At 36.8% G+C, this 114,725-nt stretch carries 137 protein-coding genes, 1 tRNA gene and 1 other annotated feature (1 of these 139 running past the window's edge); of the genes, 36 read left to right on the forward strand and 102 right to left on the reverse strand.

Annotated elements, in window-relative coordinates; genetic code table 11:
* Nucleotides 1-79: 79 nt before the first annotated feature.
* From EKM68_RS04740 to EKM68_RS04750, 3 genes are all read right to left on the reverse strand, one after another.
* The gene (locus tag EKM68_RS04740; protein ID WP_125588524.1) at nt 80-1,000 is read right to left on the reverse strand and encodes an alpha/beta hydrolase; all 921 of its coding nucleotides are present in this window, start codon (nt 998-1,000) and stop codon (nt 80-82) included.
* Nucleotides 1,001-1,088: 88 nt separating this feature from the next.
* Nucleotides 1,089-1,838 carry a nicotinamide riboside transporter PnuC gene (pnuC, locus tag EKM68_RS04745; RefSeq protein WP_125588525.1) on the reverse strand — a complete coding sequence of 250 codons (750 nt, stop codon included), beginning with the start codon at nt 1,836-1,838 and terminating at the stop codon, nt 1,089-1,091.
* A 284-nt stretch (nt 1,839-2,122) separates the two neighbouring features.
* Entirely contained in the window at nt 2,123-2,686 is a 564-nt protein-coding gene (locus EKM68_RS04750) for a peroxiredoxin (protein ID WP_125588526.1), read from the reverse strand.
* A 118-nt stretch (nt 2,687-2,804) separates the two neighbouring features.
* Here EKM68_RS04750 and EKM68_RS04755 point away from each other — a divergent pair, with 118 nt between their 5' ends.
* The 6 genes from EKM68_RS04755 to EKM68_RS13900 all read left to right on the forward strand — a co-directional run bounded on the left by EKM68_RS04755 (nt 2,805) and on the right by EKM68_RS13900 (nt 6,479).
* Nucleotides 2,805-3,461 carry an HD domain-containing protein gene (locus tag EKM68_RS04755; RefSeq protein ID WP_125588527.1) on the forward strand — a complete coding sequence of 219 codons (657 nt, stop codon included), beginning with the start codon at nt 2,805-2,807 and terminating at the stop codon, nt 3,459-3,461.
* A 15-nt stretch (nt 3,462-3,476) separates the two neighbouring features.
* A complete protein-coding gene (locus EKM68_RS04760; RefSeq protein ID WP_125588528.1) occupies nt 3,477-4,001 on the forward strand; it encodes a phosphatidylglycerophosphatase A family protein in 525 nt (174 codons plus the stop codon).
* Nucleotides 4,002-4,269: 268 nt separating this feature from the next.
* Nucleotides 4,270-4,578 (forward strand): hypothetical protein, encoded by a 309-nt coding sequence (locus EKM68_RS04765; protein WP_125588529.1) that lies wholly within the window; start codon nt 4,270-4,272, stop codon nt 4,576-4,578.
* Between the two features lie 314 nt (nt 4,579-4,892).
* Complete coding sequence (locus EKM68_RS04770; RefSeq protein ID WP_125588530.1) at nt 4,893-5,597, forward strand: SLAP domain-containing protein; 705 nt, start codon at nt 4,893-4,895, stop codon at nt 5,595-5,597.
* 200 nt (nt 5,598-5,797) lie between these two features.
* Nucleotides 5,798-6,358, forward strand: coding sequence for an SLAP domain-containing protein (locus tag EKM68_RS04775; protein WP_125588531.1), 561 nt, complete (start codon nt 5,798-5,800; stop codon nt 6,356-6,358).
* Nucleotides 6,300-6,479 carry a sunset domain-containing protein gene (locus tag EKM68_RS13900; RefSeq protein WP_125588532.1) on the forward strand — a complete coding sequence of 60 codons (180 nt, stop codon included), beginning with the start codon at nt 6,300-6,302 and terminating at the stop codon, nt 6,477-6,479. Before EKM68_RS04775 ends, EKM68_RS13900 begins: the two co-directional genes overlap by 59 nt.
* Before the next feature lie 194 nt (nt 6,480-6,673).
* Here EKM68_RS13900 and EKM68_RS04785 read toward each other — a convergent pair whose 3' ends face one another.
* The 7 genes from EKM68_RS04785 to EKM68_RS04815 all read right to left on the reverse strand — a co-directional run bounded on the left by EKM68_RS04785 (nt 6,674) and on the right by EKM68_RS04815 (nt 13,874).
* Nucleotides 6,674-7,447, reverse strand: a complete 774-nt coding sequence (locus EKM68_RS04785) for an alpha/beta fold hydrolase (protein ID WP_125588533.1) — start codon at nt 7,445-7,447, stop codon at nt 6,674-6,676.
* Complete coding sequence (gene citG / locus EKM68_RS04790; protein WP_125588534.1) at nt 7,431-8,864, reverse strand: triphosphoribosyl-dephospho-CoA synthase CitG; 1,434 nt, start codon at nt 8,862-8,864, stop codon at nt 7,431-7,433. The genes EKM68_RS04785 and citG overlap by 17 nt, the downstream gene beginning before the upstream one ends.
* Before the next feature lie 74 nt (nt 8,865-8,938).
* On the reverse strand, nt 8,939-10,477 hold the full coding sequence (gene citF / locus EKM68_RS04795; protein WP_125588535.1) for a citrate lyase subunit alpha: 1,539 nt from the start codon (nt 10,475-10,477) through the stop codon (nt 8,939-8,941).
* Nucleotides 10,467-11,372: a citrate (pro-3S)-lyase subunit beta gene (gene citE / locus EKM68_RS04800; RefSeq protein WP_125588536.1), complete on the reverse strand. Its 906-nt coding sequence runs from the start codon at nt 11,370-11,372 to the stop codon at nt 10,467-10,469. Before citE ends, citF begins: the two co-directional genes overlap by 11 nt.
* A gap of 2 nt (nt 11,373-11,374) precedes the next feature.
* Nucleotides 11,375-11,665: a citrate lyase acyl carrier protein gene (gene citD, locus EKM68_RS04805; RefSeq protein WP_125588537.1), complete on the reverse strand. Its 291-nt coding sequence runs from the start codon at nt 11,663-11,665 to the stop codon at nt 11,375-11,377.
* Between the two features lies 1 nt (nt 11,666).
* On the reverse strand, nt 11,667-12,695 hold the full coding sequence (citC, locus tag EKM68_RS04810; RefSeq protein ID WP_125588538.1) for a [citrate (pro-3S)-lyase] ligase: 1,029 nt from the start codon (nt 12,693-12,695) through the stop codon (nt 11,667-11,669).
* A gap of 24 nt (nt 12,696-12,719) precedes the next feature.
* The gene (locus EKM68_RS04815) at nt 12,720-13,874 is read right to left on the reverse strand and encodes an NAD(P)-dependent malic enzyme (protein WP_125588539.1); all 1,155 of its coding nucleotides are present in this window, start codon (nt 13,872-13,874) and stop codon (nt 12,720-12,722) included.
* Nucleotides 13,875-14,036: 162 nt separating this feature from the next.
* Between EKM68_RS04815 and EKM68_RS04820 the strand changes: the two genes are divergently transcribed.
* A complete protein-coding gene (locus EKM68_RS04820) occupies nt 14,037-14,978 on the forward strand; it encodes a sugar-binding transcriptional regulator (RefSeq protein WP_125588540.1) in 942 nt (313 codons plus the stop codon).
* Between the two features lie 53 nt (nt 14,979-15,031).
* Here the strand turns inward: EKM68_RS04820 and EKM68_RS04825 are convergent, their stop codons facing one another.
* The 4 genes from EKM68_RS04825 to ttdA all read right to left on the reverse strand — a co-directional run bounded on the left by EKM68_RS04825 (nt 15,032) and on the right by ttdA (nt 19,186).
* Entirely contained in the window at nt 15,032-16,456 is a 1,425-nt protein-coding gene (locus EKM68_RS04825) for a DASS family sodium-coupled anion symporter (protein ID WP_125588541.1), read from the reverse strand.
* Between the two features lie 40 nt (nt 16,457-16,496).
* The gene (locus tag EKM68_RS04830) at nt 16,497-17,435 is read right to left on the reverse strand and encodes an L-lactate dehydrogenase (RefSeq protein WP_125588542.1); all 939 of its coding nucleotides are present in this window, start codon (nt 17,433-17,435) and stop codon (nt 16,497-16,499) included.
* A gap of 213 nt (nt 17,436-17,648) precedes the next feature.
* The gene (gene ttdB / locus EKM68_RS04835; protein WP_263853635.1) at nt 17,649-18,260 is read right to left on the reverse strand and encodes a L(+)-tartrate dehydratase subunit beta; all 612 of its coding nucleotides are present in this window, start codon (nt 18,258-18,260) and stop codon (nt 17,649-17,651) included.
* Nucleotides 18,257-19,186 (reverse strand): L(+)-tartrate dehydratase subunit alpha, encoded by a 930-nt coding sequence (gene ttdA / locus EKM68_RS04840; protein ID WP_125588544.1) that lies wholly within the window; start codon nt 19,184-19,186, stop codon nt 18,257-18,259. The genes ttdB and ttdA overlap by 4 nt, the downstream gene beginning before the upstream one ends.
* Nucleotides 19,187-19,483: 297 nt before the next feature.
* On the opposite strand from ttdA, the gene EKM68_RS04845 reads away from it, so the two are divergent.
* A complete protein-coding gene (locus EKM68_RS04845) occupies nt 19,484-20,470 on the forward strand; it encodes a helix-turn-helix domain-containing protein (protein ID WP_125588545.1) in 987 nt (328 codons plus the stop codon).
* A gap of 178 nt (nt 20,471-20,648) precedes the next feature.
* Here EKM68_RS04845 and EKM68_RS04850 read toward each other — a convergent pair whose 3' ends face one another.
* The 3 genes from EKM68_RS04850 to EKM68_RS04860 all read right to left on the reverse strand — a co-directional run bounded on the left by EKM68_RS04850 (nt 20,649) and on the right by EKM68_RS04860 (nt 25,448).
* Nucleotides 20,649-21,581 carry an AEC family transporter gene (locus EKM68_RS04850; RefSeq protein ID WP_125588546.1) on the reverse strand — a complete coding sequence of 311 codons (933 nt, stop codon included), beginning with the start codon at nt 21,579-21,581 and terminating at the stop codon, nt 20,649-20,651.
* Between the two features lie 105 nt (nt 21,582-21,686).
* Entirely contained in the window at nt 21,687-24,353 is a 2,667-nt protein-coding gene (gene acnA / locus EKM68_RS04855) for an aconitate hydratase AcnA (RefSeq protein WP_125588547.1), read from the reverse strand.
* Nucleotides 24,354-24,752: 399 nt separating this feature from the next.
* Entirely contained in the window at nt 24,753-25,448 is a 696-nt protein-coding gene (locus tag EKM68_RS04860; RefSeq protein ID WP_125588548.1) for a GntR family transcriptional regulator, read from the reverse strand.
* Nucleotides 25,449-25,945: 497 nt separating this feature from the next.
* On the opposite strand from EKM68_RS04860, the gene EKM68_RS04865 reads away from it, so the two are divergent.
* Nucleotides 25,946-26,545, forward strand: a complete 600-nt coding sequence (locus EKM68_RS04865) for a hypothetical protein (RefSeq protein ID WP_125588549.1) — start codon at nt 25,946-25,948, stop codon at nt 26,543-26,545.
* 68 nt (nt 26,546-26,613) lie between these two features.
* Here the strand turns inward: EKM68_RS04865 and map are convergent, their stop codons facing one another.
* From map to EKM68_RS13535, 56 genes are all read right to left on the reverse strand, one after another.
* Entirely contained in the window at nt 26,614-27,402 is a 789-nt protein-coding gene (map, locus tag EKM68_RS04870) for a type I methionyl aminopeptidase (protein ID WP_125588550.1), read from the reverse strand.
* Between the two features lie 20 nt (nt 27,403-27,422).
* Nucleotides 27,423-28,052 carry a GNAT family N-acetyltransferase gene (locus EKM68_RS04875; protein WP_125588551.1) on the reverse strand — a complete coding sequence of 210 codons (630 nt, stop codon included), beginning with the start codon at nt 28,050-28,052 and terminating at the stop codon, nt 27,423-27,425.
* 414 nt (nt 28,053-28,466) lie between these two features.
* Nucleotides 28,467-29,492, reverse strand: a complete 1,026-nt coding sequence (locus EKM68_RS04880; RefSeq protein WP_125588552.1) for a GH25 family lysozyme — start codon at nt 29,490-29,492, stop codon at nt 28,467-28,469.
* A gap of 1 nt (nt 29,493) precedes the next feature.
* Nucleotides 29,494-29,787, reverse strand: coding sequence for a phage holin (locus tag EKM68_RS04885; protein WP_125588553.1), 294 nt, complete (start codon nt 29,785-29,787; stop codon nt 29,494-29,496).
* A 3-nt stretch (nt 29,788-29,790) separates the two neighbouring features.
* On the reverse strand, nt 29,791-30,048 hold the full coding sequence (locus EKM68_RS04890; RefSeq protein ID WP_125588554.1) for a hypothetical protein: 258 nt from the start codon (nt 30,046-30,048) through the stop codon (nt 29,791-29,793).
* A 41-nt stretch (nt 30,049-30,089) separates the two neighbouring features.
* Nucleotides 30,090-31,682, reverse strand: coding sequence for a collagen-like triple helix repeat-containing protein (locus EKM68_RS13750; RefSeq protein ID WP_263853636.1), 1,593 nt, complete (start codon nt 31,680-31,682; stop codon nt 30,090-30,092).
* The gene (locus EKM68_RS04900) at nt 31,660-31,836 is read right to left on the reverse strand and encodes an XkdX family protein (RefSeq protein ID WP_125588555.1); all 177 of its coding nucleotides are present in this window, start codon (nt 31,834-31,836) and stop codon (nt 31,660-31,662) included. Before EKM68_RS04900 ends, EKM68_RS13750 begins: the two co-directional genes overlap by 23 nt.
* A gap of 65 nt (nt 31,837-31,901) precedes the next feature.
* Nucleotides 31,902-32,183: a flagellar hook assembly protein FlgD gene (locus EKM68_RS04905; protein WP_125588556.1), complete on the reverse strand. Its 282-nt coding sequence runs from the start codon at nt 32,181-32,183 to the stop codon at nt 31,902-31,904.
* 25 nt (nt 32,184-32,208) lie between these two features.
* Nucleotides 32,209-32,688, reverse strand: a complete 480-nt coding sequence (locus EKM68_RS04910; protein WP_125588557.1) for a hypothetical protein — start codon at nt 32,686-32,688, stop codon at nt 32,209-32,211.
* Nucleotides 32,689-32,698: 10 nt separating this feature from the next.
* Nucleotides 32,699-33,922 carry a hypothetical protein gene (locus EKM68_RS04915; protein WP_125588558.1) on the reverse strand — a complete coding sequence of 408 codons (1,224 nt, stop codon included), beginning with the start codon at nt 33,920-33,922 and terminating at the stop codon, nt 32,699-32,701.
* Nucleotides 33,923-34,204, reverse strand: a complete 282-nt coding sequence (locus tag EKM68_RS04920; RefSeq protein ID WP_125588559.1) for a hypothetical protein — start codon at nt 34,202-34,204, stop codon at nt 33,923-33,925.
* A complete protein-coding gene (locus tag EKM68_RS04925) occupies nt 34,204-35,241 on the reverse strand; it encodes a BppU family phage baseplate upper protein (protein WP_125588560.1) in 1,038 nt (345 codons plus the stop codon). The genes EKM68_RS04920 and EKM68_RS04925 overlap by 1 nt, the downstream gene beginning before the upstream one ends.
* A 4-nt stretch (nt 35,242-35,245) precedes the next feature.
* Entirely contained in the window at nt 35,246-35,953 is a 708-nt protein-coding gene (locus tag EKM68_RS04930) for a hypothetical protein (protein ID WP_125588561.1), read from the reverse strand.
* Nucleotides 35,953-38,253, reverse strand: a complete 2,301-nt coding sequence (locus tag EKM68_RS04935; protein ID WP_125588562.1) for a prophage endopeptidase tail family protein — start codon at nt 38,251-38,253, stop codon at nt 35,953-35,955. The genes EKM68_RS04930 and EKM68_RS04935 overlap by 1 nt, the downstream gene beginning before the upstream one ends.
* Nucleotides 38,254-38,255: 2 nt before the next feature.
* On the reverse strand, nt 38,256-39,182 hold the full coding sequence (locus tag EKM68_RS04940) for a phage tail domain-containing protein (RefSeq protein WP_125588563.1): 927 nt from the start codon (nt 39,180-39,182) through the stop codon (nt 38,256-38,258).
* On the reverse strand, nt 39,182-43,591 hold the full coding sequence (locus EKM68_RS04945) for a tape measure protein (protein WP_125588564.1): 4,410 nt from the start codon (nt 43,589-43,591) through the stop codon (nt 39,182-39,184). Before EKM68_RS04945 ends, EKM68_RS04940 begins: the two co-directional genes overlap by 1 nt.
* Nucleotides 43,592-43,924: a hypothetical protein gene (locus EKM68_RS04950; protein WP_025025103.1), complete on the reverse strand. Its 333-nt coding sequence runs from the start codon at nt 43,922-43,924 to the stop codon at nt 43,592-43,594.
* An 11-nt stretch (nt 43,925-43,935) separates the two neighbouring features.
* Nucleotides 43,936-44,403, reverse strand: coding sequence for a hypothetical protein (locus tag EKM68_RS04955; protein WP_025025102.1), 468 nt, complete (start codon nt 44,401-44,403; stop codon nt 43,936-43,938).
* Between the two features lie 70 nt (nt 44,404-44,473).
* Nucleotides 44,474-45,283, reverse strand: a complete 810-nt coding sequence (locus EKM68_RS04960; protein WP_125588565.1) for a hypothetical protein — start codon at nt 45,281-45,283, stop codon at nt 44,474-44,476.
* A gap of 61 nt (nt 45,284-45,344) precedes the next feature.
* Nucleotides 45,345-45,749 carry a hypothetical protein gene (locus EKM68_RS04965; RefSeq protein WP_164509360.1) on the reverse strand — a complete coding sequence of 135 codons (405 nt, stop codon included), beginning with the start codon at nt 45,747-45,749 and terminating at the stop codon, nt 45,345-45,347.
* Nucleotides 45,750-45,758: 9 nt separating this feature from the next.
* Nucleotides 45,759-46,238 (reverse strand): hypothetical protein, encoded by a 480-nt coding sequence (locus EKM68_RS04970; RefSeq protein WP_125588567.1) that lies wholly within the window; start codon nt 46,236-46,238, stop codon nt 45,759-45,761.
* Entirely contained in the window at nt 46,235-46,561 is a 327-nt protein-coding gene (locus EKM68_RS04975) for a hypothetical protein (protein WP_125588568.1), read from the reverse strand. The genes EKM68_RS04970 and EKM68_RS04975 overlap by 4 nt, the downstream gene beginning before the upstream one ends.
* Nucleotides 46,554-46,922: a phage head-tail connector protein gene (locus EKM68_RS04980; protein ID WP_125588569.1), complete on the reverse strand. Its 369-nt coding sequence runs from the start codon at nt 46,920-46,922 to the stop codon at nt 46,554-46,556. Before EKM68_RS04980 ends, EKM68_RS04975 begins: the two co-directional genes overlap by 8 nt.
* Nucleotides 46,923-46,934: 12 nt before the next feature.
* Nucleotides 46,935-48,014: a capsid protein gene (locus EKM68_RS04985; RefSeq protein ID WP_125588570.1), complete on the reverse strand. Its 1,080-nt coding sequence runs from the start codon at nt 48,012-48,014 to the stop codon at nt 46,935-46,937.
* Nucleotides 48,015-48,030: 16 nt separating this feature from the next.
* Complete coding sequence (locus tag EKM68_RS04990) at nt 48,031-48,660, reverse strand: DUF4355 domain-containing protein (protein ID WP_125588571.1); 630 nt, start codon at nt 48,658-48,660, stop codon at nt 48,031-48,033.
* A gap of 126 nt (nt 48,661-48,786) precedes the next feature.
* Nucleotides 48,787-49,758 carry a minor capsid protein gene (locus tag EKM68_RS04995; protein ID WP_125588572.1) on the reverse strand — a complete coding sequence of 324 codons (972 nt, stop codon included), beginning with the start codon at nt 49,756-49,758 and terminating at the stop codon, nt 48,787-48,789.
* Nucleotides 49,730-51,430, reverse strand: a complete 1,701-nt coding sequence (locus EKM68_RS05000) for a phage portal protein (protein WP_125588573.1) — start codon at nt 51,428-51,430, stop codon at nt 49,730-49,732. The genes EKM68_RS04995 and EKM68_RS05000 overlap by 29 nt, the downstream gene beginning before the upstream one ends.
* 19 nt (nt 51,431-51,449) lie before the next feature.
* On the reverse strand, nt 51,450-52,766 hold the full coding sequence (locus EKM68_RS05005) for a PBSX family phage terminase large subunit (RefSeq protein WP_125588574.1): 1,317 nt from the start codon (nt 52,764-52,766) through the stop codon (nt 51,450-51,452).
* Nucleotides 52,750-53,283, reverse strand: coding sequence for a terminase small subunit (locus EKM68_RS05010; protein ID WP_125588575.1), 534 nt, complete (start codon nt 53,281-53,283; stop codon nt 52,750-52,752). Before EKM68_RS05010 ends, EKM68_RS05005 begins: the two co-directional genes overlap by 17 nt.
* 34 nt (nt 53,284-53,317) lie before the next feature.
* On the reverse strand, nt 53,318-53,452 hold the full coding sequence (locus EKM68_RS13755; RefSeq protein ID WP_263853637.1) for a hypothetical protein: 135 nt from the start codon (nt 53,450-53,452) through the stop codon (nt 53,318-53,320).
* Nucleotides 53,442-53,660 carry a Thoeris anti-defense Tad2 family protein gene (locus EKM68_RS05015; RefSeq protein WP_010019138.1) on the reverse strand — a complete coding sequence of 73 codons (219 nt, stop codon included), beginning with the start codon at nt 53,658-53,660 and terminating at the stop codon, nt 53,442-53,444. Before EKM68_RS05015 ends, EKM68_RS13755 begins: the two co-directional genes overlap by 11 nt.
* Before the next feature lie 517 nt (nt 53,661-54,177).
* Nucleotides 54,178-54,624 (reverse strand): ArpU family phage packaging/lysis transcriptional regulator, encoded by a 447-nt coding sequence (locus EKM68_RS05020; protein WP_125588576.1) that lies wholly within the window; start codon nt 54,622-54,624, stop codon nt 54,178-54,180.
* A gap of 96 nt (nt 54,625-54,720) precedes the next feature.
* Nucleotides 54,721-54,921, reverse strand: coding sequence for a hypothetical protein (locus EKM68_RS05025; RefSeq protein ID WP_125588577.1), 201 nt, complete (start codon nt 54,919-54,921; stop codon nt 54,721-54,723).
* Nucleotides 54,908-55,177, reverse strand: coding sequence for a hypothetical protein (locus tag EKM68_RS05030; protein WP_125588578.1), 270 nt, complete (start codon nt 55,175-55,177; stop codon nt 54,908-54,910). Before EKM68_RS05030 ends, EKM68_RS05025 begins: the two co-directional genes overlap by 14 nt.
* Nucleotides 55,174-55,395, reverse strand: coding sequence for a DUF1642 domain-containing protein (locus EKM68_RS05035; RefSeq protein WP_125588579.1), 222 nt, complete (start codon nt 55,393-55,395; stop codon nt 55,174-55,176). The genes EKM68_RS05030 and EKM68_RS05035 overlap by 4 nt, the downstream gene beginning before the upstream one ends.
* Nucleotides 55,379-55,582: a hypothetical protein gene (locus EKM68_RS05040; protein WP_125588580.1), complete on the reverse strand. Its 204-nt coding sequence runs from the start codon at nt 55,580-55,582 to the stop codon at nt 55,379-55,381. Before EKM68_RS05040 ends, EKM68_RS05035 begins: the two co-directional genes overlap by 17 nt.
* 12 nt (nt 55,583-55,594) lie before the next feature.
* A complete protein-coding gene (locus EKM68_RS05045) occupies nt 55,595-55,795 on the reverse strand; it encodes a hypothetical protein (RefSeq protein ID WP_125588581.1) in 201 nt (66 codons plus the stop codon).
* Nucleotides 55,796-55,889: 94 nt separating this feature from the next.
* Nucleotides 55,890-56,261, reverse strand: a complete 372-nt coding sequence (locus EKM68_RS05050) for a hypothetical protein (RefSeq protein ID WP_125588582.1) — start codon at nt 56,259-56,261, stop codon at nt 55,890-55,892.
* Nucleotides 56,251-57,039, reverse strand: a complete 789-nt coding sequence (locus EKM68_RS05055; protein WP_125588583.1) for a DNA cytosine methyltransferase — start codon at nt 57,037-57,039, stop codon at nt 56,251-56,253. The genes EKM68_RS05050 and EKM68_RS05055 overlap by 11 nt, the downstream gene beginning before the upstream one ends.
* 10 nt (nt 57,040-57,049) lie before the next feature.
* Nucleotides 57,050-57,496, reverse strand: coding sequence for a single-stranded DNA-binding protein (gene ssb / locus EKM68_RS05060; RefSeq protein ID WP_125588584.1), 447 nt, complete (start codon nt 57,494-57,496; stop codon nt 57,050-57,052).
* The gene (locus tag EKM68_RS05065; protein WP_125588585.1) at nt 57,497-58,261 is read right to left on the reverse strand and encodes a phage antirepressor KilAC domain-containing protein; all 765 of its coding nucleotides are present in this window, start codon (nt 58,259-58,261) and stop codon (nt 57,497-57,499) included. It lies immediately after the preceding gene.
* A 176-nt stretch (nt 58,262-58,437) separates the two neighbouring features.
* Nucleotides 58,438-58,659: a helix-turn-helix domain-containing protein gene (locus EKM68_RS05070; protein ID WP_125588586.1), complete on the reverse strand. Its 222-nt coding sequence runs from the start codon at nt 58,657-58,659 to the stop codon at nt 58,438-58,440.
* On the reverse strand, nt 58,646-59,119 hold the full coding sequence (locus EKM68_RS05075) for a hypothetical protein (protein WP_125588587.1): 474 nt from the start codon (nt 59,117-59,119) through the stop codon (nt 58,646-58,648). The genes EKM68_RS05070 and EKM68_RS05075 overlap by 14 nt, the downstream gene beginning before the upstream one ends.
* Nucleotides 59,119-59,532 (reverse strand): RusA family crossover junction endodeoxyribonuclease, encoded by a 414-nt coding sequence (locus EKM68_RS05080; RefSeq protein WP_125588588.1) that lies wholly within the window; start codon nt 59,530-59,532, stop codon nt 59,119-59,121. The genes EKM68_RS05075 and EKM68_RS05080 overlap by 1 nt, the downstream gene beginning before the upstream one ends.
* Nucleotides 59,533-59,787 (reverse strand): helix-turn-helix domain-containing protein, encoded by a 255-nt coding sequence (locus tag EKM68_RS05085; RefSeq protein WP_125588589.1) that lies wholly within the window; start codon nt 59,785-59,787, stop codon nt 59,533-59,535.
* Nucleotide 59,788: 1 nt separating this feature from the next.
* The gene (locus EKM68_RS05090) at nt 59,789-60,073 is read right to left on the reverse strand and encodes a hypothetical protein (RefSeq protein ID WP_125588590.1); all 285 of its coding nucleotides are present in this window, start codon (nt 60,071-60,073) and stop codon (nt 59,789-59,791) included.
* Nucleotides 60,070-60,369 carry a hypothetical protein gene (locus tag EKM68_RS05095; RefSeq protein ID WP_125588591.1) on the reverse strand — a complete coding sequence of 100 codons (300 nt, stop codon included), beginning with the start codon at nt 60,367-60,369 and terminating at the stop codon, nt 60,070-60,072. Before EKM68_RS05095 ends, EKM68_RS05090 begins: the two co-directional genes overlap by 4 nt.
* A 3-nt stretch (nt 60,370-60,372) precedes the next feature.
* Complete coding sequence (locus tag EKM68_RS05100) at nt 60,373-61,131, reverse strand: ATP-binding protein (protein ID WP_225422970.1); 759 nt, start codon at nt 61,129-61,131, stop codon at nt 60,373-60,375.
* A gap of 29 nt (nt 61,132-61,160) precedes the next feature.
* Nucleotides 61,161-61,958 carry a conserved phage C-terminal domain-containing protein gene (locus tag EKM68_RS13675; RefSeq protein ID WP_225422967.1) on the reverse strand — a complete coding sequence of 266 codons (798 nt, stop codon included), beginning with the start codon at nt 61,956-61,958 and terminating at the stop codon, nt 61,161-61,163.
* Nucleotides 61,959-61,984: 26 nt separating this feature from the next.
* Nucleotides 61,985-62,734 (reverse strand): ERF family protein, encoded by a 750-nt coding sequence (locus tag EKM68_RS05115; RefSeq protein ID WP_125588593.1) that lies wholly within the window; start codon nt 62,732-62,734, stop codon nt 61,985-61,987.
* 2 nt (nt 62,735-62,736) lie between these two features.
* Nucleotides 62,737-63,279 carry a host-nuclease inhibitor Gam family protein gene (locus tag EKM68_RS05120; protein WP_125588594.1) on the reverse strand — a complete coding sequence of 181 codons (543 nt, stop codon included), beginning with the start codon at nt 63,277-63,279 and terminating at the stop codon, nt 62,737-62,739.
* 29 nt (nt 63,280-63,308) lie between these two features.
* Entirely contained in the window at nt 63,309-63,680 is a 372-nt protein-coding gene (locus tag EKM68_RS05125) for a hypothetical protein (RefSeq protein WP_125588595.1), read from the reverse strand.
* Nucleotides 63,681-63,967: 287 nt separating this feature from the next.
* Complete coding sequence (locus tag EKM68_RS05130; protein WP_125588596.1) at nt 63,968-64,243, reverse strand: SPFH domain-containing protein; 276 nt, start codon at nt 64,241-64,243, stop codon at nt 63,968-63,970.
* A 2-nt stretch (nt 64,244-64,245) separates the two neighbouring features.
* Nucleotides 64,246-64,572: a DUF771 domain-containing protein gene (locus EKM68_RS05135; protein ID WP_125588597.1), complete on the reverse strand. Its 327-nt coding sequence runs from the start codon at nt 64,570-64,572 to the stop codon at nt 64,246-64,248.
* Nucleotides 64,573-64,577: 5 nt separating this feature from the next.
* Nucleotides 64,578-65,060: a hypothetical protein gene (locus tag EKM68_RS05140; protein WP_125588598.1), complete on the reverse strand. Its 483-nt coding sequence runs from the start codon at nt 65,058-65,060 to the stop codon at nt 64,578-64,580.
* A 69-nt stretch (nt 65,061-65,129) separates the two neighbouring features.
* Nucleotides 65,130-65,369: a helix-turn-helix domain-containing protein gene (locus EKM68_RS13535; protein WP_164509361.1), complete on the reverse strand. Its 240-nt coding sequence runs from the start codon at nt 65,367-65,369 to the stop codon at nt 65,130-65,132.
* Between the two features lie 138 nt (nt 65,370-65,507).
* On the opposite strand from EKM68_RS13535, the gene EKM68_RS05150 reads away from it, so the two are divergent.
* From EKM68_RS05150 to EKM68_RS05175, 6 genes are all read left to right on the forward strand, one after another.
* Nucleotides 65,508-65,849, forward strand: coding sequence for a helix-turn-helix domain-containing protein (locus tag EKM68_RS05150; RefSeq protein WP_125588600.1), 342 nt, complete (start codon nt 65,508-65,510; stop codon nt 65,847-65,849).
* A complete protein-coding gene (locus EKM68_RS05155) occupies nt 65,839-66,246 on the forward strand; it encodes an ImmA/IrrE family metallo-endopeptidase (protein WP_125588601.1) in 408 nt (135 codons plus the stop codon). Before EKM68_RS05150 ends, EKM68_RS05155 begins: the two co-directional genes overlap by 11 nt.
* A 77-nt stretch (nt 66,247-66,323) precedes the next feature.
* Complete coding sequence (locus EKM68_RS05160) at nt 66,324-66,944, forward strand: DUF4064 domain-containing protein (protein ID WP_125588602.1); 621 nt, start codon at nt 66,324-66,326, stop codon at nt 66,942-66,944.
* Nucleotides 66,945-67,047: 103 nt separating this feature from the next.
* Nucleotides 67,048-67,539: a hypothetical protein gene (locus tag EKM68_RS05165; RefSeq protein WP_125588603.1), complete on the forward strand. Its 492-nt coding sequence runs from the start codon at nt 67,048-67,050 to the stop codon at nt 67,537-67,539.
* Nucleotides 67,539-67,877 (forward strand): hypothetical protein, encoded by a 339-nt coding sequence (locus EKM68_RS05170; protein ID WP_125588604.1) that lies wholly within the window; start codon nt 67,539-67,541, stop codon nt 67,875-67,877. Before EKM68_RS05165 ends, EKM68_RS05170 begins: the two co-directional genes overlap by 1 nt.
* A 158-nt stretch (nt 67,878-68,035) precedes the next feature.
* A complete protein-coding gene (locus EKM68_RS05175) occupies nt 68,036-69,175 on the forward strand; it encodes a tyrosine-type recombinase/integrase (protein ID WP_125588605.1) in 1,140 nt (379 codons plus the stop codon).
* A gap of 251 nt (nt 69,176-69,426) precedes the next feature.
* On the opposite strand, the gene EKM68_RS05180 is transcribed toward EKM68_RS05175, so the two are convergent.
* The 4 genes from EKM68_RS05180 to EKM68_RS05195 all read right to left on the reverse strand — a co-directional run bounded on the left by EKM68_RS05180 (nt 69,427) and on the right by EKM68_RS05195 (nt 73,130).
* Nucleotides 69,427-69,514, reverse strand: a tRNA-Ser gene (locus tag EKM68_RS05180).
* A 34-nt stretch (nt 69,515-69,548) separates the two neighbouring features.
* Nucleotides 69,549-70,067 (reverse strand): adenine phosphoribosyltransferase, encoded by a 519-nt coding sequence (locus EKM68_RS05185; RefSeq protein ID WP_125588606.1) that lies wholly within the window; start codon nt 70,065-70,067, stop codon nt 69,549-69,551.
* Between the two features lie 21 nt (nt 70,068-70,088).
* Nucleotides 70,089-72,398: a single-stranded-DNA-specific exonuclease RecJ gene (recJ, locus tag EKM68_RS05190; RefSeq protein WP_125588607.1), complete on the reverse strand. Its 2,310-nt coding sequence runs from the start codon at nt 72,396-72,398 to the stop codon at nt 70,089-70,091.
* Nucleotides 72,399-72,467: 69 nt separating this feature from the next.
* Nucleotides 72,468-73,130, reverse strand: coding sequence for a class A sortase (locus EKM68_RS05195; protein WP_125588608.1), 663 nt, complete (start codon nt 73,128-73,130; stop codon nt 72,468-72,470).
* Nucleotides 73,131-73,283: 153 nt separating this feature from the next.
* On the opposite strand from EKM68_RS05195, the gene galE reads away from it, so the two are divergent.
* Together galE and EKM68_RS05205 are read left to right on the forward strand one after the other, a co-directional pair.
* Nucleotides 73,284-74,273: a UDP-glucose 4-epimerase GalE gene (gene galE, locus EKM68_RS05200; protein ID WP_125588609.1), complete on the forward strand. Its 990-nt coding sequence runs from the start codon at nt 73,284-73,286 to the stop codon at nt 74,271-74,273.
* Between the two features lie 136 nt (nt 74,274-74,409).
* Entirely contained in the window at nt 74,410-75,546 is a 1,137-nt protein-coding gene (locus EKM68_RS05205; protein ID WP_125588610.1) for an AI-2E family transporter, read from the forward strand.
* Nucleotides 75,547-75,571: 25 nt separating this feature from the next.
* Here the strand turns inward: EKM68_RS05205 and EKM68_RS05210 are convergent, their stop codons facing one another.
* From EKM68_RS05210 to EKM68_RS05270, 13 genes are all read right to left on the reverse strand, one after another.
* A complete protein-coding gene (locus tag EKM68_RS05210; RefSeq protein ID WP_125588611.1) occupies nt 75,572-76,432 on the reverse strand; it encodes an aldo/keto reductase in 861 nt (286 codons plus the stop codon).
* Nucleotides 76,433-76,529: 97 nt separating this feature from the next.
* The gene (gdhA, locus tag EKM68_RS05215) at nt 76,530-77,891 is read right to left on the reverse strand and encodes an NADP-specific glutamate dehydrogenase (protein WP_164509362.1); all 1,362 of its coding nucleotides are present in this window, start codon (nt 77,889-77,891) and stop codon (nt 76,530-76,532) included.
* A 205-nt stretch (nt 77,892-78,096) separates the two neighbouring features.
* The gene (locus EKM68_RS05220; RefSeq protein ID WP_125588613.1) at nt 78,097-78,429 is read right to left on the reverse strand and encodes a metal-sulfur cluster assembly factor; all 333 of its coding nucleotides are present in this window, start codon (nt 78,427-78,429) and stop codon (nt 78,097-78,099) included.
* A gap of 18 nt (nt 78,430-78,447) precedes the next feature.
* Nucleotides 78,448-79,623, reverse strand: coding sequence for a nitrate/nitrite transporter (locus EKM68_RS05225; RefSeq protein WP_125588614.1), 1,176 nt, complete (start codon nt 79,621-79,623; stop codon nt 78,448-78,450).
* Nucleotides 79,624-79,644: 21 nt separating this feature from the next.
* Nucleotides 79,645-79,884 carry a MoaD/ThiS family protein gene (locus EKM68_RS05230; RefSeq protein WP_125588615.1) on the reverse strand — a complete coding sequence of 80 codons (240 nt, stop codon included), beginning with the start codon at nt 79,882-79,884 and terminating at the stop codon, nt 79,645-79,647.
* On the reverse strand, nt 79,881-80,288 hold the full coding sequence (locus EKM68_RS05235) for a molybdenum cofactor biosynthesis protein MoaE (protein ID WP_125588616.1): 408 nt from the start codon (nt 80,286-80,288) through the stop codon (nt 79,881-79,883). Before EKM68_RS05235 ends, EKM68_RS05230 begins: the two co-directional genes overlap by 4 nt.
* On the reverse strand, nt 80,285-81,319 hold the full coding sequence (locus EKM68_RS05240) for an ABC transporter substrate-binding protein (protein WP_125588617.1): 1,035 nt from the start codon (nt 81,317-81,319) through the stop codon (nt 80,285-80,287). The genes EKM68_RS05235 and EKM68_RS05240 overlap by 4 nt, the downstream gene beginning before the upstream one ends.
* Before the next feature lie 3 nt (nt 81,320-81,322).
* Nucleotides 81,323-82,105, reverse strand: coding sequence for an ABC transporter ATP-binding protein (locus EKM68_RS05245; protein WP_125588618.1), 783 nt, complete (start codon nt 82,103-82,105; stop codon nt 81,323-81,325).
* Nucleotides 82,092-83,054 carry a FecCD family ABC transporter permease gene (locus EKM68_RS05250; protein WP_225422968.1) on the reverse strand — a complete coding sequence of 321 codons (963 nt, stop codon included), beginning with the start codon at nt 83,052-83,054 and terminating at the stop codon, nt 82,092-82,094. Before EKM68_RS05250 ends, EKM68_RS05245 begins: the two co-directional genes overlap by 14 nt.
* A 46-nt stretch (nt 83,055-83,100) precedes the next feature.
* Complete coding sequence (gene narI, locus EKM68_RS05255; RefSeq protein ID WP_125588619.1) at nt 83,101-83,793, reverse strand: respiratory nitrate reductase subunit gamma; 693 nt, start codon at nt 83,791-83,793, stop codon at nt 83,101-83,103.
* Nucleotides 83,793-84,374, reverse strand: coding sequence for a nitrate reductase molybdenum cofactor assembly chaperone (gene narJ, locus EKM68_RS05260; RefSeq protein ID WP_125588620.1), 582 nt, complete (start codon nt 84,372-84,374; stop codon nt 83,793-83,795). The genes narI and narJ overlap by 1 nt, the downstream gene beginning before the upstream one ends.
* Nucleotides 84,367-85,926, reverse strand: coding sequence for a nitrate reductase subunit beta (gene narH, locus EKM68_RS05265; RefSeq protein ID WP_125588621.1), 1,560 nt, complete (start codon nt 85,924-85,926; stop codon nt 84,367-84,369). Before narH ends, narJ begins: the two co-directional genes overlap by 8 nt.
* Nucleotides 85,916-89,572: a nitrate reductase subunit alpha gene (locus EKM68_RS05270; protein ID WP_125588622.1), complete on the reverse strand. Its 3,657-nt coding sequence runs from the start codon at nt 89,570-89,572 to the stop codon at nt 85,916-85,918. Before EKM68_RS05270 ends, narH begins: the two co-directional genes overlap by 11 nt.
* Nucleotides 89,573-89,682: 110 nt before the next feature.
* On the opposite strand from EKM68_RS05270, the gene EKM68_RS05275 reads away from it, so the two are divergent.
* From EKM68_RS05275 to EKM68_RS05300, 6 genes are read left to right on the forward strand one after another with little or no spacing between them, the layout of a single operon-like run.
* Nucleotides 89,683-90,390: a HesA/MoeB/ThiF family protein gene (locus EKM68_RS05275; protein WP_125588623.1), complete on the forward strand. Its 708-nt coding sequence runs from the start codon at nt 89,683-89,685 to the stop codon at nt 90,388-90,390.
* A gap of 25 nt (nt 90,391-90,415) precedes the next feature.
* Nucleotides 90,416-90,883 carry a MogA/MoaB family molybdenum cofactor biosynthesis protein gene (locus EKM68_RS05280; RefSeq protein WP_125588624.1) on the forward strand — a complete coding sequence of 156 codons (468 nt, stop codon included), beginning with the start codon at nt 90,416-90,418 and terminating at the stop codon, nt 90,881-90,883.
* A complete protein-coding gene (locus EKM68_RS05285; protein WP_125588625.1) occupies nt 90,883-92,112 on the forward strand; it encodes a molybdopterin molybdotransferase MoeA in 1,230 nt (409 codons plus the stop codon). Before EKM68_RS05280 ends, EKM68_RS05285 begins: the two co-directional genes overlap by 1 nt.
* The gene (locus EKM68_RS05290; RefSeq protein ID WP_125588626.1) at nt 92,091-92,576 is read left to right on the forward strand and encodes a molybdopterin-guanine dinucleotide biosynthesis protein MobB; all 486 of its coding nucleotides are present in this window, start codon (nt 92,091-92,093) and stop codon (nt 92,574-92,576) included. The genes EKM68_RS05285 and EKM68_RS05290 overlap by 22 nt, the downstream gene beginning before the upstream one ends.
* The gene (locus EKM68_RS05295; protein ID WP_125588627.1) at nt 92,569-93,117 is read left to right on the forward strand and encodes an NTP transferase domain-containing protein; all 549 of its coding nucleotides are present in this window, start codon (nt 92,569-92,571) and stop codon (nt 93,115-93,117) included. Before EKM68_RS05290 ends, EKM68_RS05295 begins: the two co-directional genes overlap by 8 nt.
* Nucleotides 93,114-93,362, forward strand: coding sequence for a hypothetical protein (locus EKM68_RS05300; RefSeq protein ID WP_125588628.1), 249 nt, complete (start codon nt 93,114-93,116; stop codon nt 93,360-93,362). The genes EKM68_RS05295 and EKM68_RS05300 overlap by 4 nt, the downstream gene beginning before the upstream one ends.
* A 56-nt stretch (nt 93,363-93,418) precedes the next feature.
* On the opposite strand, the gene EKM68_RS05305 is transcribed toward EKM68_RS05300, so the two are convergent.
* The 3 genes from EKM68_RS05305 to EKM68_RS05315 form a co-directional block, all read right to left on the reverse strand.
* On the reverse strand, nt 93,419-94,414 hold the full coding sequence (locus tag EKM68_RS05305) for a tRNA dihydrouridine synthase (protein WP_125588629.1): 996 nt from the start codon (nt 94,412-94,414) through the stop codon (nt 93,419-93,421).
* Between the two features lie 79 nt (nt 94,415-94,493).
* On the reverse strand, nt 94,494-95,174 hold the full coding sequence (locus tag EKM68_RS05310) for a GTP pyrophosphokinase (RefSeq protein WP_125588630.1): 681 nt from the start codon (nt 95,172-95,174) through the stop codon (nt 94,494-94,496).
* A gap of 45 nt (nt 95,175-95,219) precedes the next feature.
* Complete coding sequence (locus tag EKM68_RS05315; protein ID WP_125588631.1) at nt 95,220-96,137, reverse strand: SufD family Fe-S cluster assembly protein; 918 nt, start codon at nt 96,135-96,137, stop codon at nt 95,220-95,222.
* Nucleotides 96,138-96,393: 256 nt separating this feature from the next.
* Here EKM68_RS05315 and EKM68_RS05320 point away from each other — a divergent pair, with 256 nt between their 5' ends.
* The 10 genes from EKM68_RS05320 to EKM68_RS05365 all read left to right on the forward strand — a co-directional run bounded on the left by EKM68_RS05320 (nt 96,394) and on the right by EKM68_RS05365 (nt 103,810).
* Nucleotides 96,394-96,627, forward strand: a complete 234-nt coding sequence (locus EKM68_RS05320; protein ID WP_225422969.1) for a FeoA family protein — start codon at nt 96,394-96,396, stop codon at nt 96,625-96,627.
* Nucleotides 96,624-98,621, forward strand: a complete 1,998-nt coding sequence (gene feoB / locus EKM68_RS05325) for a ferrous iron transport protein B (protein ID WP_125588632.1) — start codon at nt 96,624-96,626, stop codon at nt 98,619-98,621. Before EKM68_RS05320 ends, feoB begins: the two co-directional genes overlap by 4 nt.
* Nucleotides 98,622-98,645: 24 nt before the next feature.
* The gene (locus tag EKM68_RS05330) at nt 98,646-98,804 is read left to right on the forward strand and encodes a FeoB-associated Cys-rich membrane protein (RefSeq protein ID WP_125588633.1); all 159 of its coding nucleotides are present in this window, start codon (nt 98,646-98,648) and stop codon (nt 98,802-98,804) included.
* Between the two features lie 81 nt (nt 98,805-98,885).
* The gene (locus EKM68_RS05335; RefSeq protein WP_125588634.1) at nt 98,886-99,194 is read left to right on the forward strand and encodes an ArsR/SmtB family transcription factor; all 309 of its coding nucleotides are present in this window, start codon (nt 98,886-98,888) and stop codon (nt 99,192-99,194) included.
* 62 nt (nt 99,195-99,256) lie between these two features.
* Nucleotides 99,257-100,465, forward strand: a complete 1,209-nt coding sequence (locus EKM68_RS05340; protein WP_125588635.1) for an NADH:flavin oxidoreductase/NADH oxidase family protein — start codon at nt 99,257-99,259, stop codon at nt 100,463-100,465.
* 96 nt (nt 100,466-100,561) lie between these two features.
* Nucleotides 100,562-101,032 carry a cyclic pyranopterin monophosphate synthase MoaC gene (gene moaC / locus EKM68_RS05345; RefSeq protein WP_125588636.1) on the forward strand — a complete coding sequence of 157 codons (471 nt, stop codon included), beginning with the start codon at nt 100,562-100,564 and terminating at the stop codon, nt 101,030-101,032.
* Nucleotides 101,033-101,052: 20 nt separating this feature from the next.
* Nucleotides 101,053-101,544, forward strand: a complete 492-nt coding sequence (locus EKM68_RS05350; RefSeq protein ID WP_125588637.1) for a hypothetical protein — start codon at nt 101,053-101,055, stop codon at nt 101,542-101,544.
* Nucleotides 101,545-101,649: 105 nt separating this feature from the next.
* Nucleotides 101,650-102,087 (forward strand): GAF domain-containing protein, encoded by a 438-nt coding sequence (locus EKM68_RS05355; protein WP_125588638.1) that lies wholly within the window; start codon nt 101,650-101,652, stop codon nt 102,085-102,087.
* Nucleotides 102,088-102,119: 32 nt separating this feature from the next.
* Nucleotides 102,120-103,142, forward strand: a complete 1,023-nt coding sequence (locus EKM68_RS05360; protein ID WP_125588639.1) for a sensor histidine kinase — start codon at nt 102,120-102,122, stop codon at nt 103,140-103,142.
* A 14-nt stretch (nt 103,143-103,156) separates the two neighbouring features.
* Nucleotides 103,157-103,810, forward strand: coding sequence for a response regulator (locus EKM68_RS05365; protein WP_125588640.1), 654 nt, complete (start codon nt 103,157-103,159; stop codon nt 103,808-103,810).
* A 20-nt stretch (nt 103,811-103,830) separates the two neighbouring features.
* On the opposite strand, the gene EKM68_RS05370 is transcribed toward EKM68_RS05365, so the two are convergent.
* From EKM68_RS05370 to EKM68_RS05390, 5 genes are all read right to left on the reverse strand, one after another.
* Nucleotides 103,831-104,736 (reverse strand): helix-turn-helix domain-containing protein, encoded by a 906-nt coding sequence (locus EKM68_RS05370; protein WP_125588701.1) that lies wholly within the window; start codon nt 104,734-104,736, stop codon nt 103,831-103,833.
* A gap of 26 nt (nt 104,737-104,762) precedes the next feature.
* Nucleotides 104,763-105,077 (reverse strand): metal-sulfur cluster assembly factor, encoded by a 315-nt coding sequence (locus EKM68_RS05375; protein WP_125588641.1) that lies wholly within the window; start codon nt 105,075-105,077, stop codon nt 104,763-104,765.
* A gap of 52 nt (nt 105,078-105,129) precedes the next feature.
* The gene (moaA, locus tag EKM68_RS05380) at nt 105,130-106,128 is read right to left on the reverse strand and encodes a GTP 3',8-cyclase MoaA (protein WP_125588642.1); all 999 of its coding nucleotides are present in this window, start codon (nt 106,126-106,128) and stop codon (nt 105,130-105,132) included.
* Between the two features lie 218 nt (nt 106,129-106,346).
* A complete protein-coding gene (locus EKM68_RS05385; protein WP_125588643.1) occupies nt 106,347-107,228 on the reverse strand; it encodes a DMT family transporter in 882 nt (293 codons plus the stop codon).
* Nucleotides 107,228-107,437: a heavy-metal-associated domain-containing protein gene (locus tag EKM68_RS05390; protein WP_125588644.1), complete on the reverse strand. Its 210-nt coding sequence runs from the start codon at nt 107,435-107,437 to the stop codon at nt 107,228-107,230. Before EKM68_RS05390 ends, EKM68_RS05385 begins: the two co-directional genes overlap by 1 nt.
* A 141-nt stretch (nt 107,438-107,578) precedes the next feature.
* Between EKM68_RS05390 and EKM68_RS05395 the strand changes: the two genes are divergently transcribed.
* From EKM68_RS05395 to EKM68_RS05405, 3 genes are read left to right on the forward strand one after another with little or no spacing between them, the layout of a single operon-like run.
* Nucleotides 107,579-107,857 (forward strand): hypothetical protein, encoded by a 279-nt coding sequence (locus EKM68_RS05395; RefSeq protein ID WP_125588645.1) that lies wholly within the window; start codon nt 107,579-107,581, stop codon nt 107,855-107,857.
* Nucleotides 107,857-108,852, forward strand: a complete 996-nt coding sequence (locus EKM68_RS05400) for a hypothetical protein (RefSeq protein WP_125588646.1) — start codon at nt 107,857-107,859, stop codon at nt 108,850-108,852. The genes EKM68_RS05395 and EKM68_RS05400 overlap by 1 nt, the downstream gene beginning before the upstream one ends.
* A 15-nt stretch (nt 108,853-108,867) precedes the next feature.
* Nucleotides 108,868-109,794, forward strand: a complete 927-nt coding sequence (locus tag EKM68_RS05405) for a polyprenyl synthetase family protein (RefSeq protein ID WP_125588647.1) — start codon at nt 108,868-108,870, stop codon at nt 109,792-109,794.
* 123 nt (nt 109,795-109,917) lie between these two features.
* Here EKM68_RS05405 and EKM68_RS13540 read toward each other — a convergent pair whose 3' ends face one another.
* The 4 genes from EKM68_RS13540 to lepA form a co-directional block, all read right to left on the reverse strand.
* Nucleotides 109,918-110,076 carry a hypothetical protein gene (locus EKM68_RS13540; protein WP_164509363.1) on the reverse strand — a complete coding sequence of 53 codons (159 nt, stop codon included), beginning with the start codon at nt 110,074-110,076 and terminating at the stop codon, nt 109,918-109,920.
* A 97-nt stretch (nt 110,077-110,173) separates the two neighbouring features.
* Entirely contained in the window at nt 110,174-111,502 is a 1,329-nt protein-coding gene (locus EKM68_RS05410; protein ID WP_125588648.1) for a dihydrolipoyl dehydrogenase family protein, read from the reverse strand.
* 97 nt (nt 111,503-111,599) lie between these two features.
* A complete protein-coding gene (gene asnS / locus EKM68_RS05415) occupies nt 111,600-112,991 on the reverse strand; it encodes an asparagine--tRNA ligase (protein ID WP_125588649.1) in 1,392 nt (463 codons plus the stop codon).
* Nucleotides 112,992-113,051: 60 nt separating this feature from the next.
* Nucleotides 113,052-113,283, reverse strand: a binding site (T-box leader).
* 54 nt (nt 113,284-113,337) lie between these two features.
* Nucleotides 113,338-114,725: the 3' portion of a translation elongation factor 4 gene (lepA, locus tag EKM68_RS05420; protein ID WP_404810796.1), read on the reverse strand. It continues 463 nt past the right edge of the window; 1,388 of the gene's 1,851 nt are visible here — the last part of the coding sequence; its start codon lies beyond the right edge, outside the window; the stop codon is at nt 113,338-113,340.

A 114,725-nucleotide genomic window follows, 5' to 3' on the forward strand; every position in this document is an offset into this window, starting at 1 on the left:
TGTGCATAAAAATAGGCATCCTCAACGAGGATGCCCAAGGCTCAAAATCATTCATCAATACTATTTGACAAAGAACCATTTATTTAAAGTACTTAGCAGCGTATGCTGTAACCTTTTTAATATAGTTAGTCTTTTCTTTATTATAGGATTCACCGTGCCCGGCACCTTTAACGATCCATATTTTTTTAGGATCATTGGCATTCTTGTAATTGGTATAAACATTACTTGTCGGCACAAATTTATCTTTCGATCCATGAATCAAGAACAAAGGTACATGGCTCTTCTTCAAAGTGTTCTTGGTATTTGCTTCATAAAAATTATATCCCGCAAATATTTTCGAATACACTGCCGCTGTTTGAACTAACGGAAAACTTGGTAAACCAAACATATCCTTCAATTGATAATTAAGTTCACCAGAAATAGTAGCATAGCCACAATCCTCTATCGCCCACTTAACGTTTTCGGGATGCTTACCCAAAGTATACATGACAGTAGATGCACCCATGCTAATACCGTACATACCAATCTCTGAACCTTTACCATTCAGTTGATTGACACGCTTGATCCAACTCATGATATCACTACGATCTTTCCATCCATATCCAGCATACTCCCCCGCACTCATTCCAAACGAACGATTATCTGGGGCCAGAACATTGTAGCCTGCATCATGAAAAATTTTGACAAATGAACCCATATATTTGCTGGCACTTCCATAACCATGTATAACCACAACCGTCTTATTGGTTTTCTTTTCAGCAGGCAAATAACGAGCCTTCAGCGTCAAACCATCTTTAGATTTTTCAGTCCATATCTTCTGATCTTGCTCACTAAACCATTTATTATTTCCAGTTAATGGCTTATTGCTAACAGTAGTACTGCCATATCCGCCTCTCTTGAAAGCGTAATTGAACAAATATGCTCCACCCGCCAGGTCAGCGACTACAAAGATTCCAATCATTGAAATCAATACTATCTTTATTATTTTTTTCCCACGCATAAATCTAACCCACTTTTTTTGTAAATGTACTAATATAATATCATTTTAGCAAAAAAAAAGTTGAGCTTTCTACTCAACTTACAACTAATTAATTTAATTGTTCAGCAGGATCATCAGCGACTGATGTTGATGATTCAACCTTGTGGAACCAGTGAATGCGTGAATCGAAGAATGCAATCATATCATTCATGAAGTACATAATGTATGTCAAGAACAATACAGGACTGGCATCACCTTGGGCTGCTGTAACACCCCAAAGAACGATTGACATAACACCTTGAACTGTCCAGAAGTAATATTGTTCACGGAAACGCAATGTACACAACAAAGCACCTGTGAAACCAATAGCACTAGCAACAGAATCAATAATTGGTCTTGGACTAATGAATAAATGTGTATCCATCAAGTATAGAAGACCCCATGATGCAAAGAAGAATACGGCTGTTAAAAGCCATTTAGGAGCTGTAAGACCATGAATGTGTTTTTCAGCATCCTTTGCCCACTGTGGACTGATCAAAACAGGAATATCCAAAAGGATAATATAACTTGTTTGTAAAATAACATCAGCGAAGTTCTTAGCATTAATAGCTACGAAGATATAAATAAGTGCTGAAACCAATCCTAATACACCGTTTAAAGGTTTTGCATTAGTAATTGCTACTGTACATGTAAATCCTAAAACACCGGCAAACCAAGTTGCTACGGCAATAGTACTCATACTGTGTGAAAGTGTTGAAGCTGTTATGGCACCCAAACCAAACATTAAGAGCATGTAACTCTTAAAACTCCAACCTTTCATTTGTTCAACATACCACTTTGGGCTAAAAATACTTGTCATTTAATCCTTCTCCTCACTTATATAAAACTAAATTTGTTCCCCTTTAAACGAACAACAAATAAAATATTACCACTCTCATTATGAATTTCCATGGTTTATTTTAAGTGAAAATACGAACAAAACCGTTTCAAGTTGTTGTGACAAGGATTAAGACAATTTATTAAATTTTTTATATTTTTTTGAAAGCGATGCAATATCTAGTATCACTAAAATTCATTAAATACCAGATATGGTCTTTAATGTCAAAAAAATAGTCCCGATATCGAGACTACCTTTTTGAATGATTAAATTTTACCAACTAAGTCTGCACCAGGAACAATAGTTTTTTCACCTGGATGCCAATTTGCTGGACAAACATTATCACCATTTTCGGCAACAAATTGAGCTGCCTCAAGTGTTCTTAGGATTTCTTCAGCATTACGGCCAATACCCATTGCATTAACGGTATATGACTTGATAACGCCTTTAGGATCAATGATATAAACTCCACGATATGCTTGACCACTGTCTGAATCGATTAAATCAAAGAAGTCTGCCAATTGATGTTTTTGATCTGCTAACATTGGATATTCAATTTTACCAATGCTGTCAGTATTCTCTGCCCAAGCCATATGTGAAAATTCACTATCAACAGATACAGAATAAATTTCAGCATTATTTGCTTTAAAATCAGCATAATGTTTTTCTAAATCTTGAAGTTCTGTTGGACAAACAAAAGAAAAATCAGCTGGATAGAAGAATAAAATCGACCATTTTCCAAGCAAGTTTTGTTTATTGTAACTCTTCAATTCACCATCTTGGTACGCTCTGACATCGAAGTCAGGAATTTCTTTATTAATATAATTCATAAGCTAAGTACCTCCTAAGTTATGCTTATATTTTAATACAAATCTATTATTAAACATAGTCACAACCGGATTCTCTGCTAGAATATAAGTATTAATTTTAAAAGGACTGTTGTTAAAAATGAATAGTGATAAACAAATCGAGAAAATTCGTCAATTTTCATATAAAAAAATGGTAACAGATCGAACTGGACATAACTTCGATCACATAGAACGCGTCGTCAAAATGGCAACGCGTCTCTCCAATGAAGAACATACAGATAAACTGATTACAATTGGAGCCGCCTACTTGCATGACGTGGCCGATGACAAACTAGTAGCTGATCCTACCGCATTAGAAGTAGAAATCAAAGACTTCTTGAAACAGATTGAATTATCTGAAGAACAAATAACTGAAATCATGTACATAACTCATAATCTATCTTTTAGCAAATCCTTAAGTAAAAATCCACCCGAGCTATCATTGGCTGGACAAGTTGTTCAAGACTCTGACAGGTTAGATGCCATTGGAGCAATCGGTATTACTCGTGCGATCTATTATGGTGGTGTAAATGCTGAGACAATCTACGATCCCTCAATCAAACCACGTGAAAAAATGAATAAGACTGAATATCGTAATCTTGATAATGAGACAATAATTAATCATTTTTACGAAAAACTGTTAAAGTTAACAAGTATGATGAATACACCAACAGCAAAAAGAATTGCTTTGCATCGTCAACAATTTATGTATGAATTCTTGAATGAATTCAAATCAGAATGGTTATCTGAAATATAATCATGGAGGGATTTTATGACATCATTTGATGAACAAGATAAAGAATATTATGAACACATTCTCAGAAATTTGAATGAACGTGGTGTGACATTACCTGACATCGCTGAAATTGTAATTTTTTTGGAAAAAGATTATGTTCCTGGATTAGATGAAGAAATTTCTATTCATGCTATTACTAAAGTACTTCACAAACGAGAAGCTCAAAATGCAATTATGACTGGAATTGAGCTTGATGTCTTAGCTGAAAAAGGCTTGCTGTCGTCTCCTATGCAACGCATCATGAGAACTGATGAATCAACATATGGGATTGACGAAAACATGGCTATTACACTTGCTAGCCTATACGGATCAGTATCGGTAACTAATTATGGATACGTTGATAAACTCAAACATGGAATCCTAGCAAAATTGAATGACAAATCAACTGGAAAAATCAATGTCTTTCTTGACGATTTAGTTGGTGCCATTGCCGCGGCAGCTTGCGGTTGGTTGGCTCATAATGAGAATGAAGTTAACAAAATGATTCATGAAGGTAAATAAGGATATTCCTTATTTATTTTTTTATTCATAATTTAATAAATTTTATATTGAATTTGAATTTCATCTCATCTTAAAATAAGATATGATGTTATGTAGAGACGTATTTAATAAGTATTATTATTTCCAGTTTATTATCATTAGTCACATTAGCAATGAATTATGTTTCAAATGTTGATACTACAAAATTACCTGTTGTTATTATTGAAATTGATAATCTAAAAGAACAATTACATGAGAATTCAAAAAATGATTTATAGGGGGAATCTTCGTGCATGCTGGGGAAACTGTTTTAGACAAAATTTCGAGAGAATGTCTTATCCGTCAGAACCTCAAGGATATTCCCTTTGTTCACTACTTTTCAAATGACTTCATGGAACGAAATACACAATACTTCTGTATTGAGGATTTTATGAAATCGATTGGCGTATTCGATATCAATACTTTGGAACAAGTTGATCAAGATTCATGGGACTCAATTGTTAATCAAACTACAGTCTTTAAAGACTGGAATGAGATGTTGAATGATGCTGGATCTGAATATTATCAATTGCATATGCAAAAGGGACTTGCCATTTAGTGGCAGGTCCCTTTTTAGTCGACTAATATGACTGCTCTTTCCTATTATTAGTCAGAGAACTCAGCTAAAAGGGTACAAAAAAAGATGAGGCGGTTTAACCTCATCTCCATATTAGTTATCGTGAAAACAGAAAATACTATGCAGCACACTTCTGTACCGCAAAATTATCATAACACTTTAATATCTATATTTCAGTGTGTAAGTCTTAACTTAATCAACCTGTCACGTTAATGTAATGTTTATGAAAATATAATTTTATTTATTAGCTTACCATGATATATTTATTATGTACTTAAATATTGGGAGGGTTACAAATGAAAAAAACAATTCTATCAAGTATAATTGCAGTCACAATTATGTTGTTGGGGTCAACACAATCATTGCTTTCTGTAAATGCAACTACTCAAACTACTGGTCAAATCAGTAATACCAAAGGAATTGTAACTACTAATTCAATTGCAACAATTTATGCATTAAGAGATGGCACATTAACTAAAGTCACAAATCGTGCCCTAACATCTAATTCTGCATGGATATTCAATAAAACCGCAACTGGTTCAGACGGTCTAACATACTACCGTGTAGCAACTAACGAATGGTTGCCATCAAATTTCATTAAAGCAAACTCATCAAGTAATTCTAATACGTCAAGAACAATGAAAACTATCTATATTGGTACTTGGAATGCGGCAACTGTCAATTCCAACGGATCACGTACGGGAAACATACTACCAGCGCATTCAGCTTGGCAAGCATTCTCTGATATTGTGACAATTAATGGACAAACTTATTATCAAATTAGTTCAAATGAGTTTGTTTCAACTTATGACACGGCTTCATCCGCAAACGTTGGGCAAAATATTGATTCAAATACTACCGGAACAATTGTCGGAAATTCTAGTACCAACGTTTACCACATGCCTGGTCAAAGATCATACAAAATAAACTCCAATAACCTTGTTTACTTCAAAACTGAACAGGAAGCTATAAATGCTGGTTATACAAAATCCAAAGTTTAAAACTAAATTAATTTTCAATTGCATTCCCATTTGGGAATGCTTTTTTTAGTTATATAAATATATAAAATTAATGAATTTTGCATATATTAAATCAGAATTTTATTTAAATTTAGTTGATGATATATTATTTATATACTTAATTCTTAGGAGAATATTAAATAAAAAAAGGAATCATCTCGAGTTTAATTGCTACAACTATAATGTTAATTGGTTCAGCTCAATCATTAATAATTGCAAGTGCTGACACACAAACCAATGGTCAAATTGTTAATGCTAATGGTGTCGTTACAACTAACAAATTAACTAACATTTATGCACTAAGAAACAATAAGTTAGTTAAAGTAACAAATCGTGCATTAATATCTGACTCAGCTTGGGTATTTAATAAAACCCTATCAGGAGATGATGGTTTAACCTACTATCATGTTGCAACAAATGAGTGGTTACCTTCTAATGCAATCAAGTCAACTTCAAACAATAATCAAGCGTCTACTCCACGTGAAAAAACTTCTGTAACTATCGGAAAGTGGGCATCCGCAACCGTTAACTCTAATGGTGATAGAACTGGTAATATTTTACCTACTAGTTCATCATGGCAAGCATTTGCTGAAGCCTCATATATCAATGGGAAAAAGTTTTATCAAATCAGTTCAAATGAATTCGTTTCAACTGAGGATCTAGCATCCTCACAACCAATATACGTTGCTCCAGCATATACACCAAATACAACACACCAACAAAGGTCAAATTGTTGGAAATAAGGCTTCACGAATTTATCATTTACCTTCACAACATAGATATAGAATTAGTCGTAAGAATATTATCTACTTCAATTCTGAACAAGAAGCAATCAATATGGGTTATCACAAATCAAAAGCTTAAAATTTTAACCGCCTCTGGCGTTTTTTTATTACCTCCTAGGAGATTGTTCTTACGGTTTACATGATTATTATGTTGATCATGGTTGGATTTGTATTTAGTGCCAAACCGATTGCAGACTTAATCACCGTTTTAATTGAATTACTTCTATACAAAGAAACCTTCAAACTGACAAAATAGTCAGCTTGAAGGTTTTTTTATTCTATATAATCCAACAATGCTTGATTAAACTTATCCGGTTGCTCAGCCATAATAACGTGGCCTGATTGATCGATTGCTACACGACTTAATTTACTATTTTTCTTCATCAATAAATCTGCGAACGAACCATCAAAGTATGGACTCTGATTAGCTGTCACTAACAACATTGGTACCTGACAATTAATAACTGCATCACGCCAATCTTTTCGAGCATGATCGTACAATAACTCTAAATTATCATCTTTAACAAATGGAAATTGTTCTTTGGCAACATTTAACTTCCAAAAGACATTATCATCAATCCCGTTGAGCGTCTCCTTATTATGCATCTTCAAGCGCATTTTATAGTTAGCCCGGGTTATTTCCATGTAACCATATTTCCACGTTGGTGTATTCAGCATTTTCGGTGATTGATCGACAGTAACTAATTTTTTGACTGGATAATCTGGATACTTTGAAATAAATCCATAAATAACACTAGCTCCCATTGAATGTCCAACTAAAATTGGATTATCCAATTTTAGTCCGGACAGGAAATCCTTTAAATCATCAATTAAGACACTAAAATCATCTAATGAGGACTCACGTGACGAAGCACCGTGATTTCGTTGATCATAAGTAATAACTTGGTACCCTTTTTCAACAAAAAAATCAATCTGGTCAGTCCAGATTTGTTGATAGCCCCCAAATCCATGCAAAAAGACGATCGGTTGTCCTGATCCATGGACATAATAATTTAATTTTTTACCATCTCTAGTCTTTATTTCCATTATTTAACGCCTCTTTTGTCAATCCTAAGAATACTGTAATAATCAGTAGATCGGCTGTTCCACCAAGACTCAAATGTCTATCTGAGAACTCCTTCTGAATGTCATTCAGAACTTTATTGCCGGAATCTGTACCAATACCACCAGCTGCGAAAAAATCGTTGATACGTTGATTTTTCCACTCAATGATATCCAAAGTCCCCGCACGTTTGATCAAAGTCGAATCCTCTGTATGCAAGGCTAGATTCATCAACGCTGTAATCAGACGCTGATTCATATTACCATCGGTCTCCATAAAAATTGGTAATCCATATTTGAATACCACTGGGTAACCATCAGCTGCTTCACCACGAATTCCTTTGGTTCCATATTTCAAATATTGCTTTTCACCAGCGGTCAGACTGTCATCATTAGACTTAATCTTACTGTAATCAGTTTTTACCAAGCCTCTGAGCATCTTTATAATGGAATCTTTGATAACTTTTTCATCAAATTGTTCATTATCTTTGATATTAATGGCAACGGCGGTAACTAGAACGCCTAAGGAAAACACTGCACCTTTGTGTGTATTGACTCCTTTAGTTGCACTGAACATATCTGCTTCGGCAATTTTACCGAATTCACGAATCTCACGGAAAATATCACGATAATCTGTATTGGTTTGGCAATTCAAGCCCGCCCATGCACATTTTCGAAGGTAGTTTTGTAGACTCAAACTACTATCCAAGAACATAAAAACATTCATATCAGGATGAGCTCCCCATTCAACCGGATCAACTAATCCAGGCTTTGGCCAAGCAGTCACTTCATAGGTTAAAGCTCGCAATGCGTTGTTAACCAATAATTGAACTTTACGCTTATTGTCAGTCAGCTTAAACGAGACCTCAACTAACTCACTTACCTTGGCTTGTAACTCTTCAACCGAATGACGTCTTGAACGTCCACAGTCTTTGGCAGGTCGTCCGCATATTAGACAAGTTCGTGCTGAATAACCAATTTCCGTTCTCGAAATAGACCGCATCTCTTCATTATCAGTCAAGAATAAAACATCCAAATCAAAGAGTCGACAATAGTTTTTGGATTCTTCAAACTCTGTCGTAATTCGCTTAACATTCTCAGCTGTATCTTCAACCACATAGAATCGCTCTGGACCTGTTTCTGCGTCCAACCATTCTGTATTCTTGAAAAAAACAACTCCTTCTTTTAACAACAAATCTTCAAACTCTTCTAATTGTTTTACAAAAAAGGCTTCTATTATACTGTTATTTTTGATTGGTCCCGGTGTATTCAACTTGGCACCAATAACGATCTCTGATGGATACTGACTTAATAGTTTGTTCTGAACAAAAACCCGTTTATCGCGGTTGGCTAAAACTGCAGGAATATCCTGAGTTACTCCAGTATCGAATAAATTAAACATTACTTCACATCCAAATTCTCTATTAATTAAAAAAGAGCAAAAACTATCTTAAATAAGTTTTTACTCCTTTAATATTAATCTTTAATTTCTTTAATAGCATCAACTAATGTACCATCACGGTATTCAACTAATGCGACTGTTCTATCCGTATATTGAATTTCTTCAGGTTTGCCAACAATCTTTTCAGCACGCTTTTGAAGTTCATCAATAGAAACAAGTGGTAATCCAGGAACTTGTTTGAATGCTTCAACTAAGTCCTTGCGTTTGGGATTAACTGCAATACCTACTTCAGTAACCAAAACATCAATTGAATCACCAGGTGTAACAACTGTACTTACCTTAGGAACAACAGTTGCGATACGACCACGTGTCAATGGAGCTGAAATAATTGTCATCTTAGATGTAGCGGCATCTTGATGTCCACCAACGGCACCACGGATAACACCATTTGAACCTGTCATAACATTAACATTGAAGTCAGTGTCAATTTCAAGTGCTGAAAGAATTGAAACATCCAATTGATCGACCATAGCACCCTTGTTATCTGGATCAGCATACCATGAAGCGTCGATTTCTTGTTGATTCTTATTGCTCTTCATTGAACCAGCAGCGCCCTTATCGAAGTCTTGAACATCCATAACTTTGTTTACAAGTCCTTCTTCAAGTAGGTCAACGATAGGTTTTGTAATACCACCTAAGGCGAATGATGCTTTGATATCATTATCAATCATTGATTGACGTAAGAATCTGGCGACAGCAAGTGCAGCACCACCTGAACCTGTTTGGAATGAGAATCCTTGCTTGAAGTATGGTGAATGAATAATTACATCGTTAACCATCTTAGCAATCTTCAAATCCTTAGGATTCTTGGTGAATCTAGTAGCACCAGTACCAATACGGTCAGGATCACCGACTTGGTCAACCTTAACCACATAATCAACTTGTGTTTGTTTGATTGAAGCTGGTGTGTTTGGATAGTCAACAAGGTTGTCTGTTAGAAGGACAACTTTGTTAGCATAGTTAGCATCCATCAAGGCATAACCCAATGAACCAAAGGCAGCATCACCATTCATACCATTAGCGTTACCTAAACGATCGGCGTTTGGCACACCTAAGAAGGCAACATCAATCTTGATTTCTCCCTCTTCGATTGATCTAGCTCTATTACCATGTGAACGGAAAATAACTGGGTTCTTCAACAAACCATGAGAAACGGCCTCACCCAAGCTACCACGCATACCTGAACTTGTGATATTTGTAATTGTTCCAGCTTTGATAGCTTCAACAACTTTGTCATTCATAACATTTGTTAATGATGAAGGAGCAAGTGTCAAATCCTTGATACCTAGGTTAATAATGATATCCATAACTTTGTTAAAGACAAAGTCACCTTCACGGAAGTGGTGGTGGAATGAAATCGTCATACCATCTTTAACGTTATTCTTAACTACATCTTCAATTGAATCAACAACCTTATTATCACCAGTAGATACACTAACCTTAGGAGCAACACGTTGCTTCTCAGGATTACCGATATCAACAGACTTAAAAGTCTTATAACCCTTTTCGTTTAAAATCTCATCTGGTATTTCGCGTCCGACATTATTCTTCAATGTATTCACCCTCCTCATTAATCAAATGTGATGCTTTTGCTAAACGAATGACACGTTGTGCTCTCAATACAACTGGACGATCGACCATTTGTCCGTTCATTGAGATAACACCTGATCCCTTAGCTTGAGCTTCTTCAATAGCTGCTTCGACATCCAAAGCATTTTCAATTTCTTTCTTAGTTGGTTCAAAGACTTTATTAACCAAATCAATTTGACGTGGGTTAACAAGTGATTTACCATCGAATCCTAATTGATGGATGTGTTCAGTCTCATGGTTGAATCCTTCAATATCATTCATGTTTGTGAAGACAGTATCAAATGCAGCAATACCGGCAGCACGTGAAGCATGAAGAATCATGTTACGTGCAAATTCCAATTCGGCTCCATCAGGATAACGATGTGTCTTCATATCAGTTGTATAATCTTCAGCTGACAAGGCTAGACCGATCATTCTATCTGAGCTTTCAGCGATTTCAAGACATTTCATAACACCACGGGCACTTTCAATAGCGGCCATAACGTGTGTTGTACCAACTTTGATACCGAATTTCTTTTCGGCTTCTTCAATAGTTGAAACAAGGTCTTTCATCATTTGTGCTGATTCAACTTTAGGTAGACGAATAACTTGAATACCTGCTTTAACCATAGCAAAAACATCACTTCTGAAGAATGGTGAATCAATTCCGTTAACACGAACAACTAATTCAGCATTTCCATAATCTTGTGTTTGTAATGCTTCATATACCAAAATTCTTGCGGCGTCCTTTTGATCCATTGAAACAGAATCTTCAAGGTCAAACATGATTGAATCTGCTCCATAAACACCGGCATCTTTAACCATTCCTGAATTATTACCAGGAACAAACATCATTGTACGACGTAAACGTTCTTCCATGATTAGAGTACCTCCCAGTTTGGTTCTTCAGTTGTACCTAAGGCACGTTGTGCGACTGCCATAGTACGAGCTTTAACTACACAATCCAAGGCACCCTTATCAACTGCTTTGACTTTTGCGTCTGTGATTCCATATTTGTTCAATGTATCTGTAATAACCTTTTTGATTTGATCTCCATATAATGCTTCAACAGAAGAATCCAAATCAATATTGATTCCGCTTCCCTCACTCAAAGTAATTTGAATATCTGATGACTCCAAAGTACCAGCAAGTGCTGTTTCTTTAATTCCCATTTTACTTACTTCCCTTCTCTATCAACTTTTTCTTTAAATCTGGATAATTATTTTTAACGAATTCCATCGTAGTCTCTGGTAAGAATTCATGTAGTAATGCCTGATCATTATCTAAGATTGCTTGACGAACCTTTGTTGCGGAGATGATTTTGTCGTCCGCAGTCTTACGATCGATGATTTCAACATTCACTTCTGGAGGTAAAATATCTAGAAGTTCATGATTGTAGCTGTCCGTTGTCTTGGAATATGGTTCCTTGCCAAGATAACGCGTAGTGATATCCAATGGATCAGCAATCTGATCCTTGAACAAAATTGCATCCAGTCTCGCTTGATAAGTACCGATCTCTTGATCTGACTTCAAAAAGTAAGCTGGAAAAGTTGCCGGGCTGATAATGTAATCATCGCCAGATACGACTGTTACATTTTTCAAATCCTGAACACCTTTTTTGACCAGTTCGATACGTTCTTCGTATGTGAAAAGTGAAACATCATTCTTCACAACGAAGACATATACATGATCATTTTTGGAACTAGCAACTTCAACTAATCGCCTGTGTCCAAGCGTGAACGGATTAGCATTCATCACGATCGAACCGTTTTTACCTTCAAAGTGCGGAAGTTTTTCGATATATTCAGTAATACCCGGAACGCCTGTTTCAAGGATTGCCCCATTCTCACTGACTGCTAGTTTTTTAAAACCAACGTATTCGAAACTTTGAACGTATTTTGGCTTGGTAAAAATGAATAAATGGAAACGTCCCATTTGTGCGGCTTGTTGCAATAAATAACTGACTACTTTATTAAATAATGCACCGCCCTCTTTGTACTTAGAACAAACTGCAACATATTTAATAACGTTACCAGCTATCGAACCAGTTGCGGCACGATCACCATCTTCATCCCACATAAAAGTTTTTTCGATCTTATCAACTTCGTTAGAACTGAATTCAGTGATCCCGTTTATTTCCATGAATGATTGCCATTTACGACGATAACGTGGAATGGCAATATTTATTTCGCGAACTTCCATTTGAACACTTCCGATACTAATTAATTACTTGTTCTCATCAGCATACTTGATAACTGCAAGTGATACTGTCTCAACAACACCGTTATCAAAGACACCAGGCACGATTTTCTCAGCACTAGGTTTAGCAACTAAGTCAGCCAGTCCTTGAGCAATAGCCTGTTCCAATCCAAGCGTAACTTTCTTCAAACCTGAAGATAAAAGACCCTTGTACAATCCTGGAAATACCAAGATATTGTTAACTTGATTAGGATATTGACTCGAACCTGTAGCAATTACTGTAGCACCAGCGGCTTTAGCATCTTCTGGATCAATTTCAGGCTTGGGATTAGCCAAACCGAAAATAATTGGATCATCAGCCATTGTTTTGACTTGTTCTTTACTCAAGACATTGGCATCAGATAAGCCGATGAAGACATCTTTACCTACAACTGCATCAGTCAATGATTGATACTTAGTTTGGTTAGAACTTGCGGCAGCAACTTCACGTTGATATTTATTGTATGTGATATCGTCTTTGGCAACCGGACCATGGATATCAACTAGTGTTAAGTCTTTGATTCCGGCTGCTAACATCAATCTAGCAGTTGCGACACCAGAAGCACCGACACCATTCAAAACAACTTTCATATCTTGTAATTTACGACCAGTAACCTTTGCGGCATTGATCAATCCGGCCATTACGACAACTGCAGTACCTTCTTGGTCATCGTGATAAACAGGGATATCTACTGCTTCGGCAAGTTTCTCTTCGATTTCGAAACACTTAGGGGCCGCAATATCTTCCAAATGGAAACCAGCAAATGACTTCGACATGTTCTTTAGTGTTTCGACAAATTCATCAACTGGAACTTGATCAACGGTCAAAGGAATAGCATCGACACCAGACAAGTCCTTGTACAACAAAGCCTTACCTTCGACAACTGGCAATCCACCAGCAGGACCAATATTACCTAATCCCAACACAGCAGAACCATCAGTTACTAAGGCAACTAATTTACCACTCATTGTGTACTTTGCTTTCATTTCTGGATAACGTTCGATGAACTTAGAAATCACAGCAACACCAGGTGTATATGCTTCTCCAAGTTCTCTTTTGTTTTTAACGTCAAGACTAGGCGCAATGCCTAGAACTCCACGATTTTGGGCATGAAGAGATAAAATCTTATCATCATCTTCCATCCAAATCATCTCCTGTTCTTTATCTTATCTATAAAGATAGCACTATTTTAAAATAATGTAAAACTAGTGCTTATTTTTAAAGAATTTAAAAAGTCTTTTTCAAATATCAAAAACTTTGGTATGATGATATAATTAAATTAAAAACTGAACAGGAAGATACTAATGAAAGCAGAACATGATATTTTATTAGGAAACCTGGCGCAAGACTACTACTTAAGCAAAATGTCGATCAACGACATGAGTAAGAAGTATTCTATCAGTCGTTATCTGATCCTAAAGTACTTAGATGAAGCATTAACTACCGGTATCGTTGATATCAACATTCATTCTGGTTATGAACGAAACGTTGAACTGGAACGCAAGCTATCGAAGAAATTCAATATCAATCACTTGTACGTTATCAAAGATCCCGTCAATCCAACCAAACGTGATGAATTGATTTCATCATTCTCAGCCGTTCAAACACAAGCAATCATCAAAAATTGTAATGTGGTCGGTCTATCATGGGGTGAAACAGTCTATGAAGTGCTTGACCACTTCAACAAAAGCTCACAAGAAGACTTAGTATTCACTCAATTCATGGGTGAAAACATGAAATACAAGTCATCATCTGGATCGATGCGTATGGTGCAAAAAGCCGCTTCTAAATACGACGTTCCTTACTACACGATGCCTGGACCACTGTATATCATCAATGATGATGTTCGCAATGGCTTCATGACGGAACCTACTTCAACTCGTGTCTTTAACATAGCTGAAGAAGCTGACCTATTGATCTGTGGACTTGGTACTCTTGCCTCAGTCGACTCGATCGATGTTTGGCACGATAACAAGACTAAGATTTTCCCAAAAGTTGATCTAGATAAGATCGTTGGTATGGCATATGGTCGCCCATATGATATCAATGGAAACTTCTTAAATCTTGATGACGATAAGACGTTATCGATGCCCTTGGATAATATCTTGAACGTCTCACGCAGATTCGCTATTGTACAGAGCAAAGCTAAGTACAAAGCTGCGCTAGGCGCATTACGTGGTGAATTCTTCACCGACATGGTCATGACCGAAGCAATTGCCCTCAGACTTGAAACCGAAATTAACTAAACAAAAAGGCGATATTGGATGGATTCCAATATCGTCTTTTTTGATGAAATCAACTACCAAAGACCGATAACTTTCATCCATAATGGTCCGACAATTCCGATTACTAATAGGTAGAAAATACCTAGAACAAAGTTCATTCTCCACCAATCGCTTTGTTTAACGTATCCTGACCCAGCAAGAATTGAAGCAGGTCCGTTAGCGTAGTGAGTTGTTGAAGCCATAACAGCTGTTACCATAGCAAGTAACATAGCTGACATTTGAGCTGGAGCGCCAGCTCCGATAGCAACTGCTAAGAATGGTGCATACATAGCTGAAACATGAGCTGTGGCACTTGCAAATAGATAATGTGAGTAGAATAATACGATAGCTAATATTGCTAACATTAGAACCCAACTAACACCGTGTAATCCACTAGCAATGCTCTTTGACATCCATGTAATGAAACCAAATTCTGTTAACTTACCAGCCATAAATACTAAGATTGATAGCCAGATCAATACTGTCCAAGCACCCTTTTCAGTAACTAAATCGTTAACTGATAGAACACCTGTGATCAATAGAATACAAATTGCTAAGAAAGCAACGAATGTAGCATCCATACCAATAAAGCTTGATAGCATCCAAAGAATTAGAGTCAAGATAAATACTGAACCCATAATCTTTTCTGACAACTTCATTTTACCCATTGTAGCAAGTTCTTTATTTGCCCAATCCTTGGCATTAGGTGTTTCTTTGATTTCTGGTGGGTACATTTTGTAAATAATCAATGGAACAACTGCTAAACAAATGAGAATAGGAACAGATGCGGCTGCAAACCAACCCATCCATGTAAGGTTGACATGTAACTTACCAGCTAATTGAGCTGTAACTAAGTTAGGAGCCATAGCTGTCATGAATAATGCACTAGTCAATAGGTTCGCATGGAACTCTGTAAATACTAGATATGCACCCATTTTTCTTTGAGTACCATCTTCTGTCTTAGAACCAAAGGTTCTAGCAAGTGATTCAATAATTGGATATACAACACCACCAGCACGGGCAGTGTTACTTGGAATGGCTGGTGAAGTAACAAGATCGATACCCATGATTGAATATGCTAATCCTAAAGTACGTTTACCAAACATTCTAACGAAATATAGCGCTATACGACGGCCTAAGCCTGTCTTGATGACACCACGTGATAACATGAATGCCATTGCAATCAACCAAGCGGCTGAATTACTGAAGGCTGTTAGTCCAGTCTTCATATCTGAAAGTCCAAGACCAACTGTCAATGTAAAACCGATCAAAGTAACTCCGGCAATTGATAATGGCTGTGTGATACATCCAATGATTGTACCAACGAATAATGCCAACATATGCCAAGCTTGAACACTTACACCGCTTGGTCTAATTCCTGTAGTGAACCAAATAATTAATCCGATAACAATTGGCCAGATAAATCCCTTAAATTTAACCTTTTCCAACATATTTTCCATCTCCAAGAACTAACTTACTTTTTTTTAACTATTTTATAAACTATTTAACCGCTAAACTGTCCAATACTTCTTGCATCTTGGTTGCTGAATGTTGCATCTTGCCAAGTTCTTCATGGCTCAATGCTGTTTCAATCACACCGGCAATCCCACTGCCATTAATAATGGCTGGTGTTCCGATATATAGTTCGTCAGTCAATCCATAATGATTCTCGATTGGTGCTGATACAGGTAATACAGTATCTTGATTCTCTAAAATTGCTTTACAAATTTGTGATAAGCTGCGAGCTACCCCGTAGAATGTTGCCCCCTTCAAACCGATAATTTTTCCACCCTTTTTACGTACTTGAGTTTCGATATCGGATTTGACATCATCACTCAAATCAAGATGAGTACTTAATGGTTGTCCATCGATCAATGCTTCATCAAAGTTAACGAATGAAGTATCACCATGTTCTCCCAAGACATATGCATTAACTTGGTTTACTGGTACGTGACAAGCTTTGGAAAGTACAACATGTAATCTAGCAGTATCAAGGGATGTACCTGTACCAATAACTTTTTCTCGAGGAAAACCTGATAACCTTTGCGTCAACGTTGTTAAAATATCAACAGGATTACTTGAAACAACAAATACTCCATTGAATCCACTCTTAACAATTGGACCAACAATTGACTTCAGAATTTTCTCATTCTTAGCAACAAGGTCAAGGCGAGATTCACCTGGTTTACGAGGAATACCAGCTGTAATTACAGCAATATCAGCATCACTTGCGTCATCATATGTGCCAGAATACACATCGACAGGTGAACTCATAGCAGTGACATCCTCTAAATCTAAGGCATCTCCTTGAATCTTATCTTGCTTAATATCAACAATTACCAATTCATCTAAAAAATCAGTATTTTGTAATAATGAAAAAGCAAAGGATGATCCAACTGCTCCATCTCCAACGAGAAGAACTTTATTCTTACGTACCATATTGAAACCTTCTTTCTGTTAATACAAATCCTTGTATCATCTTTCACAAACATAATAACATATACTTGTGTGATTTTGTTAACAAAATACAAATTATATATATTTTTTTTAAGTTATTAAAAATAGTTAGTTATTTTTTTACAAATATTTCAAATATTGTTGAAAGCGTTGTCAAAAATTGTGAAAAATAAAAGCCACCTTGGAAGGTGGTTTCTATTTGATAAAGCTAACTTGTTTACTGATCTCTTTGATTTTCTCTTCTTTACGACGATTAAATTCAACTTTATTCTTCTCGAACAAATTGTCACCATTAGTATCTATGGAAACAATCAGCGGACCAAAGTCTCTAACTTGATTGACCCAAAGTGTTTCTGGCATCCCTAAGTCTTTCCATTGTGCATCAATGATTCGTTCAACCTTAGTTGCAGCGTAAACAGCATTTCCGGCTGGATATACCAAATGTAATGCTTTGTAATTCTTACATGCTCGTTCCGTTCCTGGACCCATGCCACCTTTACCAACAATCAACTTAACACCAGTTTCTTTGACAAATTGTTCTTCAAACTTTTCCATACGACTGCTCGTTGTTGGGCCGACAGCAACCATTTCATAGCTGCCGTCTTCTTTTTGACGAACAATCGGTCCTGCATGCAAGATTGCCTTGCCTCTGACATCAACTGGTAATGGACGTTTCTCTTCAACAACACGACGGTGTGCAACGTCACGACAAGTTACGATGATGCCATCCAAGTAAACAATATCTCCGATACGAATATCGGCTATATCTTCATCTTTGATTGGGGTTTTTAAATGAAATTCTCTCATAGCTCTACTCCTTTGTTTAATGGTAATTCGTAATTTAAATCTTTGTCCAAAATAATACGACCACGACGATGTGACCAACATCCCAAACTTAAACCAACACCGATCGTTGAAGGGTGACGGGCAGTATTGACGATATTAACACCCATGACTGACTTCTTACCACCTAACCCTTGAGGTCCTAAGCCAATATAATTGATGCCATCTTCGAACAATCTTTCCATCTTAGCAGCGTTAGCATTAGGACTGACACTATCAACACGTCTCATTAAGGCAAGTTTTGAATTCATCGCTGCCATCTCGACCGAATTGGCAACTCCGATTCCAACTAATAATGGTGGACATGCATTGATACCATAACTAGTCATCTGATCCATAACGAAACGAACAATTCCTTCATAACCTTCACCAGGCATCAATACTTTAGCAATACCGGGCAACGAACAACCACCACCGGCTAAGTAGACATACATGTCAAGCTTGTCACTGTCACCATCAATTTCAGTGATAATATTAGGAACGCCTTTACCAATATTCAAACCAGTATTAAATTCATCAAAAGTCTGAACAGCATTGTGACGTAATGGTGCTTCCTTAGTTACTTGAACGACAGTGTCTGTCAAAATATCATTCAACTCAGCGAGTAATGGAAAGTTACTTCCAACTTTAAGGAAGAATTGAACGACACCAGTGTCTTGGCAACTAGGCCTCTTCAATTTTTCAGCGAGCATTTGATTTTCTTTCATGGTGCTGTATACCAGTTCCTGTAATGGATCAACCTCAATCTTTGATAACTCCACTAATTTTTTACTAACATCATCTGGTAAACGACGACTGACAATCTTCATGTAACTAACCAACATATCACGTAATTTAGTTGCCTGAGGAGACAACGTTTTGGGTTCATATTCATAAGTAAGTGTTGACATTTGACTACCTCCTTGATTTCTGACTATAGAATACCCGGCAATGTCAAACTAAACTATCCGTTAGTAGCTCATTAAAAATCAAAAAGTATCACACTCAACTGGGTGGATTTTGTCAGTATTATTCATAGTCAGAAGAATTACGCACTAGGTTTTCACGTGAAAATTAATGTTTAAGACGCGCTCTTATAATATTTGTGATAAAAAACACCCCTAGGTCTTTTTTGTCATTTGATCCCAAAAATTAATTGCGGCAAACAGACGATATGTCTAAACTAATCTATAAAGGAAGGGATCATCATGCCAGAATACCAAGCGACAGTTACATATGACGAATTAATTTATGAAGTGGGAAGTTATCATTACAATTGGCATCCTGACATTGAACTACTTTGGCTATTGAACGGCGAAGTTGAAGCAAACGTGGAGGGAGAGGTTATTGCCCTATCACCAAATGACCTCCTAGTGATCAATCCCAATCATGGGCATGCAACCTTTGCTAAGGCTGCCAATAGTATGATGCTTAGAATCCACATTAGACCAGATGCTTTAAACATTAACGGGTTAGACAATGCCTCTGGTAAATTTCAATTGAATACCGTATCTGAACACGTCAACCAACTATATGAACCTATTCGTTCAGCCCTCGCCAATTTGACCTACAATGATAATCAAATATCACAGACCGCTGCATACTTTGATTTACTTAATCTACTGAATAAGTTTTATATTACTGATGAATCCTATGGCACAACGTTGGCAACTCCTAGACATCAAAAGGCAATCTCAAAATTAACTGAATATTTGGAACAACACTTCAGTGAAGATATTTCACTGTCGATGTTGGCTAAACAGGTTAATTATTCATCGACCTACCTATCTAAGTTACTCAAATCACAACTTGGTATCACCTATTCTGAATATGTCATGCGATGTCGACTGCAACAAGCCATTCGAGAATTGACTAGAAGTACCGATAATATTTCTTCAATTGCCTACCAAGTTGGATTTCATGACTTGAAAGTATTCAATCAGAGCTTTAGGAAGCACTTCGGCATGACGCCGACCGACTATAGGAAGCAATTAACCCCTAGCCTAGTGAAATCTGATAATCAGTTCAAGCAGGCATTGAGCTCTGATAATGAACAGCTATCCGAAAAAATAATCAAGCGTCATTTGCAGGTAGAGAATAATAATAGTCCTTGTCGGACGTGTGAATTCCGTGAATATCAACAAAAATACACTGCACTGATGAATGATCTTCAGGGTGTTGTTAAACATAATTAAGACGAAAAGACCCAGGTAAAATATTTCTATTTTTACCTGGGTCTTTTTGAATAGTTTAATAGTTGTAAAAAGTTTTGGTTAGTTCTCACTCAATATTGGCTAGTTGTACCAATCTGATATGGATGAGAATTTGTTATTTTGAATAAATTCGTCACCACCTTCCATTTTAATAATATTTTTAACCAAGCATGAGCATTACTGAACTCAAGGTGACAAATGATAGAACCGTGCTCCATAATTGAATAGATGCCATTTCTGATTCATCAACTTGATATTGAATGGCAAGATTAGTTGGCATTGTAGCCGTTGGGATTGCCAATGTAATAATAACAATACGTTGAAGTGATAAAGGCATACCAGCAATAACCATTAATCCCCAAACAATTGCTGGGAACAAAACGTTCTTCCCAAGAACACTGATAGCAATAGTCTTGTTGAAGTGAATCTTCTTACTAAAGAGAATAATACCTGTAGCAAACATCGCAACACCACCTGATGATTTACCTAAAACAGTAAATGTACTTTCAAGTTCAGTTGGCATTTGAAGACCTAAGAGAGCTAAAACAAATCCTAGTAAGGCTGAAAGAACCAATGGTTTTTTCAGCGAATTCATTAAACGTGCGCCAATAGTTATATCTTGCTTAGCATTACCATCACCAGATACCAATGCAGCAAAGACAAATGGTAACAATACAACATTGATGATCAAACTAGAAATACCAATATTGATAGCACTTAAATTCTCACCAAAGATTAATGGCAAAACAGCGGAACCAATAAATGGGACGGATGGATCTGCAACTGACAAAGCACGAAGTGTCGCCACATTTGTAGATGTTTTCATTATTTTAGTTTGAACAAAACTTAAAACGATGTAACAGATGAACATACTTCCTAATAGCCAAAGTGCAAGTGGAATATCCTCAACAATGATTTTACGAGGAGTACCCCAAATTCCAGCGAATACATTCATTGGCAATGCATAGTTCATGATTAATTTAATTAATTTGTTACTATCTTTTTCATCAAAATCACCGTGATGTGCAGCCCACATACCAAGTAAGATTGTGACGATAATTGGTAGCAATGCAAAGATTACCGTTTTTAACATGATCTTTCCCCTTTTGAATTAATATATTTATGTCATCGTTTGCATAATTGCCTTAAGAAAAAACTGACGTGATAGCGCATCAGTTTTTATAATAATTTAAAAAATCTATTTCTTTTCTTCAAGAACTTTGTTCAAAATTCCGCCTACACCTAGATAACTAATTTCCGCATCAGAATCCAAACGTAAAGTGGTTAATACTTTTTCGGTGTGTCCGTCTGTATAATGGATATCAACCGTAATATCTTGATCTGGTTTCAATTCATCTGGTAATTCAATATCATACTTTTCAGTACCATCTAACTTAAATGTCTCAGCATTCTCCCCATCTTTGTATTGCAATGGAACAACGCCCATCATAGCAAGATTGGAACGGTGAATTCTCTCAAATGATTCTGCAATAACCGCTCTAACACCTAACAGTTTGACACCTTTAGCAGCCCAATCACGTGATGATCCCATACCGTAATCCTTACCAGCTAAAATAATTAATCCAGTATTGTTTTCTTTGTACTTCTTACATGCTTCATAAATAGTCATCACTTTATTATCAGGTAAGTAATTTGTATATCCGCCTTGTTTACCATTAGACAACTGATTATGAAGCTGCGTATTGGCTAAGGTACCACGCACCATTACATGATGATTACCACGTCTTGATCCGTATGAGTTAAACTCTCTGACAGATATATTGTGTGCTTCAAGATATTTACCGGCGGGTGAATCAATTTGAATCATTCCCGCAGGCGAAATGTGATCAGTGGTTACTGAATCTGCTACTTTAGCCAAAACTGACAAATTAGATAATTCGGGTCTCTTCATATCCCCAGCTACTTGTTCATCGAAATATGGTGGATTAGCTATATATGTTGACTTTGGGTCCCAATCATATGTCTCTGATTCATTCACATCCAAGTTGTTCCATTCTTCACGACCATCAAAAATATCTTTGTATGCTTCACGATAAGTATCAGAAACAATATATTTTTTGGAATATGTATCAATTTCTTCAGTTGTTGGCCAGATGTCTTTTAGATAGACCGGTTTACCATCAGTTCCAATTCCCAATGGTTGTGTTTGTAAGTTAACACGCATATTGCCAGCCAACGCATATGCAATAACCAGAATCGGCGATGCCAAATAGTTTCCTTTGATCAATGGATGAATTCTGCTTTCAAAGTTTCTATTACCGCTTAATATGGCGGCTGTTGCCATACCAGTCTTCTTAAGTGAAGCCTCGATTGAATCAGGAAGTGGGCCAGAATTACCAATACATGTCGTGCAGCCATAAGCAATAATATTAAATCCAAGCTTCTCAAGATATGGCATCAGTCCTGTAGCAGTAAGATATTTAGTTACGGCCTGTGAACCAGGAGCAAATGATGTTTTAACTTTTGGAGAAATAGTTAATCCATGTTCAACCGCTCTCTTTGCAAGCAAGCCTGCACCAATCAATACGGTTGGATTTGAAGTATTGGTACAACTTGTTAATGCGGCAATCATAATATCACCAGTACGCAATACTTCTTTTTTACCATTTAATTCGATTTCGGCTTCAGCCTTTAAGTCATCTGATTTCATACCAAATCCATGATTTCCAAGTGGTGCTGTCACTTCTTCATCAAATGATTTGCTCATTTCACCAAGTCCAATGATATCTTGTGGTCTCTTTGGTCCAGCAAGACTAGTTGAAACTGTAGATAAATCAAAATCAATAACTTTTGTATATTTAATTTCATCAGCATTTTCTGATTTATAGAATAAAGAATTTAATTTGTTATAATCAATGGCACGCTTGATAATATCTTCACTTCTGCCTGTCAACTTCAAATACTTAACTGACTCTTCATCAAAAGGTGAGAAACCACATGTTGAACCATATTCAGGTGACATGTTGCCTAGTGTAGCTCTGTCAGCGACACCCAAGTTTTGATATCCGGGTCCAAAATATTCAACAAATTTACCAACCACATCATGTTGACGCAATAAGTTAGTTATGGTTAGTGCCAAGTCCGTTGCTACAACACCTGATGGCAGTTTCCCAGTCAAACGAACACCAATCACCTCAGGCACTGAGAATATTGATGGCTCGCCAAGCATACATGCCTCAGCTTCTAGTCCACCAACACCCCAACCTAACACACCTAGTCCGTTGATCATGGTCGTGTGAGAATCAGTACCAAATACTGTGTCAGGATAAAAAACATTCTTTTTTTCATCATTCTGCACAACTGGTGAAATATGTTCAATATTTATTTGGTGAATAATACCTGTATCTGGTGGTATCGCCTTAAAATTATCAAATGATTTTTGAGCCCATTTCAATAACTTATAACGTTCTGAATTACGTTCATATTCACGTTTTATGTTATATGCCATAGCGTAAGGATTACCTGCTTTGTCAACTTGCACTGAATGGTCAACAACTAAGTCAACAGGAATTTCAGGGTTTACACTTTCAGGATCAATATTCATTTTCTTTGCAGCCTCACGCATCGAAGCGAGATCAACAACACAAGGAACTCCGGTATAGTCTTGGAGAATTATTCTAGCAGGATAAAAGGCTATTGATTGACCAATATTTTCACGCCAATGTAACACACGTTGAACATTTGGATCATTGATACCACCATTAGCATGGCGAGCTACATTCTCTAGTAATACCCGAATTGTATATGGAAAAGTTTCAATATCCACTCCAGCTTCATTTGTAATTTTATTCAAATCAAGATAATTCACACCATTTAGCATTTGTACATTATCGTTTGTTGCCATCCTTATCTCTCCCTTATTACAATCTGAGCGGCGTTGTTAAAACTGTAACAAACATGACGTGCACACCATCGTTCATCAGCCGTTATACGCTCATGACTTTCATTGCTCAGAGTATAGCACCCAATTTTCCGATTTTTATGCATTTGCTTGTTCTTAAATTGTTCTTTTTGTTGAGATTGATAACTTGTGAACAAAAATATTTATTTAAATCAAAGCGCCCCTGTTTGCTCATATTTCTTGTATCTACAGTGATTTTTGCTTAATTTAGTTTGAATAAGGATGTGAAAAAAGATGCACTTGTATGTATAATTCACAATATTGTTTTGAAGACCGACAAAACGTATAACCATCACAATAAAAAAAAAGACGGCACTAATTGTGTCGTCTCCAGATATTAATTTATGATATATTTCTTAATTTCATTTCTTTCAAAACAAACTTTAATGAACAATCCAAATGTTTAGCAACGAGTTTGTTAACCTCATCAGCGTTTTTATCTACCATCCCTTTATAAATGTTTCGATGCTCAACTATTGCATTATCACGCCTATCCTTGGAAGATAAATTAACATCTCGAAAATAAACTAAATACTCTTGTAATTGCAGATCAATCATTTTTAATCTAGGCATCTCACTAGCATCATAAATAAGCTTGTCGAACAGCGAAAAGTTGTTAATTACTTCTCTAACTTTTCCATCTTCATTCAATATTTTAGTATCATGTAATAAATCTTCCATTTCTTTATATTGTAAAGAATCCATATTGATCATTGCTTTTCTAGTTGCAAGTGCATCTAATTCCTTACGTATATCAAATATTTCATATGCATCTCGAATATGTATACCGTTAATATAAACTCCCACACCGGATTTATGTGTTACTAATCCTTCTTTAGCAAGACGTTTGAAGGCATATCTTATCGGAGTTCTAGATACATTTAATTTTTCAGAGAGTTTATTTTCGACTATTCTTTCTCCACTCGGAATGTCACCAAGAATAATTGTTTTTCTCAAAGCCTCATATATTAATATTCTCATTGGTCGATTATCAGTAAGATCCAAATTTGACTTTATAGATTGAATGATATCATCCACACGATCACTTCCTAATAAACATAATTATATCAAAAGCAAAACGTTTAAAATTGGAAGCAAACAATATTCCAAATATTCCAGTTCATATTATTCCAAACATTTATAAAAGTAAGTTAAAATAAACTTGTAACATTGAAATAATAAAAAATGAATAAGCGAGGAGTTTCAATTTGACAGTAATCTACCCTGTAGTTATTACCAAGAATAGACCTAGCAAGAAAATTTCATGTATTGTTTCAATCAAAAGAATGGTCAATTATAAATACGTGGTCGGATTCGAAAACTTTGAATACAGTATCCCTCCGTCTAAAAATTAAATAATCGAATAAAATATTAAAGACAGGTAAAATTTTACCTGCCTTTTTTTCGTGATTTGATTTATAAAAACAAAAAATAATTTATACCTGATGTGGTTTGAAACACGTTTTCCAATTGTGTGAATTTATTAACAATGATAGTATGAAGTCACAATATAACTTATTTTGGGGGAATAAATCATGAAAAAAATCATTAGCTGGGGACTATTGATTGCCATAAGTTTAACGCTTGTTTCTTGTTCCAATAATGCAAACAATAGCAATAAATCTAACAAAGAAGCAACAACTGCCGTTAAGAAGAAAACATCTAGTAAAAAATCAAAAAAGAAAGTGGCCAAAAAGAAAACTGACAGTAATAAAAAAGAAAAAGCACAAGCAGATAACCAAAATCAACAACAAACTGCTGATCAGAATCAGCAAGCCACACAAACAGATCAAACTAACACGCAACAGCAACAATCTAATACCAACCAACAAGCTTCATCTTCTAACAACGGAATATCATACGACGAGAACACTCTCACTGGATTCGTAAACAAGTATGGCGTATCACCTGCTTTGTACAAATCTCAACATTACGGAATGTCTGCTTACGAAGCTCTGAAGAGCACACCTGATTATATGGAGACATTCGGTGAGCAACAAACTGAATCTCAAATGGATCGAGGAATACTAAACAAAGATGGTTCGCCAAACAATCAATATGGATATGATGATAATAATAGTGACAATAACTCCTATGACTCTGGTGATTATGATTACGAAAATACTGACTATTAATAAGCCTGCCAAGGCTTATTTTTTTCATTCAAAAAGGCCCCGAACATAATGTTCAGAGCCCTTGATAATTACAACAAATATTTAGCATCTCGTGTATGATCAAACGAAGTCAAAATCTTTGGACCATCATCTGTAATAACAATGGTATGTTCATACTGACAACTCAAGCTACCGTCGACTGTCCGAATTGTCCAACCATCATCCTCATCTGGTTCACTACATTCAAAACTACCAATATTGATCATCGGTTCAATGGTAATTGTCATACCAGCCTTCAAACGTGTGCCATGTCCTGGCTTACCATAATGAGGAACATCTGGTTCTTCATGCATTGTGGGTCCAATTCCATGACCGATATAATCTCTAACAACACCATAACCCATTTCATTCTCTGCATAATCTTGGATGGCAAATCCAATATCACCAATACGGTTACCAACAATTGCCTTGTCGATACCCTTATATAGCGACTTGAGAGTTACATCCATAAGTTTTTTAACTTCATGACTAGCTTCTCCAACGACCAATGCATGACATGCATCACTTAAGTAGCCATGATAGTCGATTACTGTATCTAATTTGATCAAGTCACCATCTTTAACGATAATATCTTTACTTGGACAACCATGACAAATCATATCGTTGACACTGATACATGTTGAGTACTTGTAACCTTCAAAGTTTAATTCACCAGGTGTGGCACCATGTTCAGTGATATATTTATATGAAAAATTATCGATGTCCCAAGTTGATAGTCCCGGTTTGACATAATCCTCTAATTCATGGAACAAACCAGTTAAAATATCTCCTGCCTCTTGCATCCCTTTTATTTCACGTTCTGATTTTAATGCTATCATTTTATCTCCTCAAATTTATATTACAAAGTTTTTTTATAAATAAAGTATTTCATTTTTTGATCAATTGACTGACCAGGTTCATGTACTTCTGCTTCAGCACATCTGTCAAATCCACGATGTTCATAAAATTGATATGAGCAATTAGTGTCAGTAAAAACATATATCCTCTTACCAGAATATTGTTCTGAAAGTGCAGTAAGCAATTTAGTTCCAACTCCCTGACCCTTTGTATCTGGATCAACCGCAAACAGCATTAACTCGCCATCAAAATTCATCTTGGATTTTAGTTCCTTCAGCATGAATCCATTAACCTGATCATAAACACCTGAGTCAGAATCAAAACCAACATTCATTATCGATTCCACAACTTTTGAATAACTTCGATTTAGAAGTCCCTGATCGATCAAGACCTCATTATTGAATCCAGCAAAAACTGCACCACAAAAGTTATCACCCTCATCATACGCACCTAAAGCTATCGTAGCCTTGCTATATTCATCTCGCACAACATATTCAGCGTATATTCTATTTTGAATTTTTGAACTTGAATATCGATCAAAATTCATTCCGACTAATGAGAATTGAGCTAACTTAGATAAATCTTTTTTATTAAAATTCTTAATTTTTATAATTGGTCTATCTCCAAACATTATGACTTATACTAAATAATCATATACATTTCGTAAATAAAAGTCCAAAAAAAGAACACCCAAAGGTGTTCTATTCAAAGGAGAGTACAGGATTTTAAAAAGCCTATATATCAATCCCCATTTGAAATATGCGCAAAATATGCGCAAAGTCTTACTTTTTATTATGTTTTTCTACCCATTATATGGTGAAAACATTTAGAATTGATAGTCTTTCAACAGCTCAAATTATATCACAGCTATATCTTTAAAATTAAGTTTTTTAAATAGCACAAAAAAGCCCACCACCTAAATTAATAGATGATGGGCTTTTTCGACACTATCAAAGTTAATTAAAAACCAAGGTAATTTACAATATTGTCGACATCAACGAACGACCTCAATATAGCGCATATTATTATATTTGTCTAATCTTTACTATTCAAATTTTGATCCCGATGTGTATTCAAATGGAATGTATTCATCAGTTGCAATTTTAGCCATCGGAATACCATTGATAACTTTGAATCCAGCGGTTTTAAAGGATTTACCAGTGCTGACAGACGCATTCTGCACCCTGTTTCCTTTTGAATCAAAGACAGGTGCCGGTGAATCGTCCGTATATTTAACGATAATAAAATCTTTAAACTCTGTTTTTGATAGTGGCACAAAAATATCGGTAGCAATTTGGTAATGTGGTTCACTATTGATCATAACAATATCTGAACTTTTCCAAGTTGATCCTGCATCATACATTTCAGGTCGTTCAATTCCTAGCCTATCTACTGGATGAGTTTGTTCCGTTAGCTTGATGACATTTTCTACTTTAGGCTTTTCGGGTTCAGCTTTAGGTTGTGTGGCTGCTTCAGTTTTGGCTGATTTCTTATCAAAAATGCCCCAATCATATGACATGTCCTGCGAACCACCGCCCCAGGTAGATGTGTATTGCCAAGCAACTATATTGCCTCTTGCTCCACAATCACTTGATCCGTAACTAGCTACCCAAGTCGGGTGCTTATTAGCATTTAAGATACCTTGATTGAACCAACTGGCCATACTGTATTGAAATACATTCGTATAGCCTTGTGTTTCAAGGTAGTTAATGAAGGTATCGACATAGCTCGCTACGTTTGAAGTATTTAATGTGGAATCCTCAACATCAACACATAGTGGTGTATCTTTTCCAAAGCCAAGATTAACAACCGATTGCTCGAAGAATTTTGCTTCATTGATCGAATCAGCAACACTTGAAGCTAGAAAATAATGATAGAAACCAACATTCATTCCAGCTGCTAAAGCATTTTTTGTTTGATTTAAAGACTTAGGATTAATATAGTTATCTCCATCAGCACTACCTTGGGTAGTTTTAATTAGAACGCTAGCTACACCTGCATTGACTAAACCTTGAAAGAAGCCTAAATCATCACGTTGAAAGCTAGACACATCTGCAAAATATTTAGTCATATTAGTTTCTCCTTAAATTAGCGGGATTTTGATATGTTGGCGTTTTAACTTCGGTCAAATCAGATTGAACGGTATTAGAATCGCTAGGTTTACCTTTTGATGTGTCATATACCAGCCCGAGTGATCCTGCAATCGTTAACACTGTATTGACAATTCCCATAGCTTGATTTAATTCTTCTCCTGTAATTTCCCAGCCAAATAGATGTCCAACTTGTTGTGCTAATACTCCTACAAGTGACAAGGTGGAGACCCACCAAACTGCCGAATGTGTATCTAAAGTTAATTTATTTTTCATTTATTATCTACCTACCTTATCTTCTACTCTTATCAGTCTTTTCTCATGGTCTGTAACCATTTCAGAAAGCACATGATTATCACTCCTTGTTTCTTCCTTAAATGATTTAAATTCATTAGATAAATCTTTGATGTCGTATCTTAATGGTTTAATAATCACAATATTTACAAACCAGGTTAAAACTCCAATAAATATGGAAAAAAGTGAAAATAGCGATAACCATTCTTCTAAGGAATATCCCATTATTACGTGTGGTGGCATCTAGTCATCTCCTTTCTTTACAACAAAAAAAGGAACTAGCCTTAGCTAATTCCTGTGATTTTTAATTTTACTGTTTTGCCAGTGTCATCTGTTGCTGTGATGGTTTTCCCACTCATATCAGACACAGTCACTATATCTTCTGGAGCTGGTGTCCAATCAGTGGCTACGCTACCTTTTTCTAACTTAAACCCATAGACATAAGCTTCTACTGTATTTTGATCGGTTGCTGAAGGTGAGTAGTCTTGCCTAAGCGTAAAAGTCTTATTTCCTGATACATTAGGAATAGTAATGAAAGTTATGGTATATAGTTTATAATCACTTGTAAGAGTTATATTAGTATGAGTATCGTGACCTCCACTATTTGATACATTTGGGAAACAATAGAAAATCATCGTCCCTGTACCCTTAGCATAGAAACTAGCTGTATATGTTGTAGAAGACTGTAACCACCCGTCATTAAGTTGTTGTATGACAATGCCACTAAGAGATGATGAAGTTAGCGTGGCCATAGGATAATGCAATACGGCCGGCTTTTGACTAGCATCTACAGTAACCTCCTGCCCTAAAGTCCAATTATCATTAAAGTCACCTGTATTCATTAACATATTAACACCAACGGCACTGTTATTAACTTGAGTTTGCAAGCTCTGAAATGCAGGTGCATTAATTAACCCAGTGTTATCAACAGTTCCTGTATCACCTTTATCACCTTTAGGGCCTTGGGGACCGGTTGGACCAGTTTCACCTGTATCACCCTTGTCACCTTTAAGACCTTGGGGGCCAATTGGACCGGTTTCACCTATATCACCCTTGTCACCTTTAGGACCTTGGGGACCAGTTTTAGCAACTGTTAAAGCATCTATTTGGGCCTTTAAATTTGCAATTGATTGAGATACTTGGGCTTGCTGATCGGCTGTGAAACTAGCATTGGCCGCAATAATTTGTTTTTGAACACCATCTAAAAATGAATTAACGGGAGCAATTTGTGCCTTGATAGCCGTAATCGTAGCATTCAATTCATCACTATTATTTTCCAAATCTAATTTTTTAGCAGCTAAATCAGCGGCAATGCTTTCGACATTTTCTTCAGCAGCATCTATGATTGGTTGATATTGAGCCTTAGCATCGCTCAAAGTCTTATCCATAAGCAGCTTGAATTCATCTGGAATGCTCAATGCAGCAATTTGGGACTTCATTTGTTGGATTCTACCGAGCCAGTCATTTTCGGTATCAGTTAAGAACTTATTGATATTTTCGAGGCCCGGAATGTAGCTGACTGAAGTATCATCAAGCTGCGTACTTGGAATGATTGAGATATCAAATCCACATGTGGTTACCTCGTTATTTATCACAAAATAAGCGTCCTGAATCTTACCAACAGACTCAGTTAAATGCTCACTTACAGGATAATCGATCACGCTACCATTAACATTTGCTGGATCATTAGAAACAATTGTCCCATCAGGCTTTTTGGCTACAAAGGTAGCAAAATTAATCTGTAAGGTTTCGTCTCCCCCATTTAAGATAGTTGCTTCAATAGTCACATCACTTTCACCTTGACGCAGAATAATTGGCTCATTATTGACCACAGCATCTTTACGAATATCAAGGCTAATTTTGGCTATTCTTATCATCTACTTCGCCTCCGCTAACATTGCCTGATGCGTCATAATCTTCACCTGTAATATCTTTATAATCATCTTTTGAGATGACCATAGGCACATAGCCAACGATGTCAGTGGTCTTGAGCGTTCCCCAACCAAATTCCATCTTTAATAGTTCTATCATAATAATTCCTCCTTAAAATTATTCCGACCACCACCACTACCAGTAAGGGAGCATGCTTTTATTGACTACTTAGCTGCGATAGTTGCACCATCGTTTGTAGCTGTGGATGTCACATCTGCTGGTGCTTCAGGAGCTGGTGTAAGAACCGTCCAGCCTTTTGCATCAACTTTTTCTGATTCGAGACCTGTAACAGAATCCTTAAAAGTGATTTTATAATCGCCATCAGCAACTACTGTACCTGCTGCTAGTCCTGCAACAGCAACGCTAGCTACACCGACTTCACTTTCGCCAATTTTGTTTCCTGCCTTGTCATAAACTACTTCGATATCTTTTGAACGATCTGCCATAATCAAATACTTCCTTTTTTTATTTTTATTGTGCTGAAATTACTGCTCCGTCTACTGTTGCTACAGATTTAACTTCTGACGGTGTAGTTGGAGTTGGATTAACTCCATTTGCTTTATCCAACTTGGTAGTTAAATCTGCTACTTGCTTTGTCAATGCTGTGATTGCCATTTGCGCTGCCAACTTATCTTGGATAGCTTGCTTAGTCATAACAGTAACAGCTTGCTGGAATTGCTGATTCATCAGTTGACCTTTTAATTGACCTTTAGTTAAATTGGTTAGTGACTCTTTAGTTTCTTCATCTGGTGTCATGCCTGTTGAAATATGGACTAATTTATTATCGGATTCCCGAACCGTCCATGAATACATGTTATCGATATAAAAGGCTGGGTTACTATCCACTAGTGTCCAGCCTTCAATTTTAGATTGTTTTTCTGCTCCTGATTCTGGGGAACCGTAAATTCCTGTAATGTTTCTATCATCATCTAATTGAACTGCTATTTTCATTATTTACCTCCTATTTTCTATAAGGTGTAATACTTTGAATGTCTAAAAAGGCATTATGATAGTTACTGCTAAAATTAATTTGAAAAACAAATTGAACAGTAATTTTATTTTTTTCTATTAAAACATATGCTTGGCTTGGAACATGCAATGCAGCAGTACCATCAGATTTCCAAGTTCCAGAAACATAGCTTTCTACTGGAACTGTTTTATTATCCGTAATAGTGTTATGAGACTGAAATGGAATTTTGTTTCCAACGATTAGTTTTTCTTTAGGAATAACATAATTTGCTAAAATTCCAATATCATCATTAGAAATTCTATATCCATGTTCTTGATTGTCATACAAAGTATATGCATACTTTGTTAAATTGATTAAAAGGCCATCGGAGACATTCTCATAATAATCAGAGGTACCATCTAAAGTAAGAATATTGGCTTTATCTGTTCGTGTACTTCCTGAAAATAATTTAATAGACTCTGGAAATTGTGCCACGGCCTTTTGAGTTGAAAATGTGGCAATAACATCAACTATTACATCATAATTGGCTCCAGTTGCTCCTGCTGTATTTCCGTCATTATCGTATCCAGTAACACTAGAATATGTCATGGTTCCATCACCATTAAACTTAACATGCAAGTGTGGAGCTAAGAAGTTCTTACCACTTAGATTCTCACCAATTCCGTTAATTGGAATATCTAACTCATTAGTTGTAGCTAAATCAGTTGATTTAATATATACCGGATAGACTGATGTAGTAGTAAAATATCCTTCTTTAGCAACATTATTAGTATCATAATTCAATTCAATATCGGTTACAGCGCCCTTAGCGCCTTTTGCCATTGAAGTTCTTTGAAGGTGAATAAGGAACGTAGCACCATCGCCAGCCATATTGAACTTTGTACCAACATCACGTAGTAAAATAACAGTTTGAGAGCCTGTTTGTTCTGCTACACTTTCGTCTCGTTGATATAGCAAATATCTTTCAGTAATCTCACCATCAGCAAGTGAACCAGCATAGTAATCAGCACCAGCGGCTGGGTGATTTTGATCTGTATTTCCACCAGTGCTGCCACCTGTACCATTTGTGCTAGTTAAAAAATTAGTAAAATCCATATAGTTCGAGTCACCCGCGGGTTTAATAATTTGAATATTTCCTTTAGCATCCTTATATGTTGCCCCTTGAGCTGCCTTTGAGGCAATCCGAGCAACTTTTGTTAAAGCATTATCTGCCATTTAATTTACCTCCTGTTTATTGTCCGCTTGTAATGCATTCGTCAAAGTAGTTATTTTGTCTGATATAGTAGCATCTTCAATTTTGTCATTTGTATCCAAAGTATCGATTTGAGATTGAATAACAGATTTGGCACTATCAGCGGTTAAAAATGATAATGAAGCATCTAAATAATTATCCGTCTTGTCAAAAGGTACTTTGACATATGTTCCTGTAGAATTTTTATATTTAATACCAATTGGCGTTAATGTTTGAAGTTTAGCAACTCTAGTTAAATCGCTCATTATTCTCCATTACTCCCTTCCAAGGAACCTGTTAGCAGGTCGATTTTTGATGATACAGCCGAATCTAAAATGGAATCATTTACATTTACATCAATTTGACCGTTATTGATTCCCATCTGAACGTCAACGTATAAATCAGCTTTTGTTACAAGTCCATCATCAGCAATCTGTTTCTCCAAAGCATTCATTTTAGTCTGCGAATCAGTTAACCCAGTATTTAGTTCATCTAGCTTAGCTTTAGAAACACTAATAAAACTATCTACCTTGTCATTACCATTTTTTAAATCAGTATCAAGCTGATCTAATGCTTCTTTCATCTTTTGACGAATTTGTGCTAGATTATCGGCAATAATAGCAGCATATGAATTCAACAAATAACTTAATTGATGATCAGCTGATGTCTGCATTTCTTTGATATGGAAAAGCGCCCGTTGATACTCAGATACATAAAAGGCCATTGCTCGTGGATATGCTATATCATTAGCAATCACATTAACTGAAAAGTCCAGTGTGGTATAAATCTTAGTTCTATCCATAGATTCAATGACAAAATGTGCATTCTTGAAGTAACCAGGACTTTGAGCAACTTCTGATTGTGGAGACCAGGTGATTCTACCAGTATTCGCTTGTACTCGATTAAATCCTTCATCGTCGTAGATTTCGGCCCCAGAAGAATCATTTCCCTCAAATCTAATTAATACATTGGACATATCTACGGGACCATCTTTAGTTAGGAAAAGAATTGGTGATTTGAACATCCCCGACTGTCCTTGGCGGATATTGATTTCTTGAAAAATTCTCTTGTTGGTTAAAGTATCAATAACACCTTGTGGCAAATTATGGATATGCTCATCATCCGTATCCTCATGTGGGAGATAGAATGTTTTCGAACCATCAAGATAAAAAATCATTGGTTGTTCAAGTGGAATATCTGTCTTGAACGTTCTGTAATCGGAGCCAACTGGTACATGTAACTCAGGAATATTGGGTTCTTGATTAGTATTAGCCGCTGATTGATCTGTATTAACTTCTGTCATTTATTTATTCTCCTTTCTCGTCAATGTCATTAAGTGCCTCAACCTTGTCCTCAATATTTTGATCATGAATTGTATCATTGATGTCGATGTCTTTTTCACCTGTAAATCCCGGTGGGAAGACACTATTAGGCTGTGGTTTATAGTTAACTGCATTCGATAGATTATCTATTTGTTTCTGTAGGTTATTAATTTTTTCGTCAACATCGCTCTTAGTATAATAACGTTCATCAATTATCTGGGAGATTGATGTGGACAATTCTGCCAGTTGATCATCAGTTAATTGCTTAAAGAAATCAATGATTGCAGTTTCATTTTGCCCTTGTATAGCCTGATTCTTTAACAAAATGTTTATTACCGTTTCAATAGTATTAATGTTGTAATCACTTGCGTGAAACATACTTGGACCAATCAGCTCTTGAGTTAACGGATCTAGTCTAATTTGATTGCCATCAACTCCTTCGATATCTTGAAGTTCGGGTATTTGTAAAAGCTGTTTTAAATCTACTAATTTATAACGCTTAAAAATAGTATTTCCATTGGAATCATTGCCAACAACTTCATACACTTGATTATTTTCTTGATCAATATATGTAGATCCGGTATCTTTAGTCGGATCTATTTGGTTATCCGACAATTTTCCATATTCCATTAACTGCATATTTTGGTTAATATCAGGAGAATAGAATTTTTGTGTACCATCATATCCTTGCATTACTTTTTCTCCTTATCGTTATTTTGTGACGCTTGTAAACCAGTAATTTTTGACGATAACCGGTTTACTTTTTTATTTAATAAGTCATTATTTCGCTTCAGTAACTTTATATTATCTGATGTTTCGAAGTTGATATTCTTTTTTGATAGTTTTGAATTATCAAGGCTTATTGTCATAGGTGTATCTTTCATCAATGGATTGCCACTGATACCGTTTAAAGTAATCATGGTCTTAATTCCAAGTGGCCCGGCATCTAAGTAACTTGTGTCACCAATATTCATGGAATCATCTTGATAACTCAAGTTAACCGTTAACTCAACTACTGGCTCAGTTTGTAGAACAGAATCAGCATACTGCTTCATCTGTTCAGGAGTTTTGATTTGGTCGTTAGTAATATCATCACCAATTTTCAAACCGTATTCAGAGCGTGACTGTGCATTGTAATAAAAAAACGGCTTAAACACATAATCTGTGTCATCTGCCGTTGTTCCATCCTCTTGGCCTTGTGTGTCACTAGGTTCTACATCATATTGACCACTAAAATCAAAATTGCTTTGATCTACCCATTCATTAACACCAACACGATAGTAAGACTTTCCATTTGCTCCATCAGACACCGAGCCATTAATTTGCCAAGCCGTACCATTCGGCAACACATCATTTAAAATAGTTTGAGGCGTCCAAGGTGAATCATATATCTTAGCTCCAGCTGAGGCATTAGTAACATCTGTTGGTGAAACATCGGTAGCGCCACTAAAGTCTAGTGCGGATTGATCAATCCAGCCTAAATCAATTTGGTACCATGATTTGGATTGAGCACCATCAGAAACTGAGGCTTTGACTTTGTATTGAGTACCAGCTGTCAATTGGCTGCCGGTCTTAACTTGTGGCGTAAATGGTGAATCATAGATATCAGCCATGGCTGCATCTTTATTATCTTTGGAACTATCATCACTGCTGCTATCTTTATTATCAGCTTTAAAAGTACCTTGACCACTAACTACTGTAATCACATGATTTTCTGGTTTAACATCACCGTCTTTATCAAAGGTGACATACTTTTCAGCAACCCATTGATCTGTGGCAACTAAATAGTAAGTTACATCGTTAACCGTCTTCTTATTCGTAGTTAGGTATGTGTTTCCATTTGGTAAATGACCAACAACCGTAGTCATATCAGCTCCTACCACCGGTGCTCCGCCATCTTCCATAGTTGAAACCGTCAAAGTGGCATTACCAATTGATGAACTGGCTCCATTGTCCTTGTCAGAACCATCAGAACTAGAATCCCCATCAATTTTAATATGTCCTTTACCCCAAACTAGATCAATTACATGGTTCTCCGGCTTTACATCTCCGGGTCTATCAAACGGTAGGTACTCAGAGCTAACCCAGCCGTTGGTTTCGACCTCATACCAAGTAGTTCCATCTATTGAAACTTGTTGGCCAATTTTCCAAACTGACCCATCAGGTAGAACTTGACCAGTTTTAATTTTCTTAGTTGGAGAACTATAAACCGGTGCGCCATTCATAGAGACAATAGTACCTCTAGTTTTTGGTCCTGTTGGGCTAGCCGTCATTGAGATACCAGCGGAATCAACGATAGCAACAGCACCATCAGTTTGGCTATGTTCATTATCCTTAGAAGCTCCATACAGCATAGCCCCATTTTTTAATGATGTCATATCAATAGATAGCTCAATATCGTTAGTATTGTGCGACCATCTAAACGACTTATTTGTTTGACGCTTATATGAATCTGAATCATAGATTTTAACTACATTATTATCAGGAATCCATTTTGCTCCAAAGCTGTCAACGGCTTTTTGTATAGCATCTAAACCTGAACAATTTCCCCAATCAGTTATATCAACCGTGGGAAAATTACCAATTAGTTGGTAGCTATAGCCCTCTGAATTATAGTCAGAATCAAATACAAATTTTAATGCTTGATCAAGCGTGTAGGATTGACTACCAGAGTTAACTTTGAACTGTTTAAAATCTTGCATTCCAAAAATAATATGTGTTGCTGTCACATCTTTAGTAACAAAACCATCTACTATCTTGCCAACAACTTGCATAATTACATATTGTTGACCGTCAAAAACAACAATCGAATTTTTTTGGATTAAATCAAAAGAAATCTTATCATAATCATTCTGAAACGCTGTGAATGTTAATGAAAAGGTTTCTGAAATTTGCTTGTCGATATTAAATGTTCCAATATCTAAGCAGGTCAGCCACTCTTCATTCTGGCCGTCAGCTGATCTGATAAATAGCTTATGTCCTTTATAATCCATAATTAGAAATAAATGAAATAAAATTCAAAGGAAACATCTGAATTTGATAGACCAGAAATCTCAAAATCATTGTTTCCTTTTGCTAGTGTAATTGTTCCGTGATCACTATTGATTCCATCCGGATTACCATTGATATATGGATCAACACCGTCCAATATCAGTTCATCAGTCGGTATTAAAACACGATTATAGGTAAATGATTCGCCAGTAGTCTTATTAATTAGGGTTGGCGAGCCAGAGCCTATGATGTGAATTTTTAAGACATGATGTTGTACCAAGGGATCAATAGCAACAGAACTAGGATTATAAATAGAAAACTCCTCTTCTTTGGATTCATAAGAAATATCTTTATTAGGTATTCCCATTCCATAAGAAAAGAAGTTTTTTTCTTTATCAAAGATTTCTAACGACGTGCCTACACTCTCACGCATACCTGTATAGTTGTTGAACGTGATGACAAAAGTACCTTGTTTCTCATTGAAATAGGTTGGTGCAATAGGTTTAGTAACCACACGATATTTAAATGTTGGTTCATCACCAAAAACAATCCAGAATCCATTTCTACTCATGAAGAAGTTCTGTAATTCAGCAAGTAGCATAGAAAACTCTGGTTTATTATCTCCGTCAATCATCCATATTGTTGTGATATCACGTGAATCGAATGATCCAGAAGTTCTATTTTGACCGTCACGTGTATTCATCTTTTGCCAGTTATCTACCGGATTGGTGATAGCTGGGTCCCAATCATACATGTGAACGCCAAACAAATTTTCATCATCATAATATGATTCCCAATTAACCCCATCAAAACTTATTGCTACCTCAATTGGATCTAGTGGCAGTCTTGAAGGATTGTCATGGCCGTTCGAAAATCTATAAGCATGAGGTTTAGGATTGGTCATTTCATCTTTAAATACCTGATTTGTCATTATTGTCTATCACCTCGCTGGTATGCATAGATATCTGTATTACGTCTGTTTTGCTGATTTAAATTGCTGCTGGTTCTAGCAATGTTAATTTCAGGAGCAAAGTTCTTACCTTCGATAGAGCCTAACAGATTAATGACAATATCTAGTTTTTGACCAAGGTCAGCGCTGATATTGCTTGTTAAATTTGAAGCTCTAAGTTCTGGGTGATAATCTGCCATCTTAGCCATCAAGTTAGACATGAGCGGTATAGCTGATGGACGTGCTGGATTGATAACCATTTCAGGTTGTCCAGGAACTTCGCCAGCAATACTCAACCCATTTGTCCAACCGCCATTAGCCAAAAAGTTAATTTGTTCGCCAGTACCGATACGATCCCAAGCACCTGAATGCATATAGGCATTGGCAGTAGCCATAATCTGATCTTCACCACTCAAAATATTGGTGTGACCGGGCACGGCGTATGCCATAAATGTTTGTGGAATAAATTGAAGTAATCCCATAGCAGGATTACCAGCAAGTGAATTTTTATCTGAAACGGTTTGTCTGATAGCTGGGTTACCACCAGATTCACGAGCAATTTCACGAACGAAAGCAGCAGCTTCCCAATCAATGCCTTTAGGTGGATTAGCACCCATTTGTTCCAATATTTTCTTAACAATTGGTAGCCAAGCTTGTGCAGCCTTAGGCTCTCCAGCAACGGATTGAGCTTCTAGCTCTTTATCCTTTAGCTTACCTAAAACATTTTTAAACCAATCTATTGATTGTTTAACAACGTAATGACCGGCTGGAGGAGCGAACACATTACCGAATTTAGTTGACTGAGTAATTTTAGACGTGGCTTTATCCCAAACAGATGTTAGATTTCCTAACGGATCTTTTAAGAAAGAAGTAATACCTTCAAGCTTATCCTTGACCCATTTGCCCATGTCACTTAGTTCACCCTTAATCCAACCACCAACACCATTTGCATAATGTGGAACTGAACTAGGTGCGAATCTTCTGGCTGTTTCAGCAGCAGGCACAACAGTAGCACCCGGCTTTAGATCAACCATGACATTGCGCATTTTAGGAATGATTCTCCAAGGCTCACCAGGGTTCTTAAATGCTTCCTCAAATACTGAACCTTTTTGATCATTAATTAATGCTGGACCACCGGGGTGGTAACCAACACCACTGGCATACTTGATAGGTGCAATTGATTGAGCTTTTCCACCAAAGAAATGGATAACGGTATTGATTCCGCCAATACCACCGTTAATCGCACCAACAACACCCTTCATGGCATCGTGAGCTAGATCTTTAAATGTTCCAAAAATATCCTTAAATAATTTCTGAACACCTTTCCAAAAGCTTTCCCAACCTGATTTAAAGCTAGATTTAAAACCACTCCACCAAGTATTTATACCTGTAGTAAAGTCATCATAGGCCGTATGCATTCCTTTCCATCTGTCGTGCATATCGGTCTTTCTGTCTTTCCAGCCTTGATTCCAGTCTTTACCAAACGAAGTTGAAAATCCAGACCACCATTTACCTATTCCGGTGGTGAAATCATCGTAAGCGCTGTGCATGTTTTTCCAATTGTCATGCATATCAGTCTTTCTATCTTTCCAAGATTTGTCCCACTTCTTGCCAAAATCCTTAGAAAATCCAGACCACCATTTACTAATATTTTTATCCCAGCTAGTTGTAGTTTTCTGAGTGTCTTTCCAAAAGCTATCCCATGACTTACCGAATTTTGATTTTTTAAGCGATTTAGACATATCGTCCAATGAATTACTGAATTTCTTAGCAAATCCTTTCTTGCCGCTAAATACGTTTCCAAGTTCATCAGACCATTTTTTCATGGCCTTCTTTGTCCCTTTATCCTTCTTGAACCATTTAGATACGCCCTCAAAGGTTCCGGTAATATTAGCTAATAAGCCTTTTTTACCCTTAGTTGAATTTTTAACCGAGCTCTCAAGACCTGTCATCCATTTGTCAAAACCTTTTTTGGTTGACTTATCCTTTAATAACCAATCACCGACGCCTTTAAAGATACCTGTTAGATTATTTCCAAGACCCTTTTTACCTTTTGTAGATGTTTTGACTGATGCTTCTAGTCCTGTCATCCACTTAGTAACGTTTTTGCCGGTCTTAGTATCCTTCAAGAACCAAGCCGTTGCGCCAGCGAAAGGATTAACTAACGAGGCAGTAATTTCGGTCTTATGTTTCTTTACCCAATCAGTTGCAGTATTAAATCCAGACTGAATGTTTTTGCCAATCTTTCCGGTTTCTTTGCCAATTGCTTGCTCCCAGCCAAGTTTACCAGTGAAAAGCTTCTTAGCTCCATCAATTCCTGTTTTGACGCCTTTCACGATATTACCACCGAGCTTATTCATAGCATCTCTAAATGGCTTGATATGTTTATATGCTTCATAGAAAGCAACACCTAACGCAACCACGGCAAGTGCTATATCAACATAAGGGTTCATTAAGGCCGTCTTACCTAAAGTCATCATGGTAGTACCAAAGGTCTTTAACGCACCAATTGTTTTAACTCCAAATGCTACAGCTAAATTCTTACCGGATAAAGCCAAATCTTTAACTGTTCCAATAAATGCTTTAATTTTAGTCTTGGAATCATTAATACCCGTAACGCCAAACCTAAATACCTTCTTTTGGTTATCTCCATCGCCAATGATTTTAGTTAAAAGACCGCCTTTTGTTCTATCTGCAAGACCTGCAACTCTTAGCAATGGTTCAAATGCTGATTCAGACATTTTGAATGCTTTGAATCCAACAAATGCAGTGGCAAGTGTCTTGATTGCTGTTTTATGTTTGGCTACGCCATCAAGCAATTTAGCAAGTGTTTTTAATGGATCTGCATCATCTTTTGAGTTTTTACCAATTAATCCGAATGCCTTACCTAAATCGTTAAACATCGTAACCGTCGTATCCCAAACACCTTTGACAAAAATTCCTACTATGGTACCTAAATCTTTAGTGATATCGGAGATTGTTCCTCTGTTTTGAGAAAGGTATTTGATAATGACAGCCACATGTTGAGACAGCTTAGCCAATCCTTTTCCGGCGTCGGTTAGTAATCCTTGAAAGGCCTTTGAATTTAACTCATCAGCTATATCAGATAGACCGGTAGTCTTTTCATCAACCAATGGTTTCATTAATGTCCCTTGTGCAGATATCCAACCAGATTTAATACGTGCAATTGCTCCTTCGCCAGTCTTGCCGAACTTATCAAAAGTATCTGATGAATGTGCGGCAACTTGAGTCATAGCATCTTCAAATTTTTGCGATGTAATATCACCATTTGAAATAGCTTTAGTCAATTGATCTTGGGTCATGTTCAAAGCTTTTGCTAATTCACGTGGCAATGCCGGCACTGCTTTAGACATTCGTGTATAAGCCATAGTTGAAAGCTTACCTGATGATTCAACTTTTGCATAAGAAGAAGCCAAACCATTTGCAGCATCTTCACCTTTACCAGATTCAATTGCCAATGCTGAAAAGGCTCTAGTCAGGTTTTGAGTGGTAGTAAAACTACCAGAAAATCCATAAATTTTCTTTTGCAAGTCATTGATTGCACCAGCAGAAAAACCAGTGGCACTTCTTAATTCGGCCATAGAGCCAACCATAGCTTTAGTTTGACCAGCGTTAAGCCCCATGCCTTCCCAGACACGATTAATTTGTTCGCCAGCTTCTACTACCTGTATACCACTTTTAGCAGCAGAAATAAGACCACCGGACATTGCTTGCAAGCCGTTCAAGACAGCACCACCAATTAATGAACCACCGATAATTGATTTAAATCGACTAGTTTTTTCCTTAGCAGCATCCATCCGATCACTAAATCGTTCAAGACTTGTATTAGCACTAGAGGTATCTGCCGTAACTTTTGTATTGATGTGATTTGGAATATCCTTGGTTACATGAATAAAATCTTCAACTGCGTGAGTATTAGCTACCGCATCTAACTTAGTCCTAGCTTCTTTAGGAACTTTTTTGAACATATCATCAAAGTTCTTAAATCCCTCTTGCTTAGCAATGGCCTTTAATTGGGCTTGCTGACTTTTAGGGAGTTTCCCTAAATCAGACTTGAATACTTCAAATCCACCATTTTCAACGTTTGCCTTTAACTTTGTATATTGATCCTTAGGCAATGCTTTCATATAGCTGTCAAACGTATCAAAGCCGTTCTTTTCAGCCATAGCATTCAACTTAGTTTGAACATCTTTAGGCAAGCCCTGAAGTTTTTGGCTAAATGTAACGATTTTCTGCTCATCAGCAGTAACATCAAGTTTTACGTTCTTATCCTTGATGTTATCCATTGCTTGTTTAACTCTCTGAGCAGTCGGAGTTAACTGATCTTTACCAAGAAAATTAATAACTTTATTTACTACGATATCTGACATCTATTCTCGCCCCCTTTCCATGACCAGATCATGAAACGCTTTTGCACTGATTTGTTTTCTTTGAATGTTGTCCGACTCCTTGCCAAAATTGGTAGCAAAATCTTTAACCTCAAAAAGTGAAGATTCAATTGATCGATTTTGTGTTTCAATATCTTCAATCAGGCCTACTGGTCTTACCATCGAGGATTTAAGACGTTCATTCTCAAGATCGTCATATTGAGCAAGCAACGCTCCACGACACAAATCATTAAATTCAAAGGGAGTTAACTTCCAAAAATCATCAATATTAGTAATACCGATAATTCTTCTAGCTCTACTTATCTGTTCATCCAAATCAAACTGATTTACTTGCTCGCTTCTTCGATTCTCTCGTTTGCTTCCTTCATGTTTTCTTCGAGTTGATCGATTTGAATTTGAGTCATTTCTTTTTCTTCGGCTTTTACCGATTTCAATTCCAAACTCTTCTTCATACCTTTGATCAAACGATCTCCGTATCTCATCCACTCGCTTATTTTCGCTTTTAAAAAACCTGCGTTAATTAGTCCCTTAATAATTTCATTAGTAACTTCGTGGATATCGTCAAATCGACCATCTTTACTTAATTGATCAACCAACTCATCTTCTTTAAGCAAATTTCCAGCCACAGCTTTAAAGAAAGTAATCACTGAATCTACATTGTCAGCAAATAAACCATCTAAAAATGAATTAAATTTGTCAGTACGTTTATCCTTGTCTTCACCAGCAATATTTTTGTATAAAAGATAATTAAAAGTAGGTGTGATCATTCCTTTTTTTGTCTCTAAAGTTAGCATTTCAATTTCTCCTAATAATTTGATTCCGTCCACCACCGCTCAAGTATGTGAGTATGCACTTGATTAGATACTAAGCAGTCGGCTTAGTATTCGAAGACACTGGTGATCCTGTACCTGATCCTGTGCTTGATCCTGTACCTGTGCTTGATCCTGTACTTGAACTTGCTGGATTAGATGTATTAGCTGGTTTAGAAGCTCCGGGGCCCATGACATCTTCACCAGTTGTTGTATCTTGAACTGTAATGGTTTCATCATCGGCAGTATTATCAACCACATCCCCGTTTTCTGTACCAATGTCACTTGGATGTGCCCAGTTGTAATACTTATCTAAATCATCAAGTACACCATCATCAAGGTCAGATTCGTCCAATTCAAAAGCATTCTCATCAGAATTAATTGCCCGTTCAACGCCGTTGACTTCAAATTGAAGATTGGATGTAACGATTCCACCAAGCGCTTCGGTATTTGGCAAGTTAGGAACATAAGATTGAGAAAATTGTGCTTGAACTTTACGATTTGGCTTTGTTCCATGAAGCGTATTTAGGTCAACACGCCATAAGCCAATTAATTCGCCTTTTTCCCATGCTGCATATAGATCCCAATAGAGATCTTTTCCATTGTTGTTAGGATCATCAAAGATAACATCGACTGTTCTTTGTTGATTAATTGCACCAACGCCCTTAGCAGTTCCACGCTTAGTGGTAGTTGATTGAATTGCTCTTGTGTTAGTACCTGATGTAGCACCTTGTTGACCTAAAATGTGTGCCTTATTAGTTACTGGTTCATGCATAAAACGCTTATACAAATAGATGATTTTATTTGCGTCACGACCTTTAAAGTCTTTTTTGAGTTTGTTTCCTGTTTGTGTATTGTCAGCCATTTTATTTCCTTCTTTCAAATTCTTTGGTAAAAAAATAAACATTCACTTTTGAAATGAATGTCTAAATAAATGATTTTTCTGTTATGTTGTAATCCATCGTGATTGTTACGTGTCTCAAACTCTGATCAGTTGAATTGTCAATAACCTCAACTTGATTGAAAGCAACAGATGAGCAATTATAACTTGATAATCTCAAATATTTCAGATACTCACGTATGCTGAAACACGTGTCCATCATCAAGCCATGGTCATTATCAACCGTGTCAAAGTAATCAACATATAAAGTATAACTTGAACGTTGTTCATTCTTAGCACGTTGTGAATCACCGGTTGAACCTGTTGAAATAATAATTTGAGGATAGCCGTTGCTATCACTCTCACTAGAATCAAATATTGGTATGTCGGTAGTAATGACATTCAATACTTTTATAGCACTAGTAACTAAGTCACGTTGTGGTGAAATCAAATTAACCACCTACTTAATCGAATTCTTAATAATTTCATCTGAATACTTATCAACATCTAACTGCATACCACTATCATGCATAACATGTTGAGCCGGATAATTTCTATCTTTCAGGCCATTTTCGAACGCCTGAATGTATTCATATCCATCTTTGGATTCAGCATTGGCATAGATATCAGATGACATCTTATCCTTAGAGGGATGCTTAGCAACAGACTTCCACAAATTACCATGTCCAACATAACCAGACTTTGAATGGTATTCACGTTCTTTGATTAGCTTTTGAGCGCCGTCAACCTCGTCGTTAGCAATATTATCAACGGCCTTAGGCACATTAACTTTGAGTCGTGCTTTATCTTGAAGTATCATTTCTGCCAAATCAGCATTGCCAGACTGTTTTAGTGATCTAGCCATATTAGTTAAATAATCACTAAAGTTATCCTTAGCTTGAATCCTGACTACTGGTACGTCTTCATTATCCCAGCTCATGGTTTCACTTCCGTTCCAGCAACATATAATGTCGTTCTGCTCTTATGATGTCTTACTTGTTTGACAATATACTTAGGAGATTGTTTCTTTTCATCATATTCACCATCAAAAGCGACATAATCAGCCGTTTCGGGGCAATTCAGTCTGATTACCCATGACTTATCATATTGCTTACCAATTACGTTAATTTGCTCCTGTGAGCCATTCAATTCTGTAACTCTAGCACCATAAAACTTGGTCGCTACCAATGTCTTTGTGTGATTGAGTACATCATCTTTAGAACTATCAACTTTTCGTATCAAATAAATAATTGGTCTAATCAAAGGTAAATACGCCTCCTCTGTGGTCATTATCAGCAAGGCCATTCTTATATGAATCAAGCAAGCTTTGAATCGGTTCTAGGTCAGTATCACTGAATGTCAAAGACATCCCTTCTTCGCTAACTGACTTAGTTCCCTCATAATTTTCCCTGGTAATTGCATTCTGTGTGACTTTTTGAACAGCAACAGATAGCTTTGAATCCAGATCATCAACACCTAAATATAATTCAATTTCATCTACAGCATTTTCGATATAAATCTTAATGCGAGGAATCCTTGGATCATCTTCTTCTAAATCATTGACTACTTTTATATTTGCCAGTACCGAATCATTAACTGTGGTCTCTTGAGTTTCTTCACTCATAAAATCACCTCATTACTTACCTGATGTAGTACCTGATGTAGTGCCTGATGTAGTACCTGATGTTGATGCTGCTGACTTCTTAGCCTTAGTATTGATATTTGTAACGACATACTTAGGATCAATCTTAAATTTATAAGCAACAGTACCGATATTTCTTGGATCAGTAACAATTTTATAATAAGGAGTTGTAGCAGTTTCCAATTTATTGACAGTTAATCCCACATATGGTTGTGTGACATCATATCCTAAACCATTTGGATGCATTGAAACGATACGACGGTTAATAAGTGCAGATTGACCACCTTTACCAAGTGAGTCACGTGTTACTTCAACTGCGTTTTGACTAGCTGGTGCTGTTGAATATCTCAAAGCTCCATCCATCATTGCGTACATTGTAGTTGTTCCGTCAGCATCTAGTGGAATATCGTCATCTTCAACGATTGGGATTCCATTATAAGTTGTTAATACTGTTGCACCTTGTGAAGGTTGAACATCAGCAATCAAATTTTGTTCACGCATAGCATAAACGGTAGCAGAGTTAACTACTAATCTTGTTAATGATGGAGTAGCAACATCACCCATTCTTGATAATGCAGCTAAATAATTACCCGCTGATAAGTCTTCAACCTTATCAAATCCGAATGACTTAGCTTCTTGCATATCGTCAAGCAAGAACATGTTATTGAGAATTGCTAATAGCAATCGTTCATCTTGACCTTGCCAATAGTTTGAAAATCGTGATGTAATGCGTCCTTGCACTTGAGCGCCTGAAACTTGCTCTGCAAAATCGGTTTGTCCAAACGCCTTAGCTTGATAAAATTTAATAGCGTTATGTTCACCGCTTGTGATTCCTTCAATTGAGATATCATCAGTATCGTTCCAGTCTTGAGGATCTCCACTAAGGTCATTCAATACAGGGATGTTCATTAGTCTTCCGGGATCTTGGAGATGTGCTCCCATAACATCATCAGCAGTTACTGCTCCTGATGTTAAAAGACGATTAGTTTTAGTTGTATCGTTATTGATATATTGTGCCCATAATTCAGGAACAACTAATTGTCCTAAAAATGTAGCGCCAGTAAATTGTGACATTTAAATTTCCTTCTTTCTATTTGTTTAAATAATCTTTCTTAATTAAATCAGGATTTTCCATATAAACCTTTGTAAGTTCTTCAAGGCTCATATCATTCAAATCCTTATCAAGTGTCACTGCCGCATTACCTGTGGCAGTTTGAGGTGTACTCTTACCCTTCAAACGATTCTCAACACTTTCTTGCACAGCATTATCAAATTCAGTTTTGACGCTTTCAAGGTTTTGCTTTGTTTCGTCATCAGTAGAACCAACGAATAATTCAGCAAACGGCAATGGCAACTTCATGCTTTCAGCAATTTTAGTAGCTGAGTTAATTAAATTCCGATGCTGATTCTCAGCTTGTAATTCTTCAAGTTTCTTCTTCAAGTCAGCTGTTTCAGCATCAGCTTTTTCTTTATCGGTCATATTAGCCTCAGCATCGTGTTTAGCAATAGCGCTCTTGATTAAATCAGGAATGCTATTAACTTTGTCTTGGAGTTCTTTAACAATTTGATCAGATTTATCCTTTTCCTTAGCTTTTGCTTGACTAACTAATTGGTTAACCTTTTCTTGCTGCTTATCATCAAAAGATACTTCCTTAGATACTTCCTTAGGCTCGTTGTCGATCGTTTGATTATTTGGTTCTTGATTATTATCTGGGTTCATGAGTTATCCTCCCGTTTTAAGCTCGTCAGCTTTAATTTCCATTTAGAGTCCGTCGACTATATCCGTGGCTCTTTAATGCCTGACGCACGTTTGAAGGCAATAAAAAGGCGACCTCTTTAAAGTCGTCTATAAATTATTTAATTCATCGGTTACATCATGATTAGAAGTATCCCAATCATCGTCATCATTCACCTCAATTACTGTACATTGGCAATTAGGGTGCATCAATGGAAAATTCACTCCTTCTTCAGCATCATCAACATCAAATATTTGCCCATCTAGTGCATCACAGTCAGCACACGTCGTTGGTGATTCGAGTGAGATATATTTATACTTCTTAACGTTTCTTGAATGTAATTCTTGCAATCTAGTTCTATTCATTGCTTGAGCGGTAGCCGTTCGAATCATGCCAGCAGCACGTCCCATTTGCCCATTCGTTGCTTTGCTTCCACCAGTCAATATATCAGAGACATCCTTGGTCCAATTTAATGAATCTTTAGGACTTTTAGCAGCCTTTTCAGCCACTTCACGAACTTTTCTCAACGTCTGCATAGTTTGCTTATTTATTGAAGAAAACATATCAGAATCAACATGACTGTCTAACACAGCATTTTGCGTAGATTTATAAATAATTGCATCCACGTTCTTACTTTGCTCAGCAATATGCTGATTATCATTAATAACGTTTTTAGCCTGTGTATAAGTTGGCGCATAAACAACGTTAGGAATATTTTCCGTTGCGACACCTAAATGAATCTTTTGTGCCATTGCCAGTCTAACAATATCTTGAGTAACCTTAGCCATCAGCATATCGCCATTGGTATCTAAATTATTGTTATTGAAAGCCATCTTAATTAAATTCTGATCATCAGGACTGGCATTATAGAATGTGTCTTTCAGATTATTAAGGAAGTCAGCAATTTCACCAGGATTAGCTTTAGCGGTCCATGACTTATTAGCTCCCATAAACGCATCAACATCACTGATAACTTTCGATTGAGTATCACGGTACATTGATTCGATTTCTTTAACTCTAATATCTTGTTTGCCGTAAATCTTTTGAGCAATACTAATCGCTTGGCTTTTCGTCAATTTCATCGTTGTCTACCTCGTCGGGATTAGAATCGTCGGTATTATCACCATTATCATCTTGAGATTCATCAGGCTTTCTAGTAAATACATTGTTAAATGGATTATTTTTCTTTATTTTCTCATTTTGCTCGTCAATTCGTTGTTGTTCGGCATCATTGCTTACGCCAGTGACGGGTTCGATTTGCTCACGGATAGTCTGATCCGATATTTTACCAGTGTTAACTAGAGCCGTAACAGTCTGCATAATATCGGCATCATTCTTAGGCATATTAGGCGTATATATAGGATTGATATTTTCAACCATATCAGCATTCTGGATACTTCCTAATGCTTGCCAATAATTTCCAAGCAATCGTAAGCGTCTCATTAGTCCACGTGTATAAAGTGATTCCTGATTAGCTCGTTCTTGATCATTTCCCCATAATTTATAAGACATAGCAACGCCCGACGCATTAGATGCAAAATTAGCATCGCTTGTGTCAGGCGTATTTGTGTCCTTGTGGATTTCCATATTAAGAGCATCAATATAGAGTTTCCAACCGTCTGTGTTCAATTCTTTGGTTAGATATGATGCAGTTGGCTGGATGACTTGACCAGAATCATTGACGCCGTTCTTAACCAATGCTGGTTTCAACCAAATTTTACTTTGACGAGTATTGACTTCAGGCGTATTTCTATAAATGATATTGCCGTCTTTATCTGTCAATGGTTGCCCATCAGCACCAACCCATGGAGTTTTAGGAACATCAATATCACCTGTGATCATCAACATAGCATTGCTGAAATCTTCTTGTGAATTGGCCATTTCGGATTTGCTTTTATCAATTGAATCAATGGTATCGAGCTTATATTCCCAGTCACCCATGCGCTCATCATTGTTGATATATTCGGTCAATGGGACTGAGCCGAAATTGTGTTCTTGATTATCGGATAACGTTAATTGGCCATCAAAGCTTGACGTTGGCTTATAAATGAAAATATTTGTATCCGTATAAATAACTGTGTACCAATAATCTTGTTCATTGAAATTGACGTTGTAATAATAAACACCAAATAAAGAATGTTGTTCCATTGATGAATCATAGACGACAAAAGCATTAACAGGGTCTACAGGACGTAATGAGACATCATTGGTATTCTCACGAACATACATCAATTCGTAAGCACGTCCCATGATAGACAGGTTCTTGCCCATTATTTTTTCGTGATACGACTCATCATTTTTAGAATTGAATTTATTAATTAGATCATTGAGTGTATCTTCATCGGTTTCAGATGTTTCAAGATCATCGTTATATTGAAACTTAATAGGATTACCAAAACGATAACCAGTTTTAATTGATGTAATAAAGTGAGCAAATCCACTAGCAATACGATTATCTGCACGGCTTTCGGGCTTCTCACTGTTCCAATAATGAATGTCATTATCACCAATGTAATAACGGTAGAGTGTTAACAAGCGTGGTACTTGTAACGATTGATGATTCTCAATAAACTTTGTTGCCATTTCACCTAACTTAACAGGGTCGTCCTTGATAACGTTAAACAACTCTGCTGGCATTTTATATTGCTTGTTTGAATCAAGTGAGAAACGTCTCCCACTGAGCATATGAACTGTTCTTTGATTCGGATAAGGCAAACTTGAATAGTAAGCTATCGGATTATCTTCAATTGCCATTAGATCACTCTCCTTTCATTTAAAATCCCAAGCTATTAAGATAATTTGCTTGTTCGTTGATACTTGGGCTAGTAGGTATATTTTTAATACGTTCATACGTGGCAATCGCATAACGAATCGTATCCATCACATCATCGTTAACTTTTAAAGGTTCTCCAGTCTTGTCATCCCAAACATATTGGTATATTTCCTCAAGAAACCAATGATACTTATCAGATGTCTGACTGATTCCTGTATTATCAATAGCATTTTTGACAACAAAAAAGGCGTTAGTCTTCATAGCCTTAGCCACGCACTCAACGCCTGTTAAACGGTTTTTGTAAGCATTAATACATTTGATACCACATTGATTAAAATGCGCCACATGCTCTGGTCTAGCCGAATCGGCATAGAATGGGACATGTTTGCCATATCGTTTCTGGATGTCCTTAGCTACATCAGTCCAGTAATCAATCTCTTTAAATTGCGCTGTGTGTTCTTCAAGAATGAAATATCTATCCTTATCATCAACACCAGCTACCACAATACATCCCTTGTGTTCATATCCCCAATCGACCCCGCATATTATAGTTAGATTGTCTGGAATTTGTGAGCGTGGAATAATCATAGTCTTTTGGTCAAAATCTTGATAAACAATGCCTTCAGCAGCCGCCCATTCACCTTCAATAGCACGATCGTAAAACATGCCAGCTGGTTCAGTTTCTTTAAGATTTTGAACGTAAGTCTTGGATAGAAATGTGTTGTCGTCAATCCTAAAATGATTGCTACGGATAGCCTTACTATGATTAGGATTATCAATATACTTTTTCTTCAAATAGTGCGTTGGTATATCAGGGTTAGTATCGCAGACAACACGAGCGCCATCAGGAGAACAACGCTTTCTAATTTCATCAAATACTTCTTCATTAGCAAGTGAAGCTTCATTGATATAAGCACCGTAAGCGGTCATACCACGAATAGCACCTAAACCAGCGATTGAACCAGTAAAAGCCTGTACGATCTTAACCGCTGGCAATCCTGGAAACATTATTTCAAACGAATTATGCTTATCAAAATGAAAACTTAAGCCGAATGTATTCTCAATTTCATTCAATACATTATTTTGAATAGTCTTAGATGAAACACCAGCCAAAATATATTGCGGGTGCAACACGCCTTGACCTTGAGCAACCTCTGCTGCATGTCTAACATCTAGTAAGAATACGAAATTGTCAACGAACGTCTTACCGGCACGAACAGCTCCATAATTAATCATTAGATTCCACGTTGGATCATTAACCACCTGATCAAGCACTTCTAATTGTTTGGGGGCAAAAAGTTTATTTAGTTGTGTCATCTTTTTGAACCTCCGTTTCAATCTTATCAAGTAAACCACCGATAGCCTTCATTTGAGAATCATCGTTCTTAACCATATCTTTAGCCTTAACTTCAGCAATTTTAGCTTCAGCATTAATTTTACGCAATTGTACTTTTAACATCGTATCATCGTTTGGATGACGTTTAAGAATTTCCTTTATTGCTGAAATTCTAGTTTTTAAATCAGGTGGAACATCTACCGTATCAGCACCATATTGAGTGCCTATTACCTTAGTTTCAGTCACTTCTCCTCTAGCAATACTAGACAATAATTGAACTGCTTCAGTAACGCCCATAATCTTATCTGAAGCAATCTGTTTCATACGCTCTTCAATATACTTTTTAACGTTAGCATTTGTTAGCAATCTGCTTGCGTTAGCTCTAATCACTGCAGCACTTTTAGCCTTGTAACCCGCTTCACGATAAGCTTCCGAAGCATTACCATTTTTGATGTAATTATCTGCAAACTCTTGCTGATTTTTAGTTAGCTTTTTCATTACATGGCACCTACCTCCTTCTAAAATTATTTATTTAATTTCTAACTGTTTTTGGTCTGTTAAGGTACTTCTTTTTTTGCTTCTTTTCATCTCTAGCAATGTCGCCAATTATCTTGGCTTCCGTTGGTGTCATGTAACCGTATGATGTGCGCATCATCTTAGCCATCATTAACTACTTCCCAATCGTTGCTAAATAGTTCAATATTCGTTTCTTTCCAAGGGACACGGCCAAATCTTGATTCAACGTATAAATACGGTGCTGTCATTTTACTGTGCTCATCCGGATACTGAGCCTTAATAGATACATCCTTATTCCATTGTGGTAATCGCATTGCCTTGCCATGTTTAACTTCTTCGAATGCTTTACTAAATGTCATATTCTTTTCCTCCAAAATAAAAAGACCAGTCCTTAGACTGATCTCCTTTTATATAGTCAGGCATGGAATCGAACCATGCACCACTGACTATCAGTATATGAATTAGTGTCGCTACCGTATTCATATACTTGTTGTTATTTACAAAAAGGAAAAACGAAGCTTTCCTTTATATTTTATGACCGTTTTCCGCCGGCCAATGTGGATAGTAGGAATCGAACCTACAAGTTAACTACGCCAGTATCCACGTAATGACCAGCTTTATCATCACTGATCAAAATTGAATTGCCGTTCTCATAAGCAATTCGCGTTGTTCGCTACCTTTTAAAGGATTTTCTTTTTTAATTGAGAAATAACAATACTGTGTTGTAACAAATATTGGAGGATTCATCTCCTTTATTTGAATTTTCACTTGAAAAAGGTATTTCTCCTTTTTCTGATTTTGGTACGATACCAATATACGTCACCAGTCATACGGAATTCATACGCAATCTATGCGATTTGATTCGCGATATTAACGCTAGTTGAACGCTATTTGACCTTTTTTGAAACTATCTGGATAAATATGTAAGTCTTCGAACTCTTGGAATGCGTCCGCAAAATACAATAAAGCTTTCTTCTTCAGATCATTAAGCTTCGTAGTTGAGCAACCAATGCCATCGCACAATGTGTAATTATCCTGATGGTTAATAAACCCATTTTTAATGATGATTTTGTATTCCCTTGGGAAGTTGCTGATCAACCTCATCGTTAATGCAACGTATTCCTTAGCACTAATCTTGCCGACAATCTTATCTTCTTGGCTATTTCTTACACTCGTTCCACCTCCCATACTGTCAAAACTTGGGGATTGAATATAATTCAAATTAATATGAGACTGTGCCACCAAACGTGGAAAGTCATGTTCAAAATAATATCTAACGTTTTCGATTGTTTCTTCCTCATTGATTTCTGGTAGTAGTCCCATCCTGATCAATCCCCTTTTGTGATATAATTGGAATTGATTGAAATATCACACGTAGTCTTGCAAACTTTGGTCGGTGGCAAGGCTATTTTTTTGTCCTTATTTTCCTGTTAACTCGCCTAAAGTAATTGCACTTACTGCAATTAGAAAACTAACATTAGCTATTAGCCCCCAGTCAATTTCCTTGTTTTGCTGGATCTCTTTACTCAAAAGATCATTTTTACGTTCCAAATTATTACATCTTCTTTGGAGTCCCTCTAAAGAAGATGTTACTTTCGAAGCAAATTCATTGATTTCCATTCTTTTCTTCCACCTCACAATGTAAGATCATTCCTGCACAATCTTGAATGGATATTGATCTACCATCTTCAAATGTAATATCGTACTCCATTGTGTAAGTCTCCATGTCGGATAATGATATTGTCTTTATTGATTTAACTTTTCCATAAGACGGATCAATAAAATCATTGCTTTGAATATTGTACAAAGGCTTTTGTCCTATAAAATAGGCTCGATAACGATATGGATTTTCTATCTCTATTCCTACTAATTTCATTTTTCCACCTCGTAAACTGGGATTGCAAATGGTACAAATCTTTCATCTATATTTTTAATTTCCTGCATCGTGAATTTAGTCTTGTAATCTTTATCAGAATCATCAACGTTATGTAGGAAATACTCACGGAAAGACGGTTGATAATTTAGATAACCTTTGTCGTTATTAATTAATTGCACATAATATAATTGTGTTAAAATCTTAACCCCTCCTGACATGCATATTCCTCCTGCAATTCAAATCTTGCCATAGATCATCTTCATGCTGTAATCGGCTATCATGTCCAATATTCCAACGATTTAACTCGTTAATATAGAACAGCGCCTTATTCATGGCCTTTGCAATTTCGACCAGCGTATAGCCTTTTTTACGCATTTGATAAACCGCTAAATTATCATCATTCATGGTTGAACCTCCTTAGAACGGCGTGATTATTTTCCAAATGATGTCATTCTTTTCACCAGAAGTTAGATGTCGTTTTGCTTCTTTAAATTCAGGTTTCCACTCATATATTTTGGCTTGGTTGGTATTGATATATGAAATAGTTGCTTCGATATCCTTGTTGTGTTCTTCAAAAATTGATTCAATGAAATTTGAATATATTTTTTTATAATTCATATTAGCCTCCTAAATCCGAATAATTATCTCTGCTGGTAGCATATATTTCAGCCATTTTCTTAACATTAAAAGTTTGGCCATTATTGATTTAAAGCTATTCCCGAACTATATTGGTATTAATGATAGTTATGTCTTCCGGATAAACTTTTCTAATGCAATGGTTATTAATTGCAACTAAATACACCGCTTTATATTCATCGTATGTTTGAACAATATCATCTGGGTGAAAATCATCTGCACCAAGTTCAAGTGTCATAAATATTTTTAGTTTTCGTACGCCTATTAGAATTCCTGTTTCGATTGCTTCCACTCTTTTATATTTTTCGATTTCGAGATAATCACCGGGTTCAAGGGTTTTAATATATTCATCTAACGATTGAAAATTACTATTTGGCCATTCGACTGTTTTTTTATTTAAGTGGGCTTTAATCTTTACCCTTGTACCAAAATCAAGTTTATTTTTCATTGCTTTGCCCCCTATCTATTTGGACGATTGCTTGAAATATAGGTAAGACTTGTTGTGGTACAACTGCATTACCTAACGCTTTAAGTCTGTCCACCCCTTCGGAAAGCCCATCATCATTTCGTTGAATTTGGCGGCTTGAATTGGCGATTGCTCGAGCGCCTGCAGATAGTACGTCATACGGATTGTTCCCGCCTTCCTTCCAGGCTTTATCCTTAATGCTCTGCGTAAACTTCCCAATACATCGTTCTTCGCTACTTTGATCCAAGCCGATCCATCGCTTGCTGTTGGAGTGGGCCACAATGAACGTTCTTTGTCTTTGGTGTGGCGTCCCGACGGCCAAAGCTGGAAGTATAAATGTCCTTGCTTCGTAGCCAACGCTTTCCAAGTTAGATAGCGTTCTGTCGAGCTCCATATTGGCGAAGTTAGCAACATTTTCTCCAACAACCCAATCTGGCTTGATTTCTTTGATAATTCTAAACATTTCCGGCCAGAGATCTCTGTCATCTTCCGTGCCTTTTCGCTTCCCGGCAATACTGAAAGGTTGGCAAGGGAATCCTCCGGAAATAACGTCAATTGCTCCAGGATCAACACCCACTTTTCTAAGTGATTCTTTATTTATTTTCTTAACATCGGGTAGAATCGGGATACCTTTAAAATTTTTCTTCAAAACTTTAACCGGAAAATCTGCCATTTCAGAAAGGGCAACCACATTAATACCAGCTGTTTGTTCAGCTAGAGCTACCCCCCCGATTCCTGCGAATAATTCAATTGCATTCATTTTTAACTCCTCAAAATGGTAAATCTGAATCTGAAATGTCGATTGGCTTACTGTTATCAGCAAAAGGATCACTGTTATTTTTCTGTGAGTTATCTGTAGGCTTATTAGCAGTATCTGCTGGCTTACTGCTAGTTTTGCCCTTTGATTCAAGCAGTGAGAAATTCTCAACAATAACGTCTGTCCGATATACTCGTTGGCCCTGCTTGTTATCGTATGAACTAGTTTGAATACGTCCATCTAGTCCAACCAGTGATCCTTTATGAGTTAAATTAGTAAAGTTTTCCGCAGCCTTTCTCCAAATAACACAATTAATAAAGTCGGCTTCACGTTCACCTTGAGAATTAGTAAATTGTCTGTTTACAGCCAATGTGAAGCTTACAACAGCCACATCATTAGCTGTACGTTTCAATTCTGGATCACGCGTTAAGCGTCCTACTAAAACAGTTCTATTGATCATTTATACTTCCACCTTTTCGTTAGCTTTCAAAAACTTATTAATAAAGTATTTTTGTCCCTTAGTCGTAACAAGCGTTGTAAAACTAACTGTTGGGTTTGTGTATCGATGGATCACTGGCGTTTCTCTAACCTCGAATACTCCTAAATTAACGGCTTTTTGAGTTGGCGTATAACCGTTGTGCTGCTTAATCAAATAACCTTTTTCAACTAGCCATCTAAACAGTTCTTTTTGACCAATAGCGATACCATTCTTGAAAAGTAATTTTGCTAAATCCCTAATCAGAATGGTGTCATCACTTTTTGAAATCTGATCAGCAAATTGTGCTTTTGGGGTCAATTCTGAAATTCGAATATCTTTCTGCTTGAGCTGTTCGCCTGCTTGCATTAATAGATCAGCAAGTGAATCAGGATTATGAGTTATGTCATAGGCTTTCTGATCAGTCATGTAATTGCCATGCTTACGAATCGAAGGAAGTACCTCGTCAGCTACCCAATCCGTGAATTCCTCAGCTTGTGGCATTTTAGAATTGAATACCAATTTATAAAGTCCAGCCTCACTAATAATCACAAATGATTGCTTGCCTCCGGGGGTCATCAAATCAGTGACCCCTTTATACTTATCCGGAACATGAGCATTAACAGCATTTGCTGTATTTGAATACTGCAGTGTTTTGGCAACGTCTTTAGCAATAAAATACGGTTCGCCGTTAATCTCAACAGCTCGAATGTCGTAACCTTTAAAATTGAATAATTGTAAGTTATTCATAAGCCTTCCCCTCCGTTATTTTCTTTTCTGAATTAAATTATTCCTACGTGAAATCCTTGTACCAGTTGCATCCTGCTTTTTCTCAATTAAACTTTTGCCATTTTGCTTGTTTTGACGAAATAGATCGAACCTTGAAATTATCAAAATTAGCAAAACGATTAAAATGGCCTTTTGTATCATTTGCCTATCTCTATTTTTTTAAAAAAGTAGCTGGGATCAGCATTGAAGTAGTTGCATAGTTTCTCTAACACGTCCATACGAATAGTCTTATCTGGAAAACGTCTCAACTGACTGATTGTGTCCTTATGAATACCGCTACCTTTAGCGACTCCAATGTTAGTTAGATCATTGTTACTCATGATTTCCTGCATTCTGTTTTCTAACCTAATCTGTTTCAAACGTATGCATCTCCTGCAATTTCAATTTGTAAAAATGCTGTTCTAATTGTGATGAAATATATTTGGCACCGTCATAAGCATTAAGCTCATTTGGAAAAGCATATTGGTTATCAAATCCAATCACTCGTATACAATGCGACTTGATTTTCTCGATGCTCTCCAGATCTTCATCATCAAGCTCTGGTTGTAAGAATCCTAAGTTCTTTGAGTCTAAATAACTTACTTTAAGATCTCCATCATCAATCATTAAATAACCACCAAACGTTATCCCCCCTACTGGAGAATCGTCTAAAAACTCATAGTAATCATTGTAATAATCGAGTGGCATCGATTTAGGAATGACCACATAACCATTTTTCCCATAACTAACTGGATTTGGAGAATCAACGGTAGCTATATCAAATTCTTTTAAATCTGGTTTTTCTAATTTGTGTCCTTCTAAAAACTCTTTATATGTCATTATTTTTCTAGCTCCCTTATGTCTATTTCAACCCGTGGTTGCTCGTCATAATCTTTTTCAATATCAAATTTAGTAATCTGACCATCGTCGAACCATGCATGTTTTAAGCCGTCAAAAATGGATTTAGTGTAATTATCTAGATCAGGCTTAACACTTGGTTTAACCTCATGATTTGCACGTCTGGCATACTCTTTCTTCGATAATCCTTTTTGAATTGGTCGGTAAAAATGAAGTTTGGCCACCAGCGGAACACCACGCTCAAATAACTGCTTATTGTGATACTTATTCCAATATTCAACTGCCACATATTTCTTGTAACTGTCGTACTTTGGCTCGTTATGTGTTCCCCACTTAGTGACTCTTGGACGTGCTGCAGGAACGGGATCACCCATGATTGTTAGTATTAATTCCATTTAGTCCCTCGCCTTTAACCAATTTAAAAAATCCTGTGCAAGTTCTATCGATGAATCTTTGTTTGAATAACCAAATAAATCATTTGGAGTTATATATAGCTGATCACAAATCTTTTTGATTACAACAAAGCGAATCATGGAATTATTCCCATTAGCTAAACTGGTTATTGTATTTCTTGAAATACCTGTACGCTTATGAAGCTCGGTATAGCTTATATTTTTATTTGCTAGAATCTCTTTTAACTTTAGTTGCATGTCAATTCCTCACTTTTATGCTCATAACGGATCTTCTGAAACGCTTATTTCTTTCGCCATCAAATATCCATCTCCACTCGACATCGTTACGATTCAAATATGCTGTTTCGATCCAATTAAAATTAGCTTCCAAGAATTTGAGATGTTGCTCAATATCGTTCAAATTATCATCTACAATTGATGATTGTGTTTTATGGTTTTCCCAATCTAGCTTGTTCCAATCCTTTGCAAGTGACCTAACCATGGATGGCAGGAATATTGCTATTACATCGTATGCACCCATCATGCTGACACCTCACTATTTGAGTTATGAAGCCTGTTAATATCGAATGTTATTAGATCATCTAATTCGTCCATAAGACTGTTAACAGCATCTACACGTTCTGTTATATCGGCTGATGGATAATAAATATCATTTTCTCTTTGCAAGTGCTCAAGTCTATTTCTCATCAAACTAAACTTATATTTAGTATCCTCAACTGCATCTAGATCAACGACTAAGTTTTGCTTAGCCATTTCAACCCCGTATGGTTCAATATCATTTTTATATAAAATTTCATCTCTTATTTTTTTAGAAATCATAATTTAACTTCTCCTTTTGTCTTTACCAACGAACTGAATAAAATGTGTCGGGTCTCTCGTTAACAAGCGGCTTACAATCTTGGGGTGATACATCGATTGCAATTCGTTCGTTGTGTTATTTGTTGTAATAATATTTGCCTTACTCTTGCGGTAATCAGCTATACGAAATAAGACTTCTTGCTTGTGTTTAGTTGATTGATCAACTGCAGAACCAGTTTTAAATGTGGTCTCACTGCCTAGATCATCTAAAACAAGAACATCACACTTTCTGATGCACTGTTCTGCCTTGTATAACTCATCTTTATCCCAAGAATTGTTATTCTTATATACGGTCCATTCCAAATTCATGAACATTTCTACGCTGACGAATAAACAACTCAACTCACAACTTTGTATTGAGTTCAAAGCGTTCAGGATACTAACAGCGAGCATTGTCTTTCCACGGCCGGGATCACCACTAAATAAATAATTCTCTTTGGATCCTAAGTAGATGTCTTTGCCTATTTTCTTAGCCTGTAGCAACTCTCGCTGTAGTTCAGGTGTATCAGTATCAAAGTCATCAAACACCGTTTTTAGGTCGTCAGGGTCACTGACAAGTGAGCTCTTAAAAATTCGCTTACGTTCGCTTTGATGTAGCTGTTTAGTGAACCTAATAGACTCCTGCTCCTGTAGCTTCTCTCGATCATCATCAATATTGGAAGGATCAATATTGATGCCTTTCTTTGCTAATTGCTTAACCATTTGATCAATAGCAAATCCCATTGATTCCACGTACTACACCTCCCAACTTTTTAGAATGGTAATTCATCGAATTCATATCCTTGTGGTTGATTATTCCAGTTACTTGATTGATTAGGTTCAGGATCAGAATTGAGATAACCCTCAAACTTAGTCCCAAACAGCGTTTCTGGTCTTAGATACTTATTCATGCTGGTATCCTTGAGCCACTCTGTACACTTGTTGTCGATAACCTTTTTAAAGTCATCAAGTCTGTAACCGTCATTCCACCTAGCACGGATATATTTATTATTAGTTTCAGCAGATCTAAAATGTTTACCAGTCTTTGAATTTAAATAATCAATTATTGATTTGAAAGGTATGTCATGTTGAGCTTGCTCGACATTATCTTTACTATTTTCTTTACTTTCCTTTTCTTTACTTCTCTTGCCATCGTTTTTAGGTGGGGTGGCTATAGGGTGGCTATTACCACCCTTGCTATTTTCTTTAACTTTGCTATTTCCCCATCGCTTATTGGCTCCACGTTTACCTGCATCGGATAGTTTTTTAGATTTAGAATCTTTGAGAGCCATACGTTTTTTGAAACCTTCGGAGTAAAAATACTTACCGTCATCGGTAAAGACAAATAACCCAAAGTCCTCAACAATAGCTTTGATAATCGAAGTGTCTACACGAAGGTCATAGGCTAATGTGTTATAGTCTCTAATACTCGTATAGTCATCTTCGTCTCGCAATCGTTCTAAGATCATAAAATAAGTTCCATATCCTTCAGCACCATACTTCATTCGAACTCGTGATAGCTTAGTGGAGTTTCTGGCATTAGAATCATGAGAAAAATAGTTGTTCAACATAGTCCCTCCATTTCTATCATCAAATATTAAGCGGTTTGTTTCTTATTCTCTTTTTCTTGCTTACTTAGTTGTGCTTGTTTTCCTTGCTCGATTCCCTTGCTTAGATAAGTAATCATTTGATCGCCAACAGCATTTGAGATGTCTTTAACAGTGGATACCCCATACTTATTAAATAGACTTGATTCAAATTCTTTTCTATCCATTTCAAATAATTCTGATGCTTGAGTGATCATGTCAATGATCTGATTTTCCTTAGCCTTATTAATCTTTTTATCAGCAAAGTTAGTTGTAGGCTTCTTAGTTTGATACTGGTTACTATTAGATCTATTTGAGTAGCTATTATTTGATTGATTTGACTTGTTCATAGAAGCACCATTACCGTCGTCATCAATGTCGCTTGTGATGCCTAGTGCAGCACTTAACGCATATCTCTTTGCATAAGTACCAGCAGAACCAGCTGCTTGAGCGTCATGCTTACCGGTTATAACTACTTGAAGTGGTCCAAACATGACATACTGACCACTTTCATGAGATACCAGTGTAGTAACAGATACGACACCAGCATTAACATCACTAGATAATTCCTGTGAATACACGATTCCACACGATTCTCCTAACGCCTTAATAGCATCATCGGCAGATTTAACAATGCCGTCTAATGTCACGTAATTACTTTTGAAGAATGGGTTCTCGGCAGTCTTAGAAGGCTGTGTTAATTTCTGACGGAATGCAATCATTCCCTTTGTCCACTTATCAATATTTTCTGACATTTGCATAATTAATCCTCCTTGATACTTACTGTCACGGATCTACCTTGTGGCTCTACTTCAATACCATCAACAGGAACACCATTTTCTGTTACGACTCTTCCATCTACTACGGTTGATGATTGTTTCAATGACTTCTTATTTAGAATCTTCTTTACGTAGTCATCTTCTCCGCTTTCTTCGAGCGATTTAACTGCGGCGTCCTCATCTTGATAGTTCCATTTCTTCGGTGTCTTTCTATCTGAAATCTTTCCATATGGAGTATTAATTTTAAAACTCTTATCCTGATCTTTCTTGATTCGATAGTATGAAAGAAGTGTGCCTTGAAAACGTTCGATAGTATTGTTATTTGTTTTTTGTTGCATCTCACGCCAAGTATTAATTCGTTCAACCTCCTGATCAGCACTTTCATCAATCGACTTGTTTTCTTCTTTTAAAGCCTTGATTTTACGGAAGTACCAATTAACTTGTTTTGGATCAAGAATCTCATCAGGTAATTGGCTTTCCTCCTTTTGAATACTATTAACTTCGTCTTTAAAAAACGGATTAAGCATAATTAGTTGTCCTCCTAATTTTTTAATTTCTAACTTCTTTTTACTTGCGTGAACTTCAACATATCTCCAAATTCATTAGCTTCTTGTTTGAAACCATTTAATAGGAATTGATGTTTCCCTTGTGGTGTCATCTCGTTAAACAGCTGTGATACACCATAGGTACTACTTTCTAGCAACCAACTTACAAACAGGTCTGTTTCCCCATAATCAAAGTAATGTCCATCAAACTCTAAGACATCACTATATGGGTCAAACGCTTCATGTTTGAAATCTTTAATAATCTCGCCATCGACTGTGAAGTAATTCTTGTTTAAGTTTTTAGTGGTTCCGTACGAATTAATAGATCTATAACGTTCCTCGTCATATAAACAGGAATTGTCTAAATCAATTGATTTAATCATTTGAATTCCTCCGTGTGCTATAATTTAAGTATTAAAAATATTTCTTATTTCTGGACTTGCTATTTTACGGATAGCAGGTCTTTTTTTATGACATCAGGTGTTCGATCAGTATACGTATCAGTAACGTAATTCTTAGTTGAAAAATGAGCTGATAACATTCTTAACAATCTCATGTTGTTTCCTCACCCACCTTTCATCGACATCGAATAATTCAAGTACACCACCATATAACGTGATGGCATAACCTACTATGAGTGCAATTCCAATTACGATTAGGTAACTCATGACTAATCCCATTCTTTCGAGAATAGATATTCAACATTATCTGATTTGTCTGATGATAACTTAATAACTGCAATTCCTGATTCTTCTAAGAAATTGATACATTCCTCGGAAATCTCATGATCAAAACTCTTACGGAACTTGTAAATCTTTTGCATTAACATTTGACACATTTGACTGATAATAGGATCAACAATATGTTCGAAGTCCTCCATATCATTTCCAAGCTGTTCAGCGTTGTTTAAAGCTCTTTTTGCGTAATCTGTTGTGTTATAAATCATTTTTAAAATCTCCCTTTGACAAAATATTGTGGATGTTCTTCAACGAACTTTTTAAATCTAATTGATTGGAATTTCCAAGGACTACCAGAACCAGTAGAATATCTAACACACCCACCCTTATCCATATCTAGGACGTCACGGTATCTGTCTAGTTTCTTTACTAAAGTTGGGGCTGAACAACCAGCAATTTTACATGCCCAAGGAAGCAATTCGATACCCTCGTCAGCAGGCTTGCTGATCAAATCCTTCAGTTTATCTTTTCGTACCCAAGCCAGTACGTATCCATCTTTTTCCGGAATACCAAATGGTAAAGTCTCTGGTTCTTGCATTTATTTCACCCTCTTTCGCCTAATGCAGCTTGTTTAAGTGATATGTGGTACCTATGTGACATTGCTGTTGCACAAGCACGCATAATTGAACTCGTTCTGAACATTTTGAATATTCCAAATTTGATAATATTTTCATCAGGATTACTCTTGCTAATTTCTTTAAGTGCATTTTCGATTGCACTATCACTATTCAAATCTTCAATCTGCGTACCTATCAGCAATGATGATGTTTCTTGGTTATACTCACTAGAAATATTTAGCAAAACCGGCGGTAGATTGAACAGGTAGCAATTAACAGCCAACGAAAATCTTGTATCATCAATTGCGTTTGATAGATTAACCAAGTATTCATCTTTGATTGGAGTTCCTTTAAACCATTTACCAACAGTTGTTTTTGACGTTCCTGCTATTGCTGCTAAATCGGTATCATTGAAATTTTGACGATCTTGCATATTTAAAACCTCTTGCACGATGTTTATATTGCTCATTCTTATCACCTCCTTGATAACTCCGGCTTACAAAACTGACTTCATTTGTAAATCGACTTTTTTGTACTATTAAGATGTTGATAATAAATATTTACTAATAACGGATTCCGTTAGTTTATCATCAAAAAAAATAGACACATCTACATCTAAAAATTTTGCTATTTTTTCTAGCATGATTGGATCAATTGACTTATTAGTGTTTTCTATCCTGGAATATCTCATTTGACTTATGTTTAAAAACTCAGCAACGGATTTTTGCTTTACTCCTTTTGCTTGTCTTATTTTTTTGACGTTGTTCTGCAAATTCAATTTATCATCTCCTTTAGTTGATAAATACATTATACTAACGTATTCCGTTAATGTAAAGCTTTTTTTCAATTTTTTCGTTAGTTTTATAACTAATTTCGTTACTAATGATATATTAAAGATTATTAGGAGTTGATAGACATGGCTACAATTGGAGAACGAATTAAAGAGTATAGAAAGAAAAAACATCTTACTCAAAAGGAGTTAAGCAATCTTATTCATAAAACTCCACAAGTGATTTCTAATTATGAACGTGGCTATAGCACGCCCGATTCTTTAGTTATGAAAGACATTGCGGCTGCTTTAGATGTCTCGTTGGATGTTTTAAGTGCTAATAAAAACTCACAAGTAAAATCAAAAAAGAAGCACGTGGACCTTGCTGATGATGACATTGTTATGTCATATGAAGGGAAACCAATCCCCCCTGAAGATTTAGAAGTTATGCGTAGATTTCTAAGGGGTGGAAAGAATAATGGACAATGATGTAATTACTTACTTAATGAATATTGCTTTTGATAATAAGATAGTTATTAACTTTTTTGATAATTTAGATCCCAATACACCACCAGGCTCGGATGTGGAGACAAGAAGAATTGCTATGAATTCAAGGTGGCATAATAAATCAGAGATACCTTTTCAATTAGCTCATGAGCTGGGTCATATTCTATCTGACCAACAATCAACTAAAATCCTCTATTTCACTCCATATAAGTATGGCATGGAGTTAGAAGCCAACGAGTATGCTATTGATCTACTTCTTCCTTTATATTTAAACGATAAAGAGAAAGATGATGTTAACAGTCATGGATTTATGAGTTACTTCAATGTTCCCTATCATCTTGAAGACGTGGTCATTAGGGAAATAAAAAAATTACTATAGCCTATTGTACAAAAAGCTTATTTAAAAAATGTCCAAACACTGACGACATTAAAAGCTGAATTTTAGGGGGCTTTATTATGATTATGTGGCTTATTACCATTTTTATGGGTTTTATGGTTTACTACCTGTTTAAAAACAAGAGCAAAGGATGGGGTTATCTTTTTGTATTTTTAACAATTTTTTGTTTAATTATTTCAATTGGAATATCTGCTGATAAAGATGATTCTAATTCAAATAAATCGTCCAAGAATAAAACTGAAAAAGTTGCAACAAAGAAAAAAGAAAAGTCTAAACCTACGGCAAATGCAACTTCTTCAAAACCAAAATCTAAGGATAACGAAGACGCAAAGGTTAAGGCGACTAAAAAAGCGAACGATCAAAAAAACTTTGACGATTATAAAAATGCCCTTACTACTCTTCCTGATCAATCCAATGGTGCTCTGACTAAAGCATATGTAGACAATGATAGTGGAAATACTGTCTTGGTTCTTTCTGACGATGCTTTATCACTTTCAAGTAATGAACTAAAGAGTGTATGTAAAAGTGCATGGGATTTAGGAATTAAGATGTCTAGCAGCTATATGCCCGGAGATAACTCTGTAGGCGATGCAAGTAAATACATAACTATAGAAGATAACACTGGTAATAGGCTTGCTCACACGTCTTTATTTGGTTCTTTTAAATATGACGGTGAATAACTAATAATTAGCCGGAAACGGCTTTTTTTTAATAATAAAAGAAACAAATTTTGGGTATATAAATAGCCATGCCGTGGCATGACTAAATATTGGAGGTACTAACATGGAAAACCCATTTGATAAATTTACAGTATATAAAAGTCCTAGTGTTGTAAAGTTCGATATTAAATTATTAAAAGGAGAACTTTATGATGATTCCGATACTGATTCAAAAATAAAAATCAATTTGAATATCGATACATACATTCCGTATGAGACAGGAATTATTCAATCATTGGATTTCAATTTATATGCTATGAATGACAGATCAGATGTTCCATCAAGTGATGGAATAATTCATATGGAACCCGCTGCAGGCATTAAAGTTAACGTTAATGAATTGATAAAATCGAAAGATCCTAGTTTTGCTTCTCACTATAATATTTTCCAATTAAACCACGATTTTGAATTTGTATCTCCATTTATTGGTACTAATTACAATTTGCTGGGGGTTAACGTTGTTATTAATAGAACTCCAGATATCAACTTTCCAATAGCAAAGGAAAGTATTTATACAACTGTAGTTCCCACGTACTATTTAAGTGAGGAAATCTAATGTCCGGCGGAAAGGTTATACAATTAAAAAATTTTACTTCCATTGCTCCCCAAGACATGGATTCATTCGATAGTGATACAATGAAGAAAAGTGATTCAACTTATCATTCTAATCACAGTGGAGGTGGATCAGATATGGATAAATATGCTACCAAAGAAGAACTAAAGCATACTCAAGAAATCTTATCTGAAAAGATTAATCATAGATCTGATGTAATTGAAGAAAAGATTGCCGGAGTAAAATCACAAATTGAATCTAGCAACAAACTTCTCTATTGGATTTTGGGAATCTTCGGAGCCGTATTCACCGGATTACTTGTTGCACTTCTTACTAAATAAACAAAGCCATTAACAGGCTTTTTTATTTTTAGTATTAAAAGAACATATGTGCCCCTTAAATTGACATTTTCTTCATATTCGTCAATAGAACTATAAAAAATACTCAAAACAAGACAAATCTTATAAAACAAGTTTACGAAAGAAAGGAAATTGTAATTATGGCAACAATTCATAAACGCAATGGAAAATGGGAATATCGTGTTTCCTATAAAGATCCTACTACTGGCAAATATAGAAATAAAACAAAGGGCGGGTTCGTCAGGAAAACAGATTGTGTTGAAGCTGCCCGAATAATCGAAATGGACAAATCAAACAATGTAAACTTATCTAAAAAAGAAGTCCTCTTCTCTGATTACTTTAAAGAATGGGTCAATACATACAAGATTGAAGGACGATCTAAATCTACCGTTAATCGATATTACTTCACACATAAAGTAATTAAAGAGAACTTTCCTGATGAGCGGCTTATTGATGTAACCAAAAAGGAATACCAAACATTCATGAATAAATTCGGAAAGAAAAGAACTTTGGTTACTATGCAGAAGTATCAATCCTTTATACATCAAATGGTTGTTGAAGCAATCGAGGAAGGCATTATCCACAAAGATTTTACTAGGAACGTTGAATTAATTGCAGGACGTGATTCAAAAAAAGAATCTGATAAATTTCTTGAGCCTGATGATTATGTCAATTTGATAAAGATCTCAAAAGCCAAATCTGGATATTCAAACATTTCGGCAACTATGATCTATCTTGCTACCGAAACTGGTATGAGATATGAGGAAATAACTGCCCTAACATGGGACAAGATTAACTTCGATGATTCTACTATTAGAGTTGATAAAGCCTACAGGCGTGATGAAATAGAGCTTCAAAAGACTAAGACACCTTCTAGTGTAAGAACACTCACTATATCCGATGAATGTTTAGATGTACTAAAAAACTACAAACTTGAGCAGCAACTTTATTTCAAATCAATTGGCTACATTGATAAGGGCAACTTTGTATTTAGGACAAAATATAGAACCCTGGTTCAATCTAAAACCGTTAACGATTCCCTTAAAGATTTATTGACTTTGATCGGTGCTAAAAAGATGGTTAGTTTTCATGATATTAGACATACTCACATATCTTATCTAATGGACAGCGGTATGAATCCGAAATTCGTATCGCAACATGCAGGCCACAAGGAGTTAAAAACCACTTTGAAGTATTATACCCATTTATTCAATAAGACCGCTCTTGAGCAAAATAACGAGCTGAAGGATATCTTTGATAACATAACAAAAGAACATTAACCTAATGATACCAACGACAAATAGTATTTTTTGCGCAAACCCATTTTTCGACAATTTCTCTTTGCGCAGGCTTTTTTTATTGAAATTGGTATACCTCTAAAAATCATCAAAATATCATTCCTGCGCAAAACTCTGCGCAAATAACATTTAAATTCTCCTACGTTTTTTATAAAGCAAAAAAAGAGGAACACCGTTAATTCGGTATTCCTCTAACTGTTTTTGAGAACTTTTGTTCTCTTTTATTCTAAAAAAGGAGAGTACAGGATTTGAACCTGCGCGCCGGTATTAGCCGGTTCGCCGGATTTCGAGTCCGGTGCATTGCCACTCTGCCAACTCTCCATAATAAGAGGCATTCGCCTCTACTATTATATTATTAATATTGCATCAATGTAAACATATCATAGCCTTTTATTTTGTCGCGACCGTGAAGATCCTTCAATTCAATCAAAAAAGCAGTTCCGACAACGATACCACCAAGTTTTTCAACGAGGTCAATTGTTGCGGCCAATGTTCCACCTGTAGCCATTAAATCATCAACGACTAGAACCTTTTGTCCTGGCTTTACTGCATCCATCTGCATGTAGAGTGAACTTTGTCCATATTCCAAATCATAAGTAATTGATTCAGTTTTGCGAGGCAACTTACCCTTTTTACGTGCTGGAGCAAAACCAACACCCAGTTTGTAAGCCACTGGACAGCCAACGATAAATCCACGTGCTTCGGGTCCAGCAATCATCTCTGCGCCACGGCTCTTAGCATATTCAACTATTTCATCTGTTGCAGCGGCATATGCTTTGCCGTCCAACATTAATGGTGAAATGTCACGAAATAGTACACCTGGTTCTGGAAAATCCGGAACATTAGCAACATATTTCTTAAAATCAATATCCATCTTTTAATTTCTCCATTCAATCTAACAATGACAATCGTAATCGCTCATCCACGACAGCAGATCATCAAAATCAGACTCAATTAATATTTTTTCAACATCATTGCGTTGTAATCTCTTAAGATATGTTGGAGATTCAATCAATTCGCGTTGTTGTGAAGCATTAGCTTTTTCAACAAAGCCATTTACCATTTTAACAAAATCTAACTCAAAAAACACTTTTAAATAGAAATCTATATCAGATTTTTTATATCCAAGATATTCTGAGACCAAATCCATTCCATCAGCCTTGATATTTTGATGAGTATAAATATATTTTAAAAAACTCTTCATAGCAATCATATCAGGCTTTAAGTAGCGATTGGTCAAATCCGTATGGAAATATAGAGCTACGTGCTTAGTTTTGTTATTCTTGATGAATTCTTCGAACAATTCCAAATTATGCGGGCGATCATAAATCAGTATATTCTCTCCATCACAGGATTCATTATACATGATTAGCTTCACGTTGGGGTGTTGGCGGTCCGCAGCCTCATAATACATTTCATTGAAGAAGACTACTGCATCGAATTTGTCTAAGATAGCACCGGAAATTTGCTTGTTTCGATAATCAAAGTAGACATCTTGTAACTGACTGATTTTTAAACCTTCAGATGATACTTCAAAATCATCAATCATCAATTGTAGATTCTTGCGGCCAGCCCATTCATTAATACCGAGTTCACCATAGACATCACAAACGTCAGTATTCATATTCTCAGCTTTAGAGAACATTCCAAAACCAATTGCGCCAACTTGTTGTTGCTTATCGGTAATATTAGCTTTCAAGTGTGTTCCGTCTTTACCAATCGACTTAACTTGTGATAATGAAACGTTGCTTAACTTCAAAACTGGCTTAGGATTTCCCATACCAAATGGAGCTAATCGCCCAATCTCTTTGATCAAATCGAAATTCAAATTCTTCATTTCAACATCAAGGTCAAAGTACTTAGTAACTGAACCTTCTGGATTGAAATTTTGTTTAGCCGGTTCTTCCAACAATAACGGTGTTAGTTTTTCTAAACCTTCTTTTGAAATAGAAAAACCACAAGCTTGCGCATGTCCGCCAAAACTAGCAAATAAATCGTTGTGTGCATTTAACGCTTCAAACAAATTGAAACCTTCTGGACTTCGACCAGATCCCTTGTACAATTGGGAATCCTCATCATACCGCATTACTAATGCCGGTTTATTTTCTTGGTCTACTGCCCTACTGGCAACGATTCCTAATATTCCTTGATGCCACTTGTCACTTTTTAGAAGTAAGACACCATCGTCTTTTTGTTCAGCAATTTGCGATTCAGAATCATTGAATGCTGTGGCAACTAATTCTTGACGCTTAGTATTTATTTCTTCAGTTTCATCCACAATTTCTTTGGCAAATGATTCATCACCAGTCGTCAATAATTCCACTCCAGATGACGCATTTGTCAGTCGACCCAAAGCATTGATTCTTGGCGCAATCTTAAACCCAACATCTTCTTCAGTCATTTGGTTAATTTTTAATTTACATTTTTTAATAAGTGCACCTAGACCAACATGTTTATTGTCAGCCATTCGTTTCAAACCTTCAGTCACAATTACACGATTTTCGCCCAATAGTGGCACAGAATCTGCGATTGTTCCAATTGCGGCTAGGTCAATCAAATCAAGTGCATCATCACCTAACAATGCATCCGCAATTTTGAAGGCGACACCTGCACCGGACAAATATGGACAAACATACTCTGAACCAGGGATTGTTGGATGAACGATTGCATCGGCTTCTGGCAATTCATCTGGTAAATCATGATGATCGGTAATAACAACTTTGATTCCTTGATTCTTAAGATACTTGATTTCATTTTTACCACTGACACCATTGTCGACTGTTATTAATAAATCTATATTTTGGTCAGCTAAAAATTTATAAACATCCAAATTAGGGCCGTATCCATCTTTGAAACGATCTGGAATATAAAATATTGGCTTCACACCGAGCTTTTGCAATGTCAGTTTCATAATCGAAGTACTAGTTACACCGTCGGCATCATAGTCACCATAAATAGCAATCTTACTGCCACTTTCAACAGCTTCATCGATTACTTCCAGTGCTTTATCCATATCATGAAGTCCAAATGGATCTTGCAACTCAGTCACATCAGCGTGAATAAAATCATCTATATCAGATTTCGACGTTAAATCACGAGAAATAAGCAATTCAGCTAAAACTTCACTGACATTGTTCTCTTTTGAAAAATCTGAAATTTCTTTTTTAGTGGGATTCTTTCTTTTTTCCCAATTGATTAATACCACTACATCACCTACTAACTAAATCATTATAACAGTGTTTATGACAAAAAAATAAGCTTGACATTGCCAAGCCTATTTGGAAAATACTGCAAGTGTAGTCTTATTTGCGGGCATGGTGCTTACTAGCGAAGCTTGAATCGCCCATCTATTAGTACCACCATCAGCACAAGTAATTAGTGTCAAAAGCTTTTGGCCTTTTTCATCATCTAATAAATAAACTGCGGTTGGTGGAACTATTTTTTTGTAGAATATTTTGTAAGTATAGACATGTTTCATATTAGTAATATATGCGAGATCACCAATTTGTGCATTCTCAAGTGGAGAGAATAACGCACCCTTAGCCGTCATATAGTGACCCGCAAGCGCATAGTTATTCTGCCCCATCTTCTCATATTCCTTCATTGTTCCCCCACCAGTCGAAAGAGAATTATCACTCAATCCCTTAACAATAGGTAGAGACAACTTTACAGAAGGCACAGCCATCTTACCGATAACCGCCGCATCATTGTTGACAGATGCATTGGCTACTTGTGAAGCTGTCAGTGGTTTGACCTTCTTAAAATCAAACTCACCTTTTTTATTCTCATTCTTCTTTACCTTGTTAACTGTCAATGAACTCAAATGATAATCAGATATCCGGCTGACCGCATACTCCTTAATTGGTTCATTAAAAATCAACGCTAAAGCTACTAATAAAAGTACAACTGTTCCTAAAATTGTAAAAAATTTCTTCATGGTTTTACATTCCGTTCAGATAATTTTATTTTTATATTAATATCTTAAAGCATAACACAAAAAAAGTTAAGTTTTTAAGTCGGAGTTAAGCTAAGAGCCTTAAACTACCATAATACGTTATAATAGACTTAATTCAATATCGGAGGTAATTTTATGAGTATCCTTGTATTAGGTGGTGCGGGCTATGTTGGCTCACACACTGTAGATCATTTATGCAACATGGGCTATGACGTTGTCGTAGCTGACAATTTGGAAACTGGCCATCGAGCAGCGGTTAATGATAAGGCTAACTTTTATCAAGGTGACGTTCGTGACAAGGAATTCTTGATCAAACTATTCCAAGCTGAAGACATCACTGATGTGATTCATTTTGCAGCTTTCTCAGTAGTACCTGAATCAATGAAAGATCCTCTCAAATACTTTGACAACAATACTTACGGAATGATTGCACTCTTGGAAGTCATGAATAATTTTGATGTTAAACACATCATCTTCTCTTCAACCGCCGCAACATATGGCGAACCAAAACAAATTCCTATTAAAGAGACAGATCCAACCGTTCCAACTAATCCATACGGTGAAAGTAAACTTGCCATGGAAAAAATCATGCATTGGTCTGATGTTGCCTATGGCATCAAATTCGTAGCACTACGTTACTTCAATGTCGCTGGTGCCAAATCAGACGGTACAATTGGTGAAGATCACAATCCCGAAACTCACTTGATCCCGGTTGTTCTACAAACAGCCGCTGGTCAACGTGACAAATTGACCATCTTCGGTGACGACTATGACACCAAAGATGGTACGAACGTTCGTGACTATGTTCACGTTGAGGACTTAGCTGAAGCACACCGTCTAGCAATGGAATACCTCCGCGACGGTAATGACAGCAATATTTTCAACTTAGGTTCTTCAAATGGATTCTCCAACAAGGAAATCCTCGAAGCTGCCCGTGAAGTTACTGGCAAAGAAATTCCTGCTGAAATGGGACCTCGTCGCCCTGGTGATCCAAGCACTTTGATTGCTGATTCAACTAAAGCACGTGAAGTTCTCAATTGGAAACCTCAATATGATGATGTTCATACTGTTATCAAGGATGCTTGGAATTTCAAAACTAAGCATATGAATGGATATGAAGACTAATTAACAGAGTACATTTCAATACGACACCTAAGGTGTCGTATTTTTTTGTGTATGTAGCTGTCCCAGTTTGTAAATGGTAAAATAATATTACAATTATTAACTTGTTTACGTGAATGATCATTGAGGGGGGAAACAAATGAAACTTACAAAAAGTGAAATAATTCGTTACACTACTTTTGTAGCTATTTTTCTTATTCTACTCGTATACCCAGGACAAATAGTCAATTTGTTCAAGCTTCTATATTCGGTATCACTACCACTAATTATTGGTGGTGCACTAGCATACTGTATTAATATTCTGAGCAGTGCTATGGAACGGTGGTTCTGGCCCAAAGCCAAGAGAAAATGGGCCAAAGGTCTACGACGACCAACTGCCTTACTTTTAGCGATTATTATTATAATCGCAGTTATTGCTTGGGTTCTGAGATTAGTATTGCCGCAGTTTATTACAGCCATCGGAAGTTTCTTCTCAAGTCTTCCCGATTTAGTTGATAGCTTGAACAAATGGCTGAATAATTCTAATCAAGCTAGTGCAATCGCATCTCAATTGGAAACTACTCAGGTCGATTGGACTTCAATTCAATCTAAATTGATGAAATTCGTTTCCACTGGATTGTCAGGAATCTTTTCATCATCAATTTCTATTTTTGGAAGTTTGTCAAAAGGATTATTCAACTTCATACTTGCCTTTACCTTTGCCATTTATCTGGTTAGTGGAAAAGAAAGAATATCTAATCGTTTGAATCGAGTTATGGATGCTTTTATTCCTCAAAAAATCATTGATAAAACTCACTATGTAATTAAAGTTACTGATAATGCTTTTTCAAGTTTTATCAGTGGCCAAACTATCGAAGCATTCATACTTGGTACCCTATGTGCGTTGGGTATGTGGATCTTCAAGTTTCCAAGTGCTCTACCAGTGGGTGCTTTGGTTGGTATTACAGCCTTAGTGCCAATGATTGGTGCTTGGATAGGTGGAGCGGTCGGATTCGTTTTAATTGCTGTAACCTCACCACTTCAAGGCGTACTATTCGTTGTATATATCATTGTCTTACAACAAATCGAAAGTAATCTTATCTATCCTCGTGTCGTTGGTGGATCTATCGGCTTACCTGGTATCTTAGTTCTAGCTGCTATCACGGTTGGTGGCGGCTTTGCCGGTATCATTGGAATGTTATTGAGTGTTCCAATTGCGGCCACACTCTATCAATTGGTCAAAAATGCTACGTTAAAAAAAGAAAAGAACATATCAAAAAAGGTTGTCGAAAAATAATTCGGCAGCCTTTATTTTTTATATTCTAGAATTCAGCTTTATCGGGATCCATAGCCAAACCGGCAACACCATGTAACCCATCAATTATCTTCATATCTTCTTGAGAAATTTCGAAGTCAAATAATTGGGTATTTTCTTTGATTCTGTCAACGTGAACCGACTTAGGAAGTGGTAAGAAGCCTAATTGCAACGACCAACGTAATACAAGTTGAGCAACTGACTTGTTATAACGTTTTGCCATTTCTTGTAATTCTGGAACTTGGAAAATTTTACCAGTTCCAAGTGGACTATATGCTTCACTCAAAATATTGTATTCATTATTATAATCGACAACATCTGGCTGCAAATCACTAGGGTTAAGGAAAATTTGGTTAACCATTGGTGTAACATTGGCTGTTTGCATCAATTCATTCAAATGATCACCACGGAAGTTTGAAACACCAATTGCTCGTGTCTTACCACTCTCAAGCAAATCTTCCATAGCACGCCATGTTTCAGCATTTACTTCTTGCCAATTGTCACGGAATTTAATTGGATTAGGCCAATGAATCAAATATAAGTCAACGTAATCAACGTTTAGTTCCTTCAAGGAATGATCCATAGCTTTAATTGTTGAATCATAGCCATGATCGTCATTCCACAACTTAGTAGTTAAGAACAAATCATCACGCTTGATACCTGATGCTTTGATTCCTTCGCCTACACTATCTTCATTACCGTATGCCGCAGCAGTATCAATATGACGATATCCCGCATCAATCGCAGCTTTCACACTTTCTTTAGCAACTTCACCATCTGGAGTTTGCCATGTACCAAATCCAACGATAGGAATCTCAACACCATTGCTAAGAGAATATGTATCTTCTAAACTATTTAAATCTGCCATTTGTTACTCCCTCAAAAATAAATTTATATTAATATCATAACAAAACATTTCAAATGATAAAAAAATAAGAACTCGACATTTTGCCGAGTTCCATTTTTTATACTAAACCTTGTGCAATCATTGCTTCTGCAACTTTAGCAAATCCGGTAATGTTTGCTCCACTCAGGTAATCACCGCTAACGCCATATTCATTAGCTGCAGCTACTGAGTCATCAAAAATATCTTTCATTATTTGTTTTAAACGGTTATCCACTTCTTCAAATGTCCAACTCAAACGCATACTATTTTGACTCATTTCAAGAGCCGAAACAGCTACACCACCAGCATTAGCTGCTTTGGCAGGCCCATACAGCAATCCAGCTTTTTGATATGCAGTGATTGCTTCAGGGCTACTTGGCATATTTGCACCTTCAGCGACAACTTTAGCGCCATTACCAATGATATTTTGTGCTTGATCACCACTGATTTCATTTTGAGTCGCACTTGGTAGAGCAATGTCATAAACAACTTTAGCATCCCAAACTGAACCTTCGTGATATTCTGCGCTCGAAACTCTGTCAGCATATTCCTTGATACGTCCGCGCTCAGCTTCCTTGATCTGTTTAACAGTATCGAGGTCGATTCCGTTCTCGTCAATGACGTAACCATTTGAATCAGAACAAGTAATAACCTTACCACCTAATTCTGTTACCTTTTGAATAGCATAGATTGCAACATTACCAGCACCAGAAATGGCAACACGTTTGCCTGCAAAACTATCGTTATCAGCTTTGAGCATCTCGTCAGTGTAATAAGCCAAACCATATCCAGTAGCTTCAGTTCTAGCTAATGAACCACCATAGCCTAGTCCTTTACCAGTCAAGACACCACGGTCAGCACCGCGGAGACGCTTGTATTGACCATATAAGTAACCAATTTCACGTCCGCCTACTCCGATATCACCGGCAGGAACATCGACGTCTAAGCCGATATATTTGCTTAATTCAGTCATAAAACTCTGACAGAAACGCATAATTTCATTATCCGACTTACCCTTAGGATCGAAGTCAGATCCACCCTTACCACCACCGATTGGTAGGCCAGTTAAGGCATTCTTAAAAATCTGTTCGAATCCTAAGAATTTAACAATACTCAAATTAACGGATGGATGTAATCTCAAACCACCTTTGTAGGGTCCAATAGCCGAATTAAATTGAACTCTGAATCCACGGTTCACACGTGCATGTCCGGCATCATCTAACCAAGGAACACGGAATTGGATTACACGTTCAGGCTCGGTTAAACGTTCCAAAATATTAGCCTCAATATATTCTGGATGGCGTTCAAATACCGGTGTCATTGTTTGGAAAAAGTCATGGATTGCTTCCAGAAATTCAGTTTGGTGTGGATCTCTTTGTTCAATAACTTCATAAACTTGTTGCAAATAATCGGTTGCTTTGGTCAAAATATCATCCTCCATTATTAAATTAATTCTAATAATAGTTTAATTGTTTTATAAGGAAATTGCACGAAAAAAAGCATTGGATTTCTCCAAATGCTTTCTTAAACGCGCTTTTAAAGAACAAACTCCTGCGCTTACTATGGATAACAAATGCAACAACTACGTTGCCACCTTCGCTATCCTAAGTAATGCTCAAAGTTTCCCGTTCTTTAACGTGCTCTATTTAACCGTTAATTCCTAAGGCAATCTGTGCAAAACGACTCATCTTACTCATGTCCCAGATGGGATACCAGACTAAATTAATATCACAAGTATCGATTCCATCAACTGATTCAGCTGCGGTATGAATATCATTCGCAATCATATCACTCAATGGACATCCCATTGTTGTCAATGTCATTGTAACTGTGCATGCTGTACCTTCGATCTCAATGCCATAGATCAATCCAAGATTAACGATATCAATACCTAATTCAGGATCAATAACATCCTCAAGAGCTTCCATGATTGCTTCGCGCTGTTTGTCTTTTTTTGTTGCTACTTTTTCTTCACTCATAGGTGCACCTCAATTCAATTACTTAACAATTTTGTGACTTCCGGAAATATATACTTTTTGTAGTAGTACTAAACATATTATAGCAAATACTGCAATCAAGTATATTCCTAATTGATAACCGCCAGTAGCTTGTTTGATAACACCTAAGATAATTGGTGGGAAATATCCACCAAGTCCACCCATGGCACCAACAAAGCCTGTAACGGCTCCGGTATTACTGTCAGAGACGAATGGAACCATCTTGAAGATAATTCCATTACCTATTCCGACTAAGATACCTAACAATACCATGATAGTTAAGAATATTCCTTTTGTATGTAGGAAAATCCCTAAGATAATTGCGACAATTGTAATTGCGATAAAATCATATTTCAAAAGTGTCATTGGTCTGATCTTATCTGAGAGATACCCACCGACCGGACGAGTCAACGTCCCTAGTACAGCAAAAATTGCTGCCCAAAGTCCGGCATCGACCAAATTACTGTGGAATAGGTTGACCATAAAAGTCGATAGCAAGTTAGTCATTGCCATAAAGAGCCCAAAGGTCAAGAAATAGAATAAGGCTAAATACCAAGTATCTTTTTCTTTAGCAACGGCCAATGACTTACCCATACTTGCGTTTTCGTTTTTCTTTGATTCTGGAGCAATAAAAATCATCAAGACTACGAAGATGATTAATAAAATAATTAATAGATAAAAGACACTATTCAATCCCATTGACTTTTCGATACGTGGGAAGAAGAATGCTGAAAAGGCTGTACCAATGTTACCTACACCGGCAATACCAAGAACTAAACCTTGCTTCTCTGGTGGGAAGAATCCTGTAACGTAAGAAATACCAATTGCAAATGATGTACCACTCATACCTAATAACAAAGCAGAGAACATCATCATACCAAATGATCCAACTCTAGGAATCATCAAAACAGGAATGATCAAAAATAGCATTAAAATAATATAAATTCTTTTACCACCATATTTGTCACTCAGAATCCCCATTGGTACACGCATGATCGAGCCCAAAAGAATTGGGGTTGCGAGCAAAAATGTACGTTGAAACTCACTTAAAACAATTCCATCATGAGTTAAAATCACTCCGACTAATGGTGATAAACTCAACCAAACCATAAAACAAACCATCATGGATAAAGTACCCATGGTCAACGCAATTATTGATTTTGATTTACTTTCCATAATAAAAACCCCCTCGAAATTTTAGCCGCCACTGACAGGTGGGATGATTGCTATTTCTGCTACATCATTGAGTAAAAACTGCTTGTCATCGGCGTATTCTTCGTCAATGGCAACCAAAGATTGATCCAAAACTTCTTTGTACTTAGGATAGGCGTCTTCAATAGCTTGCTTGACGTCTAACGGATAAAATTCCGAATTCAGATCAATATCTGTTGTCGGACCTATTTCTTCAGCTAAGATAGAAAATAATTTTACTTTCAATCTTCAAGACCTCCCCAGCGAATTTTGTCGCAATCATATTCTTTTTTCCAAATTGGTACAGTATGCTTCAACTCATCAATCAAAAATTGGCAATTCTCGAAGGCTTCCGCTCGATGCGGTGCTGCAACACCGATAAAAACCGCTATGTCTCCTAGTTGTAATTCACCAACTCGATGGACCATAACAACGTCCATTCCCTTAGCAAGGACAATATCAGCCAGCTTGTGCATTTCCTTCTCTGCCATTTTTTTGTACGTGGTGTACTCGATCTTTTCGGTTTCAATATCATCAGTGAATTGGCGGATATTACCAATAAATATATCGACCCCGCCATATTCATTGTGAATCAAACTTTGGGTCAATGCCTGCGTATCGATGGGTTCATGTGTGATTTCTATTTTCACTTGATAACCTCACCATTGATAATCCGTTTGATTTCTTTGTTACTGAACTTGTAATCAAAGAATTCCTTGTAGAATGATTTGAACTTAGAATTCAAATTAACATCTTTCATTAGCTCTGGATGTAACTTCTTGGCTGCCCACCAAATTTGTAAGTCTTCCTCTGCGCTGTAACGGTCGAGCATGAAAATTCCAGTAGGATTTCCGTAGACCTTTTTGTCTTTGACCGCCTTAAGTGACTTGTAGCGACTGTCTTTCTTGAGTAACTTCAGAGCCTTCTTATCAGTCGTTCCACCGATAATAATGATATCTGGATTAGCCTTGATGATTTCTTCAGCTGAAACAGAAATCATATTACCATCAGTCTTGATGGCATTCTTGCCACCAGCAATCTTAAGCCATTCATCAACAATCGTATTGCGACCATCAACTTTGGTTAGATCACTCGTATTAACAATGTGCAAGACACTTGGTTTTGATTTAGCTTTTGAAACTCGTTTCTTAACAGACTTAATATCTGAATCGAGTTTGGCATTGTACTTTTTGGCCTTAGTTTTGGCTGCTTTAGTTCCAACAACCTCAGCGGTCAAGCTAACCGTCTTCTTCAAACCTTTATAATCCTGAAACATTGAGTTAACTGCGGGAATATTAGTTTTTTTGAGTTCACTAATTTGGGACACATCCGAACTGATAACGATATCAGGCTTTTGTTTGATCAATTCTTCCATCTGGAAGTCTTCACCATTGAATGGTACTGCTTGCTTTTTGACTTTAGGATAAAGCTGTGTCAACAAAGCATTATCATGAGTTAATTTAGTTGTCGCAACTAATTTATCTTCTCCACCTAACATCAAAAAAATTGGATTGTTAGCGTGCCATAGATCTGCCACACGTTTGATTTTCTTGGGAACTTTGACCGGTGCACCGGTATTATCATAGATTGTTCTAGTTGAAGCCGCCTGTACACTGATGCTACTACCTAAGAAAACTAGTAATCCCATTAACAGGATAATGATATTTCGTTTTTTTCTCATAAATTAATCCATCCCTATTCCAAAAATCTTTCTATCTAATGACTCATTATAAGTCGAAATAATCGGTATTCCATACAACTTCGATAAATATTTATCAGTTAAGATTTTGTTGACCGGTCCCTGTTTATATGTCTGATTATCAATCAGTAACCCCACTAAATCCCCAACTATCTGTGCCTGATTAGGATCATGGGTACTCATAACAATGGAGATACCTTGCTCTGACAGCATCTTGATCAACTTCAAGACAACGGTTTGATTGCGATAATCTAACGCTGAAGTCGGCTCATCCATAATCAGTATTTGTGGCTCCTGAACCAGTGCACGCCCAATGATTGCTAACTGACGCTGTCCACCGCTCATACTCTGCAAACTGATATTGGTGTAATTCTCCAAGCCAATTTGCTTAATGATTTGTTTAACAATTGCTTCATCATGGTTATCTGGTTGATCAAAAATCGAATGAAATGAACTTCGCCCTAGAAGCAAATAATCAAATAATGTCAGACTCGACTTGATATTAACTCCCTGACTCACCAAGGCTACTTGATGTGACAAGTCCTTGATCGATAACTGCTTCAACGACTGCTCATTAACTAAAATATCACCTTGATACTTATTCAAGACTCCACTTAAGCAATTCAGCAAGGTACTCTTACCGATACCGTTAGGACCAAGAATTACTAAGACTTGTCCAGCCGCAACATTCAGATCAACGTTATTAATAATTTGTTTTGTTTTATATGCAAATGACAAGTTTTTGGTCGTAATTCTAAATTCCAACATTTCGTCTCCTTATAAGAATCACAATAAAAATTGGAACTCCGATGAAGCCTGTGATGATACTCAAAGGAATATCATTCACAGAAATACTTCTAGCTATTGTGTCCGCAATCAGCAATAGAATAGCTCCCGAAATGGCTGTCATTGGCAAAGCATAGCGATTATCTTCGCCAACCAGCGCACGGCTCACATGTGGAATGACTAACCCGATCCAACCAACGACTCCACACAAACATACTGAAGCCGCTGTCAATAATGTGGCAAATAAAATCATTAAATTTCTGTTTAATGTCGGATTAATTCCGATGGTTTTTATTGTATACGCGTCTAATGATAGTGTATTCAAACGCCATCGTGTCAATAATAAGAAAATAATTCCCACAATTAAAATTGGTCCAACCGATATCAGCGCCTGTAAGTCAACTTTCATGAAGCTCCCTAGCTCCCAGTAAACAATACTCTGCAGCTGGTTCTCTGGATCCGCAATGTACTTAACTGAACCCAATACTGATTGCATTAATCCTGACATAATGATCCCAGACAATATTAATGTGATGCTTGAATTACTGCGCAATATTTTATTAATCAATAGTGTCAAAAATACTGTCAGTATGCCGGTGACAAAAGCACTTATTTCAATCCAATAAATCGACTTGCCATTCAAAATTGCAATAGCTGCACCGACACTGGAACCAGTTGACACACCTAATAAATTCGGTGATGCTAATCCATTACTGAAAACAGATTGAAAAGTGGCGCCGGCCATCGATAGACCCGCGCCAACTAATACAACCGCTATAATTCGAATAAATCGGAGTTCTAAAATCAATTTAGATGAACTGTTGGCTTGTCCAATGAAATATTTTGAGACTTCTGATAGTGATAAGTCATATCGTCCCATCATCATCGACACAACAATCAAAGCCAATAGTGTCAATAAGGCTATACTCATCACAAGCCTATTTTGTTGCTTCTTGATAATAATTACCACCTACCATCTATACTCTTGGTCTTTTACGATAAACGATAGGACGTCTAAAGATATATTGCCAAGGTAACGTAAGGGCATGAACTAATCTTGTGTATGGGAAGAAAGCAAAGATCAAGAATCCACAGATAACATGAATCTTAAAAATAATCGGCACCTGCAACATCAAATGATAATCAGGGTGAAAGACAAAAATTTGTCTTGCCCAAATTGACAAATTCAAACGATAGTTGAACTCAGGATGTAATATTGCTCCATCAATAAATGAAGCACTAAGCCCTAAAACAATGATGATCAAAAATGACACATTGACCATCAAATCACTAAATGAACTTGTCTTGAAAACACGTTTATTCGTAAAACGGCGATAAGATAATATCATCATTCCTGCAAGGGCCATGAATCCAGCGATACCACCCATTACCAATGCACCAATATGGTACATTTCGTTGGGTATCCCCAACCAATCAGTAAATGACTTCGGAATTAGGATTCCAACAACATGGCCCGCAAATACGAAAATAATACCGATATGGAAGAGAATGCTCCCAATCATTAATTGCTTTTTTTCCAATAATTCACTTGATTCTGCCGTCACTCCAGCGTGGAAAATGGCGAATCTACCGATTGTTCCAAAAATGAACGAACCGAGAGCAAGGTAAGGAAAAATAACCCATAAGAATATATCCAGTACGTTTTTCATTACTGCATCTCCCCCTCTTTTTCAGTTTGTTCAAGGCAAGATTTAAACTCAGCTCGAACAATTCTGATCAGTTTGAAATACATATCATCTTCTTGAACTTCGGCATTCTTCAGTAAACTATATGTCCCGTCTTCAACAACTGAGAACATCAGCTGTAGATCCTGTTGCCGCTTATCATCCTTCCAATCACTATATGCAAGGAATTCAAGCATCAGTGGCAAGTAATCTGACAATTCTGAACCATCGATACGTACACCAAACATCTCATACAACATTTTTAATTTTGCCAATAACTGACCCCTCTCACGGGAATCAGTCATTTTGTAATACGTCATGTACAAAGTATAACGATTATTTAATTCAAATAGTGAAACATAATGAGTTCTTAACTCTTCTAACGAATAAGAGTGCATATCGTTGATCACATCTTCGATCTCTGACTTAGATGGTGTTTCACTATAATTCTTCTTAAAATCATCAAAGAAATCATCATCCATAATATCCTGTTCTGGATAATCTAATAAGCGTGAAAGAAAAGTAAAGCCTTGTTTTAGAGTATTCAACTGCTCAATATTAATCACGCCAAATTCCTCCATAGAAACTTTCAGCATACGCATCTTTACCGGACTCACCGGCTTTGGCTTTACGCAAGACACTTCCATGAACTGGTGCTAGTGAACAGCCATTACATGCTTCGTAACCTAGTCCACCTTGCTCGTCTTCAACATGTTCAACTTTTTCTTTCTTTGCCTTTGGAATAACAAATCTATCATCATATTTAGCAATTGCTAAGAGACGGTATAGTGAAGTTGCGGATTTTTCAGTCAAACCGACACGATCGAGTTTTTCAGAATCAAAGTCTTTGCCACTAGTTCTGGCACGCATGTACAATCTCATCATGGCCAATTTGTAGAGAGCATTCTTGATCACTTCAGTGTTACCACCTGTTAGAAGATTTGCCAAATACTCAACTGGAATACGCATTTCATTGATTGCTGGGAAAATCATTTCTGGGTATTTGATTGATTTCTTACCTTCGAAATAATTCATAATTGGTGACAATGGTGGCACATACCAAACCATTGGCATGGTGCGATATTCTGGGTGCAATGGGAAGGCAATCTTTTGTTCAACAGCCATCTTATAAATAGGTGACTTTTGGGCACATCTGATTGTTTCCATATCAACGCCGTCAGCTTGAGCTTGAGCAATTACTTCTGGGTCGTTAGGATCTAAAAACAGATCCAATTGTCTCTCATATAACTTAGTATCATCCGGTTCCTCACAAGCTTCCGCAACTCTATCAGCGTCATATAAGATAACACCGATATAACGAATACGGCCAACGCAGGTTTCAGAACAAACAGTTGGCAATCCCTCTTCAATTCTTGGATAACAAAAAGTACATTTTTCAGCTTTGTTAGTCTTCCAGTTGAAGTAGACCTTCTTATAAGGACAACCTGTCATACAGAATCTCCAACCACGACAACGTTCTTGATCAACCAAGACGATACCATCTTCATCACGCTTGTACATCGCACCACTAGGACATGATGCAACACAAGCGGCATTAAGACAGTGTTCACATAATCTTGGAAGATACATCATAAAGGTCTTTTCGAAGTTGCCTTTAATATCTGATTCAATACTTTGCATATTAGGATCTTCGCCAAAGCTGCGGTCAGATCCAGCTAAATCATCGTCCCAATTAGGACCATTGTTTAGCTTCATATACTCACCAGTGATCTGTGACTTGGCACGTGCAACTGGTTGATGTTTTCTTTCTTTACCAAACAATGTTTGATAATCGTATGTCCATGGTTCGTAATAGTCGTCCAAATTAGGCATGTCAGGATTGTAAAAAATCTTAGCAAGCGCAACCTTGTTCAGCTTATTACCGGCACGTAATTCCAGTTTTCCTTTGCGATTAAGCTTCCAGCCGCCCTTATAGTGACTTTCATCTTCCCACTTCTTTGGATATCCGACACCAGGTCTAGTTTCTACATTGTTAAACCACATATACTCGGCACCTGGGCGGTTAGTCCACGTCTGTTTACACGTTACTGAACATGTATGACAACCGATACATTTGTCTAGGTTCAGTACCATGGAAATTTGTGCTTTAACTTTCATTCCACTTGACCTCCTTTAGTTTTCTAACATTTACGTATAAGTCTCTTTGGTTACCAATTGGTCCGTAATAGTTGAAGCCGTAACTCAATTGAGCATAGCCACCGACCATTTGGGTTGGTTTGACATGAATCTGGGTTGGAGCATTATGACTACCACCACGATTACCAGTAATCGTTGATAATGGCTCCTCAATTTCCATATCTTGTGCGTGATACATGTACATCGTTCCATCAGGCATACGTTGACTGACAACTGCTCTAGCTGTGACAACACCATTTTTGTTGTACAATTCGACCCAATCATTATCTTTAACATCGATCTTTTTAGCATCATCCAAACTTAACCAAACTGTTGGACCACCTCTAAATAATGTCAACATGTATAAGTTATCTTGATAAGTTGTATGGATATTCCACTTACCATGCGGTGTTAAGTAACGAAGGGTTACTTCTTTGTCTGCCGGTTCAACTTTCGTATCTGCAGGTCCTAAGACATGCGGTGGAAGCGTTGGCTTGTATGTTGCCATCTCTTCTCCATATTCTTGGAAAATCTCATGATCAAGATAAAATTGTTGTCTACCGGTCAAAGTTCTGAACGGAACGTTGCGTTCGATATTGACGGAGAATGGTGAATATCTATCACCGTTATGCTTTGAACTAGTAAAGATCGGTGTTGGAATGGATTCACTCGGTTGTGCAGTAATCTTGGCAAACGTCATGACTTTTTCAGTTTGACCAGCAGAAATATCTGCCAAACTCTTACCAGTTATTTCCTCTGCACTTTCCCATGCCTTCTTAGCTACGTGACCATTTGATGCACTTGATAGGTGCAAAATTGCTTCAGCAACATTTCTATCTTCATCCAGCTTAGGTAATCCTTCATCAGGTCCTTCGTCATACGTTCCAATAATGTCTTTTAGTTCATCGTATTGATCAGCTACGCTATAGCTATAACCATTAGCACCGACCTTGCCACTTCTAGCATTGGGGCCTAAGGCGACGTACTTGTCATATACTTTGGTGTAATCACGTTTTACGAGTGAAAGACTTGGCATCGTCTTACCAGGAATCGGTTCGATTTCGCCACGTTTCCAGTCTTTGATCTTACCCAATGGTTGAGAAATCTCACCCATTGAATCGTGACCGAGCGGTTGAGTCTTCAGATCATATTGAGGTTCGGCCAAGTATTTCTTAGCCATGCCTTGGAATTCCTTTGCAATATGCTTGAAGGCTTGCCAATCACTTTGGGATTCCCAAAGTGGATCAACTGCTTTATTGAATGGATGAATAAATGGGTGCATATCGGTACTTGATAAGTCTTCTTTCTCATACCAAGTTGCGGCTGGAAGAACAATATCTGAATACAACGGTGTAGTTACCATTCTGAAGTCAAAGTCAACGGCAAGATCCAACTTGCCAGTGACGCTTTCTTCATCCCATTCCATATCTTTTGGCTTGAAATTCTCACTTTGTTTAGCCAGCAAACCATTTTCGGCGCCAAGAATATGTTTCATGAAATATTCTTGACCTTTACCTGATGATGCAAACAAGTTTGAACGCCAGATAAACATAGCCTTTGGTTCATTGATTTCTTTGTCAGGAGCTTCGGCAGCGAAGTGAAGTGATCCGTCCTTTAACTCTTGAACAACTTTTTTAGAAATTTCTTTAATATCAGTAGTCCCGTATTGTTTGGTAAAGTCCAGACTGCTACGGTCAAATTGTGGATACGATGGCATCCAACCTAATCTGATCGCCATTTGTTGGTAATCAGCCGGATGTTTGAACGTATCCTTAATTGTCTTGATCGGTGATTTCATGCCTTCATTATCGATCTCGTCATACTTCCATTGATCACTCGCAAAGTAGAAGAATGATGTACCTTGTTGCTGACGAGCTCCACCTGGTTGCCAGTCATTAGCGAATGAAATATTAGCCCAGCCTTCAGCTGGACGAAGTTTTTCTTGTCCAACATAGTGTGCCCAGCCGCCACCTTGAACACCAATACAACCTGTCAGCATCAACATGTTGATAACGGCACGATATGTCATATCTGAGTTGAACCAGTGATTAACGCCTGCACCAATGATGACCATTGACTTACCGTGCGTTTCGGCTGCAGTCTGAGCGAATTCTTGCGCAATTTGAACGACTAATTCCGGTTTAACGCCAGTAACTTTTTCTTGCCAAGCTGGTGTGAACAAGCTATCAGCATCGTCATAACCTTTGGCAGCCAATTCATCCATCTTCTTACGACGAATACCATATTGAGCCATCAAGAGATCGAAGACAGTCGTAACTAATTTCTTGCTACCATCTTTCATAGTGATTTCACGACATGGCAGTGTACGTTGGAAAATTCCATTCCCTTGGGCATCGAAGCTTGGCATATCAACAACGCGTTCCTCTTCGCCTAAGAATGAAAGTTTAGGACTGATACCACCGAGATCAAGATTCCACTTCTTACCTTTTTCCCATCTTTGACCAATCGTTCCATTTGGTACAACCAATTTGTCAGTTGGTTCATCAACAAGAACTGGTTTCCATTCAGCATTTGGAGTCTCGGTATCTTTAATATCAGAAATTCTCAAGAAGCGACCTGAAACAACGTGTTCTTTGTTCGTTTCACTTTGATCAAGCATGATCACAAATGGCAGATCAGTGAATCGTTTGACATAGTCAGTGAAGTAAGGAACTTGTTTGTTATTGTAGAATTCATTTAAGATAACGTGAGTCATACCTTGTGCCAAAGCAGCATCTGACCCTGGATGTGGTGCTAACCAGTTATCAGCAAACTTAACATTTTCGGCATAATCAGGACTGACGGAAACAACCTTCGTCCCCTTATAACGTGCTTCAACCATGAAATGAGCGTCTGGTGTTCTTGTCAATGGAACATTTGAACCCCACATGATCAAGTATTGGCTGTTGTACCAATCAGCTGATTCAGGTACATCAGTCTGTTCACCCCAAACTTGAGGAGATGCTGGTGGCAGATCAGCGTACCAATCATAAAAACTCAACATTTCTCCACCAAGTAGTGAAATAAATCTCGCACCTGATGAGTAACTCAACATTGACATGGCTGGAATTGGAGAGAATCCAGCGATACGATCAGGACCATACTTTTTGATCGTGTAGATCAACATGGCGGCAATCATCTCAGTCGCATCACCCCACTTAACACGAATCAATCCACCATGACCACGAGCCGACTTATATGACTTAGTCTTCTCAGGATCTGTGACGATACTCTCCCAAGCATCGATAGGATTATCGAAATTGTTACGGGCGTCTTCCCAAAATTTCCAAAGACGTTCACGAATATATGGATACTTAATACGAAGTGGGCTGTATTCGTACCAACTGAAACTGGCACCACGAGGACAACCACGAGGTTCATATTCAGGCATATTCGGTCCACAAGAAGGATAGTCCGTTGATTGATGCTCCCAAGTAACTACCCCTTGCTTAACGTAGACGTTCCAACTACAAGATCCCGTACAGTTAACTCCATGAGTCGTACGAACGACCTTATCGTGTGCCCAACGTTCCTTATATAATTTCTCCCAACGACGAGAATGTTCTTCTAGTTGGGTGAAATTACCGTTAAACTTATCAACTTTTTTAAAAAATCTAGATTTTAGCATATGCAACTCCCACCTAGTTCACTTTAATATTCCTTATAACAAATCTAGCACTTATCCTAATTGACTTCGATTAGGATTTTCCCTAACCTTTTGCATGTGAGGTGAAGAAAATGACAAACAGATATGACAGACAATTAAAAATAAAACAAATAGGAATTGATGGTCAAAATAAGCTAGAAAATTCACACGTTCTAGTGATCGGTGTAGGAGGTCTTGGGAGCTTCGTTTCTTCAGAACTGGTCAAAGCTGGCATCGGTGAAATAACGCTAGTCGACTACGATGTCGTTGAACTAACCAATTTACATCGTCAAAATCTCTATACTGAGGCAGATGTTGGTGTCGAAAAATTAGTTGCAATGAAGGATCACTTGCAAGCCACTAACAAAAATGTTGTTATTAATACCATTAGTCAGAAATATTCTGTTGATCTACTAGATAAAAAATATGACTTGGTAATCGATTGTACTGATAACTTCCCCGTTAAATATCAAATCAATCAGGACTGCCAAAAATTCAGTATCAAACATATCTTCGGCACCTGTGCTGCCAATCAAGGCCAAGTCATGTTTATTGATTCTGAATCAGCTTGTCTCGAATGTCTGTATCCTAAGGACAAAGTAGCTCAATTAGGTTTGAGTGCCAATATTGGAACTAATCCAATGATCGTGGCACTGACAGGAAGCCTCCAAGCATCACTTGCTATGAAGTTTTTGACTAGCGGTAAATACAACGCTGGCCAATTACTAGTTATTGACAATTGGACATTTGATTTTAGAAAAATTAAAGTTAATAAGAAGAGTGACTGTCCTATTAAATAATCATCATATTGAGGAGGAAACACTAATGATCGATTTTGGAATTATCACCGTCAGCGATACCAGAACTGAAGTAACTGACAAATCTGGTCAATATATTCAAAGAGCCATGGAAGAGACTGGAAATAATTTTATCAAAAAATACATCGTCAAAGATGATGCACAACAAATCACTGATGCCTACAACAAACTACTCACAACTTCCTGTAAATTGATTTTGGTAAATGGCGGTACCGGCATTGCTCGACGTGACGTTACAATTGATACCCTTGAACCAAAATTTATCAAAGTTATTCCAGGATTCGGAGAGTATTTCAGACGTATCAGTGTTGATGACATCGGATTAAAAGCACTCGTATCAGGGGCCGCCGCCGGAATAACAGACAGTGATCAAATTTGTTATTTATTGCCCGGTTCAACTAACGCCTGCAAAACTGCCCTTAAGAAAATCATCTTGCCCGACTTAGAACATCTAATTAAGGAGATAACTAAATAATGTACAAACCAGTTGATAATAGAAATGCCATTAGTATTGATGAAGCACGAAAAATAATCGTAGATAATATTGACAGTGTCAAACTCACCACTGAAAAAATTGCGGCAATTACCGCCAATCATCGAATTATTGCTGAAGATGTCACTGCCCCAAATGACTTCCCAACATTCAGACGTTCAGGTTATGACGGGTTCGCCATGTTGCAATCAGACCTGACCAATTTGCCGGCTAACTTAAAAGTCGTTGGTGACATCCCTGCTGGAGCTGACTTCGACCGTCCACTTGTATCTGGTGAAGCAGTCAGAATTATGACTGGTGGCTACGTTCCTGACGGAGCTGATATCGTTGTTATGTTAGAAACGACTCATATGATCGACAAAGATACCGTTCAAATAACTGAAACTCAAAACAAGGATAACATTACTCAAATTGGAGATTACTTCAAAAAAGGTGATACTTTGCTTGCCAAAAATACTGAAATAAATCCAGGTGGTATCAGCCTATTAAGTGCCTTCGATGTTCAAGAAATATCAGTCTACAAGAAACCTACTATTGGAATTATCACCACAGGATCGGAACTCTTAAATCCTGGTGAAAAAATCGTCAACGGAAAAATCTTTAATAGTAATGGTCCGATGATCCGTGAATTGTGTATAGAAAATGGCACTGAAGTCATCAGCTATACTCAAATCAAAGATGATCCCACGGCACTGAAGTCAGCTGTAAATGACCTCTTAGGAAAATGTGACGTTATCATCACTGATGGCGGTGTTTCTGTGGGTGACTTCGACATTATCGCTGACCTAGCCAAATCATCTGAGAAACTATTATTCAATAAACTAGAAATGCGCCCCGGTAGTGTAACAACTGCCTTTATTTATGACAGCACTTTATTCTTCGGCCTATCTGGCAACCCTGGTGCCTGTTTCACGGGCTTCTATCTCTATGTCGAATATGCCTTGAGATTAATGCAACATCAAGCAAGTCGCTGTATCGAATGTAGCGGGATTCTCAATGCTGAATATACTAAAACTAATATGTACGACCGTATTTTACGTGGACAATATAATTTTGTCGGCGACCATATCGAAATCGGACGCGTTGGCGGTGACGCGTCTGGTAATTTGAATAACTTGCAACGTGCTACATGTATGTTTGAAATTCCTCGCGGCAAGTCGATCACACCAAAGGATAGTATGTTACGCACATGGCTATTACCTTTCAAATAATTGGACACAAAAAAAGCGGCAAGACGACCTTGCTGCAAGAGTTTTTGAGAGAAAGTTCTCAGTATAAGATCAGTGTCGCTAAACACACTCACCTGCCGATCGACATACCAACGACTAATGACACTGGTAAGTTTTTTCAGTATTCTGATGATGTACTGTTGTTGAACGATGAACAAACAATTCATTACCAAAGAAAACTACCAACGACTGAATTAGAAAAGATTGAAGAATTACAGCGAGGCTCATCTGATTTCATTATCATTGAAGGAATCAAAGAATTAGATTTTCCTAAAATTGCATTACTCAAGTCTGATGAATCACCTGATACCTTCGCAGATGTGACTAATATTAAGTACTTTGTGACTATTCAGGGGAATCGTTCTGACAATGTTATCGATATTGAAAATTTGAATACTCGTAAAATATTTATAAATAAATTTTTGAGAGATATAGAAAATGACTGATAGCTTAATCTTAGCCGGTGGCAAATCAACTCGCTTCCAGACCGACAAAGCGCTGGCACATTTCAATAACAAATACATTCCTAATGTCCAGTACACGGCTGATTTAACGCCGCCATTCGTGGACAATTGCTACATATCAACCAATCAGAATAATAACTTGGCAATCGATAATTTATTTACTGACACCAAAATTCAAGTTATCCCGGATGTGGAACCTATGATCGACTGCGGGCCTTTGTCCGCCTTGTGGTCATATTTTTATACAACTAGAGTTGAACAAGCCGATTTATTAGTCATAGCAACGGATTACATCATCGATCAGAAGACGATTGAATTTTTAAGCGAAGATTCTGGATATATCAAAATTAAGAGTCTTCCCTACTACACTTGTTGTCATTTAATGATTAAGATTGACTTATTGAAGCAACATATAGATAAGCACGACTATCGCTGGCGCAGTCTTTTAGTTGATGCCAACTGTATTGCACGAGATTATGAGGGAAACTTAAAAAATATTAATTATCCGGAGGATTTAGAATGAAAGCACAAGCTGAAATGAGTCGCGGGGATTTCCAAAAAATGATCAAGATTTGTTTGAATGACCTAAGTATTCAACGTACATTGTTAGAAAATGAAGAGCAAGCTCAACGAGATGATCTGAGAACTTTGGAACAAGATCAAGCCATTGAAGAGTTAGAACGTCGTATTATGTTGATTAAGAAAGATTATGATTTTTACAAGCAATTTGTTGATCCTGATTTTGAAACCTCTGAAGCTGAATACTAAACTTAAAATGACAATACAAAAAAATCCTGTATTTACTATGTAAATACGGGATCTTTTTATTTATCAATATCGATTCGGTCAATAATTGCACGAGCATCATCAGTTGTCTTCGTCTGCATCAAATCATTTCTGATAGCCGAAGCACCTTTCATACCACGTACATAGACCTTAAAAAATCTTTGTAATGGAGCAAAGTGACCAGGAATTCCCATCGCAACAAATTCATCATAAAGGTCCAACTGATAGCGTAACAATCCCAACAATTCATGAGCTGAGTGTTCCTTGGCAACTGGTTCAAAAGCAAAGGGATTTGTAAAAATCCCACGGCCGATCATAACACCATCAATACCAGGATGTTCATGATAGAGTTTCATCCCTGCCTGATAGTCGACGATATCCCCATTGATTTGTAACAACGTATTGGGGGCAATCTCATCACGCATTCTTGCAATGTCATCGATCAACTCATAATGTGCTGGTACGTTACTCATTTCTTCACGTGTTCGCAAATGAACTGTTAAAACAGGCACTTGTTGTTCCAACAAAAATGGAATCCACGTCTTATACTCATCAATTTCACTGTAACCAATTCTTGTCTTAACCGTCACGGGTAAATTAGATTGGCGAGCACCATCAATAACTTCTTTGGCAGCATCAAAATGACGAATCAAATCACTACCACTATGATTTTTTATGACTGCAATATCAGGACAACCAGTATTAACATCAATTGCCTCGTAACCTTGTTTTTCGACTTCTTTTACTGCACGAGCAAAGTCATCACCATTATTGCCCCACAACTGCACAATTGGTTTGGGATTTTCTTTAGGGTCAATGTATAAGCGTCCCTTCGTAGCTTCTTTCGCTAAGGGATGTGTAATACTCAACGCATTTGTAAACTCTGTATAAAAGACATCTGGTGCAGCGGCCTTAGCGACCACACGACGAAACACCGAACCAGTAACAGCTTCCATAGGTGCTAAGCTGAAAAATGGGCGGTTCTCTTTTTTTGCCTTTTCTGCGATGCGATTCCAGTAAGGTGACTGGGTCACAATCTCATCTCCAATCAAAATAGTAAATTACAACTTATAAACTATACCTATATTCATAAAGCTAACGCAAGTTTTTAGTTTAAAGGTTATGAAAAATCTCTTGCATATTATTTTCTATTTTATTTATCTCATCCGCATAATCTTGCAGTGATTCTGAATATTGGGCCACCTTCTCATCAGGTTCTTCGGTCTTGTAACGTAATTTGTGTTCCAAACTAGCCCACATATCCATACCGACCGTTCGTATCTGGATTTCGACTGGAGTGACTTGGACCCCATCAGATTGAAAAACTGGTACTGAAGCAACTAAGTGCAAACTACGATAACCACTGGCTTTAGGAGTTTTGATATAATCTTTCCGTTTTAACAAAGTCACATCGTCTTGCACCAACAAGTTCTGCTCAACTGTATAAATGTCATCGATATAATTAGTTATCACACGGATGCCGCCAACATCAAAAATTTTATCTTTGACACTTTCAAATTTGATTGGTAATTCTTTCCGATTGAGTTTTTCGATCAAACTACCAACATCCTTCATCCGTACCTCAATATGGTGAATTGGATTATGATTATGGCGAACTTGATAATCAGCATCTAAATTCTCTAGCTTAGTGCCAAACTCGCCGACTGCTGAACGACAAAGTTGATAATAATCTACCAACTTACTAATATCATGGATCTCATCGTCATCAGAATAGCGACCTAGTTCTTTTTCAATTTGATTGACGTTTAACATATTTTGGCGTTCTAGTATCATTTTTTCTCCTCTTAAAAATCAGAATTGAACCTAAACTTAATTATACTAGTATTTTTGACCGTTCATAGTAATCGACGAATTCATACCATGCTTATCAAATGAAGTGCTGATCTCGGTAATCTTATCTACAGATTCATTGGATGTCCAATCGAGATTAATATGTGAGTCAGCGCCAAATAAATTATCACTAAAATCGGCCCAAGTATCTTTTTGATTAGCTAAATTCATATCCCAATCCACTTCTGCTTTACGACTCAGATAAGCTCTCGTTCTCAAATATACCAGCTTAGAATTAGATTCACTTTTTAGTGAATAATTTACTTTGGCATTGGCACGAGACAACACTTCCACAAATAAATTAGTATTATTTTGATTATCACCAAAATTGGACAAAGTTTGTTCCACCGTAACCGCCGAATCATTCTCAGCGACAATTAACGCATGGGTGTTGAGATCACCCTTTTTGGTATCGTCTTGGATTAAATCAATTTTTATTGGTTCAGTCAATTTAACATCCTTAGGAACGTATAAAAAAATACCGGAATTGATACATGCTAGATGAAAAGCAGTTATTTTATCTTCATCGGGGGATATCACTTTATCCATTAAGTTTTTTTGGATCAGACGTGGATGAATTCTCAAAGCAGTAAAAATATCTGTTAAAACTACACCCTGTGCTTCTAACTCTTCTGGTAAATCATTTTTGATAACAGTTTGTCCGAATTGACTAATAGTGCTGCCAGTGATTTTTTCTGAATCAATCAAATTTTTTTTAGAACGTATCCGTTGTGGCGATGTTAATTTGATCAATATATCTTCGTTTGTAAAATACTTGCTAACAGGTAAATCTAATTTATCTAATTGTTTCAAAGCTGAGATTCGACGATCAATAAACCAGTGCGGCTCACCATGATCATTCGCGTCAAGTTCAAAATCTTCTAAAAATTCATTATTAATTTTCATTTTTTGAATTATCCCTTTTTTATATTCCTTTTGTATATATAAATTGATGCAATGTTACAAAAAAATACCTAAATACGGTAATTTATCCGTTTATAACTCTTATTCTCTCATAAATATTCCAAAATGAAATTAAGTAAATTGCTGATACACATTCCACTCGAATCGTGGCATAATAGAGATTAATTGATAGTTCATTTTTTCACTATCTAACAAATCAAAGAATATTTACTTTTGGAATATTGTGGAGGCCGTTTTTATGCAACTGATGTCTGATAACGTAATGAATAAGAGTTTTGATCTATGTAATATTGAGCAACTAGATACTCAAACTGCACAACGCCTCCACTCACTTGGAATCCACGATGGCAGCCTAATGTCCGTCGTGAGATTTTTTCCAATGCACGGACCAGTAATTGTTGAAATTGAACAACAACAAATTGGTATCCGCTACAAGGTATTCAAACTCCTCTGTGGAGGTCAATTGCAATGACAACAGTCGCCTTGATGGGGAACCCTAATACTGGGAAAACCACCATCTTCAACCAAATCACTGATACATATGCATATGTTGGTAATTGGACCGGTGTTACCGTCGAAAAAAAGATGGGTAATATCAAACATTCAGAGATAGTCGTTACCGACTTACCTGGAATCTATTCATTGAACCCTATAACTAAAGATGAATCCGTTGCTATTAACTACCTATTAACTGATGACGCGGATATTATTCTGAACGTTACCAACGCTGGTCAACTGAAACGTAACCTATTATTGTCAATCGAATTACTCGAATTCGGTCGCCCAACCGTCATTGCTCTGAACATGATCGATGATCTCAAACGTTCAGGAATTTATTACGATATAAATACTTTGTCAGAAAAATTGGGTTGTCATATTGAGACGACTAACGCTCGAAACAAAGATGGCGTCAAAGAATTACGTGATGAACTTCTCAACATGCCCGCTGACGAACTACCAGATGGATCAGCACTAGAACTAAATTATCCATTCATGGTCAAACAAGCCATTCGCCAAGCGAGTGAAAAACTAATTTCTGCTTATGACATGAAGCCGGCTTTTGCCCGTTGGGTAGCCATTCAATATATCAACAAAAACAAAATCATCCGTAAATATGCCGTCAAAAATGATTTGAAACCATTATTGGAACAACAAGGTTATTACGATGCACAAAATTTTGAAAATAAAATATTCAATACTCGATTGAGTTTCATTGATGAAACATTAACATCTGCTACCAAAAACTTAGAATCGACTAAAAATGTTGAGATGACTTCGAAGATCGACAAGATTATCACGCATCCCCTCTTAGGGTTACCGATTTTTATTTTAATTTTTTTATTTATGTTTAAGCTATCATTCGATTGGATCGGCACCCCCATATCAGACCAACTTGATGCATTGCTCTCAGGTCCCATCTCGACTTACGCTGACAAACTATTGATCAGTATCGGCGCCATGCCTTTTTTACGTTCATTGATCGTAGATGGTGTAATTGCTGGTGTCGGTGGTGTATTAACTTTTATTCCACAGATTTTCACTCTCTTTGCTTGTATTTCGATTCTCGAAGATTCCGGATACATGGCAAGAGCTGCACTCGTGACTGATCGTATCATGCAGATGATTGGTTTGAATGGTAAAGCGTTCATCCCTCTGATCATCGGATTCGGCTGTAACGTTACAGGAATAATGGCTGCTCGTACAATTGAACAACCGAAGGAACGTTTGATTACAACGTTGATTTCACCATTTATGAGTTGTTCTGCTAGATTGCCAATTTATAGTTTATTCGTAGCTGCTTTCTTCCCTAAGAATCAAGCGTTGATCGTACTGTCAATCTACTTCTTAGGGATAGCCGTTGCATTGTTGATGGCAAAATTTTATCAAGTCATCTTCAAAGTTAAAGACAGCACAGTCTTCATCGTTGAATTACCCAAATATCATATTCCTCGTCTAGATATTATCTGGCGTGGAACTTGGGATAAGAGTAAGGGGTTTGTCAAAAAAGCCGGAACAATTATTTTTGCCGGAACCGTCTTGATCTGGTTGATGTCAAACTTCGGACCAGCTGGTTTCGTAACTGATATCGACAATAGTTTTTCTGCTCTACTAGGAAAAGTCTTATTACCAATGTTTGCACCTATCGGTATCACTTCTTGGGAAGCTATCAGTGCTCTCTTTACTGGTATTATGGCCAAAGAAGTTATCAGTTCCAGCATGATGGTTCTTTTCCATACATCAAGTCAGACAGCTCTAATTGCCGCATTTGGACAAATGTTCACACCAGTTGCCGCATATTCAATGCTCGTATTCGTACTTCTATATGTTCCCTGTTTCGCTACTATCGGTACAATCAAATCAGAAACCGGCTCAACCAAATGGGCGGCCTACTCGGTTGTTTCCAGTTTTGTAATTGCCTATGCGATGTCATTCATCATTTTCCAAGTTGGAAGTCTATTATTCTAAATTTTAATTACGAGGAGAAATTAGATGTCACTTTTTGTTAATATATTAATTGCTGCAATAATTATTGGTCTCGCTGGATATGAAATTTATAAAGTTACACAAAAATCAAAACAAGGTAAATGTGCCGCCTGTGATTACAAGTGTGAAGCCAAGTTGATGGCTGATAAAGCCAAAAAACAATAAACTTAAAATAATTTTGTTGTTGACATTTATCTGCACGCAAAATACAATATGTTTAAACCTTTAAACGTGTGGAGGAAAAATATGGCAGAAGAAACAATGGCCCTCTTTAGGAGTGGCATGCCGATTTTCTCAATTTTTCAAGATGAGAATCGTCAGAAAATTATTTTACTATTATGTAAAAACAAAAAACTCACAGTCAATCAGATTACTGATCAATTGGAGCTTTCACGTCCGGCTGTATCTCATCATCTAAAATTAATGCTTGATGCCGGTGTAATTACCGTTAATAAAGTTGGCAAAGAACGTTTTTACCAAGCCGCACTTGATGACACCGTACAACTGCTCAAGAAACTAACTGATTCATTAGAAGAAAATATTTCATCTAAATAAGGTGGAATTATTTTTTTACATCACACGTTTAAATGTTTAAACCTATAAACAGGAGACAAATTATGACTAATATCTTTACATCACTCGAATTACCTAACGGGACTATTATCAAGAATCGCTTTATGAAAGCTGCGACCAGTGAAACAATGGGCGACAAAGAATATCGTCCAACATCTGAATTAATCAACTTGTACCGTGCTTGGGCAAATGGTGGAACTGGTCTGATCATCACCGGAAACGTCATGGTTGATCAAACTGCCCGAGGTGAATTTGGAAATATCGTGATTGAAGATTCGAAGGATCTTACTTTGCTCAAACAATGGGCGCATGCTGGTACTGAAAATGGTGCTAAAATCTTCATGCAACTCAATCATCCCGGAAAACAATCTCCCAAAACTATCAGTAAACGGCCAGTTTCTCCTAGTGCCATCTCAATGACTGGCGCAAATAGTTTTGCGTTTAACACTCCACGTGCTTTAACAAACGTTGAGATTAAAGTCATCATTCAAAAATTCATTAACGCCGCGGTTGTTGCTAAAGATGCTGGATTCTCTGGTGTTGAAATCCATGCTGCTCATGGTTACCTCCTTAGTCAATTTTTATCACCCCACGACAACCAGAGAGTAGATGAATGTGGAGGAAACCTAAAAAATCGCATGCGTATTTTGGTAGAAATATACCAAGGTATGCGTGCAAAACTAGGTGCTGATTTTCCGATTGCCTTAAAGATCAACTCATCTGATCTTCGTGAAGGAGGTTTTTCTGAAGAAGACTCCATCAAAGTAATTCAGGAAATGGATAAATTGGATATTGATTTAATTGAAGTTTCTGGAGGAAATTACGAAAAACCAGCTGTCCAAGGTATCGGTAAAGGAGTATTTTTTATAAAATATGCCTCCAAAGTTAAAAACACTATTAAATCTCCCATTGCAGTAACTGGAGGCTTTACTACTGCCAATGGTATGTCAAAAGCTATTGAAAACAACGAAACCGATTTGATTGGCTTAGCACGTCCACTAGTTTTATTACCAGACTTGCCTAATCAATTTGAAACTGGCAATTTTACCGCTATTAAATTACATCACCTAACAACCAAATTGAATAGATTAGATAAGAAAGTCAGTTCATTGATCGGTTTGAGCTATTATCAACAACAGATGCAAAATGTTGCCAAGGGATTGCCAGTCCAAATAACTGATAATGCCTGGAGCTCACTTGGATTTGCTTTCAAGAAACAGGGATTATCAGCACTTATACCTCAACGAGGTTAACTTTTTTATAGCAATTCCCCTAATACTTAATTGATACAACGCTTGATATACTTTGAATAAAGATATTTTTATATTGTTTAACAAGGAGTTAATAAAATGGATGAATTGACCCACTTCAATGATCAAAACAGAGCCAAAATGGTCGATGTCACTGATAAAAAAGTGACATCTAGGTTTGCTGTAGCAACTGGAAAAATCAAAATGCATCCTGAAACACTAAATCGTATTCACGAGGGAAAAATCAAAAAAGGTGATGTTTTAGCTGTGGCCCAAATTGCCGGAATCATGGCTGCCAAACAAACAAGTTCATTGATTCCCATGTGCCATTTGATTCCCTTGACTGGTGTAGATATCCATTTTGAAGATGATGATAAAACTACTATCACAGTTACGACCAAAGTCAAAACTAAACATGTCACTGGTGTTGAAATCGAAGCCATTCTTGCGGCACAAACTGCGCTGTTGACTATTTATGATATGTGCAAGGCTATCGACCGAGGGATGTTGATTACTGATGTCCATTTGGTCGAAAAAGATGGTGGTAAGAGCGGTCACTTCACTTATTAAGATAATTAAGGAGGTTAGTCATGATTGGACTTATTCTAAATGAGCAATTAAGTAAAACCTCGATCGATAAAATTAATCTTGCCGTAAATAAATTATTATTGATGACTTCACAAGTAATTATTCCTGCCGATAACAATGATTTTGATACCTTGAAGGCTCACTTTGATGATAAAAAAAACGTTGAAGTTATAACTCATCTAAGTAATTATCAAAATTGCGGAACCCTAACCGATATTTACGCTGCTAGCTGCCAACATCCTGATATGACAGATTTTTTAACAATAGAACCTAAGCATTATGGTATCAGCCCAGAAGTTATTTCGACTCTATCAGAGAATCAAAATAGTTTTGCCGCAACTACGACTACAAACTTCTATACGATTGGACATTTTCAGATCCAAAAAGATGATCTAATCTCATATTTGAATCTAGAAAACTTCGAACTAGAAGAATTTATTACCGATGAATTACAATGTTTACCAATTACATTTGCTAAAAGTGATTTCGAATAATACTTATATAGAAAAATGTCTTTAAAATATTCCAAAATTGAATAAAAGACAATAAAATTAATGTTAATAAACTTCAAAAATGTTATTATTAGGAGGAAATAAGACGTGAATCCAGAACAGCCAACTAATTTATCTGACAATCAAATCAATTATCAAAAGATTGCTGATCAGATATATCAAACTGAGAATTTTGACTTTGTTGGAATTGCAATTCAATCTCAAAATCCTCCACATTCTATAAAATGGTCATTTGTCGCTGGAAATTCTAATGAAAAATTTAGAAAAATCGTCTTACGCAGTGGTATTGGGATTGCCGGCCTCGTAGTAAGAACTGGTAAACCGTTTTGGGATAACAATTTAACTGAATATGAATACTCTAGTAAAATGTATACACCCATTGCAAAAAGCGAAACATTAAAAACAGCCGTAGCCGTGCCGATCATTGACATGCTTGGATTAGTCGATGGCGTACTACTGGCAGGATACCGTACACATACTATTGTTTCAGAAAAAACAGCCCAGAATCTCTCCCAATATCTTTGATTCGTCAAAAATTGAGAAAGGGCTGATTTTTTTTGCTTGAAACTACGCAATGGATCACTGATTACTTCGATGAATCATCCGATGCAATCATGATTTTTAAGGATGCCGAATTAATCGTAAGCAATCGAATGGCTCATGAACTACAGGAAGAACTGCACATGAACCCTAAATATCTAGTCGAAATTGCTGACTCATCAGTCAAACAGAAATTTTCATCAACAGATGACTGCTTCAATTGTATAATTCAAAACAAGATGAAGCAGATATCTATTCCTGTTACTTTGGCTAAGAATATGCCACACCCACTGCCCTACTTCATGATCTACAATGTCATCGATGCGAACGAACACGTCTTCTCACTAACATTAAAGAACCGTGGAACCATCAACCGCATGGATCAACTAGCACAACAACGTAAACTAACTCAATACGTTAATCGCGCCTATGAAGATGAGCGTAAACGAATTTCTGAAGACTTGCATGATAGCATTGCACAAGGTGTTTATTCGGCTATCATGGGCATACGCCGAATCGGCGACAAAAATATCTCACAAGCTGAATTAGACAAATTAACTGAAGTCGTTCAATCTCAACTTAACGATACGTTAACTGAAGTTAAACGAATGGCACTCGACGTGCGTCCTTCAGTTCTGGACAGCTTTGGATTATTGGCGGCATTGCGAGTACTAGCCAAGAGACTGCAAGAAAACTCAGGTGTAACGATCGACGTGATTGGTAATGCGGATACGAGTCGTTTATCAAATGACATTCAAAGTGTCTTCTACCGTATTGCGCAAGAGGCTATCAATAACGCACTCAAACATGCTAATGCTGATGAGATTTCAATTTTGGTAGTGTCACATGACCACTTCATCACTTTAGAAGTAATCGATGACGGCGAGGGATTTGACGTCCCAGCCCATCAGGTTTTTAATGGCCACTCTTTGGGATTGATGAATATGAACGAGCGTGTTAAGGCTTTGAATGGCGCTTTTAATATCAAATCAGCGAAGAATGAAGGAACAACAATTACAGTCAAATTTCCAGTAGCATGATTAGGGGGGACTTCATGTATAAAGTTTTAATTGCTGACGACCATGCTGTTGTTAGGTCTGGCTTATCATTTTTGGTAAACAAACAAAACAACTTCAAAGTTGTCGGAGAAGAAGCAAACGGAACTGATACTTATATGCGTGTTGAACAAGGCGGTATTGATATCTTGATAATGGACCTCAGTATGCCACCTGGCGAGAGCGGATTGATTACCACACAACGGATCCACGACAAGTATCCTGACGTAAGAATATTGATTTTATCGATGCACGAGGAACAAGAATATATCAACAAGGCAATTCATAATGGTGCTATGTCGTACATTCTCAAAAGTTCATCAGATGACCAGTTGATCAAAGCATTGAAATCATTATCAAATGGACAAAACTACATCGACAAAAATATCATGATCACCAAATCAGACGTTCAAGAAATAAATTCAGATGGTGTTGATGTGGATTTGAAAGGTTATAATGGTTTGTCCAAACGTGAAAAAGAAATTTTCCCATTGATTGCTTTGGGATATTCCAACAAAGAAATAGCTTCGCAAATGTTTATTTCCACTAAAACTGTTGAAGCTCACAAGGCAAATATTATTCGTAAATTAGCTCTAAATAATCGAGCAGACTTGGTTCGCTATGCGATTCATCATCACTTAATTGAATTCTAAAAAAGAAGAAGCCTAAAATTTTAGGCTTCTTCTTTTGTTTTACTGTCTCTTTCGTATTTAGTTCTCAAGGCCGCAACTCTGATTTCAACAACTTGATTATTGTTAATATGAGCAAATGCCAAAGCTTCGTTCATCAAGCGTTTGATTTCAACACTCGATTTCTTCTCATCGATTGCATTCTGTGCAGCTTGTAACTTCAATCTTGGCAAGTAGTAAGTAACGTGATATTCGGAACAAAGATCAATTCCCATTTTAACCAGCTGATTACTCATTTTGATATTACCTTTAGTTGCATAATATTCAGACGTGAAAAATATCAACGTTAAAATCTTAAGGTAGTGATCATCCTCATCATCCGAATCCTTAGCCGGCTCATGATGATAGGCCTCAATGAATTGATAGATTTTTTCAAAATAAAAATCAGCTTTGTCATTTTGTTTCTCACGTGAATACATCACACCTGAACCTAAGTATGCCAATTGTGTATAAATTGACTGGTGCTTGTCGTCTAAATCGTCTAGGATTTGTGAGAAATCAAATAAAATATCAACTGGTTGTTGATTGGTCAAAGCATTTAATAATCCACGCAAGTAATAGAACTGCGTTTTTAAAGGAATAAACTCAATTTTTTCTGGCTTAATATCTGAAAGAATATCAATAACCTCTTGATAGTTTTCCATCATCAATTCTTTTTCAGCGTGATTCAATCCATCACGAATCTTAGCTGTTGAAGTCGTCGAATCTTGATACAGATCATCGACCATCAATCCCAAACGAGCACATAATTTATTTAAAATCGTTAGAGATGGCACGCGTCCATTATTTTCAAACTTACTCAAAGTTGCTTGAGTACATATTCCCTCACAAAGTTTAACTTGTGATAATTTAAGTTCCTTACGTCTTTTTATAAATACATCTATATTAATTTCTCTCACAATTAACACCCCAAAGTTTAGCTGTCATATATTCCTAGAGATATTCGAGCAAATCGACTTGCCTTGTCGATCTCCCAAGCTGGTTCCCAGACCAAATTGATTTCTACAGATTTGATGTCTTCCACACATTCAGCTGCATCTACGATCTCATCATGCAAATAATCGCCTAGTGGACATCCCATAGTCGTCAAAGTCATCGTAATAACACAATTACTATCTATTATATCAATTTTATAGATCAATCCAAGGTTTACAATATCAATTCCCAATTCCGGATCAATTACATCCATTAAAGATTCTTTAACTTGGTCTTCCATCGTTGTTTCAGTCATGACACATTTCCGCCTTTCAGGTTGTTTAAACTGTTTAAACTTATTATCCCACTTATCCGCCGATTTGGCTCATGTGTCTCCAAGTTGGCGCCTTGTCAATTACACGATCCGATTCGTCCATAGCCATTTCGTGATTCAAAGGCTTGCGATCAAGCAATTTTTGAATCAAACGCTGGAATTCCTTTTTGTCAGGAATTGCCTTACGGATATCAATTTCTTCATTCCAGTACAAACACGCTTTAACATATCCATCAGCCGTAATACGTAATCTGTTACAGTTTTCACAGAATTTGGAACTGATGGGATGAATCAAACCAAAACTACCTTTGAATCCTTTAATTTGATAATTGTCTGATGGTCCATTGCCCTTTAGTTCAATTGGTGAATACTCTAACCCATTTTGTTCACACGTCTTGAAGACGTTTTGTAAACCCACGTACTCCTTCTTCCACGTTTTTTCAGAATTACCAATCGGCATAAATTCAATAAACCGGACATTTACATCATGATATTGTGTATATTTTAAGAAGTCCAATACTTCATCATCATTTTGACCTTTGATCAGAACTACATTCAATTTGATCTTATTGAAGTTTAATTCAGCGGCAGCATTGATTCCATCAAGTACTTGTTCAATATTCCCACCACGAGTTATCTCCTTGTATCTCTGAGCCTGAAATGTATCCAGACTAATATTCAATCGATCCAGTCCGGCCTCTTTTAGAGCCTTGGCCTTCTTGGTCAAGAAAAGTCCATTGGTAGTAATCGAAACATCATCGATCCCCTTCACAGCCTTGATACGACGAACGATATCTACCACATCAGTTCGTAACAAAGGTTCTCCACCAGTGATGCGAACTTTTGAGATACCCATTTCTGCAAAATTTTCAATCATTTGGACAATTTCATCTTGTGATAAAACCTTATCAGTTGGGAAAAATGGCAGACCTTCTTTGGGCATGCAATAAACACACCTCAGATTGCATCTATCAGTGATCGATAATCGCACATAATCATGCACTCGATCATATTGGTCGTACAATTTTTCCATAATGAAAACCTCCAAATACTTTTTTAACTTGTGAAGTATATAATTAACTAATCTTATTATGTATTAAATTTATTCCATTAGGAATTGGTAAAAGCCCTATAAAATCAGAGCGCTACAAAAACCGAGTAACTACTGAGCATTACTTTAGTGAGCGGACGTAGTTGGTTTTTGTAGCGCGTTTTCGATAGAACAAAAAACTCCACCCGAAGGTAGGAGTTTTAATCAGTATTAGCACGTGTAAATGTGACAATTGAAGTTGATGCGATCAACAACAAGGCTCCAATAATAATATTTGCAGTAATCTGAATTGGGAAGAAGAAGTAGGAATAGATTATTACAACGATCGGTCCTAATGCCCTAACGATGTTAGCTTTACCAGCAGTGATAAATTTCAAACTAGTATAGAACAATAATAATGATAAGAAACCATTAAAGAAGGCTCCAAAAAAGTTAAATGTCACGGCTTTAACCTGAATTCCACCAAACGTTCCTGGAATCATCAAAGCATAAACAAACAACAAGACTGCTGAAACTAAATGATTATAGAACAAAACATTCCCTGGAGTATTGTCTTCTACCAAATATTTGGCAATAATATTATTTATTGCATACATTAAAGGATAAATGAAAGCACAAACGATACCCCAGATACTGTCAACCTGAATTCGACCTGTCGACACAAAGATCGATCCGCCAATGCACATGGCAATCGCGAGATAATCCCATTTAACCAATCTTTCTTTCAAAAATACGTACGATAATGCAAAAACATAAACTAAATATATTCGAGCAATCAATGTGACTGTGACTGGACTAAGCAATGTTAATGCAACGTACTGTAGAATAACACCGACGGCATTTGATAATCCCAATGCAATCACCCATTTGTTTCTAATAATAGAAAAATCATGGTACATCACGAATATCAAAATTAAATTAAAAATTGCGGCAAAAAAACTGGTGAACAGGGCCCCAATAACTGGATTAAGACTGACTAATGAGAATTTGTTAAGAACTGGACTGATACTACTGAACAATAACGAAATTAAATTAAGCTCAACTCCTAGAAGTTGAGCTTTTTTGGTAGTTATAGAATTCACTAAGCTAATTCCTCAACCTTAAAAGGTTTGCTTGCTAAATCAGCTTTAATTTCATTTACATCTAAATCTTCATTTCCAGAAATTGTTAAGGTCATCTTATCCATATCTTTGTCTAGCTTCTCAACACCTTTAGCGTCCTTGATCATTTCGGCGATGTGTTTGGGACAGTTCTCACAGTGTAATCCACTTACTAAAATTTGTTTTTCCATTAGATATTCCTCCAATATATTAATTCTATTACCTTTTTATAATACCGCAGTCAAAATTTAATTTAACTTAGGAAATTTACTAATTTTTTATTATTCATAAAAAAGCTAAAATATAAGTAATATAGGAATGGAGAACTAATTATGGCTGAAAATGTAAGTATGGAACAATCTATCTATCAATTACTAAACGACGTAAATCGTAATTACTTTACTTCTAACCGTCAATTAAACAAACAATCAATGCTACATCAAACAATCGATGAGGTTCAAGACAAGGGCTGGTTCAATAATCTGAAAATTGAAGAAATGGAAAATTATTCACTAGCTACTGCAACTTTGAAATCTGCTACGCTTACAAAAGATGGAATCAATAAATTAACTGAACTTAAAAAGATTTACGGTAAGGAGGACTCTAAGTAATGGACATTGATGATTTAAAGAAACAAATGAGTGGACGATTTGAAAATGCTCCTATCCAATCGTCAGCCTTCTATGCCGATCCTGAAGATCATTTGGACAACCAAAAAAAATTGCGTACGACACTAAAAGCATTTACCGAAACTCAAAAAATGATTACTCCTTTTGCATTACAAATCCTCTGCACACATTCAGAAATAACCCTTATGCCACTGGGACTATTAGACTTAAATGAATTGAAACAATGGGAAGACCAACAGCGTAAGGACACCGGTATTTTGATTGGTAACCCAGACAAGCGAACCGGTATGCCGCTAGTACTTCAGTTTGAATCCCACGTCAAAGAATTTCCTTCTGAGAAAAAAATCCTCGATGTATACACTGACGATATGTTTAATCACTTCCATGAAACATTCAATGATCATATTTGGCCAGCGGTAATGAAGTATCTGAATGAGAATCAAACCATTCTCAAAAAAATTGAAGAGAAACTTAACGAAGAACGTATCAGTGTCAGAGATTTAACCCTTAAACAATTGGAACCATTAAACGAATCTGAAATCAAAACAAAACTTGGTGTTCCACTCAAAAAAGATCAACTTGATCATTATTCAAATTATATTGCTGACATGAATCAAGTTAATTCAATCATTACAGCATCTAGTACCTTCACTAACGAACAACTTCTAAAGAATAAGCCATTTCCACAAATGATGAACTTGGCTGAAATGCGCAATACTTTCTTCTACGTATTAGATAATACTTTCAACGAAATTTTGTATTTCTACATCGAATCATACGGTACTAAAGATCCGAAATTAAAAAAACATTTGCAAACACTTCGCAAAAATTTAGCTGCCATTATGCGTCAGGATGCTTGGAAGAAATCGAATGACATCATTGAAAAAGAACAAAAATTCGATTCACATAAATTCTTCAGTTCGGTATTTTTACCAATTGCTGAAAACCTAGAAGTTGAAATCGATAAATTCAAGTAAGGAGAATCAATTATAATGGCATCACCTTTTGAACAGTTCGAATATCTCAATCCAAAATTAATAAACTTGGAAGATTACATCCTCCACTTGATCGAGCTCAACAAGGACGACATAATTTCAGAAGCCAGTGGATTTTTAAAACCTAGCCGATTCTTACATAGTGCATTCTTCTATTTATTCTCCGGATTTGGTGAAACTGATAACTTACGTGACAATGCTTTACAATCAGCGGCAGCTGCCACTCAAATGTTTTATATTCGAAACGAAATGATGCGTAGACATCAAGCTGGACCTGATTCTATCAAACTAAACTTCATGGTCGAATACTTTTCCGACTTGATCGATGTTGAATTGCGTAAGTGTTCAGATGACGACGATGCTTTGCAGGGAAAAATTGATGCAATTCAAGAAATTACTACTCAGCAATTAATCGCTGATGAACAAATGGTCAAACCAGTTGAAGATATTGCCGAATACGTCAAACGTGTTGAGGGACGTTCAGCCGTCATGTTTGAATTTGCTTGTCGCTTTGGAGCTCAGGCAGCTCACGCATCTGACATAATCGTTGACTCGGCTGGTGAAATTGGTAGAACAATTGGAATCGCCTATCAAATCAAGAGCGAGGTGCTCGATTTGGTTGGAATTAACACAACCAACGAAGAATTCGGACCACTGTATATGCTTCAAAGTGGAGAATTCACCCTACCAGTGATTTTTGCTATCGGTAAAAAGGGACCTGACTTCATGAATAAAATTGCTGAAGCGGGTCGAACTGGTGAAAGGGCACTTGCAGAAACTGCGGAGGAAGTAATCGACAACGGTGTAGATGCTTCCCAAGTTATGATCAAAGAATACAAGGATCAAGCGTTATTCGATATCAATATGTTACCTGAGATTCCTGAGAAACACGACTTGCAGAAATTAGTTGAGATGTTGCTATAATGGCAGACACAGTAAGCCGTAGCTATCAATTGAAGTAATCATGCAAAAATCCACAAAATGAAATTTTTAATTCATTTTGTGGATTTTTTAGTAATTCGATAAATTCTAACAATATCTATATTCTTATTTTTTAAAGTGAATCTGCACAAAAATACCATAAGCTACGCTAAGTGTACTGAATAACAGTATATATGATGACCAACCCGTGATGAATATCGACGATAACAAAATAACGATGAGTAAAATTCCGATAGCTTTAACATAAATATTGATCTTAAGCATCTTCATCCTCCGAGGTTAAATTATATTATACGGTGACTTTAGCATGTAGCACCACACTTAACAACAATTTGACATCTACTGAGTAATATCATCCAATCTACATTAAATACTCAAGGTCACTGGCTGGCGTTGGATAAGCAAAGATAGTTTTAGTAATTTCATCGTGAGTTATTTTTTTATAAATAGCTAAAGTTAGATAATTGATAACTTCATCAGCTTCATTGCTCATCAAAGTAGCACCGACAATTTGATTATCCTTGTTAAAAATAACTTTGGCCTTAGCCACTGGTTCATTAGTTCTATAATATGTGAACCACTTAGTTAGATCCTGATCGACTATTGAATAGTCATCAGGATTTTTTTCAGCTTCGACAGTACTTACACCGACTTTGGCCAATTCAGGTGAACCATAGACCAAAGTTGGAATGGCGGGATATTCAATATTCTTGTCAGTCTTACCAGTAATCACATCAGCAACATATTGTGCATCGAATCCTGCGACCGGCGTCAATTTAGGTTGTATCTTATCAACAACATCCCCAATAGCATATATATTAGGATTGGTTGTTTGTAATTTATCGTTTGTCTTAATACCCTTATTTGAATAATCTACATCAGCTTTTTCCAATCCTAAATTCTCGACATTAGGAATTCGTCCAGTAGCACCAACGACCAAATCACTTACCAAATTGAAGTCACCCGCGTCTAAAACATATTGTTCACCAAATTTTGTAACTGATTTGGTGTCAATATTGAAATGAAATTGAATCCCACGATTTTCTAATTGTTTAACGAGTGCATCAACATATTTTTTGTCAAATTCTTTCAACGGACGATCATTATGATGAACAATATGTACTTCAGCACCAGTTGAACTGGCAATGGTTGCTAGCTCAAAAGCAATATACCCTGCCCCAATGAAAGTAATTTTTTTAGGCATTGACTTCAGATTCATAAAATCAGTACTCGTCAGCAAGTTCTCCTTACCATCAATATTCAATCGACTAGGACGTTGACCAGTTGCAATAATAAATTTGTCAGCTTGATAGACTTCATCATTAACACTGATTTGATTTTCAGTAATAAATTTAGGACTACCGTCGATTGCTGTGATTCCAGCACTTATTAGACCATTGCGACTGCCTTCAGGAATTTGACTAGTATATGTATCTTTAAATGCTTCAAGTTCAGACCACTTAACTAGTGGTGCTTCTCCGAATCCTTTACCCTTAAGTTGAGCAACACGATCACGTGCTTGAACGCCACTCAGAAGCATTTTCTTAGGATCACAGCCCCGATTAGGGCAAGTACCACCCCATTGATAATTTTCAATTACCGCCACATTTTGATCAGCAGCTTTAAGTGCATATGCTTCAGCGAGTCCAGCCGGACCACCGCCAATAATTATTACATCGAATTTGTTCATTTATATAACTACCTCCGATAGATTGAGTAAAAAAATAGACTCCATAACATTTCTATTATAGGAGTCTACATATAAATTATTTAATTATATGCTCGAATTAGAATTCAGCATTACCTGGTGTTCTAGGGTAAGCAATGACATCTCTGATATTTTCCATACCAGTAATATACATGATCAATCTTTCAAAGCCAATACCAAATCCAGAATGAACTGTACCACCATACTTACGTAACTCTAAGTACCACTTGTAGTCGTCTTCGTTCATATCAAGTTCTGACATTCTCTTTTCAAGTACATCGAGACGTTCCTCACGTTGTGATCCACCGATCAATTCGCCGATTTCAGGAACTAATAAGTCAGCTGCGGCAACGGTCTTACCATCATCATTAGCACGCATGTAGAAAGCTTTGAAATCCTTTGGATAGTCAGTAATGAAAACAGGCTTCTTGTACACTTGTTCTGATAAGTAACGTTCATGTTCTGAATCAAGGTCAAGTCCCCAATATGGCTTAACTTCAAACTCAACGTCGGTAGCTTTTTCTAGAATATCAATAGCATCTGTATAAGTTACATGAGCAAATTCTTCACCAGCAGTGGCCTTTAAGCGATCAATCAAGGTATTATCAACGTTTTCGTTCAAGAAATCTAGTTCTTCTTTGGCATGATCCATAACGTAGTTGATAATATACTTCAGTAATTCTTCAGAACAGTCCATTTCATCTTGTAGATCGGCGAATGCTAATTCAGGTTCGATCATCCAGAACTCAGATGCGTGGCGACCTGTATGTGAATTTTCAGCTCTAAATGTAGGACCAAAAGTATAGACATTTCTAAATGCCAAGGCGAATGGTTCAACCTCTAGTTGTCCACTAACAGTTAAGTTGGTTTCTTTTCTGAAGAAATCTTCGTTGTAATCAACCTTGCCATCGTCAGTCTTAGGAACGTTATTCATATCAAGCGTTGTAACTTGGAACATTTCACCGGCACCTTCAGCATCAGAACTAGTGATAATAGGCGTGTGAATATAAACGAAGTCATTTTTTTGTAGATATTCGTGGATAGCAAAGGCTGCTAGTGAACGAATACGGAAAACTGAATAGAATGTATTAGTTCTAGGGCGCAAGTGAGCAATTGATCTCATAAATTCATATGAGTGAGCCTTTTTTTGCAATGGATAGTCAGCATCAGAGGCTCCTTCTTCGATAACTTCAGTAGCATGGATTTCAAAAGGTTGTTGTGCTTTAGGTGTTAGCGCTAATTCACCAACAACTTTGATTGTTGTGCTGATTGGAAATTTAACTACATCAGCATAGTTTTCCATATCACTTGTAATAACAACCTGAACATTTTTAAAGAATGAACCATCATTTAATTCAATGAAACCAACTCGTTTTGAACCTCTGATCGTGCGAATCCAACCAGAAACAGTGATTTGGTCACCGTCCGCAAATTCTTTTTTGTATAAGTCTTTAACTAAAATGTTTTGCATTTATTTCTCCTTTTGATTTTGGAATACTATAGACGAAAAAAATCCTCCATCCCCTAAATAAAAAGGGACGAAAGATTTTCCGCGGTACCACCCAAGTTTTTTGTAAAAAACACCTCAACGTACATTAAAATACTTGCCAATTATAACGTACTGGTGCACGTCTGAACCTACTCTCGAAATTTCAGTCAGAAGAACAAAGATGTTTTTCGTATATACCGACACGCCAAGCTCTCACTAACCTTGACTCTCTGTGGATGAAGTATATAGTACTCCTTCTTTTAATATCTATTATATTAATTTTCTTAAATGTAGCATATTTTTGTACAACTTGTAAAGTGAAAATTAACTACTTACCAGAATCGTCTGTCTGACCTTTGTTCAAGTTAAGTACCGACATGAAAGCTTCTTGAGGAATCGCAACTTTCCCGACTTCCTTCATTCGCTTCTTACCAGCCTTTTGCTTGTTCAATAACTTATCACGACGAGTGCGGTCACCACCATATAACTTAGCGGTAACATCTTTACGATATGCTTTAACCGTTGCACGAGCGACGATCTTATTACCAATGGCCGCTTGAACAGGGATCTCAAACATTTGACGAGGAATTACTTCCTTCAAACGAGCAACGATATCACGACCACGTTGATAAGCGAAGTCTTTGTGGACGATGAAACTCAAAGCATCGACTGGTTCACCATTAAGTAAGATATCCATTTTAACCAATTCACTTGGCTCATATCCTTCAACATTATAATCAAGTGAAGCATAACCTTTGGTATTAGACTTCAAATCATCAAAGAAATCAAAAATTATTTCTAACAATGGCAACTTGTAGATAACATTAACACGATATTTATCTAAGTAATCCATTGTTACAAACTGACCACGTTTTCGTTGACACAAGTCCATAACAGGACCAACAAAGTCTTCAGGTACCATGATTTCTGCACGAACATAAGGTTCACGAACTTCTTTGATCTCCGATGCATCAGGTAATTCTGCCGGATTATCAACAATGATTTCTTCACCAGAAGTCGTTGTTACGTGGTAATCAACTGATGGCGATGTGATGATCAACTCAAGGTTGAATTCGCGTTCCAGTCGTTCTTGGACAACATCCATATGCAGTAATCCTAAGAATCCAACACGGAATCCAAAACCTAATGCTTGAGAGGTTTCAGGCTCATACTCTAATGCCGCATCGTTTAGTTTTAGTTTTTCTAGTGCTTCATGCAGATCTTCATACTTACCGTTATCAACTGGATACATACCAGCATAAACCATTGGTGTACTCTTGCGATAACCTGTTAATGGTTCATCAGTTGGGTTATCGGCCAAAGTAACAGTATCACCAACTTGCGTTTCAACAACTGATTTGATACTAGCTGTGATATAACCAACATCACCTGCCATCAAGTAATCGCGTGAAACAGCCTTAGGAGACATTACACCAACATCCGTAACTTCAAAGGTCTTCTTATTACTCATCAATTCAATTGTGTCACCGACCTTAACGATTCCTTCACGGACACGTACATTCAATACAACACCACGATAACTGTCATAAACAGAATCAAAGATCAAAGCTTTCAATGGCTTGGTGATATCACCCTCAGGTGCGGGAACATCCGAAACAATTCTTTCGAGTAATTCGTCAATACCCAATCCCGTTTTGGCACTGGTCATGACAGAATCAGAAGCATCGATTCCAATCATCTCTTCGATTTCTTCTT

It is taken from the genome of Companilactobacillus jidongensis, assembly GCF_003946575.1.
GTDB classification, from domain to species: domain Bacteria; phylum Bacillota; class Bacilli; order Lactobacillales; family Lactobacillaceae; genus Companilactobacillus; species Companilactobacillus jidongensis.

What these genes read in the sequence shown, in the direction of transcription:
- EKM68_RS04785 (WP_125588533.1), bottom strand. Translation starts at nt 7,447, where the DNA reads ATGGAAATAAAGACTAGAGATGGTAAAAAATTAAATTATTATGTCCAT.
- EKM68_RS04995 (WP_125588572.1), bottom strand. Translation starts at nt 49,758, where the DNA reads ATGAAATTGACGAAAAGCCAAGCGATTAGTATTGCTCAAAAGATTTAC.
- EKM68_RS04820 (WP_125588540.1), top strand. Translation starts at nt 14,037, where the DNA reads ATGAAAGCAGAACATGATATTTTATTAGGAAACCTGGCGCAAGACTAC.
- EKM68_RS05030 (WP_125588578.1), bottom strand. Translation starts at nt 55,177, where the DNA reads ATGAAATTAGTAGGAATAGAGATAGAAAATCCATATCGTTATCGAGCC.
- EKM68_RS04905 (WP_125588556.1), bottom strand. Translation starts at nt 32,183, where the DNA reads ATGGCAGATCGTTCAAAAGATATCGAAGTAGTTTATGACAAGGCAGGA.
- EKM68_RS05285 (WP_125588625.1), top strand. Translation starts at nt 90,883, where the DNA reads ATGTACAAACCAGTTGATAATAGAAATGCCATTAGTATTGATGAAGCA.
- EKM68_RS05095 (WP_125588591.1), bottom strand. Translation starts at nt 60,369, where the DNA reads ATGATTTCTAAAAAAATAAGAGATGAAATTTTATATAAAAATGATATT.
- EKM68_RS04940 (WP_125588563.1), bottom strand. Translation starts at nt 39,182, where the DNA reads ATGACAAATCAGGTATTTAAAGATGAAATGACCAATCCTAAACCTCAT.
- EKM68_RS05375 (WP_125588641.1), bottom strand. Translation starts at nt 105,077, where the DNA reads ATGACTGAAACAACGATGGAAGACCAAGTTAAAGAATCTTTAATGGAT.
- EKM68_RS05290 (WP_125588626.1), top strand. Translation starts at nt 92,091, where the DNA reads ATGGCTATTACCTTTCAAATAATTGGACACAAAAAAAGCGGCAAGACG.
- EKM68_RS04775 (WP_125588531.1), top strand. Translation starts at nt 5,798, where the DNA reads ATGTTAATTGGTTCAGCTCAATCATTAATAATTGCAAGTGCTGACACA.
- EKM68_RS05225 (WP_125588614.1), bottom strand. Translation starts at nt 79,623, where the DNA reads ATGGAAAGTAAATCAAAATCAATAATTGCGTTGACCATGGGTACTTTA.
- EKM68_RS04915 (WP_125588558.1), bottom strand. Translation starts at nt 33,922, where the DNA reads ATGGCAGATAATGCTTTAACAAAAGTTGCTCGGATTGCCTCAAAGGCA.
- EKM68_RS05390 (WP_125588644.1), bottom strand. Translation starts at nt 107,437, where the DNA reads ATGGAAAAACAAATTTTAGTAAGTGGATTACACTGTGAGAACTGTCCC.
- EKM68_RS05220 (WP_125588613.1), bottom strand. Translation starts at nt 78,429, where the DNA reads ATGAGTGAAGAAAAAGTAGCAACAAAAAAAGACAAACAGCGCGAAGCA.
- citD (WP_125588537.1), bottom strand. Translation starts at nt 11,665, where the DNA reads ATGGGAATTAAAGAAACAGCACTTGCTGGTACTTTGGAGTCATCAGAT.
- EKM68_RS05075 (WP_125588587.1), bottom strand. Translation starts at nt 59,119, where the DNA reads ATGACATATAAAGAGTTTTTAGAAGGACACAAATTAGAAAAACCAGAT.
- galE (WP_125588609.1), top strand. Translation starts at nt 73,284, where the DNA reads ATGAGTATCCTTGTATTAGGTGGTGCGGGCTATGTTGGCTCACACACT.
- EKM68_RS05080 (WP_125588588.1), bottom strand. Translation starts at nt 59,532, where the DNA reads ATGGAATTAATACTAACAATCATGGGTGATCCCGTTCCTGCAGCACGT.
- EKM68_RS04955 (WP_025025102.1), bottom strand. Translation starts at nt 44,403, where the DNA reads ATGCTAACTTTAGAGACAAAAAAAGGAATGATCACACCTACTTTTAAT.
- EKM68_RS05115 (WP_125588593.1), bottom strand. Translation starts at nt 62,734, where the DNA reads ATGCAAATGTCAGAAAATATTGATAAGTGGACAAAGGGAATGATTGCA.
- EKM68_RS05275 (WP_125588623.1), top strand. Translation starts at nt 89,683, where the DNA reads ATGACAAACAGATATGACAGACAATTAAAAATAAAACAAATAGGAATT.
- EKM68_RS05335 (WP_125588634.1), top strand. Translation starts at nt 98,886, where the DNA reads ATGGCAGAAGAAACAATGGCCCTCTTTAGGAGTGGCATGCCGATTTTC.
- EKM68_RS05365 (WP_125588640.1), top strand. Translation starts at nt 103,157, where the DNA reads ATGTATAAAGTTTTAATTGCTGACGACCATGCTGTTGTTAGGTCTGGC.
- EKM68_RS05395 (WP_125588645.1), top strand. Translation starts at nt 107,579, where the DNA reads ATGGCTGAAAATGTAAGTATGGAACAATCTATCTATCAATTACTAAAC.
- pnuC (WP_125588525.1), bottom strand. Translation starts at nt 1,838, where the DNA reads ATGACAAGTATTTTTAGCCCAAAGTGGTATGTTGAACAAATGAAAGGT.
- EKM68_RS04880 (WP_125588552.1), bottom strand. Translation starts at nt 29,492, where the DNA reads ATGACTAAATATTTTGCAGATGTGTCTAGCTTTCAACGTGATGATTTA.
- citE (WP_125588536.1), bottom strand. Translation starts at nt 11,372, where the DNA reads ATGGAAGAACGTTTACGTCGTACAATGATGTTTGTTCCTGGTAATAAT.
- narI (WP_125588619.1), bottom strand. Translation starts at nt 83,793, where the DNA reads ATGAAAAACGTACTGGATATATTCTTATGGGTTATTTTTCCTTACCTT.
- EKM68_RS05035 (WP_125588579.1), bottom strand. Translation starts at nt 55,395, where the DNA reads ATGTCAGGAGGGGTTAAGATTTTAACACAATTATATTATGTGCAATTA.
- EKM68_RS05015 (WP_010019138.1), bottom strand. Translation starts at nt 53,660, where the DNA reads ATGACATTTAGTAAAGCATTCGAAGAAGTTAAACATGGCAAGGCAATG.
- EKM68_RS05010 (WP_125588575.1), bottom strand. Translation starts at nt 53,283, where the DNA reads ATGAAAAAGCTAACTAAAAATCAGCAAGAGTTTGCAGATAATTACATC.
- EKM68_RS05065 (WP_125588585.1), bottom strand. Translation starts at nt 58,261, where the DNA reads ATGAATAACTTACAATTATTCAATTTTAAAGGTTACGACATTCGAGCT.
- EKM68_RS05160 (WP_125588602.1), top strand. Translation starts at nt 66,324, where the DNA reads ATGATTATGTGGCTTATTACCATTTTTATGGGTTTTATGGTTTACTAC.
- EKM68_RS05100 (WP_225422970.1), bottom strand. Translation starts at nt 61,131, where the DNA reads ATGGGATTTGCTATTGATCAAATGGTTAAGCAATTAGCAAAGAAAGGC.
- EKM68_RS05135 (WP_125588597.1), bottom strand. Translation starts at nt 64,572, where the DNA reads ATGCAAGAACCAGAGACTTTACCATTTGGTATTCCGGAAAAAGATGGA.
- EKM68_RS05050 (WP_125588582.1), bottom strand. Translation starts at nt 56,261, where the DNA reads ATGAAAAATAAACTTGATTTTGGTACAAGGGTAAAGATTAAAGCCCAC.
- EKM68_RS05140 (WP_125588598.1), bottom strand. Translation starts at nt 65,060, where the DNA reads ATGAGCAATATAAACATCGTGCAAGAGGTTTTAAATATGCAAGATCGT.
- EKM68_RS04990 (WP_125588571.1), bottom strand. Translation starts at nt 48,660, where the DNA reads ATGAACCCAGATAATAATCAAGAACCAAATAATCAAACGATCGACAAC.
- EKM68_RS05045 (WP_125588581.1), bottom strand. Translation starts at nt 55,795, where the DNA reads ATGAATTATAAAAAAATATATTCAAATTTCATTGAATCAATTTTTGAA.
- EKM68_RS05025 (WP_125588577.1), bottom strand. Translation starts at nt 54,921, where the DNA reads ATGGAAATCAATGAATTTGCTTCGAAAGTAACATCTTCTTTAGAGGGA.
- map (WP_125588550.1), bottom strand. Translation starts at nt 27,402, where the DNA reads ATGATAGCATTAAAATCAGAACGTGAAATAAAAGGGATGCAAGAGGCA.
- EKM68_RS04740 (WP_125588524.1), bottom strand. Translation starts at nt 1,000, where the DNA reads ATGCGTGGGAAAAAAATAATAAAGATAGTATTGATTTCAATGATTGGA.
- EKM68_RS13675 (WP_225422967.1), bottom strand. Translation starts at nt 61,958, where the DNA reads ATGTTGAACAACTATTTTTCTCATGATTCTAATGCCAGAAACTCCACT.
- EKM68_RS05250 (WP_225422968.1), bottom strand. Translation starts at nt 83,054, where the DNA reads ATGAGTATAGCCTTATTGACACTATTGGCTTTGATTGTTGTGTCGATG.
- EKM68_RS04910 (WP_125588557.1), bottom strand. Translation starts at nt 32,688, where the DNA reads ATGAAAATAGCAGTTCAATTAGATGATGATAGAAACATTACAGGAATT.
- EKM68_RS05165 (WP_125588603.1), top strand. Translation starts at nt 67,048, where the DNA reads ATGGAAAACCCATTTGATAAATTTACAGTATATAAAAGTCCTAGTGTT.
- EKM68_RS04980 (WP_125588569.1), bottom strand. Translation starts at nt 46,922, where the DNA reads ATGAGTGAAGAAACTCAAGAGACCACAGTTAATGATTCGGTACTGGCA.
- EKM68_RS05040 (WP_125588580.1), bottom strand. Translation starts at nt 55,582, where the DNA reads ATGAATGATGATAATTTAGCGGTTTATCAAATGCGTAAAAAAGGCTAT.
- ttdB (WP_263853635.1), bottom strand. Translation starts at nt 18,260, where the DNA reads ATGAGAGAATTTCATTTAAAAACCCCAATCAAAGATGAAGATATAGCC.
- asnS (WP_125588649.1), bottom strand. Translation starts at nt 112,991, where the DNA reads ATGCAAAACATTTTAGTTAAAGACTTATACAAAAAAGAATTTGCGGAC.
- EKM68_RS04930 (WP_125588561.1), bottom strand. Translation starts at nt 35,953, where the DNA reads ATGCAAGGATATGATGGTACACAAAAATTCTATTCTCCTGATATTAAC.
- EKM68_RS05295 (WP_125588627.1), top strand. Translation starts at nt 92,569, where the DNA reads ATGACTGATAGCTTAATCTTAGCCGGTGGCAAATCAACTCGCTTCCAG.
- citG (WP_125588534.1), bottom strand. Translation starts at nt 8,864, where the DNA reads ATGTTTAATTTATTCGATACTGGAGTAACTCAGGATATTCCTGCAGTT.
- EKM68_RS05270 (WP_125588622.1), bottom strand. Translation starts at nt 89,572, where the DNA reads ATGCTAAAATCTAGATTTTTTAAAAAAGTTGATAAGTTTAACGGTAAT.
- EKM68_RS04865 (WP_125588549.1), top strand. Translation starts at nt 25,946, where the DNA reads ATGAAAAAAATCATTAGCTGGGGACTATTGATTGCCATAAGTTTAACG.
- EKM68_RS05155 (WP_125588601.1), top strand. Translation starts at nt 65,839, where the DNA reads ATGGACAATGATGTAATTACTTACTTAATGAATATTGCTTTTGATAAT.
- EKM68_RS05055 (WP_125588583.1), bottom strand. Translation starts at nt 57,039, where the DNA reads ATGAATGCAATTGAATTATTCGCAGGAATCGGGGGGGTAGCTCTAGCT.
- EKM68_RS05175 (WP_125588605.1), top strand. Translation starts at nt 68,036, where the DNA reads ATGGCAACAATTCATAAACGCAATGGAAAATGGGAATATCGTGTTTCC.
- EKM68_RS04920 (WP_125588559.1), bottom strand. Translation starts at nt 34,204, where the DNA reads ATGAGCGATTTAACTAGAGTTGCTAAACTTCAAACATTAACGCCAATT.
- citC (WP_125588538.1), bottom strand. Translation starts at nt 12,695, where the DNA reads ATGGAAGTTCGCGAAATAAATATTGCCATTCCACGTTATCGTCGTAAA.
- acnA (WP_125588547.1), bottom strand. Translation starts at nt 24,353, where the DNA reads ATGGCAACAAACGATAATGTACAAATGCTAAATGGTGTGAATTATCTT.
- EKM68_RS05330 (WP_125588633.1), top strand. Translation starts at nt 98,646, where the DNA reads ATGTCACTTTTTGTTAATATATTAATTGCTGCAATAATTATTGGTCTC.
- ssb (WP_125588584.1), bottom strand. Translation starts at nt 57,496, where the DNA reads ATGATCAATAGAACTGTTTTAGTAGGACGCTTAACGCGTGATCCAGAA.
- moaA (WP_125588642.1), bottom strand. Translation starts at nt 106,128, where the DNA reads ATGGAAAAATTGTACGACCAATATGATCGAGTGCATGATTATGTGCGA.
- gdhA (WP_164509362.1), bottom strand. Translation starts at nt 77,891, where the DNA reads ATGGAGGATGATATTTTGACCAAAGCAACCGATTATTTGCAACAAGTT.
- EKM68_RS04960 (WP_125588565.1), bottom strand. Translation starts at nt 45,283, where the DNA reads ATGGCTGACAATACACAAACAGGAAACAAACTCAAAAAAGACTTTAAA.
- EKM68_RS04890 (WP_125588554.1), bottom strand. Translation starts at nt 30,048, where the DNA reads ATGCCACCACACGTAATAATGGGATATTCCTTAGAAGAATGGTTATCG.
- EKM68_RS04770 (WP_125588530.1), top strand. Translation starts at nt 4,893, where the DNA reads ATGAAAAAAACAATTCTATCAAGTATAATTGCAGTCACAATTATGTTG.
- EKM68_RS05300 (WP_125588628.1), top strand. Translation starts at nt 93,114, where the DNA reads ATGAAAGCACAAGCTGAAATGAGTCGCGGGGATTTCCAAAAAATGATC.
- EKM68_RS04885 (WP_125588553.1), bottom strand. Translation starts at nt 29,787, where the DNA reads ATGAAAAATAAATTAACTTTAGATACACATTCGGCAGTTTGGTGGGTC.
- EKM68_RS05150 (WP_125588600.1), top strand. Translation starts at nt 65,508, where the DNA reads ATGGCTACAATTGGAGAACGAATTAAAGAGTATAGAAAGAAAAAACAT.
- EKM68_RS05205 (WP_125588610.1), top strand. Translation starts at nt 74,410, where the DNA reads ATGAAACTTACAAAAAGTGAAATAATTCGTTACACTACTTTTGTAGCT.
- EKM68_RS04935 (WP_125588562.1), bottom strand. Translation starts at nt 38,253, where the DNA reads ATGGATTATAAAGGACATAAGCTATTTATCAGATCAGCTGACGGCCAG.
- EKM68_RS13540 (WP_164509363.1), bottom strand. Translation starts at nt 110,076, where the DNA reads ATGCTTAAGATCAATATTTATGTTAAAGCTATCGGAATTTTACTCATC.
- EKM68_RS05125 (WP_125588595.1), bottom strand. Translation starts at nt 63,680, where the DNA reads ATGATTAAATCAATTGATTTAGACAATTCCTGTTTATATGACGAGGAA.
- EKM68_RS05210 (WP_125588611.1), bottom strand. Translation starts at nt 76,432, where the DNA reads ATGGCAGATTTAAATAGTTTAGAAGATACATATTCTCTTAGCAATGGT.
- EKM68_RS05340 (WP_125588635.1), top strand. Translation starts at nt 99,257, where the DNA reads ATGACTAATATCTTTACATCACTCGAATTACCTAACGGGACTATTATC.
- EKM68_RS05195 (WP_125588608.1), bottom strand. Translation starts at nt 73,130, where the DNA reads ATGAAGAAATTTTTTACAATTTTAGGAACAGTTGTACTTTTATTAGTA.
- EKM68_RS05090 (WP_125588590.1), bottom strand. Translation starts at nt 60,073, where the DNA reads ATGATGGGTGCATACGATGTAATAGCAATATTCCTGCCATCCATGGTT.
- EKM68_RS05350 (WP_125588637.1), top strand. Translation starts at nt 101,053, where the DNA reads ATGATTGGACTTATTCTAAATGAGCAATTAAGTAAAACCTCGATCGAT.
- EKM68_RS04825 (WP_125588541.1), bottom strand. Translation starts at nt 16,456, where the DNA reads ATGGAAAATATGTTGGAAAAGGTTAAATTTAAGGGATTTATCTGGCCA.
- EKM68_RS04985 (WP_125588570.1), bottom strand. Translation starts at nt 48,014, where the DNA reads ATGTCACAATTTACTGGCGCTACATTTTTAGGACAATTAGTTGTTCCT.
- ttdA (WP_125588544.1), bottom strand. Translation starts at nt 19,186, where the DNA reads ATGTCAACACTTACTTATGAATATGAACCCAAAACGTTGTCTCCTCAG.
- EKM68_RS04945 (WP_125588564.1), bottom strand. Translation starts at nt 43,591, where the DNA reads ATGTCAGATATCGTAGTAAATAAAGTTATTAATTTTCTTGGTAAAGAT.
- EKM68_RS05000 (WP_125588573.1), bottom strand. Translation starts at nt 51,430, where the DNA reads ATGGCAATTGAAGATAATCCGATAGCTTACTATTCAAGTTTGCCTTAT.
- EKM68_RS05240 (WP_125588617.1), bottom strand. Translation starts at nt 81,319, where the DNA reads ATGAGAAAAAAACGAAATATCATTATCCTGTTAATGGGATTACTAGTT.
- EKM68_RS05185 (WP_125588606.1), bottom strand. Translation starts at nt 70,067, where the DNA reads ATGGATATTGATTTTAAGAAATATGTTGCTAATGTTCCGGATTTTCCA.
- EKM68_RS04875 (WP_125588551.1), bottom strand. Translation starts at nt 28,052, where the DNA reads ATGTTTGGAGATAGACCAATTATAAAAATTAAGAATTTTAATAAAAAA.
- EKM68_RS05405 (WP_125588647.1), top strand. Translation starts at nt 108,868, where the DNA reads ATGGCATCACCTTTTGAACAGTTCGAATATCTCAATCCAAAATTAATA.
- EKM68_RS05020 (WP_125588576.1), bottom strand. Translation starts at nt 54,624, where the DNA reads ATGGGACTACTACCAGAAATCAATGAGGAAGAAACAATCGAAAACGTT.
- EKM68_RS05005 (WP_125588574.1), bottom strand. Translation starts at nt 52,766, where the DNA reads ATGACACAACTAAATAAACTTTTTGCCCCCAAACAATTAGAAGTGCTT.
- EKM68_RS05280 (WP_125588624.1), top strand. Translation starts at nt 90,416, where the DNA reads ATGATCGATTTTGGAATTATCACCGTCAGCGATACCAGAACTGAAGTA.
- EKM68_RS04925 (WP_125588560.1), bottom strand. Translation starts at nt 35,241, where the DNA reads ATGACAGAAGTTAATACAGATCAATCAGCGGCTAATACTAATCAAGAA.
- EKM68_RS05120 (WP_125588594.1), bottom strand. Translation starts at nt 63,279, where the DNA reads ATGCTTAATCCGTTTTTTAAAGACGAAGTTAATAGTATTCAAAAGGAG.
- EKM68_RS04830 (WP_125588542.1), bottom strand. Translation starts at nt 17,435, where the DNA reads ATGGTACGTAAGAATAAAGTTCTTCTCGTTGGAGATGGAGCAGTTGGA.
- feoB (WP_125588632.1), top strand. Translation starts at nt 96,624, where the DNA reads ATGACAACAGTCGCCTTGATGGGGAACCCTAATACTGGGAAAACCACC.
- EKM68_RS04850 (WP_125588546.1), bottom strand. Translation starts at nt 21,581, where the DNA reads ATGTTAAAAACGGTAATCTTTGCATTGCTACCAATTATCGTCACAATC.
- EKM68_RS04900 (WP_125588555.1), bottom strand. Translation starts at nt 31,836, where the DNA reads ATGATAGAACTATTAAAGATGGAATTTGGTTGGGGAACGCTCAAGACC.
- EKM68_RS04970 (WP_125588567.1), bottom strand. Translation starts at nt 46,238, where the DNA reads ATGAGCTGGGATAATGAAGACGTACCAGTAGTCAGGATTCAAGCTAAG.
- narH (WP_125588621.1), bottom strand. Translation starts at nt 85,926, where the DNA reads ATGAAAGTTAAAGCACAAATTTCCATGGTACTGAACCTAGACAAATGT.
- EKM68_RS05315 (WP_125588631.1), bottom strand. Translation starts at nt 96,137, where the DNA reads ATGAAAATTAATAATGAATTTTTAGAAGATTTTGAACTTGACGCGAAT.
- EKM68_RS05410 (WP_125588648.1), bottom strand. Translation starts at nt 111,502, where the DNA reads ATGAACAAATTCGATGTAATAATTATTGGCGGTGGTCCGGCTGGACTC.
- EKM68_RS04845 (WP_125588545.1), top strand. Translation starts at nt 19,484, where the DNA reads ATGCCAGAATACCAAGCGACAGTTACATATGACGAATTAATTTATGAA.
- EKM68_RS04815 (WP_125588539.1), bottom strand. Translation starts at nt 13,874, where the DNA reads ATGGAAGATGATGATAAGATTTTATCTCTTCATGCCCAAAATCGTGGA.
- EKM68_RS05085 (WP_125588589.1), bottom strand. Translation starts at nt 59,787, where the DNA reads ATGCAACTAAAGTTAAAAGAGATTCTAGCAAATAAAAATATAAGCTAT.
- moaC (WP_125588636.1), top strand. Translation starts at nt 100,562, where the DNA reads ATGGATGAATTGACCCACTTCAATGATCAAAACAGAGCCAAAATGGTC.
- EKM68_RS05400 (WP_125588646.1), top strand. Translation starts at nt 107,857, where the DNA reads ATGGACATTGATGATTTAAAGAAACAAATGAGTGGACGATTTGAAAAT.
- EKM68_RS05320 (WP_225422969.1), top strand. Translation starts at nt 96,394, where the DNA reads ATGCAACTGATGTCTGATAACGTAATGAATAAGAGTTTTGATCTATGT.
- EKM68_RS05310 (WP_125588630.1), bottom strand. Translation starts at nt 95,174, where the DNA reads ATGATACTAGAACGCCAAAATATGTTAAACGTCAATCAAATTGAAAAA.
- EKM68_RS13755 (WP_263853637.1), bottom strand. Translation starts at nt 53,452, where the DNA reads ATGATGGCTAAGATGATGCGCACATCATACGGTTACATGACACCAACG.
- EKM68_RS05170 (WP_125588604.1), top strand. Translation starts at nt 67,539, where the DNA reads ATGTCCGGCGGAAAGGTTATACAATTAAAAAATTTTACTTCCATTGCT.
- EKM68_RS13750 (WP_263853636.1), bottom strand. Translation starts at nt 31,682, where the DNA reads ATGATAAGAATAGCCAAAATTAGCCTTGATATTCGTAAAGATGCTGTG.
- EKM68_RS05130 (WP_125588596.1), bottom strand. Translation starts at nt 64,243, where the DNA reads ATGATTTATAACACAACAGATTACGCAAAAAGAGCTTTAAACAACGCT.
- EKM68_RS04755 (WP_125588527.1), top strand. Translation starts at nt 2,805, where the DNA reads ATGAATAGTGATAAACAAATCGAGAAAATTCGTCAATTTTCATATAAA.
- EKM68_RS04760 (WP_125588528.1), top strand. Translation starts at nt 3,477, where the DNA reads ATGACATCATTTGATGAACAAGATAAAGAATATTATGAACACATTCTC.
- EKM68_RS04750 (WP_125588526.1), bottom strand. Translation starts at nt 2,686, where the DNA reads ATGAATTATATTAATAAAGAAATTCCTGACTTCGATGTCAGAGCGTAC.
- EKM68_RS05245 (WP_125588618.1), bottom strand. Translation starts at nt 82,105, where the DNA reads ATGTTGGAATTTAGAATTACGACCAAAAACTTGTCATTTGCATATAAA.